At 66.9% G+C, this 114,590-nt stretch carries 104 protein-coding genes, 1 tRNA gene and 1 pseudogene (2 of these 106 cut by a window edge); 46 read left to right on the top strand and 60 right to left on the bottom strand.

Annotated elements, in window-relative coordinates; genetic code table 11:
• On the top strand, positions 1–124 hold the end of the coding sequence (locus LG299_RS14860; protein WP_404431583.1) for a L,D-transpeptidase family protein. The gene continues 1,373 nt to the left of window position 1, outside the view; 124 of the gene's 1,497 nt are visible here — the last part of the coding sequence; its start codon lies off the left edge, out of view; its stop codon occupies positions 122–124.
• Positions 125–146: 22 nt separating this feature from the next.
• Here LG299_RS14860 and LG299_RS14855 read toward each other — a convergent pair whose 3' ends face one another.
• Genes LG299_RS14855 through LG299_RS14845 form a run of 3 tightly spaced genes read right to left on the bottom strand, consistent with a single transcriptional unit; the run spans position 147 to position 4,295 of the window.
• A complete protein-coding gene (locus tag LG299_RS14855; protein WP_404431581.1) occupies positions 147–1,112 on the bottom strand; it encodes an acetylxylan esterase in 966 nt (321 codons plus the stop codon).
• 1 nt (position 1,113) lies between these two features.
• Positions 1,114–3,273: an alpha-galactosidase gene (locus LG299_RS14850; protein ID WP_404431579.1), complete on the bottom strand. Its 2,160-nt coding sequence runs from the start codon at positions 3,271–3,273 to the stop codon at positions 1,114–1,116.
• On the bottom strand, positions 3,270–4,295 hold the full coding sequence (locus LG299_RS14845) for a LacI family DNA-binding transcriptional regulator (protein ID WP_404431577.1): 1,026 nt from the start codon (positions 4,293–4,295) through the stop codon (positions 3,270–3,272). Before LG299_RS14845 ends, LG299_RS14850 begins: the two co-directional genes overlap by 4 nt.
• 292 nt (positions 4,296–4,587) lie before the next feature.
• Between LG299_RS14845 and LG299_RS14840 the strand changes: the two genes are divergently transcribed.
• Genes LG299_RS14840 through LG299_RS14810 form a run of 7 tightly spaced genes read left to right on the top strand, consistent with a single transcriptional unit; the run spans position 4,588 to position 14,226 of the window.
• Positions 4,588–5,907, top strand: a complete 1,320-nt coding sequence (locus LG299_RS14840) for an ABC transporter substrate-binding protein (RefSeq protein ID WP_404431575.1) — start codon at positions 4,588–4,590, stop codon at positions 5,905–5,907.
• Between the two features lie 44 nt (positions 5,908–5,951).
• Positions 5,952–6,950 (top strand): carbohydrate ABC transporter permease, encoded by a 999-nt coding sequence (locus LG299_RS14835; RefSeq protein WP_404431573.1) that lies wholly within the window; start codon positions 5,952–5,954, stop codon positions 6,948–6,950.
• Positions 6,947–7,813, top strand: a complete 867-nt coding sequence (locus tag LG299_RS14830; RefSeq protein ID WP_404431571.1) for a carbohydrate ABC transporter permease — start codon at positions 6,947–6,949, stop codon at positions 7,811–7,813. Before LG299_RS14835 ends, LG299_RS14830 begins: the two co-directional genes overlap by 4 nt.
• A complete protein-coding gene (locus LG299_RS14825; protein WP_404431569.1) occupies positions 7,810–10,320 on the top strand; it encodes a glycosyl hydrolase 2 galactose-binding domain-containing protein in 2,511 nt (836 codons plus the stop codon). The genes LG299_RS14830 and LG299_RS14825 overlap by 4 nt, the downstream gene beginning before the upstream one ends.
• The gene (locus LG299_RS14820; RefSeq protein WP_404431567.1) at positions 10,317–11,288 is read left to right on the top strand and encodes a glycoside hydrolase family 113; all 972 of its coding nucleotides are present in this window, start codon (positions 10,317–10,319) and stop codon (positions 11,286–11,288) included. The genes LG299_RS14825 and LG299_RS14820 overlap by 4 nt, the downstream gene beginning before the upstream one ends.
• Entirely contained in the window at positions 11,285–12,217 is a 933-nt protein-coding gene (locus LG299_RS14815; protein WP_404431565.1) for an N-acetylglucosamine kinase, read from the top strand. The genes LG299_RS14820 and LG299_RS14815 overlap by 4 nt, the downstream gene beginning before the upstream one ends.
• The gene (locus LG299_RS14810; protein WP_404431563.1) at positions 12,214–14,226 is read left to right on the top strand and encodes a beta-galactosidase; all 2,013 of its coding nucleotides are present in this window, start codon (positions 12,214–12,216) and stop codon (positions 14,224–14,226) included. Before LG299_RS14815 ends, LG299_RS14810 begins: the two co-directional genes overlap by 4 nt.
• Here LG299_RS14810 and LG299_RS14805 read toward each other — a convergent pair.
• Complete coding sequence (locus tag LG299_RS14805; protein ID WP_404431561.1) at positions 14,207–16,426, bottom strand: NADP-dependent isocitrate dehydrogenase; 2,220 nt, start codon at positions 16,424–16,426, stop codon at positions 14,207–14,209. The two genes, LG299_RS14810 and LG299_RS14805, sit on opposite strands and share 20 nt — an antisense overlap.
• 144 nt (positions 16,427–16,570) lie before the next feature.
• Here LG299_RS14805 and LG299_RS14800 point away from each other — a divergent pair, with 144 nt between their 5' ends.
• Positions 16,571–17,023 carry a GNAT family N-acetyltransferase gene (locus LG299_RS14800; RefSeq protein ID WP_404431559.1) on the top strand — a complete coding sequence of 151 codons (453 nt, stop codon included), beginning with the start codon at positions 16,571–16,573 and terminating at the stop codon, positions 17,021–17,023.
• A gap of 106 nt (positions 17,024–17,129) precedes the next feature.
• On the opposite strand, the gene LG299_RS14795 is transcribed toward LG299_RS14800, so the two are convergent.
• From LG299_RS14795 to sucC, 13 genes are all read right to left on the bottom strand, one after another.
• A complete protein-coding gene (locus LG299_RS14795; RefSeq protein WP_404431557.1) occupies positions 17,130–18,947 on the bottom strand; it encodes an ABC transporter ATP-binding protein in 1,818 nt (605 codons plus the stop codon).
• The gene (locus LG299_RS14790) at positions 18,944–20,767 is read right to left on the bottom strand and encodes an ABC transporter ATP-binding protein (protein ID WP_404431555.1); all 1,824 of its coding nucleotides are present in this window, start codon (positions 20,765–20,767) and stop codon (positions 18,944–18,946) included. The genes LG299_RS14795 and LG299_RS14790 overlap by 4 nt, the downstream gene beginning before the upstream one ends.
• Positions 20,768–21,075: 308 nt before the next feature.
• A complete protein-coding gene (locus tag LG299_RS14785; RefSeq protein ID WP_404431553.1) occupies positions 21,076–21,570 on the bottom strand; it encodes a methylated-DNA--[protein]-cysteine S-methyltransferase in 495 nt (164 codons plus the stop codon).
• A complete protein-coding gene (locus LG299_RS14780; RefSeq protein WP_404434911.1) occupies positions 21,567–23,120 on the bottom strand; it encodes a DNA-3-methyladenine glycosylase 2 family protein in 1,554 nt (517 codons plus the stop codon). Before LG299_RS14780 ends, LG299_RS14785 begins: the two co-directional genes overlap by 4 nt.
• A gap of 110 nt (positions 23,121–23,230) precedes the next feature.
• Positions 23,231–24,070 (bottom strand): class I SAM-dependent methyltransferase, encoded by an 840-nt coding sequence (locus LG299_RS14775; protein ID WP_404431551.1) that lies wholly within the window; start codon positions 24,068–24,070, stop codon positions 23,231–23,233.
• 67 nt (positions 24,071–24,137) lie between these two features.
• Positions 24,138–26,192: a hypothetical protein gene (locus LG299_RS14770; RefSeq protein WP_404431549.1), complete on the bottom strand. Its 2,055-nt coding sequence runs from the start codon at positions 26,190–26,192 to the stop codon at positions 24,138–24,140.
• Positions 26,193–26,315: 123 nt separating this feature from the next.
• Positions 26,316–27,920, bottom strand: coding sequence for a bifunctional phosphoribosylaminoimidazolecarboxamide formyltransferase/IMP cyclohydrolase (gene purH, locus LG299_RS14765; protein WP_404431547.1), 1,605 nt, complete (start codon positions 27,918–27,920; stop codon positions 26,316–26,318).
• A gap of 27 nt (positions 27,921–27,947) precedes the next feature.
• A complete protein-coding gene (gene purN / locus LG299_RS14760) occupies positions 27,948–28,568 on the bottom strand; it encodes a phosphoribosylglycinamide formyltransferase (RefSeq protein ID WP_404431545.1) in 621 nt (206 codons plus the stop codon).
• A 4-nt stretch (positions 28,569–28,572) separates the two neighbouring features.
• Positions 28,573–29,907, bottom strand: a complete 1,335-nt coding sequence (locus LG299_RS14755) for a DUF6350 family protein (RefSeq protein ID WP_404431543.1) — start codon at positions 29,905–29,907, stop codon at positions 28,573–28,575.
• Positions 29,908–29,979: 72 nt separating this feature from the next.
• Positions 29,980–30,726: a formylglycine-generating enzyme family protein gene (locus LG299_RS14750; RefSeq protein WP_404431541.1), complete on the bottom strand. Its 747-nt coding sequence runs from the start codon at positions 30,724–30,726 to the stop codon at positions 29,980–29,982.
• Between the two features lie 15 nt (positions 30,727–30,741).
• Entirely contained in the window at positions 30,742–31,182 is a 441-nt protein-coding gene (locus LG299_RS14745) for a nitroreductase family deazaflavin-dependent oxidoreductase (RefSeq protein WP_404431539.1), read from the bottom strand.
• A gap of 75 nt (positions 31,183–31,257) precedes the next feature.
• Positions 31,258–32,160 (bottom strand): succinate--CoA ligase subunit alpha, encoded by a 903-nt coding sequence (sucD, locus tag LG299_RS14740; protein ID WP_404431537.1) that lies wholly within the window; start codon positions 32,158–32,160, stop codon positions 31,258–31,260.
• Between the two features lie 28 nt (positions 32,161–32,188).
• A complete protein-coding gene (gene sucC, locus LG299_RS14735) occupies positions 32,189–33,352 on the bottom strand; it encodes an ADP-forming succinate--CoA ligase subunit beta (RefSeq protein ID WP_404431535.1) in 1,164 nt (387 codons plus the stop codon).
• Between the two features lie 142 nt (positions 33,353–33,494).
• On the opposite strand from sucC, the gene LG299_RS14730 reads away from it, so the two are divergent.
• The 6 genes from LG299_RS14730 (at position 33,495) to LG299_RS14705 (ending at position 38,878) form a co-directional block, all read left to right on the top strand.
• Positions 33,495–34,166 (top strand): TetR family transcriptional regulator, encoded by a 672-nt coding sequence (locus tag LG299_RS14730; RefSeq protein ID WP_404431533.1) that lies wholly within the window; start codon positions 33,495–33,497, stop codon positions 34,164–34,166.
• A gap of 106 nt (positions 34,167–34,272) precedes the next feature.
• Positions 34,273–35,370: an alcohol dehydrogenase catalytic domain-containing protein gene (locus LG299_RS14725; protein ID WP_404431531.1), complete on the top strand. Its 1,098-nt coding sequence runs from the start codon at positions 34,273–34,275 to the stop codon at positions 35,368–35,370.
• Between the two features lie 20 nt (positions 35,371–35,390).
• Entirely contained in the window at positions 35,391–36,158 is a 768-nt protein-coding gene (locus LG299_RS14720) for an SDR family oxidoreductase (RefSeq protein ID WP_404431529.1), read from the top strand.
• Positions 36,155–36,610 carry a MaoC family dehydratase gene (locus LG299_RS14715; RefSeq protein ID WP_404431527.1) on the top strand — a complete coding sequence of 152 codons (456 nt, stop codon included), beginning with the start codon at positions 36,155–36,157 and terminating at the stop codon, positions 36,608–36,610. Before LG299_RS14720 ends, LG299_RS14715 begins: the two co-directional genes overlap by 4 nt.
• A gap of 28 nt (positions 36,611–36,638) precedes the next feature.
• A complete protein-coding gene (locus LG299_RS14710; RefSeq protein ID WP_404431525.1) occupies positions 36,639–37,676 on the top strand; it encodes a phosphotransferase family protein in 1,038 nt (345 codons plus the stop codon).
• A complete protein-coding gene (locus LG299_RS14705; protein ID WP_404431523.1) occupies positions 37,676–38,878 on the top strand; it encodes an acyl-CoA dehydrogenase family protein in 1,203 nt (400 codons plus the stop codon). Before LG299_RS14710 ends, LG299_RS14705 begins: the two co-directional genes overlap by 1 nt.
• 21 nt (positions 38,879–38,899) lie before the next feature.
• On the opposite strand, the gene LG299_RS14700 is transcribed toward LG299_RS14705, so the two are convergent.
• The 4 genes from LG299_RS14700 to LG299_RS14685 are packed head-to-tail and all read right to left on the bottom strand — an operon-like array spanning position 38,900 to position 41,970.
• Positions 38,900–39,652, bottom strand: a complete 753-nt coding sequence (locus LG299_RS14700; protein ID WP_404431521.1) for a glucose 1-dehydrogenase — start codon at positions 39,650–39,652, stop codon at positions 38,900–38,902.
• On the bottom strand, positions 39,649–40,647 hold the full coding sequence (locus LG299_RS14695) for an NADPH:quinone oxidoreductase family protein (protein ID WP_404431519.1): 999 nt from the start codon (positions 40,645–40,647) through the stop codon (positions 39,649–39,651). Before LG299_RS14695 ends, LG299_RS14700 begins: the two co-directional genes overlap by 4 nt.
• Positions 40,640–41,224 (bottom strand): TetR/AcrR family transcriptional regulator, encoded by a 585-nt coding sequence (locus LG299_RS14690; RefSeq protein ID WP_404431517.1) that lies wholly within the window; start codon positions 41,222–41,224, stop codon positions 40,640–40,642. The genes LG299_RS14695 and LG299_RS14690 overlap by 8 nt, the downstream gene beginning before the upstream one ends.
• A complete protein-coding gene (locus tag LG299_RS14685; RefSeq protein ID WP_404431515.1) occupies positions 41,221–41,970 on the bottom strand; it encodes an SDR family oxidoreductase in 750 nt (249 codons plus the stop codon). Before LG299_RS14685 ends, LG299_RS14690 begins: the two co-directional genes overlap by 4 nt.
• 156 nt (positions 41,971–42,126) lie before the next feature.
• Here LG299_RS14685 and LG299_RS14680 point away from each other — a divergent pair, with 156 nt between their 5' ends.
• The 3 genes from LG299_RS14680 (at position 42,127) to LG299_RS14670 (ending at position 45,652) form a co-directional block, all read left to right on the top strand.
• Entirely contained in the window at positions 42,127–43,359 is a 1,233-nt protein-coding gene (locus LG299_RS14680; RefSeq protein ID WP_404431513.1) for an acyl-CoA dehydrogenase family protein, read from the top strand.
• A gap of 63 nt (positions 43,360–43,422) precedes the next feature.
• Positions 43,423–44,583 (top strand): AI-2E family transporter, encoded by a 1,161-nt coding sequence (locus tag LG299_RS14675; protein ID WP_404431511.1) that lies wholly within the window; start codon positions 43,423–43,425, stop codon positions 44,581–44,583.
• A gap of 25 nt (positions 44,584–44,608) precedes the next feature.
• On the top strand, positions 44,609–45,652 hold the full coding sequence (locus LG299_RS14670) for an ATP-dependent DNA ligase (protein ID WP_404431509.1): 1,044 nt from the start codon (positions 44,609–44,611) through the stop codon (positions 45,650–45,652).
• 34 nt (positions 45,653–45,686) lie between these two features.
• Here the strand turns inward: LG299_RS14670 and ligD (LG299_RS14665) are convergent, their stop codons facing one another.
• Positions 45,687–46,718 carry a non-homologous end-joining DNA ligase gene (ligD, locus tag LG299_RS14665; protein ID WP_404431507.1) on the bottom strand — a complete coding sequence of 344 codons (1,032 nt, stop codon included), beginning with the start codon at positions 46,716–46,718 and terminating at the stop codon, positions 45,687–45,689.
• Positions 46,719–46,782: 64 nt separating this feature from the next.
• Here ligD (LG299_RS14665) and LG299_RS14660 point away from each other — a divergent pair, with 64 nt between their 5' ends.
• Positions 46,783–49,491, top strand: a complete 2,709-nt coding sequence (locus LG299_RS14660; RefSeq protein WP_404431505.1) for a cation-translocating P-type ATPase — start codon at positions 46,783–46,785, stop codon at positions 49,489–49,491.
• A gap of 13 nt (positions 49,492–49,504) precedes the next feature.
• Here the strand turns inward: LG299_RS14660 and LG299_RS14655 are convergent, their stop codons facing one another.
• The 4 genes from LG299_RS14655 to LG299_RS14640 all read right to left on the bottom strand — a co-directional run bounded on the left by LG299_RS14655 (position 49,505) and on the right by LG299_RS14640 (position 54,968).
• Positions 49,505–50,518, bottom strand: coding sequence for an SseB family protein (locus LG299_RS14655; RefSeq protein ID WP_404431503.1), 1,014 nt, complete (start codon positions 50,516–50,518; stop codon positions 49,505–49,507).
• 82 nt (positions 50,519–50,600) lie between these two features.
• A complete protein-coding gene (locus tag LG299_RS14650; protein WP_404431501.1) occupies positions 50,601–53,063 on the bottom strand; it encodes an ATP-dependent helicase in 2,463 nt (820 codons plus the stop codon).
• A 38-nt stretch (positions 53,064–53,101) separates the two neighbouring features.
• Positions 53,102–53,776 (bottom strand): LuxR C-terminal-related transcriptional regulator, encoded by a 675-nt coding sequence (locus tag LG299_RS14645; protein WP_404431499.1) that lies wholly within the window; start codon positions 53,774–53,776, stop codon positions 53,102–53,104.
• A complete protein-coding gene (locus LG299_RS14640) occupies positions 53,769–54,968 on the bottom strand; it encodes a PspC domain-containing protein (RefSeq protein WP_404431497.1) in 1,200 nt (399 codons plus the stop codon). The genes LG299_RS14645 and LG299_RS14640 overlap by 8 nt, the downstream gene beginning before the upstream one ends.
• A gap of 114 nt (positions 54,969–55,082) precedes the next feature.
• On the opposite strand from LG299_RS14640, the gene LG299_RS14635 reads away from it, so the two are divergent.
• Genes LG299_RS14635 through LG299_RS14625 form a run of 3 tightly spaced genes read left to right on the top strand, consistent with a single transcriptional unit; the run spans position 55,083 to position 57,448 of the window.
• A complete protein-coding gene (locus tag LG299_RS14635; protein ID WP_404431495.1) occupies positions 55,083–56,654 on the top strand; it encodes a PspC domain-containing protein in 1,572 nt (523 codons plus the stop codon).
• An 11-nt stretch (positions 56,655–56,665) separates the two neighbouring features.
• Positions 56,666–56,992 (top strand): hypothetical protein, encoded by a 327-nt coding sequence (locus tag LG299_RS14630; protein ID WP_404431493.1) that lies wholly within the window; start codon positions 56,666–56,668, stop codon positions 56,990–56,992.
• A gap of 48 nt (positions 56,993–57,040) precedes the next feature.
• Positions 57,041–57,448 carry a YccF domain-containing protein gene (locus LG299_RS14625; protein WP_404431491.1) on the top strand — a complete coding sequence of 136 codons (408 nt, stop codon included), beginning with the start codon at positions 57,041–57,043 and terminating at the stop codon, positions 57,446–57,448.
• A gap of 6 nt (positions 57,449–57,454) precedes the next feature.
• Here LG299_RS14625 and LG299_RS14620 read toward each other — a convergent pair whose 3' ends face one another.
• The 3 genes from LG299_RS14620 to LG299_RS14610 all read right to left on the bottom strand — a co-directional run bounded on the left by LG299_RS14620 (position 57,455) and on the right by LG299_RS14610 (position 62,492).
• The gene (locus LG299_RS14620; RefSeq protein WP_404431489.1) at positions 57,455–60,505 is read right to left on the bottom strand and encodes a hypothetical protein; all 3,051 of its coding nucleotides are present in this window, start codon (positions 60,503–60,505) and stop codon (positions 57,455–57,457) included.
• A gap of 152 nt (positions 60,506–60,657) precedes the next feature.
• Positions 60,658–61,449: an ABC transporter permease gene (locus LG299_RS14615; RefSeq protein ID WP_404431487.1), complete on the bottom strand. Its 792-nt coding sequence runs from the start codon at positions 61,447–61,449 to the stop codon at positions 60,658–60,660.
• Entirely contained in the window at positions 61,446–62,492 is a 1,047-nt protein-coding gene (locus LG299_RS14610) for an ATP-binding cassette domain-containing protein (RefSeq protein WP_404431485.1), read from the bottom strand. The genes LG299_RS14615 and LG299_RS14610 overlap by 4 nt, the downstream gene beginning before the upstream one ends.
• Before the next feature lie 61 nt (positions 62,493–62,553).
• Here LG299_RS14610 and LG299_RS14605 point away from each other — a divergent pair, with 61 nt between their 5' ends.
• The 5 genes from LG299_RS14605 (at position 62,554) to LG299_RS14585 (ending at position 65,707) form a co-directional block, all read left to right on the top strand.
• Positions 62,554–63,564: a helix-turn-helix transcriptional regulator gene (locus LG299_RS14605; protein ID WP_404431483.1), complete on the top strand. Its 1,011-nt coding sequence runs from the start codon at positions 62,554–62,556 to the stop codon at positions 63,562–63,564.
• Positions 63,561–64,052, top strand: coding sequence for a heme-degrading domain-containing protein (locus LG299_RS14600; RefSeq protein WP_404431481.1), 492 nt, complete (start codon positions 63,561–63,563; stop codon positions 64,050–64,052). Before LG299_RS14605 ends, LG299_RS14600 begins: the two co-directional genes overlap by 4 nt.
• Before the next feature lie 70 nt (positions 64,053–64,122).
• Positions 64,123–65,016 (top strand): SDR family oxidoreductase, encoded by an 894-nt coding sequence (locus tag LG299_RS14595; protein WP_404431479.1) that lies wholly within the window; start codon positions 64,123–64,125, stop codon positions 65,014–65,016.
• A 10-nt stretch (positions 65,017–65,026) separates the two neighbouring features.
• Entirely contained in the window at positions 65,027–65,530 is a 504-nt protein-coding gene (locus LG299_RS14590) for a hypothetical protein (RefSeq protein WP_404431477.1), read from the top strand.
• A 27-nt stretch (positions 65,531–65,557) separates the two neighbouring features.
• Positions 65,558–65,707 (top strand): hypothetical protein, encoded by a 150-nt coding sequence (locus LG299_RS14585; RefSeq protein WP_404431475.1) that lies wholly within the window; start codon positions 65,558–65,560, stop codon positions 65,705–65,707.
• Positions 65,708–65,729: 22 nt separating this feature from the next.
• On the opposite strand, the gene LG299_RS14580 is transcribed toward LG299_RS14585, so the two are convergent.
• Positions 65,730–66,299, bottom strand: coding sequence for a Dps family protein (locus tag LG299_RS14580; RefSeq protein WP_404431473.1), 570 nt, complete (start codon positions 66,297–66,299; stop codon positions 65,730–65,732).
• A 171-nt stretch (positions 66,300–66,470) separates the two neighbouring features.
• Between LG299_RS14580 and LG299_RS14575 the strand changes: the two genes are divergently transcribed.
• The 3 genes from LG299_RS14575 (at position 66,471) to LG299_RS14565 (ending at position 69,424) form a co-directional block, all read left to right on the top strand.
• Positions 66,471–66,546, top strand: a tRNA-Met gene (locus LG299_RS14575).
• Positions 66,547–67,233: 687 nt separating this feature from the next.
• The gene (locus LG299_RS14570; RefSeq protein ID WP_404431471.1) at positions 67,234–68,355 is read left to right on the top strand and encodes an AraC family transcriptional regulator; all 1,122 of its coding nucleotides are present in this window, start codon (positions 67,234–67,236) and stop codon (positions 68,353–68,355) included.
• A gap of 163 nt (positions 68,356–68,518) precedes the next feature.
• Positions 68,519–69,424, top strand: a complete 906-nt coding sequence (locus tag LG299_RS14565) for an alpha/beta fold hydrolase (protein ID WP_404431469.1) — start codon at positions 68,519–68,521, stop codon at positions 69,422–69,424.
• 22 nt (positions 69,425–69,446) lie between these two features.
• Here the strand turns inward: LG299_RS14565 and LG299_RS14560 are convergent, their stop codons facing one another.
• The gene (locus LG299_RS14560; protein WP_404431467.1) at positions 69,447–70,034 is read right to left on the bottom strand and encodes a GNAT family N-acetyltransferase; all 588 of its coding nucleotides are present in this window, start codon (positions 70,032–70,034) and stop codon (positions 69,447–69,449) included.
• A gap of 89 nt (positions 70,035–70,123) precedes the next feature.
• On the opposite strand from LG299_RS14560, the gene LG299_RS14555 reads away from it, so the two are divergent.
• Positions 70,124–70,393 carry a hypothetical protein gene (locus tag LG299_RS14555; protein ID WP_404431465.1) on the top strand — a complete coding sequence of 90 codons (270 nt, stop codon included), beginning with the start codon at positions 70,124–70,126 and terminating at the stop codon, positions 70,391–70,393.
• Positions 70,394–70,416: 23 nt separating this feature from the next.
• On the opposite strand, the gene LG299_RS14550 is transcribed toward LG299_RS14555, so the two are convergent.
• On the bottom strand, positions 70,417–71,547 hold the full coding sequence (locus tag LG299_RS14550) for a DUF4232 domain-containing protein (protein ID WP_404431463.1): 1,131 nt from the start codon (positions 71,545–71,547) through the stop codon (positions 70,417–70,419).
• Positions 71,548–71,603: 56 nt separating this feature from the next.
• Between LG299_RS14550 and LG299_RS14545 the strand changes: the two genes are divergently transcribed.
• On the top strand, positions 71,604–71,864 hold the full coding sequence (locus tag LG299_RS14545) for a hypothetical protein (RefSeq protein ID WP_404431461.1): 261 nt from the start codon (positions 71,604–71,606) through the stop codon (positions 71,862–71,864).
• A gap of 182 nt (positions 71,865–72,046) precedes the next feature.
• On the opposite strand, the gene LG299_RS14540 is transcribed toward LG299_RS14545, so the two are convergent.
• From LG299_RS14540 to LG299_RS14525, 4 genes are all read right to left on the bottom strand, one after another.
• Entirely contained in the window at positions 72,047–72,700 is a 654-nt protein-coding gene (locus LG299_RS14540; RefSeq protein WP_404431459.1) for an arsenate reductase ArsC, read from the bottom strand.
• The gene (locus LG299_RS14535) at positions 72,697–73,113 is read right to left on the bottom strand and encodes an arsenate reductase ArsC (RefSeq protein WP_404431457.1); all 417 of its coding nucleotides are present in this window, start codon (positions 73,111–73,113) and stop codon (positions 72,697–72,699) included. The genes LG299_RS14540 and LG299_RS14535 overlap by 4 nt, the downstream gene beginning before the upstream one ends.
• Before the next feature lie 96 nt (positions 73,114–73,209).
• On the bottom strand, positions 73,210–74,088 hold the full coding sequence (locus tag LG299_RS14530; RefSeq protein WP_404431455.1) for a metalloregulator ArsR/SmtB family transcription factor: 879 nt from the start codon (positions 74,086–74,088) through the stop codon (positions 73,210–73,212).
• A 35-nt stretch (positions 74,089–74,123) separates the two neighbouring features.
• Positions 74,124–75,437: an FAD-dependent oxidoreductase gene (locus tag LG299_RS14525; RefSeq protein ID WP_404431453.1), complete on the bottom strand. Its 1,314-nt coding sequence runs from the start codon at positions 75,435–75,437 to the stop codon at positions 74,124–74,126.
• Between the two features lie 88 nt (positions 75,438–75,525).
• On the opposite strand from LG299_RS14525, the gene LG299_RS14520 reads away from it, so the two are divergent.
• A complete protein-coding gene (locus LG299_RS14520) occupies positions 75,526–75,876 on the top strand; it encodes an ArsR/SmtB family transcription factor (RefSeq protein WP_404431451.1) in 351 nt (116 codons plus the stop codon).
• A 77-nt stretch (positions 75,877–75,953) separates the two neighbouring features.
• A complete protein-coding gene (locus tag LG299_RS14515) occupies positions 75,954–76,631 on the top strand; it encodes an aquaporin (RefSeq protein ID WP_404431449.1) in 678 nt (225 codons plus the stop codon).
• Here the strand turns inward: LG299_RS14515 and LG299_RS14510 are convergent.
• From LG299_RS14510 to LG299_RS14500, 3 genes are read right to left on the bottom strand one after another with little or no spacing between them, the layout of a single operon-like run.
• Positions 76,628–77,668: an ABC transporter permease gene (locus LG299_RS14510; protein WP_404431447.1), complete on the bottom strand. Its 1,041-nt coding sequence runs from the start codon at positions 77,666–77,668 to the stop codon at positions 76,628–76,630. The genes LG299_RS14515 and LG299_RS14510 overlap by 4 nt on opposite strands.
• Positions 77,665–78,600: an ABC transporter ATP-binding protein gene (locus LG299_RS14505; protein WP_404431445.1), complete on the bottom strand. Its 936-nt coding sequence runs from the start codon at positions 78,598–78,600 to the stop codon at positions 77,665–77,667. Before LG299_RS14505 ends, LG299_RS14510 begins: the two co-directional genes overlap by 4 nt.
• Before the next feature lie 37 nt (positions 78,601–78,637).
• Positions 78,638–79,648: a glycerophosphodiester phosphodiesterase family protein gene (locus LG299_RS14500; RefSeq protein WP_404431443.1), complete on the bottom strand. Its 1,011-nt coding sequence runs from the start codon at positions 79,646–79,648 to the stop codon at positions 78,638–78,640.
• A 156-nt stretch (positions 79,649–79,804) separates the two neighbouring features.
• Here LG299_RS14500 and LG299_RS14495 point away from each other — a divergent pair, with 156 nt between their 5' ends.
• The 3 genes and pseudogenes from LG299_RS14495 (at position 79,805) to ligD (LG299_RS14485) (ending at position 84,114) form a co-directional block, all read left to right on the top strand.
• Complete coding sequence (locus LG299_RS14495) at positions 79,805–80,728, top strand: Bax inhibitor-1/YccA family protein (protein ID WP_404431441.1); 924 nt, start codon at positions 79,805–79,807, stop codon at positions 80,726–80,728.
• A gap of 103 nt (positions 80,729–80,831) precedes the next feature.
• On the top strand, positions 80,832–82,886 hold the full coding sequence (locus LG299_RS14490) for an alpha/beta hydrolase (protein WP_404431439.1): 2,055 nt from the start codon (positions 80,832–80,834) through the stop codon (positions 82,884–82,886).
• Positions 82,883–84,114: pseudogene (gene ligD, locus LG299_RS14485) on the top strand (non-homologous end-joining DNA ligase). Before LG299_RS14490 ends, ligD (LG299_RS14485) begins: the two are co-directional and overlap by 4 nt.
• A 4-nt stretch (positions 84,115–84,118) precedes the next feature.
• Here the strand turns inward: ligD (LG299_RS14485) and LG299_RS14480 are convergent.
• From LG299_RS14480 to guaB, 9 genes are all read right to left on the bottom strand, one after another.
• Entirely contained in the window at positions 84,119–85,480 is a 1,362-nt protein-coding gene (locus tag LG299_RS14480) for a glycosyltransferase (RefSeq protein WP_404431437.1), read from the bottom strand.
• Between the two features lie 68 nt (positions 85,481–85,548).
• Positions 85,549–87,132 (bottom strand): glutamine-hydrolyzing GMP synthase, encoded by a 1,584-nt coding sequence (gene guaA, locus LG299_RS14475; protein WP_404431435.1) that lies wholly within the window; start codon positions 87,130–87,132, stop codon positions 85,549–85,551.
• Positions 87,129–87,695 (bottom strand): DUF3817 domain-containing protein, encoded by a 567-nt coding sequence (locus LG299_RS14470; protein ID WP_404431433.1) that lies wholly within the window; start codon positions 87,693–87,695, stop codon positions 87,129–87,131. Before LG299_RS14470 ends, guaA begins: the two co-directional genes overlap by 4 nt.
• An 85-nt stretch (positions 87,696–87,780) precedes the next feature.
• Positions 87,781–88,614, bottom strand: a complete 834-nt coding sequence (locus LG299_RS14465) for an SURF1 family protein (protein WP_404431431.1) — start codon at positions 88,612–88,614, stop codon at positions 87,781–87,783.
• Entirely contained in the window at positions 88,611–89,729 is a 1,119-nt protein-coding gene (locus LG299_RS14460) for a GuaB3 family IMP dehydrogenase-related protein (protein ID WP_404434909.1), read from the bottom strand. The genes LG299_RS14465 and LG299_RS14460 overlap by 4 nt, the downstream gene beginning before the upstream one ends.
• Before the next feature lie 120 nt (positions 89,730–89,849).
• Positions 89,850–91,538: an ABC-F family ATP-binding cassette domain-containing protein gene (locus tag LG299_RS14455; protein WP_404431429.1), complete on the bottom strand. Its 1,689-nt coding sequence runs from the start codon at positions 91,536–91,538 to the stop codon at positions 89,850–89,852.
• Between the two features lie 89 nt (positions 91,539–91,627).
• The gene (locus tag LG299_RS14450; RefSeq protein ID WP_404431427.1) at positions 91,628–91,906 is read right to left on the bottom strand and encodes a DUF2277 domain-containing protein; all 279 of its coding nucleotides are present in this window, start codon (positions 91,904–91,906) and stop codon (positions 91,628–91,630) included.
• A gap of 55 nt (positions 91,907–91,961) precedes the next feature.
• Entirely contained in the window at positions 91,962–92,585 is a 624-nt protein-coding gene (locus LG299_RS14445; protein ID WP_404431425.1) for a TMEM175 family protein, read from the bottom strand.
• A gap of 129 nt (positions 92,586–92,714) precedes the next feature.
• Entirely contained in the window at positions 92,715–94,217 is a 1,503-nt protein-coding gene (gene guaB, locus LG299_RS14440; protein ID WP_404431423.1) for an IMP dehydrogenase, read from the bottom strand.
• A 299-nt stretch (positions 94,218–94,516) separates the two neighbouring features.
• On the opposite strand from guaB, the gene LG299_RS14435 reads away from it, so the two are divergent.
• The 4 genes from LG299_RS14435 to LG299_RS14420 all read left to right on the top strand — a co-directional run bounded on the left by LG299_RS14435 (position 94,517) and on the right by LG299_RS14420 (position 98,607).
• Positions 94,517–95,755, top strand: coding sequence for a branched-chain amino acid ABC transporter permease (locus tag LG299_RS14435; protein ID WP_404434907.1), 1,239 nt, complete (start codon positions 94,517–94,519; stop codon positions 95,753–95,755).
• A gap of 5 nt (positions 95,756–95,760) precedes the next feature.
• Positions 95,761–96,738 (top strand): branched-chain amino acid ABC transporter permease, encoded by a 978-nt coding sequence (locus LG299_RS14430; RefSeq protein ID WP_404431421.1) that lies wholly within the window; start codon positions 95,761–95,763, stop codon positions 96,736–96,738.
• Positions 96,739–96,844: 106 nt separating this feature from the next.
• Positions 96,845–97,804 (top strand): ABC transporter ATP-binding protein, encoded by a 960-nt coding sequence (locus LG299_RS14425; protein ID WP_404434906.1) that lies wholly within the window; start codon positions 96,845–96,847, stop codon positions 97,802–97,804.
• A 47-nt stretch (positions 97,805–97,851) separates the two neighbouring features.
• Complete coding sequence (locus LG299_RS14420) at positions 97,852–98,607, top strand: ABC transporter ATP-binding protein (protein WP_404434905.1); 756 nt, start codon at positions 97,852–97,854, stop codon at positions 98,605–98,607.
• A gap of 214 nt (positions 98,608–98,821) precedes the next feature.
• On the opposite strand, the gene LG299_RS14415 is transcribed toward LG299_RS14420, so the two are convergent.
• Positions 98,822–100,105: an ABC transporter substrate-binding protein gene (locus tag LG299_RS14415; RefSeq protein ID WP_404431419.1), complete on the bottom strand. Its 1,284-nt coding sequence runs from the start codon at positions 100,103–100,105 to the stop codon at positions 98,822–98,824.
• Positions 100,106–100,332: 227 nt separating this feature from the next.
• Between LG299_RS14415 and LG299_RS14410 the strand changes: the two genes are divergently transcribed.
• Genes LG299_RS14410 through LG299_RS14400 form a run of 3 tightly spaced genes read left to right on the top strand, consistent with a single transcriptional unit; the run spans position 100,333 to position 103,138 of the window.
• The gene (locus LG299_RS14410; RefSeq protein WP_404431417.1) at positions 100,333–100,542 is read left to right on the top strand and encodes a heavy-metal-associated domain-containing protein; all 210 of its coding nucleotides are present in this window, start codon (positions 100,333–100,335) and stop codon (positions 100,540–100,542) included.
• Complete coding sequence (locus LG299_RS14405) at positions 100,542–102,827, top strand: heavy metal translocating P-type ATPase (RefSeq protein WP_404431415.1); 2,286 nt, start codon at positions 100,542–100,544, stop codon at positions 102,825–102,827. The genes LG299_RS14410 and LG299_RS14405 overlap by 1 nt, the downstream gene beginning before the upstream one ends.
• The gene (locus tag LG299_RS14400; RefSeq protein ID WP_404431413.1) at positions 102,824–103,138 is read left to right on the top strand and encodes a metal-sensitive transcriptional regulator; all 315 of its coding nucleotides are present in this window, start codon (positions 102,824–102,826) and stop codon (positions 103,136–103,138) included. The genes LG299_RS14405 and LG299_RS14400 overlap by 4 nt, the downstream gene beginning before the upstream one ends.
• 7 nt (positions 103,139–103,145) lie before the next feature.
• Here the strand turns inward: LG299_RS14400 and rarD are convergent, their stop codons facing one another.
• Positions 103,146–104,024 carry an EamA family transporter RarD gene (gene rarD / locus LG299_RS14395; RefSeq protein WP_404434904.1) on the bottom strand — a complete coding sequence of 293 codons (879 nt, stop codon included), beginning with the start codon at positions 104,022–104,024 and terminating at the stop codon, positions 103,146–103,148.
• Positions 104,025–104,202: 178 nt separating this feature from the next.
• On the bottom strand, positions 104,203–104,499 hold the full coding sequence (gene groES / locus LG299_RS14390) for a co-chaperone GroES (protein ID WP_091492757.1): 297 nt from the start codon (positions 104,497–104,499) through the stop codon (positions 104,203–104,205).
• A gap of 299 nt (positions 104,500–104,798) precedes the next feature.
• Between groES and LG299_RS14385 the strand changes: the two genes are divergently transcribed.
• Complete coding sequence (locus LG299_RS14385; protein WP_404431411.1) at positions 104,799–105,980, top strand: SAM-dependent methyltransferase; 1,182 nt, start codon at positions 104,799–104,801, stop codon at positions 105,978–105,980.
• Positions 105,981–106,000: 20 nt separating this feature from the next.
• Here the strand turns inward: LG299_RS14385 and LG299_RS14380 are convergent, their stop codons facing one another.
• The 9 genes from LG299_RS14380 to coaA form a co-directional block, all read right to left on the bottom strand.
• The gene (locus LG299_RS14380; RefSeq protein ID WP_404431409.1) at positions 106,001–106,537 is read right to left on the bottom strand and encodes a hypothetical protein; all 537 of its coding nucleotides are present in this window, start codon (positions 106,535–106,537) and stop codon (positions 106,001–106,003) included.
• The gene (tsaD, locus tag LG299_RS14375) at positions 106,534–107,601 is read right to left on the bottom strand and encodes a tRNA (adenosine(37)-N6)-threonylcarbamoyltransferase complex transferase subunit TsaD (RefSeq protein WP_404431407.1); all 1,068 of its coding nucleotides are present in this window, start codon (positions 107,599–107,601) and stop codon (positions 106,534–106,536) included. Before tsaD ends, LG299_RS14380 begins: the two co-directional genes overlap by 4 nt.
• A complete protein-coding gene (gene rimI, locus LG299_RS14370; protein WP_404431405.1) occupies positions 107,598–108,092 on the bottom strand; it encodes a ribosomal protein S18-alanine N-acetyltransferase in 495 nt (164 codons plus the stop codon). Before rimI ends, tsaD begins: the two co-directional genes overlap by 4 nt.
• On the bottom strand, positions 108,089–108,739 hold the full coding sequence (gene tsaB / locus LG299_RS14365) for a tRNA (adenosine(37)-N6)-threonylcarbamoyltransferase complex dimerization subunit type 1 TsaB (protein ID WP_404431403.1): 651 nt from the start codon (positions 108,737–108,739) through the stop codon (positions 108,089–108,091). The genes rimI and tsaB overlap by 4 nt, the downstream gene beginning before the upstream one ends.
• 46 nt (positions 108,740–108,785) lie before the next feature.
• On the bottom strand, positions 108,786–109,232 hold the full coding sequence (gene tsaE, locus LG299_RS14360; protein ID WP_404434903.1) for a tRNA (adenosine(37)-N6)-threonylcarbamoyltransferase complex ATPase subunit type 1 TsaE: 447 nt from the start codon (positions 109,230–109,232) through the stop codon (positions 108,786–108,788).
• A gap of 50 nt (positions 109,233–109,282) precedes the next feature.
• Positions 109,283–110,383 (bottom strand): alanine racemase, encoded by a 1,101-nt coding sequence (gene alr, locus LG299_RS14355; RefSeq protein ID WP_404434901.1) that lies wholly within the window; start codon positions 110,381–110,383, stop codon positions 109,283–109,285.
• Positions 110,384–110,403: 20 nt separating this feature from the next.
• Entirely contained in the window at positions 110,404–110,775 is a 372-nt protein-coding gene (locus LG299_RS14350) for a holo-ACP synthase (protein WP_404431401.1), read from the bottom strand.
• 176 nt (positions 110,776–110,951) lie between these two features.
• On the bottom strand, positions 110,952–112,805 hold the full coding sequence (gene glmS, locus LG299_RS14345; protein WP_404431399.1) for a glutamine--fructose-6-phosphate transaminase (isomerizing): 1,854 nt from the start codon (positions 112,803–112,805) through the stop codon (positions 110,952–110,954).
• Between the two features lie 51 nt (positions 112,806–112,856).
• On the bottom strand, positions 112,857–113,813 hold the full coding sequence (gene coaA, locus LG299_RS14340) for a type I pantothenate kinase (protein ID WP_404431397.1): 957 nt from the start codon (positions 113,811–113,813) through the stop codon (positions 112,857–112,859).
• Positions 113,814–113,853: 40 nt separating this feature from the next.
• Here coaA and LG299_RS14335 point away from each other — a divergent pair, with 40 nt between their 5' ends.
• On the top strand, positions 113,854–114,590 hold the 5' portion of the coding sequence (locus LG299_RS14335) for a Ppx/GppA phosphatase family protein (RefSeq protein WP_404431394.1). 190 nt of this gene lie beyond the right edge of the window; the window shows 737 of its 927 coding nt (coding positions 1–737); it begins with the start codon at positions 113,854–113,856; the stop codon falls past the right edge of the window.

The raw sequence follows: 114,590 nt of genomic DNA, 5'->3' as shown, positions 1-114,590 counted from the left end.
AGCGTACTGGCACAATAACTTCGGCAACCGCATGAGCCACGGCTGCGTGAACATGCCGATCAACGTCGCCAAGTTCGTCTACGACTGGTCGCCCCAGGGCACCGAAGTCTGGGTGCACTCGTAACGAGTGTCCCCTGCGCGTGGGATCAGACGCGCTCGGCGACGAAAGCCGCCTGAACCTGCCACTGGTAGGTCTGCCCACCCTCGTGCTCGTTGAAAGGGTAGACCTCGATCTGCTTCTCGCCGGCGTAGTGGTTGAACGCTGCATAGACGGTCGACGGCGGGCAGATCGGGTCGAGCAGTCCCACCGAGAACAGCGCCGGGGCGCTCGCGCGCATGGCGAAGGCGACCCCGTCGAAATACGACAGCGTCCGGAAGACGTGCTCGTCGGCACCGCGGTGAATCGAGAGATATCGGACGATCTCGTTGTACGGGTCGCGGTCGTTCATTCCGACCGCTCGCGCGAAGTGGCAGAGGAATGGAACGTCGGGCAGCACCGCCACCAATCCCTCTGTCAGCCCCGCAACCGCAAGTGTGATTCCGCCGCCTTGACTGCCGCCGCACACGGTCACACGGTCGGGATCGACTCGGTCGAGTGTGCGCATCGCATCGACCGCCCGCACCGCGTCGGTGTACACCCGGCGGTAGTAATACGCCTGGGGGTCTTCGATGCCTCGGGTCATGAATCCCGAGAACGATGGGCCGGTGCCGTGCGGGTCGGGAGTTCCTCCGCCTGTCCCCCACGCCGACCCCTGGCCGCGAGTGTCCATGAAGAGGTACGCGTAACCGGAGGAGACCCAGCCGAGGCGCTCTTCGGGCAGCCCACGGCCACCGCCGTAGCCGTTGTACTCCACGACAGCCGGGAGGCGGCCCTCCGTGCCGGCGGGAAGCAAGAGCCACGCCTTGATCGGGTCGCCGGCGAATCCGGCGAAGGTCACGTCGTACACCTCTACGGTGGTCAACGGACTCTCGACCCGAGAAAGGGTTACGGCTGAGGCGTAGGCCCGCGCAGCGCTCAGCGTCGACCGCCAGAACTCGTCGAAGTCGTCGGGCACCGTGATCTCGGGGCGGTATCGGCGCAGCTCGTCCAGCGGAAGATCGAATCGGGCCATGTCAGAGCACCTCCAGGTCGAGGACGAAGGCCTGCACCGGCCAGAGCGTGGGCAGCTGCAGACCCACGCGCTCGAGGACTGCCCCGGATAGCGTGATCTCACCGCTGACGAACCACTCCGGAGCGATCCAGCCGTACTTCGCTGCGCCGATCTCGCGCCGCACCCGCACGCGATAGGTCCTTAGGGGTTGCAGCCCCGGGATGCGCAGTCGCTCGGCGCGGGCGTCCTCGAGGCTCGCGACGGTTGCGGCGATCACCACAGCTCGGCGCGCGTCCGGCGCGACGAATCCGGTCACCCGCCACGCGGGATCCCGCAGCTCAGGGTGCACCACGGTGCCACCGTGGACAACGGGCCGAAGTTCGCGGTAGAGGTCGGCGAACCTCCGCAGGACGTCCACCTCGTCGTCGGTGCACTGCAGGATGTCCCACTCGAACCCCGCGGACCCCAGCAGGCTCGTGGCCATCCGGTAGCTCAGATCGGTCACCCTGCCCGAACTGTGCGACTCTGTCGGACCGACGTGCGCGCCCATCAGTTCTGGCGGAAGAAGCAACCCTGTCCAGCGCTGGATGTCTTGGCGCTCGACCGGGTCGTTCGAGTCGCTCGCCCAGACGCGGTCGCAGACCTCCATGATGCCGAGGTCGGTGCGCGCGCCCCCGCTCGAGCAGGACTCGATCTCGAGCCCGGGATGCGCGGACTTCAGGTCGGCGATGAGCCGGTAGACCGCACGCATCTGCGCGTGGGTTCCAGGGCGACCCGCGTGCACGCTCTCGGTGAGATCGCGGTTGTGGTCCCACTTGATGAAGTCGATGCCGAGTTCGCCGATGAGCGCATCCATCTGCCCCCGCACATGCCGGTAGGCGTCGGGGTTCGCAAGATCGATCACGTACTGCGTGCGCCACGACAGGGCAGGGTCGTGCTCGAGGTGCCCCGGATCGTGCAGAAGCCAGTCGGGGTGGGCGCGGGCTGTCTCGGAGTCGGCACTGATCATCTCGGGTTCGAACCACAACCCGAACTCCATGCCGAGATCGTGCACCTTCGCGGCCAACGGACCGAGACCAGCGGGCCAGACCGCGGGGTCGACCACCCAATCCCCCAGGCTCGTCGTATCGTCACGCCGTCCGAGGAACCATCCGTCGTCGAGCACGAACCGCTCGATTCCGATCGCCGCCGCGCGTTCGGCGAGCGCTTCGATCGTCGCCGGATCGTGGTCGAAGTACACCGCCTCCCAGGTGTTGAGAGTGAGGGGACGAGGAGTGTGCGGATGCTGCGGCCGCTGCCGCATCCAGGTGTGGAGGCTCCCCGCCATGGCATCGAACCCCGCAGGTGCCCAGACGAAGGCCGCGCGCGGCGCGCGGTAGGCCTGCCCTGCACGCAGGACCATCTCGCCCGGGCGGAGGAGCTCGCCCGCGCCGATCAGTGTGACCGCGTCGGTGATGTGGTCGAGGCGATAGGTGGCGTCCGAAGACCACGCGAGGTGGGTGGCCCAGAGGGAACCCGAGCGCCATCGCGGTTCGTCCACCGAGGCGATGAAGAACACCGGCGTGTCATGGCCGGGGCGACCTCGACGCGATTGACGGACGGTCGAACCCGCCGGCATTCCGGTCGTGACGGGCCGCTTCTCGCGAGTCCACCGGCCATCGAAGGTCGTGAGGTGGGTTGTGCTGGTGGGCACAGGCAGCGTCGCCTCGAGCCAGTCGATCTCGTAGGTGGCAGCATCCGCGCTCTCGTCGTCCCCGACGGAGAGACCGACATCGACCCAGACGACTCCGCCCGCTTCGATCGAGACGTTCCATTCCAGACGCAGGGCGGATGCGGCGTCCTCCGCAGTGACCCGGCACCGTGCACCGTCGTCCGTCGCGTCGACGGACGCGGCCGCACCGTGCCACCGACAGTGATGCAGAACGCCGTCACGCCTGACCTGAAGACCCGGACGACCGGTCCAGCCGTCGCCCTCCTGGGGAAGGACGGAGAGTTGCCATGCGGCATCGAGGGTGCCCGGCGCGGCCTGGCGGCTCACCGCCTCGGACACGCGCGAGAGCTCATGGGCCGGAAGGTCACCGAGCGCTTCACCCCAGTGCAAGACGCGAGGCAGGCCGCCACCGCGGGCGTCGATCACCATGCTCACACCGTGGGCCTGGACGTGAAGGACCTCGTCTGTCATTTGTCATCTCCTGTTCGGGGGGCGCGCTCCCCCGTGCCGCGCTCGATGATCCAGGTCGGAAGCTCGACCTGGCGGGTGAAGCCGGAGGGGTCGCCGATGCGCTCGATCGCCGCGCGCGCGGCGCGCCTGCCCAACTCGAGCGGGTCGTAGCTGATGACCGTCACGCCGATGACGTCTGCGGTGTCGAAGTCGTCGAACCCGACCAGGGCGATCTCGCCGGAAGGGTCGCGATCACGCAAGATCCGCAGTGCCCCGATCGTCATGCGGTTGTTGCCGGTGATCAACGCCGTGGGGGCATCGTCGCTCGAGAGCAAGTCCTCCACGACAGTGTCGGGGCGGACTTCGAGGTCGTCGAGAAGCCGCTCCCAGCGTGACGAGTCATGAATTCCGTAGGCCGCCAGCGCGTCGCGGTACCCACGCAGGCGCTCGGCTTGGGTATAGACCGATGCCGGATTGCAGACGTAGCCGATCCGACGATGCCCTAGCGCGAGCAGGCGGGTCGTCGCGTCGAACACCCCGCGGTGATTCTCGAGCACGATCGAATCGGCGACGAGATTGCGTGCAGGACGGTCGATCGCGATGACCGGCGTCCCCAGTTGGCGTTCTCCCTCGAGGTACGACTGATCTTCGGCCACCGGAATCAGCAACAGCGCACCGATCCGCTGGGCGAGCAGAGCGTCGGCGACGAGCTCTTCACCCTCGGGGGTGTCATCGGTCGTCGCGACCACGAGCGCGTAACCGTGCGCAGACAGCTCTTTCTCGATCCCCGCCGCGACCTTGTAGTAGAACGGGTTGCCGAGCTCGCCCATGATGAAGCCGATCGTGTGAGTGGACCCGCCGCGACGAAGGCTGCGAGCGAGGGTGTTCGGGCGGAAGCGCAGTCGCTTCGCCGCCGCGAGAACGCGCTCGACCGTTTCAGGAGCGACAAGCTCTCGGCTCGCGAAGACGCGAGAGACCGTCTTGGAACTCACCCCGGCGAGTCGGGCGACGTCTTCGAGCGTCGCGCGCTGTTGAACCGTCATCGGTTCACCTTTCCTCTGAACGGGGCCAGCCTAGCACCGCATCGAACCAATGACCACGAAGGACATTTTACAGACATTGATCGTCCACAATCTGCATTGCTGTTCTTAAATGTCCTGATCAGTAGCTATTTCTGGACACGATGGTTCTTCCGGACAAAGCCAGACAGCGTTGTCATCAGAGGCTTGCCAAGGGGGAGCGCATGTGCGTAATCTGGCCCCGCGACACACCCACGCGAAGATGCGGTGGCCTCCGCATCCGTAGTTCAAAGCTGAACATCAAGGAGACATTCACATGGCAAGGAAGACACTGGCGGGCATCACGACGCTCGCTGTTGCCGCCGTCGCGATCAGCGGCTGCGCGGGCACGGGCGGCGGCACAGACAACGCCGACAACACCATCGACGGCGAGGTAGCGGGCGAGATCACGGTCATGACCTGGCGCACGGACCTCATCGCCGACGGCACGTTCGACAAGTACGCCGAAGAGTTCACCGCGGAGCACCCCGACGTGACGGTCACTTTCGAGGGCATCACCGACTACGCCGGCGAAATGCAGACACGCATGAGCACGACGAACTACGGCGATGTGCTGGGCATCCCGACGATCTCGCCCAACCAGTACGACCAATTCCTCGAGCCCCTCGGCGCAACTGCGGACTTCGAAGGCACCTACCGGTTCCTGCCCGCAGCCAGCTACGACGGCACGCAGTATGGCATCGCCTTCGGCGGGAACGCCAACGGCGTCGTCTACAACAAGCTGGTCTTCGAAGAGGCGGGCGTCACCGACCTTCCCACCACAGAAGAAGAGTGGATCGCCGCTCTGCAGCTGGTCGCCGATAACACCGCGGCGATCCCGCTGTACACGAACTACAAGGACGGCTGGCCGCTCACGCAGAGCTTCGGCAACCTCGGCGTCGTGACCAACGACCCCGACGCTCCGATCACGATGGCAGAAGACCCGGCGCCGTGGACCGAAGGCACCGACCAGTACGCGATCGACTCGCTCCTGTACGAATCGGTGGCCGCTGGCCTCACCGAGCCCGACCCTCTGACGACCAACTGGGAGCAGTCCAAGGTCGACCTCGGCACGGGAAAGATCGCAGCCATGACCCTCGGCTCATGGGCGATCTCGCAGATGCAGGCCGCTGCCGAAGACAACGGCGCCTCGGCCGACGACATCGGATTCATGGCCTTCCCCGCAAACGTCGACGGAACCCAGTACGCCGTCATCGGCGGCGACTACAACCTCGCCGTCAGCAAGCACTCCGAGTCGAAGGCGGCCGCCTGGGCCTGGATCCAGTGGGTCGTAGAAAACTCGGGATACACCGAATCGCAGGGCATGATCTCACCGGTCATCGACAAGGAGCTGCCGACCAACCTGCAGGGCTTCACCGACGCAGGAGTCGAACTCATGGAGATCAACCCCGCTCCGGCCGGAAAGGAAGGCCTGATCAACGACATCGCCAACGATTCGCAGATCGACCTCTACGGTCCGCTCTACCGCCAGAAGCTCGTCGACATCGCCCGCGGTGCCGCCGATGGCGACAAGGCGAGCTACTTCACCGAGCTCAACGAGCGCTGGGGTGCGTCGGTCGAGAACCTCGCAGGCTGAGCCTCACCAGTCATCCCCACGTTCCACAGATAACGGAGAAGTTCATGGCACTCGCGACATCCGGCAATGCCGCAGACGCACCCGCCATCCTCTCCGCTCCCGCTCGAGCTCGTCGGATCCGAGGCAGACGCCCTCGGTCCGACGAGCCCGGGCGCCGGAGCGGACGGAGCGCCGGCCAGAGATTCCTGCAGGGCCTCACCCCGTGGCTGTTCCTCGCCACCGCGGTCGGGTTGCTGCTGCTGTTCACCTACTGGCCGGCGTTGAACCTCTTCTACTACAGCGTCACCGACTGGGATGGAATCGACCAGACGAAGAACTTCGTCGGGCTCGACAATTACGTCCGTGTGTTCACCGACCCGCGCATCTTCAGCGTCTTCGGTGTGAGCCTCTACTACTTCATCGCGACCTTCGCCCAGATGGCGATCGCGCTGTACTTTGCGACGATCCTGAGCTTCTCTACGCGGTTTCAGAACCTGTTCCGCGGCATCCTGTTCTTCCCGTATCTGATCAACGGCGTCGCGATCGGTTTCGTTTTCCTCTATCTCTTTCAGCCCGGCGGCACGGCCGACACCGTGCTGTCGTGGTTCGGCATCGTCGAGCCGCCTCAGTGGCTCGGAGACCCTGACATCGTGAACTGGTCGCTGGCAGGCACATCGGTGTGGCGCTACACCGGGCTCAACTTCGTGCTGTTCCTCGGCGCGATCCAGTCGATCCCCCGCGAACTGTACGAAGCGGCCGAACTCGACGGCGCGTCGCGCTTCCAGCAGTTCTGGGCGCTCATCTTTCCCGGCATCCGCCGCATCATCGGACTGTCCTTCATCCTCGCGGTCGCCGGCGCGCTCAGCGTCTTCGAGATCCCCTTCATCATGACCGGCGGCGCCAACGGATCGGCGACCTTCGTGATCCAGACCCTCCAGACCGCCTTCAGCTTCCGGCAGGTCGGACTCGCCTCGGCCATGGCCGTCGTGCTGCTCGCGATCGTCGTGATCGTGACCGTGATCCAACGCAAGATCTTCCCCGACGAGAAGGTGGACCTGACATGACGACCGTCCGCCCACGCCCCAGCGGGCTCACTCCTCTCATGCGCCTGCGCTCGATGAGCGCCACCACAGCGAAGTACGTAAGCCTCATCCTCGGCGCGCTGTTCACGCTCCTCCCACTGTCGGTCGTCCTGTTCGCCAGCTTGAAGACGTCGCAGGAATACGCCTCGACGGGTCCGTTCGACGCACCCGCGAACTGGTTCAACTTCGACAACTTCGTCACGGCGTTCACGAGCGGGCAGATGCTCGAGGGCTTCATCAACACCTCGATCGTGCTGGTGGTGTCGCTCGTCGGCACAATCTTCATCGGCACGATGGCCGCCTATGCGATCGACCGGTTCACCTTCCGCGGCAAGAAACTCGTGGTCGGCCTCTTTCTTCTGGCAACCCTCATCCCGAGCGTCACGAGCCAGGTGGCGACGTTCCAGCTGATCAACGGCCTGGGGCTCTACGACACCAAGACCGCCCTGATCCTGCTCTTCATGGGCACGGACATCATCGCGATCTACCTGTTCATCCAGTTCATGCAGTCCATCCCGGTCTCGCTCGACGAGGCGGCAATGATCGACGGTGCGAACCGGTGGACGATCTACTGGCGCATCGTGCTGCCGCTGCTCAAGCCGGCGATCGCGACGGTCGTCATCATCAAGGGCATTGCGATCTACAACGAGTTCTATGCACCCTTCCTCTACCTGCCCTCCGAGGGCTTCATCTCCACTTCGCTGTTCCGGTTCAAGGGGCCGTTCGGCGCGCAGTGGGAGGTCATCGCCGCGGGCACCATCGTCGTCATCGTCCCCACGATCATCGCCTTCCTGCTCTTGCAGAAGTGGATCTACAAGGGCCTCACCTCGGGAGCCGTCAAATGACCTCATCACGTTCTCTGCACGACGGTTGGTCGGTGCGGGTCGGCTCGGGCCCCGCGCCCGAACACATCACTTCGGTGGCCGTTCCGGCGAGCGTCCCCGGCGTCGTGCACCTCGACCTTCTGGCCGCGGGGCTCATTCCCGACCCGTATCTCGACGACAACGAGTCGGCCCTGGCGTGGATCGGCCTCGTGGACTGGAGATACGAGACGACCTTCACTTTCGACGCAGACGAGGCGCTCGATGAGGGCCAGGTGTCAGCATCCGCCCGTCACGATCTGGTCTTCGATGGTCTCGACACCGTTGCGACGGTGCTGCTGAACGGTCAGACGGTGGCCGAGACAGCCAATCAACACCGCACGTATCGGGTCGATGTGACATCGGCACTCGTCGCGGGCGAGAACACACTGCGGGTCGATTTCCGCAGCCCGGTGCGTTACGCCAACGAGCAGAGCGTGATCCTCGGCGTGCGCCAACGCCCGTACCCGCTCCCCTACGACGCGATCCGCAAGTCAGCGTGCAGCTTCGGCTGGGACTGGGGAATCAAGACCGCGACAAGCGGAATCTGGAAGCCCGTCCGCCTCGAATCGTGGTCAGTGGCCAGACTGGCCGCGGTTCGGCCGCAGGTGATCGATGCCGACGCCGGCATCGTCGAGGTGTCGATCGAGGTCGAGCGTGCGGGAGATGGACCGGTCACTGTTTCGGTCGAAGTCGGTGGCGCGACGGCGAGCGCGGAGCTTGCGGGGGAAGAAACCTCAACGAAGGTCACCGTCACTGTGGCCAACGCACACCTGTGGTGGCCGGTCGGCTATGGCGAACAGCCGCTCTACGATCTCACCGTCCGCCTCGAGGCATCCGGTGTATCGCTCGATGAGGCACACCGGCGCATCGGCTTCCGCACGGTGGAGTGGGACTCGGCTCCCGATGCGGACGGAACGCCCTTCACCCTGAAGGTCAACGGCACTCCCGTGTTCGTGAAGGGTGCGAACTGGATTCCGGACGACGCGTTCCCCGTTCGCGTGGACCGCGCCCGGTACGAGCGGCGACTACGGCAAGCGCGCGATGCGAACCTCAATCTGATCCGGGTCTGGGGCGGGGGAATCTACGAGCAAGACGACTTCTATGACCTGGCCGATGAACTGGGGCTGCTCACCTGGCAGGACTTCCTCTTCGCGTGCGCGGCATACGCCGAAGAAGAGCCGCTGCGCAGCGAGGTCGAGGCCGAAGCCCGAGACAACGTCACGCGAATCGGCCACCACGCCTCGCTGGTGCTGTTGACCGGCAACAACGAGAACCTCTGGGGATACGAGGACTGGGGATGGAAGCTGCGCCTCGACGGCAAGACCTGGGGCGCGTACTACTACTACGACCTGCTTCCCTCGATCGTCTCAGCGCTCGCCCCGACTGTGCCCTACGCGCCGGGGAGCCCGTTCAGCCCGGAGCCTGCGGGCGCAATCCAGCGGTTTGGGGAGGATCCCCGTGTGCGAAGTGCCGCGCACCCCAACTCCGAACGACACGGCACGATGCACATCTGGGATCTCTGGAACCAGAAGGACTGGCCGCACTACCGCGACTACACGCCGCGCTTCGTGGCCGAGTTCGGCTGGCAGGGTCCGCCGACGTGGTCGACCCTGACCCGCGCGATCAGCGACAACCCACTGACGCCCGAATCACCGGGCATGATCGTGCACCAGAAGGCAATGGAGGGCAATGTCAAGCTCACCAACGGTCTGATTCCGCACTACCGCCTGCCCGAAGACATGGAGACGTGGCACTGGGCGATGCAGCTGAACCAGGCGAACGCGATCTCGACGGCGCTCGAGCACTTCCGCTCGCACGCCCCGCACACCGCGGGGGCGATCATGTGGCAGCTCAACGACTGCTGGCCGGTGACCTCATGGGCGGCGATCGACGGCGACGAGCATCCCAAACCGCTGTTCTACGCACTGCGGAACGCTTTCGCGCCCCGCGCGCTCACGATCCAGCCCCGGGAAGGGGGTTTCGTGGCGGTGGTGTTGAACGACACCGCCGACGCGTGGTCGGGTCAGCTGCGCATCACCCGCCGCGCCTATGACGGCGCAGTGATCTCTGAGCACTTCGAGTCGGTCGACGTTGCCGCGCGTGCGAACGCGACGGTGCAGGTGCCGGATGCTGCGGCCCGACCGGGTGACGCCGCGTCGGAGCTGCTCGTGGCCGAGCTCGACAGCATCCGGGGCCTGTGGTTCTTCGGTGAGCCGCGAGACTCAGCGCTCGAGCAACCTCACGTTTCTGTGGAGGCTACCGACCACGCCGACGGCGTCGAGATCACATTGACCGCGCACAACCTCGTGCGCGAGGCGACCTTGCTCGTTGACAAGATCGAGCCGCACGCCGTGGCGGATGAGGGTCTGGTGACCCTCTTGCCAGGTGAATCCACGACCATTCTGGTGCGCGGGATCACAGCCGCTCAGGCGACCGACATCTCGCAACCGGGCATCCTGCGCTCGGCGAACCAGTTGGTCGCGTCATGACCACGCTGATCGACCAGCTCGGCGAGCCGGTGTGCGGGATGACCTGGGGCTGGGTGGGCACCCGTGGCACCTGGGCGACCCCCGCCGCGTCCGCATCCATGGCCGCCATGAGAGAAAACGGCGTGACGTGGACCGCCGTCGCCTACGCGGCAGTCCAAGCGACAGCCGTCTCGACCGAGATCCCGTTCGATCAAGAGCCCACGGTCACGGACGACGAAGTCATCTGGGCGATCCGCGAAGCCCAGGCCCTCGGGATGAAGGTCGTGCTCAAGCCCGTGGTGAACGTTGCCGATGGAACCTGGCGTGCCCATATCGGCTTTTTCGACTGGGACGTACCGAACGAGCCGAACTGGACGGATTGGTTCGCTGCGTACCGCGCGTTCATCGTGCATGCGGCGCGGACAGCGCAGGCTGAGAGCGTCGAGATGCTCTGCATCGGCTGCGAGATGGTCCGCGCAGACGGTCAAGAGGTGCATTGGCGGGCATTGATCGCCGAGGTGCGCGAGGTGTACACCGGACTCATCACCTACAACTGCGACAAGTACCAGGAAGACCGCGTCACCTGGTGGGATGCCGTCGACGTGATTTCGTCGAGCGGCTACTACCCGATCGGCACGTGGCAGGCTCACCTCGACCGCATCGAGGCGGTGGTCGAGGCATCCGGCAAGCCGTTCTTCTTCATGGAAGCCGGCTGCCCCAGTCGCACAGGATCCGCCGATCTCCCCAACGACTGGGCACTGCCGGGCGAGCCTTCAGGCGCCGAGCAGCTGCGGTACTACCGCGCGATGTTCGACGCCTGCGCCGAGCGCCCCTGGGTGGGTGGCTTCATGCTGTGGGACTGGCCCGCCTCGCTGTATGCGCGAGAGGATGCCGCCACTAACGACGACTACTGTCCCTTCGGCAAGCCCGCCGGCGACTATCTCCGCGAGGTGTACGGACGCATGAGCAACCGGGAAGTGAACGCATGAGCGCGTCGGTGCTGGCGATCGATGCCGGTCAGACGGGCATGAAGGTGCGCCTGAAGAACGGGATCGCGCACGAGGATGTGCTTTTCGGCGGGATTCGCACGCACGTTCCGCTGCTGCCGCAACTCGCGGAGGTTGTTCGGGGAGCGATCGACCGCACGGGCGGAACACCGACCGTGGTCACGGCTGGGATCTCGGGTCTGACGGACCGCGATGCGGACGCGGACGCGCTGCTGGCGATGCTGAGCGGAACCGGCGTACGAAAAGTGATCCTCGCGCACGACTCGACGACGTCCTTCCTGGGTGCCCTCGGCGACACCCGGGGCGCGGTCGTCGCTGCCGGCACCGGTGTCGTCACTCTGGCTGTCGGCAGGGATGCCATTGCTCGCGTCGACGGCTGGGGCCATCTCATGGGCGATGCGGGCAGCGGCTACTGGATCGGCCAACAGGCCCTCGAGGCCGTCATGCGCGACTACGACGGTCGCGGGCCGCATACCGCTCTCAGCGACGTGGTGCGCGAAACGTGGCCGGAGCTCGACCAGGCCTACATCGCGCTCCAAGGCACCGATGATCGCGTTCGGGTCGTGGCGTCCTACGCGGCGCACGTCGCTCGGCTTGCCGGCGAAGGCGACGACGTGGCCATCGCGATCACGCACCGCGCCGCGGCACAGTTGGCGCTCAGCGTGACCACAGCGATCCGGCGAGTGGCCCATGTGGAAGACGACCGGCTGGCCGTCTGCACGCTCGGTGGCGTCTTTCGCTCGCGACTGCTGAAGACCGAATTCGACGCCGCGCTCCGAGCCGACCAGGGCAGGACGGACATCACGGTCGTTGCACCGCAGGGGCAAGGGATCGACGGGGCGATCGCGCTCGCCGACCTCGCCGCGCCCCATCCCCTCGCGGCGGCGGTGCACAGCGCGGGAGCGGCATGACCGGCGCGAACCACCTGCTGTTCGGTGGTGATTACAACCCCGAACAGTGGCCGGCGAGCGTGTGGCGCGAAGACATCGACCTCATGCGCGAGGCCGGCGTGAACACCGTCACGCTCGGGGTGTTCTCGTGGGCGTTCGTCGAAACCGACGACGATCAGTGGGACTGGGCGTGGTTCGACGAGATCATCGGCCTGCTCTCGGATGCGGGCATCGGCATCGATCTGGCCACGCCCACAGCCGCGCCGCCGTTGTGGCTGCAGCGAGCGCACCCCGAGATCATCCCCGTGAACCGCCAGGGCCTGCGCTTTCACCCCGGTGGGCGCCTCGGCTGGTGTGCAAGCCAACCGGTCTGGCATCGCTACTCCGCACGCATCGCCCAGCAGTTCGGCGCGAGGTATGGCCAGCACCCGGCGGTGCGGATGTGGCACGTCGGCAACGAACTCGGCGGCGGCAATCGCCTCTGCTACTGCGAGGCGTCATCACAGGCTTTTCGGGAATGGGCACACGAGCGCTACGGAACCATCGATGCCGTCAATCGCGCGTGGGGCACGGCGGTCTGGGGACTGCGGTACCGCAGCTTCGACGATGTGACGGCACCCCTGGCCAGCGAGTCGGGTCAGAGTCCGTCATTGCTCCTGGCTTTCGATCGATTCAGTTCGGACGCGCTCCTCGGGCAGTACCGGCGCGAGCGCGACGCGCTCCGCGCCGAGGGAGTCACGACCCCGATCACCACCAACCTCATGCTCACCGTCGGCGGGAGCGTCGCGGACTACGCGGACTGGGTGGATGACGTGGATTTCGTCGCGATCGACCACTACACAGCGGCGGCGGACCCGCACCGCGAACGAGAACTCGCGTTCGTCGCCTCGCGCGCCCGTGGCTTGGCCCGCACGCGTCCGTGGTTGCTGATGGAACACTCCACGAGCGCCGTGAACTGGCAGCCGCGCAATGCTCCGAAGGCGCCGGGAGAAATGACCCGGCACAGCCTTCAGCACATCGCCCACGGCTCTGACGGCACATTGTTCTTCCAGTGGCGGGCATCGGCATCGGGCGTTGAGCAGTACCACTCGGGCATGGTTCCGCACGCGGGCTCCGATACACGGCAGTGGCGAGAGGTTGTTGCCCTGGGTGCAAAGGTCCGGCACCTCGCGGAGGTAGCGGGAAGCCTGGTGGAGGCATCCCGCGTCGCGATCATCGCCGACATCCCCGCGAAATGGGCGTGGGAAGAGGGGCAGAAGCCGCTGCACGACTACCCGATCGAGCGATCCGGCCGACGCTGGCACGAGGCGCTGTCGGCGCGCGGGCACGGCCCCGACGTCGTTGCCCCGCACGCCGACCTCACAGGCTACGATCTGCTCATCGTTCCGGGTCTCTACGCGGTCGACGATGCGACCGTCGATGTTCTGACCGCGGCCGTCCACCGCGGAGCGACCGTGGTTATCGGACACCTGTCGGGCATCGCCGACGAAGAGAATCGAATCCGCATCGGCGGCTACCCCGGCGCCTTCCGCGACCTTCTCGGCGTGTTCGGCGAGGAGTTCACTCCCCTGCTCGAGGGCGAACGCACCGCACTGTCATCCGGGGCGATCGCCGAAGACTGGACCGAGCGGCTCCGGGTCGAAGGCGCCGAAGTCGTGGACGCCTACGCCGAGGGCGCCCTCGCCGGTCTGCCCGCCGTCACTCGACGACACGTCGGGACGGGGCAGGCCTGGTATGTGTCGGCCGATCTGCTGAGCGGCTTCGACGATCTCGTCGACGCGGTGGTGGCGGCATCCGGAGTCGTCGCGCGCTACCCCGTGATACCGGGCGTCGAAGCGGTACGCCGGGTCTCAGACGAGCAGTCCTGGCTCTTCGTGATCAACCACGGCCATACGCCCGCGACCGTACCCGCGTCCGGGGTCGAGCTGCTCACCGGCGACCGCGTCGGCGGCGAACTCGCGCTCGACGCCGGAGCGGTCGCCGTCATCCGCGAAACGGACGCAGGTTCGATCAGCGCAGCTCGTCGATGATCTCGTTGAGGGTCGCAGACGGACGCATCGCCGCGGTCACGAGTTCCATGTTCGGACGGTAGTACCCGCCGATCTCGACCGGGCTGCCCTGCACGGCAAGCAACTCGGCGACGATGGTGTCTTCCGCTGCCGCGAGAGCTTCAGCCAGCGGGGCGAACTCGGCAGCAAGCGCCGGGTCGGCCTTCTGCGCAGCCAGTTCCTGCGCCCAGTAGAGGGCGAGGTAGAAGTGGCTACCGCGGTTGTCGATCGTGCCGAGTGCGCGGCCGGGCGACTTGTCGTTCTCGAGGAACGTGCCGGTCGCGGCATCCAACGTGTCTGCCAGCACCTGCGCCTGTACGTTGCCCGTGTAGGTCGCCAGGTGCTCGAGCGAGGCCGCCAGCGCGAAGAACTCGCCCAGCGAATCCCAGCGCAAGTAGTTCTCTTCGACGAGCTGCTGCACGTGCTTGGGCGCAGAGCCACCGGCACCGGTTTCGAACAGGCCGCCGCCGGCGAGCAGCGGAACAATGCTCAGCATCTTCGCGGATGTGCCGACCTCGAGGATCGGGAACAGGTCGGTCAGGTAGTCGCGCAGCACATTGCCGGTGACCGAGATCGTGTCGAGGCCGTGACGCATGCGAGCCAGGCTGTAGCGCGTGGCCTCGGCGGGCGCGAGGATCGAGATCTGGATGCCGTGGGTGTCCATCGTCGCAAGGGCCTGGTAGACCTTCGCGATGATCTGCGCATCGTGCGCACGGTTGACGTCGAGCCAGAACACCGCCGGAACACCGGTGGCGCGGGCGCGGCTGACCGCGAGACGCACCCAGTCGACGACGGGAATGTACTTCGTCTGCGTGGCGCGCCAGATATCGCCCTGCTGCACGTCGTGCTCGATGACGACCTGGCCATCGCCGTCGACGATCTGCACGATGCCGGCCGCGGCGATCTCGAAGGTCTTGTCGTGGCTGCCGTACTCTTCGGCAGCCTGCGCCATCAGACCGACGTTCGAGACGCTGCCGATCGTTGCGGGGTCAAGCGGACCGTTCGCGATGACATCGTCGATCGTCGCCTGGTACACGCTCGCGTAGGACGAGTCCGGAATGACCGCGAGAGTGTCGTCCTCGCCGCCGTCGGAACCCCACAGCTTGCCGCCGTTACGGACGAGGGCGGGCATGGATGCGTCGACGATGACGTCCGACGGGACATGCAGGTTCGTGATGCCCTTGTCGGAGTTCGTGTACGACAGACGCGGACCGCGCGCGAGATCGGCAGTGATGGCCGCGGCGATCTCGTCGCCGCCTTCGACGGCGCCGAGCCCCGCGAGGATCGAGCCGAGGCCGTTGTTGGGGCTGAGGCCCGCGGCCTCGAGGCGCTCTCCGTAGGTGGCGAACACGTCGGGGAAGAACGCCTTGACGACGTGGCCGAAGATGATCGGGTCGCTGACCTTCATCATCGTGGCCTTGAGGTGCACCGAGTAAAGGAGGTCATCATCGGCCGCGGTCTTCAGCGTCTCTGCGAGGAACTCATCGAGCGCCGCCGCCGACATGAAAGTGGCGTCGACGATCTCACGCGGGAGGACCTTGAGGTTGTCCTTTAGCACCGTGACGGTGCCGTCCGTAGCGGTGTGGCGGATCGTCAGGACGTCGTCGTGGGCGGCAACCCACGACTTCTCATTGCTCTTGAAGTCGTCCTGGCCCATCGTGGCCACGCGGGTCTTCGAGCCCTCGGGGAAGGGCTTGTTGCGGTGCGGGTGCTTGCGGGCGTACTGCTTGACCGACAGCGGCGCGCGGCGGTCGCTGTTTCCCTCACGCAGCACCGGGTTCACGGCCGATCCCTTGATGCGGTCGTAGCGCGCGCGGACGTCCTTCTCTTCGAGCGTCTGCGGGTCGTCCGGAAAATCGGGGATGTCGTAGCCCTGCGACTGCAGTTCGACGATCGCGCCCTTCAATTGGGGGATCGACGCCGAGATGTTCGGGAGCTTGATGATGTTCGCCTCGGGGAGGGTCGCGAGACCGCCCAACTCGGCAAGCGAATCGCTCACCTGCTCTTCGGGCGTGAGCTTCTGCGGGAATGCCGCAAGGATGCGACCCGAGAGCGAGATATCGCGCGTTTCGATACCCACTCCCGCCCGGCCGGCGATCGCCTGAACGATCGGGAGGAATGATGCCGTAGCAAGAGCCGGGGCTTCGTCAGTGTGGGTGTAGATGATGGTCGAATCGGTCACCAGTATCGCCTTCGTTCGAGTCTGATTTCAGCCTATCGCACGGCGAAAAGTATCTCGACATCAAGATATCTCCGAACATGAAATCCTTGTTAAGTCCGACCAAAGGCTGTGCGAGAACCGACGTGATCCGACTACCCTGTGCCTATGAGTGAGCTCCAGTTGGTCGAACTGTCCGCAACGACGATCGTGGCGGTCAACAACATGTCGCTCAAGCCCGGGCAGGAGCAGTTCCTCGCCCCCGTGAGCTACGGCGTCGCGGCGACCGTCGTGAACCCGCAGACCACCTGGCAGCGGGTCGTCGTCGACGGCGATGAGGTCGTCGGCTTCGTGAGCGCGAACTTCGACACGGAAGCAACCCCCGCCCACTTCGTCTCGGTGCTGTGGCGCATCAACGTCGACGCCGACGACCAGGGCCGCGGTGTCGGACGGTTCGCCGTCGAGCAGCTCCTCGAAGAGGCTCGCGCCCGCGGAATGGACCACGTCGACGTCATCTACGAGGCGGGCGCCGATGGCCCGCAGGCCTTCTTCGACCGCGTCGGCTTCACCCCGGTCGGCGAGACCGAGTACGGTGAGGTCATCGCCGAGATCCGTCTCTAGCGACCTCAGACCGCGGCGGGGCCTCGGATTCCCCTCCCCCACCGAGGCCCCGTCGCCTGCAAGTCCGGCGGCTGTGTGCGCTGTCAAAAGGCAGCGCACACAGCCCTCAGACCAGCGACTCCCGCCAGGCCGCGTGCAACTGCGAGAACTTGCCCGTGCCGCTGATCAGCGCCTCGGGAGTGTCGTCCTCGATGATGCGGCCGTGCTCCATAACGAGCACGCGGTCGGCGATCGCGACCGTCGAGAGGCGGTGCGCGATGATGATCGCTGTGCGGTCGGCGAGCAGGGTCTGCAAAGCATCCTGAATCATCCGCTCCGACGGGATGTCGAGCGACGCGGTCGCCTCGTCGAGAATCAGCACCGAAGGGTTGGCGAGGAAGGCGCGCGCGAACGAAATCAGCTGACGCTGCCCCGCCGAGACGCGACCGCCACGCTTGTTGACATCGGTGTTGTAGCCGTCGGGCAGTTTCTCGATGAAGACGTCCGCACCGACGGCGCGCGCTGCGGCTTTGATCTCGTCGAAGGTCGCGTCCGGCTTGCCGAGCGCGATGTTGTCGGCGACCGTCCCGCTGAACAGATACGCCTCCTGAGTGACCATCACGATCGCGCGGCGGAGGTCCTTCGGGTGAAGGTTTCGCAGATCCACCCCGTCGAGAGTGACGGTGCCCTTGGTCGGGTCATAGAACCGCGAAACGAGCTTCGCGAGCGTCGACTTGCCCGCACCCGTCGTTCCCACCAGCGCGATGGTCTGACCCGCAGGAATGTCCAACGAGAAGTCGGGCAGGATGACGCGATCGTTGGAGTAGCCGAAGACCACGTCATCGAACTCCACATGACCTTTCGCCTCCCAGAGGTCCACCGGACGCTTCGGGTCGGGAACCGTCGGCTCCTCCTCGAGCACGCCCGACACCTTCTCGAGCGCAGCCGTCGCCGACTGGTACGAGTTGAGGAAGAACGCGACCTCCTGCATCGGCGAGAAGAAGTTGCGCACGAAGATGACCGCACTGAGCAGCGTTCCGACGAGGATCGCGCCGTCTGCGACGCGCACGCCACCCCAGAACACGATGAGGGCAAGGGCGAAGGATGCGATCACCATGAGACCCGGCTCGAAGGTTCCGAAGAGTCGAATCGAGCGAATGTTGACGTCGCGATACTGCAGAGCAAGCTCGCCGAACTCGTCGTCGTTGCGCTGCTCCTTGCGGAATGCCTTGACGGCTCGGATACCCGTCATGGTCTCGACGAACTTCACGATGACCTTCGCGCTGACCACTCGCGACTCCCGATAGACGACCTGCGAGCGCAAGTAGAACCAGCGCATGAGGAAGAACAACGGGATACCGGCGATGGTCAGGATGATTCCCGACTGCCAGTCGAGGAGGTACAGCGCGACGAGCGTGAACGACCCGTACAGTACGCCCGAGACGAGCTCGTTGAGGCCGCCGTCGAGCAACTCGCGGATTGTGTCGAGGTCGCTCGTCTGACGCGAGATGATGCGCCCCGACGTGTAGGACTCGTGGAACTCGAGGCTCAGGCGCTGCGTGTGCAGGAAGATGCGCTTGCGCAGTTCGAGCATTACCGCCTGGGTCAGCCGTGCCGCCACGACCACGTACCACCCGATGAGGGCGGCGCCGCCGAGCGCCGAGAGGAGGTATACGACCACGACTCCAATAGTCGGCAGCCAGTCCGCCTCGTCGACGACGGCCGGAAGCGCGGTGTTGAGGCCGTACGCGATGAGCAGTGGACCGATAACGCGCAGCGCGGTCGAGACGATCAGCACGACACCCGCGAGGACGAGCTGCCAACGCAGCGGCGCTACGAGCGAGCCGAGCAGGCGGAGCGAGCGCGAGCGGATGGAGCGGCTCTCGGCGCGCGTGTAGTCGGAGCGGTCTTCGCCGCTCGTACCGGTGACGGTCGTGGTACTCACAGGTTCACCTCCCTCTCCCGCAGGCGGGCTTCTTCGACCTCGAGGCTCGAGATCACGTGTCTGTAGTGCTCGCTGGTGCGAAGCAACTCGGAGTGCGTTCCCACTGCGGTGATGCGTCCGGCTTCGAGCAGGGCGACGCGGTCGGCGAGCATGACGGTCGACGGCCGGTGCGCCACGATCAGTGCCGTGGTCTCGCTCATGACCCTGCGCAGCGCGTCTTCGACCAGCGCTTCGGTGTCGACGTCGAGCGCCGACAGCGGGTCATCCAACACGAGCACAGCCGGTCGGGCGGCGACAGCGCGCGCGAGCGCGAGCCGCTGACGCTGACCGCCCGAAAGCGAGAGGCCCTCTTCGCCGATCACCGTGTCGACGCCGTTCGGAAGTTCGTCGACGAATGCCGCCTGGGCAACACCCAGCGCTTCGCGCAACACGCGCTCGGCCTCGGCCGAGCCCGGCTCGAGCTCTTCCCGGCCGAGTAAGACGTTGTCGCGCACCGTCTGCGAGAACAGCGTCGCGTCTTCGAAGGCCATCCCGATGTGCATGCGCAGATCGCTCAGCGTCAGGTCGCGGATGTCGACGCCGTCGAGCAGCACGCGCCCTTCCGTGACGTCGTAGAGCCGGGTGGGGAGGGTCGTGAGTGTGGTCTTGCCGCTACCGGTCAGCCCCACGAGCGCCATCGTCTCGCCGGGGCGCAGCACGAGGTCGACACCATCGATGAGGTCGCGCTCGCTCATCGAGGAGTCCGGGTAGCGGAAGTGCACGTTTTCGAACACGAGCTCGCCGCGGGGGTGGGCGATGACGCGCGGGTTCTCGGGATCGACGATCGCGTTCTGCTCGTCGAACACCTCGAAGAGGCGGTCCGTAGCCGTCTTGGCATCGAGCATGAACGAGAAGAGGAAGCCGATAGATTCCATCGGCCACCGGAGCACCGTCGCCATGACGAAGAAGGCGAAGAGCTCGGCGCCCTGGAGCTGCCCGAACGCCGTCAGGTAGATCCCCACTCCGAGGCACAGCGCGAAGGCGATGTCGGGCAGGAGCACGAGCCAGAACCAGATCCAGCCGATCGCACGCGCCTTGCTCAACTCGGTCTCGCGCAGGGTCTCGGCCTGGCGGGTGAACTTTTGCAGCGCGTGCTTGCCGCGCCCGAATGCCTTGAGGACCCGGATGCCGTGGACGCTCTCTTCGACCGAGGTTGCCAGGTCACCGGCCTGATCTTGGCTCTGGCGCGCGAGCGTGCCGTAGGTCTTCTCGAACCGGTAGCCCGCGTACCACAGCGGCGCCGAGACGACGAGGAATGTCGTCCCGAGAAGCCAGTGCCAACGGAAGAGCAACACTGTGCCGACCGCGATTGTGAGCACGTTCACGACAAGCAGCACGAGGCCGAAGGCAAGCCAGCGGCGCAGCATGCTGATGTCTTGCATCATGCGGCTGAGGAGCTGACCGGACTGCCACTTGTCGTGGAACGAGACGGGCAGCCGCTGCAACTGCGAGTAGAACATCTGGCGGAGGTCGTACTCGACCATCGTCGCGGGGCCGAGCACAAACCAGCGGCGCAGCCACACCATGACGGCTTCGGCGATTCCGAGACCGAGCACGGCGGCGGCACCCCACCCGATCACACTGATGTCACCCGAGGCAATCGGGCCTCGCACGACCTCTTCGAGGACGAGCGGGATGGCAAGGGCCAGGAGGCTGGCGATGAGCGCACTGAGCGCACCCAGGCTGAGCCTGCCGAGCACGGGTTTGGCGAAGGGAAGAAGACGGGCGAGCGATCGGAACGTCGAAGGTTTGCCGGCGGAGTGTGATGCGGTGGAAGTCATGATCCTTGTGGGATGTCGCGCGATGGAGGGGAACGAGCAGGCGAAAGGCCCGCGAAAAGACGGCGTGTGGGTGACGCCTGTCGAACGGAACGTTCGGACAGTCGGGTCTATGCCTGATTGGTCGCCTGCAGGCAGGCTTCCATCGCGACCTAGCCGAAGAGTCCGGCGGTTCCGCTCGGGTCGCGGAAGATGGCAGCGACCGGCGTGACGGCTACAGCGATCGTGTGCATGGCATCCTCCTTCGGCTGCGCCGCGGGCGCGGGCGACAGCCTTCCAGGCTATACCGCTGACTTCGAGGGAAGCAACTCTCAGATCCGCGCTTCGCGCTCGAGAAGCCGGCGCTTGACCTCGGTCCCCCACGCGAAACCGCCGAGCGCTCCGCCCGTGCGGAGGACCCGGTGGCACGGCACGAAGAGTGCAGGAGCATTGCGGGCGCAGATGGATGCCGCGGCGCGGACAGCGCTCGGGTGACCCAAGGCGACGGCGAATTCGCTGTACGTCAGCGGCTGACCCGGCTCGATGCGGCGCAGAGCCGCCCACCCGACGAGTTGCATCTCGGTTCCCGCCTGGGCGACCTCGACCCCGTCGATCGCATGCAGGTCACCCCCGTAGAACGCGGCGACCGCGGCCGAGGCATCCGTCTCTCCTTCGCTAATCGACGAGGGCCGCATCTTCGGCGACAGTCGAGCGAGGATCTGCTCGGGGTCGGCGGTCCAGCCCGAAGCCAGCACGCGGCCACTGTCGTCGGCGAGGATCGTGAAGGCGCCGTCGGGTGTGTCGAGGCTCTGGATGGTGGCGGTCATGAGGTCTCCTGACGGGGGTGGGGTGTGCCATCTGCACGACCGGTGGGGCTGGTGTGCACGGGTGCGGCTGGTGAGGCGGTGGGATCGGTCGAGCGAGTGACCGAGGCGATGGCTTGCGGCGCAGCGCGCCAGAGGTGGGCGGTGAGGTACGAGCGCCACGGCGCGGTGCGCGCGGCCCACGCTGTGAAATCCCGGGGATCGGAGGGGATGCCGCAGGCCGCCGCGCCGGCTCGCACGACGACATCGCCCGGGAGGGTGACATCGGGGTCGCCGATCACCCGCATGCGCACATAGTCGGCGGTCCACGGGCCGATTCCCGGCATGGCGAGCAGGGCCGCGCGTTGAGCGGCGCCGTCGTCGCCCGTTGTAAGGGTGAGCGTTCCGTCCGCGAGAGCGGCGGCCGCACCGGTGATCGCGCGGATGCGGGCGGCTGGGCCCCGAAGCACCTCGTGACCTCGCTCGGCGATCGCCGACATCGTGGGCCACAGGCGGTTCGTTCCCTCGAACTCGTCGAGGGGTTCACCGAGGTGCTCGACGAGACGCGTCAGGGCGGTCCGGGCGGCGACCACCGTGATCTGTTGGCCGACGATGGCACGAATCAACATCTCGTGCGGGTCTGCGCTCCCCGGAGCCCGGATTCCGGGGATCATCGCCACGCGCGGTGCGATCTCAGGATGCCGCGACAGCGCATCATCGATGGCGAGTGGATCAGCATCCAGGTCGAAGAGACGGCGCGCTCGCGCGACGAGCGTCGTGAGATCGGCGAGATCGGCCAGGCGCGCACGCAGCCGGACGCGGCCGTGCTCGTCGAGCCGGATCTCGAACCAGCCCGGCCCCCCGGGAAGCATCAGCGTCCGCGCGTATGAGTCCTCGGTCGAGACTTCGGCACCAGGAACGGCTCGCGCCCGCATCCAGGCGAAAACCCCCGTCGCGTCGAACGGGCCGCGATGCGGAAGCACGAGGTCGATCGCACCGGGGGTGTGCGAGTGGTGGCCGCGCCGTCGCGCCCGCACCTCTGACGGCGTCATGCCGAATACTTCGCGGATGGTGTCGTTGAACTGCCGAACGCTCGCGAATCCTGCCGAGAAGGCGACGTCGGATGCAGCGAGGTCGGTGCCGACCAGCAGCATGCGCGCCGTATGCGCTCGCTGGGCCCTGCTGAGCGCGAGGGGTCCGGCGCCGAGCTCGGCGGTCAGAAGACGGGTCAAGTGTCGTGGCGAGTAGCCCAGGCGAGCGGCCAATGCGGGGACGCCCTCGCGCTCGACGACACCGTCAGCGATCAGCCGCATCGCGCGGGCGGTCGTGTCGCCGCGGAGATTCCACTCTGGCGAACCCGGCGCGGCTTCGGGAAGGCACCGCTTGCAGGCGCGGTAGCCTGCCTCGTGCGCGGCCGCGCTGGTGGCATAGAACGTGACGTTCGAGGGCTTGGGGGTCCGCGCAGGGCAACTCGGCCGGCAGTAGATTCTCGTCGTGCGCACGGCGGTGACGAACTGACCGTCGAACCGGGTGTCGCGCGAATCGATCGCGCGATACCTCTCGTCGAAAGTCATCGCCAAAGTGCTCACGCACAACAGCCTGTCACGGGTGCGCAGACACCTCTAGCGGAAAACGGACACGACGATTCGGTGTGAAGTGCACGTCGACGGCGCGCACCTCGGTGTCACGGGCCTGGGCGCACCCGGGATTTCATTCTGCGCAGCGGACGAGTGATGCGCCAGCTCAACGTCTCTACGAGGGCGGCGAGATCCGCCTGGGCTTGATCGTTGTCGGCCCGTCGCTGCACTTCGTCGCCGAGCTTTTCGTAGTCCGCCCGCACCCGCGAGATCGTCTCATCGTCGGCCTCAAACAGCGCGCGCAAACGGGGATCGCTCACCTCACCGATCGCGAGAACGCCCAATCCATGACCGTGCTCGAACGAGAACGACCGCGTCGGGTTCTCTGCCACGAGCTGCTCCCACAGCCGCCAGACCCCGAAGCCCGCTTTGCGCTCGGCCGTGTCGTGGAAAAGAATCATGCCACCCTCGCGAACTGTCGGTCTCCACAGGGTGTAGTCCTCAAGCACATCGTCGTAGCCGTGACGGCCGTCGATGTGCAGCAGGTCTGCTGTTGCCTCCCTGAATTGGGGGCGCGACGTGGCAAAGTAGCCCCGCAAGGGCTTCACGAGGTCGGGATATTCTGACCTGACCACGGGCATGAATCGCTCGTAGACCGACTCGCCGTATGCGCCCATATGCTCGTCGCCTTCCCAGCTGTCCAGCGCGTTGACGGTTCCTGTGAGCCTTAACCTGCGCAACGCCTCGGCGAACACGAAGCATGAGTAACCGTTGTGGGTGCCGAGCTCAACGACGGTGGTCGGGCGCAGCACATCCACCAGCCAAAACGCGAACGGGGCATGGGTGATCCAGGCGGACTCAGGATAGTGCTGCGGTTGCCAGTACGACGTCGCAGAAAGCCACGTCGGCATACCCGTATCGTCCTCGTCCATCGGCCCGCCGCTCACTAGGTTGCCGTCAGCCTACGGTGCGCGGCGGAGCTGAGCGATGAGCGAGAAGTGGGCCTCTCGACGGCTATCGAGTCACAATGGCGAACCCGCCGCTCGGTACGGGGATCGACCGTTCGCCGCGCAGGCTGTACCTACGCACCTCGGCACCCGTCGCGTCGTACACGACCACGGTCGCTCGCTCGCCGTCACGACCGACGCGGATGGGCTGCGGAACGATGCTGCTCGAGTGGACGAGCTCGGTGGTCCCTCCGTCGCCCACGAGCACGAGCCGTGACTGCACAGGTCTCACCAACAGCGCATCGAGTGTCAGCGAGCCGCTTAGGACCTCGACGGTGACGAGCGGGCGGTGGGGAAACGCCGGAGATTGCAGCGCCAGCGGTAGAAGCACTCCGTCAGTCGGCGAGATTCCCTGCGGGGGCGCCGCTTCGTCGATGGCACCGAGCGGTTTGCGCTCGGCCGTCCATACCGACGTGCTGCCGGCGTCTTCCGGGCCTGACCAGACGACAGGTTCTACCCAGCGACGTAGGTCGGAGTCACCGATGTCGAAGACGGCGCTCTGACCTTCCGTGAGCGTCAGGGCACTCCCCGACCAGCTCGACTCCCCCGTCCACGAGTCCGGCGTCGTGATACTTCCGTCGGTCTCGATCGACGACTCAGCTTCGACGAGTTCGAGGCCCTGTCGTTCACGGATCGTCGTGATCGATGAGGCGCGCGCGGCAAGTTCGGGTCGGGCGTCCAGTGCGATCATCGTCAGAAGCCCGTGGATCGCGCTTTCTGCGCCGCTGTTGGGATTGATGCTGCCGTCGGCCTGCAGCCCGTCGAAAGTGACCCCGGTCGCCGGGTCGTACATCGGCTCACCGGCACGGTTGGCTCCGAAGAACCATGCGGCCTGCATCCCCGCCAATGCCTCGAATCCGCTCGATCCCGTCGAGTCGGCAACGGCGAGGAGCGACTGCACGCGGGAATCCACGCCGTAGGCGATCTGGACGCGATCAGTGGGGCTCGGGAACCACCCGTTGTCGGCACCACCGGCGGTGAGCAGCGTGGGAGTGAAGACTGCGCTGTCGGTGATGGCCGGCTGCGCTAGCGTCGGATCGCCGAGCGCGAGCGAAGCTTCTGCCAACGCCGCGGGCATCTGCGAACCCCAGGCATGCCAGAGGCTACGGGATTGGGCCCACGGCAGGATCGCCCCATAGGGCCACGACTGCACCGACCCGGCTGCCATCGCGGCGATCCCCTCAGCGAGCTTTCGCAGCGCTTCGGTCGCGGCGGTGTCTGAGGGCTGAGCGGTGACGCGCGCGGCGAGTCCGAGGACAGCCTCGGCCGAAGCATCCGCTCCGTCGACGATCAACCACGCCGGCACGCGCATGCCGTCCGACTCGGTCCACTCTCCATAATTCACCAGCACCTGTCGCTCCACAGCCGCAAGCGACAGCGCCAACCGGTCCTCGAGGAACGCCGCGAAATCCGGGTCTTCGTCGCGGAACGCGGCATAGCCCTCACCCAGAGCCCAGATCGTGCGGGCAAGCCAATAGCTCGGCCCGGAATCGGAAGGGTCGGGAAGTTCGATCGGCTCCGCCGAGGGGTTGAGTGTGCCATCCGGCTGCATCCACAGCACGACGTTGCCGGCGTTCGGTCCGTCGGTGGTCTGGAAGTAGGCGACCGATCGAAGCAATTCGTAGGCGGTGTCGCGACTGGACTCTGCGCCGGTCAGTGTCCAATGCCGCAGGTACACCACCGCTGCTCGGGTGATGTCGTCCGCGTTGAACGCCCCCTGCCCCCAATACCCCGTCTCAGGATTCAGGGGCCCGCCCCCGACGCGCTCGAAGGTTCCCCCGGGGCGAGCGTCGGCGTACGTCCACGGCATGACGAGTGCCGGTTCTTCGGCGAGCCGGTATGTCGTGTGCCCGGCAACCTCCGCGGTCGGGGTCGCCTCATCGAGCAGGAAGTCGAGATGCGAGAGGTTCGTCAGCGGAGGTATGTCGACCGCCGAAACAGCAGCCACGTGTGGGCGATCGCCGGCGGCCGCGATCACTGGCGCGGCGAAACCGCCGATCGATACGACAACGGCCAGCAGCACTGCTGTAGGAACGGTGTATTGGCGGTGGACGCGTCCCATCGGAACTCCTCAGCGGCCGAGCCCTTGGGTCGGGATCCAGACCGGTGAGGCCAGTCAGCGCCACAGTGGTCGCGATCAGCCAACCCATTGCACGATGGCCAGCGGAGGTGTAAGCAACCTGCCTCAGTGGAAGAAGTGACGCTCGCCGGTGAAGAACATCGTGACTCCGGCGGCTTGTGCCGCTTCGATCACTTCAGCGTCGCGCACCGACCCACCCGGCTGCACGATTGCCGAGATACCCGCGTCAAGCAGCACCTGCGGGCCGTCGGCGAAGGGGAAGAAGGCGTCGGATGCTGCCACCGACCCCGCGGCACGATCCCCCGCTCGCTCGACCGCGAGGCGGCACGAGTCGACACGGTTGACCTGGCCCATGCCGATGCCGACCGTGGCCGAGCCCTTCGCGAGCACGATCGCGTTCGACTTCACCGCGCGGCAAGCTTTCCAGGCGAAAATGAGGTTCGACATCTCTTCTTCGTCGGGACGCTCGCCCGAAACCAGTTGCCAATCCTTGGCGACGGAATCGATGTCATCCGGGAACCGGTCGGCCTCCTGCAGAAGCAATCCGCCCGAGACGAGTCGCACATCCATGCGCTCCTGCGTCCAGTCGGCCGGCAGCTGCAACACGCGGAGATTCTTCTTCAGCTTGAACACTTCGAGCGCCGCCGGCTCGAAGTCAGGGGCGACGATGACCTCGGTGAAGATGTCGCGCAGGTTCTCGGCCATCTTCAGTGTGATCATGCGGTTCGCGGCGATCACACCACCGAACGCCGACACCGGGTCGCACTCGTGCGCGCGCAAGTGTGCACTCGCGATCGGGTCGAGCGCGTTGGGGGCCGTGACGGCAATCCCGCAGGGGTTCGCGTGCTTGATGATCGCGACGGCGGGCTTGATCATGTCGAACGCCGCGCGCAAGGCGGCATCCGCATCGACGTAGTTGTTGTACGACATCTCTTTGCCCTGCAGCTGCGTGGCCTGGGCGATGCCATGCCCACCGACGCGAGTGTAGATCGCCGCGCGCTGGTGCGAGTTCTCGCCGTACCGCAGTGTGGTCTGACGCTCAGCCTTGATCGTGAGGTGGGCAGGAAGGTCTTCTTGCACGAGGGTGCCCTCGGCGAACCAGGTCGCGACCGCGCGGTCGTACTCGCACGTGTGCGCAAAGGCTCGTGCGGCGAGCTCGCGGCGCTGTGCCAGGCTCGTGCCGCCCGTGCGCACAGACTCGATCACGGCGGGGTACGACTCAGGAGAGACGACGATCGCCACGTTGGCGAAGTTCTTCGCCGACGCCCGAACCATCGCAGGCCCGCCGATGTCGATCTGCTCGACGACGTCATCGCCGGTCGCGCCCGAGGCGACGGTCTGCACGAACGGGTACAGGTTCACCACGACGAGTTCAAACGGCTGGATCTCGAGCTCGTCGAGCTGGCGCTCGTGGTCTTCGAGTCGCAGGTCGGCGAGCAACCCAGCGTGCACCTTGGGGTGCAGGGTCTTCACACGACCGCCGAGCGACTCAGGGAAGCCCGTGATCGAGGCGACGTCGGTGACGTCATACCCCGCGTCGCGGAGCATGGCGGCTGATCCCCCGGTCGAGACGATCTCGATGCCCTGAGCGGCGAGCGCGGTGGCGAGCTCGAGCAGCCCCGCCTTTTCACTCACCGACACCAGGGCGCGTCGAACAGGAACGACATCGCGGTCGCGGTACAGGGCGGGGTCGTGGCTCGGGCCGGCCATGGGGTCCTCCGTGGGGTGGGTGGGGTGTCAGGACGACGAATCGACGGGATCCTGCGGCCCCGCGGCCGCAGCCGCCAGGTCGAGGTCGCCCGCAGCGATCCGCTCTACGACATCGATCAGCAATCGCCGCTCGACAGGCTTGATGCGCTCGTGGAGGCTGTGCTCGTCGTCACCCTCGAAGACGGGCACGCGTTCCTGCGCGAGAATCGGGCCGGAATCGACACCCGCGTCGACGATGATGACGCTGGCCCCCGTCTGCGGCACACCTGCCGCGAGCGCGTCCCGCACTCCGTGTGCGCCTGGGAACTCGGGGAGGTACGCCGGGTGGGTGTTCACGATGCGCGGCGCCCACTCCTCGACGAGCGTCGCGGGCAGCAGACGCATCAGTCCCGAAAGGACGACGAGGTCGGGCTCCCAGACGGCCAACTGCGCGCCAAGTTCCGCTCCCCACGCCTCGCGAGAGTCAAACTGCTCCCACGGGACCATGAAGCTCGGGATGCCGAAGTCTTCGGCATGGCTGAATCCGGCCGCTTCGCGATCGGCGCCGACGACGACGATCCGCGCGGGGAAATCAGGCTCGGATGCTGCCTCCAGCAGAGCCCGAAGATTCGACCCTGCGCCAGAGATGAGGACCGCGACCGAGAGCACGCGCCTAGTCTACCGGCGCAGCATCCGCTCCCCTGTCGAGCGCAATCGGCGTGATCTCCTGTGTATCTGCGGCAGAGCTGTCGGGTGTTTCCGCCGGCGGCGAGACATCGTCTGCGGCAGTCCTGCGGCGCGGTGACAGCAACAGGATGCCGGCACCCACCGTCACCTCGAGCCCTACAGCGAGCGCCAGCGGACCGGGCTCGGGCCCGACTTCTGCGAGCGCACCGGGTCCCAGTGCGCCGGAGGCGAGCGCCGCGAGGAGCGCGGCGGCGCCGGCCGAAAGGATCGCGATTCCCGCGGTGATCACGACACGGGCGCCCATGGGCTCGTGCTCGCCGTGACGGAGTGGGCCCGAGGCTGCCACCAGCCGTGAACGGGCGATCCACCCGGCGAAGGCACCGAGGGCGACGGGGAGGAGCGCGAGCAGGAGCCACCAGGGGCTCGATGTCTCGGGGATCGCGCCGAGAACCGGAATGCCGGGAATGACACCGACCGTCGTACTGGCGGGTGAGACAGACGTTCCGACACCGAGCGCGAAACCCGGACCCGCAACGAACGACACCGCCCACACCACGAACGTCGGAAGGTAGGCGAGCTGGCCGAGAGTGATGACCGTCGCGCCCAGCGCGTCGACCTGCCCCGCTTCGAAGAGGGCGATGATCTCGCCGCCGCTCGCGATGATCGCGACGAAGGTCGCGGCCGCGCCGACACCGAGCAAGCCGACCACCACCACCGCTCCTCCGCGGGCGATCAGGGCGGGTGCGTACGCCCAGCCTGCCGAGGCCAGCTCGACGCGGTTCCGAGCGCGCGCCACGAACCCTGCCCCCGCTTCACCCCACTCCGTCACCACGGCGCCGATGGCGGCGGGCACGGCGAAGAGCAGCATGGGGAGGAGAACCGCTTGCCAGGTGAAGACGGCAGCCACAGCATTGCGCGATGAGAAGGCGATCAGGATGGCGAGCACCCCGAAAACCGTCGAGCTGACGAGGACACCGGTCATCCAGGCATCCGCCTGCGACGCGCGCATTCCCGAGCGCGCGGCGAAGATGATCGTGAACGCGGCGAAGGCAAGCGGAGCGAGCGAGAGGAGGAAGGAAGTTCCCTCCACACCGAGTCCCACCGTCGCGAGGTACTCGCCGGGCAGAGTGACGTGCAGCGGTACGGTGTGGCCGAGTTGCCAGACTTTGGCGCTCGCCGGCCAGAGCGCTGACCAGTCGGCGTCGCCGCCGAAGCCGAAAACCCAGACCAGGGTGAACGGCGCGAGGATCACCGCAAGGCCGACTCCCGCCGCGATAGCGGCGTCGACGGCGGCGAGGAGGGCGACGGTGAGGCGATGCATGCCTGTTCGACCCTACCTAGAGCCCGGCAGAGGTCGCCGCCCGGCACGCGCCGGGCCGACGCATCCGCGCATTCATCCGCCGCGAGGCGTCCAGCCCGGAGGATGCGGGCCGTCGAGCGAACCACGCTCGCGATCGGCCGCCGCCGACCAGCCCTGTGCGGCAGCGCCGCCGTCGAAGCCTCCACGCGCGAGGCGGACTCCGACGTCTTCGTGGTGCATGCGCGGCGCGCCGCCTCGGCGGGTTGATGCCCGCACGCTCCACGAGTCGTCGGCAAAGCCTCCGCCGCGAAAGACGCGGTAGTCGTCATAGCGCGCAGGGTCGAGAAAGTCCCAGCACCACTCCCACACATTGCCGAGCGTGTCGAAGAGGCCGTTGAGGTTCGGGAGCTTTCCGCCCACGTTCTGCGGATCGGTGACGCCGTCGGCGCTGGTCCACGCGATCTCGGCGAGCGGTCCGTAGTGGGCTCCGGTGGACCCTGCGCGGCACGCCAACTCCCACTCCGCTTCGGTGGGCAGGCGGTAGCCGTCCGCGTCTGTGTGCCAGGTGACCTCCGCGCCGTCGAATGTGTAGGCGGCATCCAGCCCCTCCCACTCCGACGCGGCGTTGCACAGCCGCACCGCGCGAAGCCAGCTGAGGTCGGTCGCCGGGCGCCGCGGGTACCGGGCGGATTCACCGATGAGCTCGGCGACCTGCTCCTGCGTCAGCGCGTAGACGCCGATCTCGAAGGGTTCGAGAGCAACGGTCCACCGCTCCTTGTTGCGGGCGTCGTGCAGAGTCACCGATCCGGCGGCGATCCGCGCCATCTCGATGTCGCTCATGCGTGTGGGTGGCTTTCAGCCCTCGATGGGCTCGAGCACGAAGATCGCGATCTGGCGGTCGGTCTTGGCCTGATACGCGTCGTAGTCGGGCCAGACGTCGGTGGCGTGACCCCACCACTCGGTGCGTTCGTCCCCGGAGAGCTCGCGGGCCAGGTAATCGCGCTTGTCGGCACCGTCCTGGAGTTCGACCTGGGGATGCTTGCGCATGTTGTTGCCCCACGCCGGCTCATCCGGAGCCCCACCCTTCGAGGCGACGACCGCGTAGCGTCCATCGTGTTCGACACGCATGAGGGCGGTCTTGCGCAGGCCCCCCGACTTCGCCCCGACGGTGGTGAGCACGATGATCGGCACACCGCGCAACAGGTGGGCTTCGGCGCCCCCCGAGGCCTCGAATTTTTCGGCTTGGGTGCGAGCCCACTCGGATGTGGACGGCTTGTATTCTCCGGTCAGTGGCATGACTTCAGCCTATGACGAACGACGAGGGCGGATGCTGCGGCCTGGGCCGCGGCATCCGCCCTCGTGAAACCGGTGCTACAGCCCGGCGACGATCTCGCGCATCAGATCGGCGGTCTCGGACGGCGTCTTGCCGACCTTGACTCCGGCGGCCTCGAGCGCCTCTTTCTTGGCCTGTGCGGTGCCGGCCGAGCCCGAGACGATGGCGCCGGCGTGGCCCATGGTCTTGCCCTCGGGCGCGGTGAAGCCGGCAACGTAACCGACGACCGGCTTGGTGACGTTCGCCTTGATGAAGTCGGCTGCGCGCTCTTCGGCATCGCCACCGATCTCACCGATCATGACGATCGCCTTGGTCTCGGGGTCGGCCTCGAACGCGGCGAGCGCGTCGATGTGCGTCGTTCCGATGACAGGGTCGCCGCCGATGCCGATGGCCGTCGAGAAGCCGATCTCGCGCAGTTCGTACATCATCTGGTAGGTCAGCGTGCCCGACTTCGACACGAGGCCGATGGGGCCCTTGCCTGTGATGTTCGCCGGCGTGATGCCGACGAGCGACTCACCCGGGGTGATGATGCCGGGGCAGTTCGGACCGATGATGCGGGTCGTGTTGCCCTTGGACTGGGCGTAGGCCCACGCCTCGGCGGTGTCACCGACGGGAACGCCCTCGGTGATCACGACGAGCAGGGGAATCTCGGCGTCGATGGCCTCGACCATCGCGCTCTTGGTGAAGGCCGGGGGCACGAACGCGATCGACACGTCGGCGCCGGTCTCGGCCATCGCCTCGGCGACCGACGCGAACACGGGCAGCTCGACGGGGGCGCCGTCGGCCAGGTGGTGCAGCACCGTGGTGCCGGCCTTGCGGGCGTTCACGCCACCGACGACCTGGGTGCCGGCCTTGAGCATGAGGGCGGTGTGCTTGGTGCCCTCACCGCCGGTGATGCCCTGGACGATGACCTTGGAGTCCTTGTTGAGGAAGATCGACATTTCTCTATTCCTTGTCCTTCTCTAGGTCTCAGGCGTTCGCGAGCTCGGCGGCCTTGTCGGCGCCTTCGTCCATGGTCGAGGCGAGGGTCACCAGCGGGTGGTTCGCGTCGCGGAGGATCGCTCGGCCCTCTTCGACCTTGTTGCCGTCCAGGCGGACGACGAGGGGCTTGGAGGCACTGGCACCGAGCTCGGCGAGCGCGCCGACGATGCCCTTGGCGACCGCGTCACAGGCGGTGATGCCACCGAAGACGTTGACGAAGACCGACTTGACCTGCGGGTCACCGAGGATGACGTCGAGGCCGGCGGCCATGACCTCAGCCGAGGCGCCGCCGCCGATGTCGAGGAAGTTGGCGGGCTTCACGCCACCGTGGTTCTCACCGGCGTAGGCGACGACGTCGAGCGTCGACATCACGAGGCCTGCACCGTTGCCGATGACACCGACCTCGCCGTCGAGCTTGACGTAATTGAGGTCGTTGGCTTTGGCCTTGGCCTCGAGCGGGTCGGCGGCGTCCTTGTCTTCGAGGAGCGCGTGGCCCGCGTGACGGAACTCGGCGTTCTCGTCGAGCGAGACCTTGCCGTCGAGGGCGATGATGTCGCCTTCTTCGGTGAGGACGAGGGGGTTGACCTCGACGAGCGTGGCGTCCTCGCCCTTGTAGACCGCATAGAGCGTGACGAACACGTCACTCACCTTGTCGATCAGTTCGGGTGCGAAGCCTGCGGCCTCGGCGATCTCGATGGCCTTCTTCTTGTCGATGCCGTGCAGCGGGTCGACGGCGACGCGGGCGAGGGCTTCGGGGCGCTCGACGGCGAGCTCTTCGATCTCCATGCCGCCCTCGACGCTGCAGAGCGACAGGTAGGCGCGGTTTGCGCGGTCAAGCAGTACCGAGAAGTAGTACTCCTTGTCGATGCGGGCGCCTTGGGCGACCATCACGCGCTTGACGACGTGGCCCTTGATGTCGAGGCCGAAGATTCCCTTCGACGCCTCGAACGCTTCATCGGGGGTTTTGGCGACCTTGACGCCACCGGCTTTGCCGCGGCCGCCGGCCTTGACCTGCGCCTTGACGACGACGACTCCGCCGATCTTCTCGGCGGCTGCCCGCACCTCCTCCGGCGTGTCCGCGACGATCCCGGCGAGAACCGGAACCCCGTACTTTTCGAAAAGGTCTCGTGCCTGGTACTCGTACAGATCCACAGTGCATTCCTTCGCAGTGGCGAATGGGGGTGTGCGACGCGAAAAAGCGTCTCGACGTCGAGATATCGACCAATCATCAAGCCTAGTACGCGTCGCCGTCCGCGCCAGACTCGAAAGACTTCCCCGCGAGTAGGCTCATCGCATGAGCGACACCGCGTCCCCGTCCGCCGCGCGCACCGCAGTCGTTGCCGCCGCGATCGATCTGTTCGCCGATCAGGGCTTCGATCAGACCTCTGTCGAGCAGATCGCGAAGGCCGCCGGGGTCTCGCGCTCGACCTTTTTTCGGCAGTTCGGCGGCAAGGACGATGTCGTTTTCGCCGACCATGAACTGCTGCTCGACCAGTTGCGTGACTACCTCGCGCAGCCGCACGAGAATCCCTGGGCGGCAGTGTGTGAAGCATCCGTTCGCGTGTTCTCGCACTTCGCTGCCGACCCGGACCTCGCCCGTCGTCGCTACACGATCGTGCGTGGCGTGCCCGCACTGCGCGAGCGCGAGATCGTGACGGTCTTCCGGTACGAGCGACTGTTCGACGAGTACTTGCGGGGCGCTCTGCCGGGGCTTGACCCGATCGATGCCGTCGGTTTCTCGGCCCTGGTCACTGCTGTGCACAACCATGTGTTGAGGCAGTTGCTTCGTGGGCCCAAGCGGGTTCCGGTGAGCGTCCTCAGGCGCGCCCTCGATGATGCGATGCGTCGCTATGGCGTGGCGCCCGACGGCGCAGATGCGGGTGACGACGACGTGGTGGTGGCGGTTTTTCCGAAGCGGATGCCGCTGGCCGAGGTTGCGCGCCGGCTCGGTGACCAGCTGGCCTGAGCGCGCTGACGCGCGGGCCTCGCGAACATACCGCACGGTCGGTATGCTCGTGTGATCGTCTGCGCAAAAGAGTGCAGCGGACGGTGCAGGTCGACGAGGAGGTCGCATGCGCATCACCGGCGCGGTGCTCGAACGTGCGGGCGGCGAGATACCGTACGCGCAGTCGCGGCCCTTCACCGTGGCCGACCTCGAGCTCGACCCACCAGGACCGGGCGAAATCCTCGTCCGGATCGAGGTCGCGGGCGTCTGCCACTCCGACCTGAGCGTCGTGGAGGGCACTCGGCCACGCCCTCTCCCGATGCTCCTCGGCCACGAAGCCGCCGGCATCGTCGAGCAGACCGGCGACGGTGTTGAGCTCGAGCCGGGCACTCGCGTGGTGATGACCTTCCTCCCCCGTTGCGGGACCTGCGACGGATGCCTCACGGACGGCCGACTGCCCTGTGAGGTGGGCTCCGCGGCCAATGGCGCGGGCACGCTGGTCGGTGGAGGCATCCGCCTGCATCGCGGTACTGGCCCCGTGCACCACCACCTCGGGGTGAGCGCATTCGCCACGCACGCGGTCGTCAGTGCGTCGTCCGTTGTGGCCGTGGACGACGACGTGCCCGCAGAGATCGCGGCCTTGCTGGGGTGCGCTGTCCTCACCGGGGGCGGCGCCGTGATCAATGCCGGCCGACCGGCGCCCGCATCGACGGTGATCGTGGTCGGGCTCGGCGGCGTTGGCATGGCCGCGCTGCTGGTGGCGATCGCGCTCGGACACCGGGTGATCGGGGTCGACGCCGTGGCGGCCAAGCTCGAAACGGCCCGCGAACTCGGTGCAGAACTCGCGCTCGAACCTGCCGACGCGGTGGCCCGCGGCATCCGCGCCCCTGTCGTGATCGAAGCTGCGGGCGCGGTGCGTGCCTTCGAGACCGCCGTTGCGCTGACCACGGCCGGCGGAACGACCGTGACGGTGGGGTTGCCCGCGCCGGACGCGCGCGCGGCGATCTCGCCCCTCGTGTTGACCGCCGAAGCCCGCACGATCGTCGGTAGTTACCTCGGTTCTGCCGTGCCTGGCCGCGACATTCCGCGGTACGTGGAGCTGTGGCGCGAAGGTCGTCTGCCGCTCGAGCGGCTCGTCTCGTCGCGCATCCGCCTCGACGGCATCGAGGCCGCAATGGATCGCCTCGCCACCGGCTCCGAACTTCGGCAGCTCATCACCTTCTGAACCACTTCGAGAGGACCCCCATGACTGACACTGCTCAGACCGCTCGCACCGCCATCGTTACCGGCGCCGCCCGCGGCATCGGCGCCGCCATCGCCCGTCGGCTCGCTGAGGATGGCTACGCCGTCGCTGTGCTCGACCTCGATGCGGGCGCATGCGCGGAGACTGTGGCAACGATCACGGATGCCGGGGGCCGGGCCATCGCGGTCGGCGCGAACGTGGCTGATGCGACGGCGGTCGCTGCGGCCGTCGCGCAGGTTGCCGAAGAACTCGGAGCGCCGACGATCCTGATCAACAACGCTGGGATCATCCGCGACAATCTCCTGTTCAAGATGACCGAGGAAGATTGGGATGCTGTGCTCACCGTGCACCTGCGCGGGGCGTTCCTGATGAGCCGCGAAGTGCAGAAACATCAGGTCGAGGCGGGGTGGGGCCGCATCGTCAACCTCTCGAGCACGTCGGCACTCGGCAACCGCGGCCAGGCGAACTACGCCGCGGCCAAGGCGGGGATGCAGGGACTGACAAAGACCCTCGCGATCGAGCTCGGCCGCTACGGAGTCACCGCTAACGCGATCGCCCCGGGCTTCATCGTCACCGACATGACCCGATCGACCGCAGAGCGCGTCGGCGTCGGATTCGACGAGTTCATCGAAGCGACCGCGAAAACGATCCCGGTCGGCCGCGCCGGCTACCCCTCCGACATCGCCGCTGCCGCGTCGTTCTTCTGCTCGGAGGGTGCTGGCTTCGTGTCGGGACAGGTGCTGTACGTCGCCGGCGGGCCTCGCGCATGAGCATCGTGGTGGCCTCTCCTGCGGCACTTGCCGACGCGGTCGGGCAGAGCGCGACGAGCGACTGGTTCGAGATCACCCAGGAGCGCATCTCGGCTTTTGCCGATGCCACCGACGACTGGCAGTGGATTCATCTGGATGCCGATCGCGCCGCAGCCGGGCCCTTCGGCTCGACCATCGCGCACGGCTACCTCACGCTGTCGCTGTTGCCGCGGCTCGCCTCGGGCCTTCTCGAAGTGACGGGAGTGTCGATGGTCGTGAACTACGGGCTCGACAAGGTGCGGTTCCTTCAGCCCGTGCCCGCGGGGTCGCGCGTGCGCGCCGTCACCGAGATCGCGTCCGTCGAGGCGGCGAGCCAGGGGTATCGCGCGAACCTGCGCACGACGGTCGAGCTCGAAGGGTCTGAGCGACCGGCCCTGATCGCCGAGACCATCGGCCTGTTCATTCCCGCGTGAGCGGCAAATGCATGGTGAAGGGCTACGCATGACCGAGCTTCCCGGACTCAACGTCGCGGGCCTGAGCGCCTGGCTCGCGCGCGCGCACCCCGAACTCGTCGATCGGCCACTGACCGCCGAGCTCATCGCCGGGGGTCGCAGCAACCTCACCTATGCGGTCGAGGGGGCTCGAGCGGCGCTTGTGGTGCGGCGGCCGCCGCTGGGTCACGTGCTCTCGAGCGCGCACGACATGAAGCGCGAGCACAGGGTGATCTCGGCGCTCGCAGGCACAAGCGTGCCCGTCCCCGTGGCGGTCGACATCGTCGACGACACCGAGACGAGCGACGTCACCGGCACGGTGTTCTTCGTCATGGAACGCGCACCCGGCACGGTCCTCGCCCACGCGTCGCAGAATGCGGCCTACACGCCCGCCGCACTGCGCTCGGTCAGTCTCGAGCTCGCTCGACACCTCGCCGACCTGCACGCCGTCGACCCTGCGACGGTCGGGCTCTCTGACTTCGGGCGCCCCGACGGGTACCTCGAGCGGCAACTCACCACGTGGAAGAGGCAGTTGGATGCTTCGCGCTCGCGCGACACCCCGACCCTCGATGCCCTGCAGGCGAGCCTGGCCGACGGGGTGCCCGAGTCTCGACGTTCGGGGATCGTGCACGGCGATTACCGGCTCGACAACGTGCTGGTCGCCGGCACGGACGATGACCCCCACATTTCGGCCATCCTCGACTGGGAGATGGCCGCCCTCGGCGATCCACTCGTCGACCTCGGCATCTTCGCGCTCTACTGGGATATCGCCGACCTGCCCGGCGGTCTGGCGGGTGCCGTGCCGAGCGCGGTCGACACCTCTGCCGGCTACCCGACCTTCGACGAACTCGTCGAGGTGTACGCCGAGCGAGCGGGTGGAGGCATCCCCGATCTGCGCTGGTATCGCGCGTTCGCAGCCTACAAACTCGCCGTGATCCTCGAGGGGATCCATTTCCGTTACCAAGCCGGCGGCACCGTCGGCGAAGGCTTCGATCGCATCGGCGCGCTCGTGGAGCCGCTTGCACACAAAGGACTGGAGGTGCGCTGATGGACTTCGCGCCCGACGACATCGCCCGTGACTACACCGACCGCGCACGCATATTCCTCGATGAGCATGTTCTGCCCGCCGAGTCTGTGCTCGACGAGCAACTCGCCGCGACGCCGGACGAATGGGGCACGCGGGCGATCGTCCGCGACCTTCAACGACGCGCGCAGGAGCGCAGCCTCTGGAACCTCTTCTTGCCGGGCGAGGGCGGGGCGGGGCTGACCAATCTGCAATACGCGCCGGTCGCTGAGGTGACCGGATGGAGCCCGCGCCTGGCGCCCGCGGCCTTCAACTGCGCAGCCCCCGACACCGGCAACATGGAGGTGCTCCACGATTTCGGCACAGTCGAGCAACAAGAGAAGTGGCTGAAGCCCCTTCTGCGCGCTGAGATCCGCTCGTCGTTCTGCATGACCGAGCCCGACGTCGCGTCTTCGGATGCGACCAACATCGGCACGCGCATCCGGCGCGATGGCGACTCCTACGTCATCTCGGGCCGCAAATGGTGGTCAACCGGCGCGATGAATCCGGATGCCGCGATCTTCATCGTCATGGGCAAGACCGATCCCGACGCCGACCGGCACCGCCAGCAGTCGATGATCCTCGTGCCGCGCGATACGCCCGGCGTAGAGATCGTGCGACCGCTCAGCGTCTTCGGCTACGACGATCGCGACCACGGCGGCCATGCCGAAGTCGCCTTCCACGACGTGCGGGTTCCGGTAGCCGATCTCATCGGCGAAGAAGGATCGGGGTTCGCGATTGCCCAGGCGCGCCTCGGACCCGGGCGCATCCATCACTGCATGCGCGCCCTCGGAATGGGCGAGCGGGCCTTGGCGCTGATGGTGGCGCGAGCCAACAGCCGCCAGGCTTTCGGGCGCTCGCTCGCCGACCAGGGGGTCATCCGCGAATGGGTCGCCGAGGCCCGCATCACGCTCGAGTCGCTGAGACTCCTCGTGCTCAAGACCGCCTGGCTCATGGACACCGTCGGCAATCGCGCTGCGATGACCGAGATCCAGTCGATCAAGATCGCCGTCCCGCGCGCGGTGCAGACGATCATCGATCGCGCGATTCAGGTGCACGGCGCGGCCGGGGTGTCCTCCGACACTCCCCTGCCCGAGCTCTACGCCGGCATCCGGTCTCTGCGCATCGCGGACGGCCCCGACGAAGTACACCTCGCGGGACTGGGTCGGGCGGAACTTCGGCGCTGAGCGGGCGCTGACCCGGCGCGCCTACTTGTGCGGAATTCCCGCGATCATGCCGCCGTCGACCACGAACTCCGCACCGCTGGTGAAGGCCGAGGCGTCACTGGCGAGAAAGACGATGGTGCCGGTGAGATCGCCGGGTTTCCCCGGACGCCCAAGGGGAATGTCGAGGTGCGCCGGGTCGATGCGGTCTGTCATGCTCGTGTGGACGAACCCCGGGTGCACCGAGTTCACACGGATGCCGAACGCCCCGAGCTCGACTGCGAGCGACTGAGACAGCCCGCGCACGCCGAATTTCGCCGCCGTATAGCCGTGCAGGCCCTTGCTTCCCCGCATTCCTTCGACCGACGAGATGTTGATGATCGAGCCGCCCCGCCCGTGGCCTGCGAACTGCTGCTTCATCACGGGCACGACGGCTCGACAGCCGAAGAACGTGCCGGTCAGGTTCACCGCGATGACGGCCTCCCACTTTGGCGTGGTGAAGTGCTCGATGGGTGCGGCGTTGGCGACTCCCGCGTTGTTGACGAGCACGTCCACGCTTCCGAATGCGTTGACCGATGCCGCGACCGCCGCCGCCCAGTCCTCTTCGCTCGTCACATCGAGGTGCACGAACAACGCTCCCTCACCGAGCTCTGCAGCGAGCGCCGAGCCCTCGGCATCGAGGATGTCGGCGACCACCACGTGCGCCCCCGCGTCGTGGAGCGCCCGCACGTAGGCCTCACCGATGCCTCGCGCGCCGCCGGTCACGAGCGCCGTGCGCCCGGTGAGGTCGAGCTTCACGAGGCGACTCGAATGACGACCCGGCCTGCGGCGCTGCCCGCGCCCAAACGGTCGAAGGCTCGCGGCGCGTCGGCGAATTCCACGACCGAGTCGACCCCGGGCGTGATCGCACCCCGCTCGAACAGATTCATGAGTTCGGTGTGTGCGACCGAGACCAGCTCGGGTCTCTGCTCCTGGTAGGTCGCCCAGTAGAGCCCGATCAGGTCGTAGTTCTTCACGAGGAGGTGGCTCGACGACATCGTCTGCATCTCGCCACCCGCGAAGCCCACGACGATGATGCGGCCCTCGAAGGCAATACAGCGCGTCGAGGCGACAAAGGCCGGGCCGCCTACCGGGTCGAAGACGATGTCGGCCCCGTGCCCGCCGGTGATCTCTTTGACACGCGCCGCGATGTCGTCTCCGCCTCGGCGAAGGATGAACTCCGCTCCCGAAGCCCGGGCGGCATCCGCCTTGCGCTCGTCGCCGGTGACTCCAATCACCCGAGCGCCTGCGGCGACCGCGACCTGGACGGCGGCGGCCCCGACTCCCCCGGCGGCCGCGTGCACGAGAACCCAGTCGCCACGCTTGATTCGTGCGCGGTGGTGCAGACCGAACCAGGCGGTTTGGTAGGCGACGAGGATTCCGGATGCCGCGGCATCCGCCAACCCGTCAGGAATCCGCTGGACAGCCGCTGCGGCAACGACGGCATACTCGGCCAGCATCCCGATTCCCGCGGCGACGACGCGATCCCCGACCGCGAGGCCGTCGACACCCTCGCCGAGGGCGGCGACAACACCAGAGGCCTCGACTCCGGGGATGAACGGGAGTTCGGGCCTGACCTGGTACTTGCCCCGCACCAGCAGCACATCGGCGAAGTTCACCGACACCGCGGCGACACTGATGAGCACCGTGCCTGGCCCGGGTGAGGGAGCATGCACCTCTTCGAGCTCCAGCGCGTCGGCTGGCTCGCCGAGGGTCGTGACGCGCCACGCGCGCATGGTCGGGGATTCAGACATCGGTCCTCCGGATGCTGGTGAGAAAGAGTTCGGTGAGCTGCCCGGCGACCTGGGCCTCGTTGTCGGGCCCCGCAGGCGAATACCAGTGCGAGAGGTAGTGCACATCACTGAAGAAATGTGCGGCGAGCATCGCGAGCGGAATGTCGGTGCGGTAGATGCCCTCCCTCTGACCCTGCGCGATCACCCCCGCGAACGCGTCGTGATACTCGCGGCGACGACTCGTCACTTCCTGCTGGCGCGCGGGCGCGAGCATGTGGGCACTGCGGAAGAACACCGTGCCGCCCTCGATCTCATCGATCGAAGTCAGCAGCACATCGACACAGATCTCGTGCAACATCTCGTCGGTGGCACCGCCCCGCGCGATCCGCTCGTCGAGCCGCGACTTCTGCAGCGACAGCAGGCGGTCGTAAATGCCGAAGAGCAGATCGTCCTTCGACTCGAAGTAGTGGTACATCGCGCCCTTGGTGACGCCGGCCGCCTCGACGATCTGCTGCACGCTCGTGTTCGCGTAACCCTGCGTCGCAAAGAGCCCCACCGCGGCGCGCGTCACCCGATCGGCGACCTGCGAATCCTTCATAGGAACGACCGGATGCTGGCGCCGCCGTCGATCGTGATCGTCTGGCCGGTGATCCACGCCGCGTCGTCCGACAGCAGGAACGAAACGGGGCCCGCGACGTCCTGCGGTTCGCCGAGACGCTTCAACGGGTACCCGGCGGATGCCTCGGCCTCGCGCCCCTCGTAGAGAGCGCGCGCGAAGACGGTCTTGATGACGGCCGGCGCGACCGCATTCACGCGGATGCCCGGGGCGAGTTCGTCGGCCAACTGAACAGTGAGGTTGATCAGCGCGGCCTTGGAAATGCCGTAAAAGGCGATCCCCGGGCTTGCACCGAGACCTGCGACCGATGCGATGTTGACGATCGACCGAGAGAGCCCCGACTGAAGCGCCGCCCGCGTCCACTCCAGGGCCGCCAACACGTTGACCTCGAGAATCTTGCGCGCGGCATCCGCGTCGACATCGATCACGGGGCCATAGACGGGGTTGATGCCCGTGTTGTTGACCAGATGGTCGAGGCGCCCGTGGCGCTCGGCGATGTGGCTGAAGACCGCCGCGCGGTGCTCCGCGTCGTCGGCGCGGCCGGCCACAGCGGTCGCCGCACCGCCCAATTGCGCGAGCGCAGCGTCGAGACCCTCTTGCCTGCGACCGGTGACCACGACGGACCCACCTTCGTCCACCAGGCACTGGGCAATGGCGAGTCCGATCCCACGACTGGCACCGGTGACGAGAGAGACCGTGCCCTCAAATCGACGTGCTGAATCCTGCATGGCGCCTCCTCGCGCGGGCATACCGGCCGGTCGGTTTTGCAGAACGATAGCATGCGTCCGATCGACCTAGCCATTGTGAGACTGAGTCCTATAGAACACGGCATCCAGTTCCACTACAATCGACCCTGCACCCCCACCGCCCCAAGGAGCACCGCCATGACCGACTTCCACGCACGCCCCGGTCAAGGTGTCGAAGGCTACGACGTCACGGGACGCCTGGGCACCGACTATTACGCCGTCTTCGCCGACATCCCTGGCGAAGACCGCGCGGTCTGGGAACGCGCGCAGGGGTTCATCGATGAGGTCGGAACCCGCATGCAAGAGGCGTGGGACACCGGTGCATACCCGATCGACATCGCGACACGCCTGGGCGAACTCGATCTCCTCAATGACGGCATCGAGCACCCGGCGCTCACCCGGTTCTCTCCGCTGGCCGCGGGACTGGTGAACATGGAGGTTTCGCGCGGCGACGGCTCGCTTGGCACCGTAGTGGCCGTCCAGGGCGGCTTGGCGCTTCGCACACTCGCCCTGTTCGGCAGCCCCGAGCAGCAGGACACCTGGCTCGCGAAGGTCGCCCGCTCGGAAGTTCTCGCCTCGTTCGCCCTCACCGAGCCCGACCACGGATCAGATTCGGTCTCGCTCGAGACTTCGGCCCGGCGCGACGGCGACGAGTGGGTGCTGAACGGCGCGAAGAAGTGGATCGGCAACGGAGCCTCCGGAGGAATCACGTTCGTCTGGGCGCGCGTGGATGACGAAGGTGCCGACGTGCATGGCTCTGTCCGTTGCTTCCTCGTCGAACAAGGGCGCGTCGGGTATGTCGGCACCGTGATCGCGGGCAAAGCCTCGCTCCGAGGCATCCATCAAGCACACATCACCCTCGATGACGTGCGCGTGCCGCTCGACGCGGTACTGCCGGGAACGAAGAGCTTCAAGGATGCCTCGACCGTCCTGTACTCAACCCGCTCAGGTGTTGCGTGGTCGGCACTCGGTCACGCCACCGCCTGCTACGAAGCCGCCCTGCAGTACTCCCAGCAGCGAGTGCAGTTCGGCCGGCCGCTCGCGAAGTTCCAGATGGTGCAGGAGCGCTTGGCGAACATGCTCGAGGACCTCACCGCCATGCAGTTGTACTGCCGGTGGATGGCCGACCTCGAGACCGCAGGCGAGCTTCGCCCCACGCAGGCATCACTCGCGAAGTACCACAACACCCGCGCCGCACGCCGGATCGCCTCCACCGCCCGTGACATGCTCGGCGGCAACGGCATCCTGCTCGAGAACGGCGTCATGCAGCACATGGTCGACATCGAGGCGATCCACACGTATGAGGGCACCGAGTCCGTGCAGGCGCTGCTGATCGGCCGCGACATCACCGGCATGAGCGCCTTCGTGTAGCTCGTAGGGCGTGCTCGCGCAAGCCCTCCGACCAATCTCGGTGACAGCCCGTAGCGTGATCCCATGGGATTGTTCAGCAACGAACCGCGGCGCGTGCAGCTTGATGTACCGCCGATGGATCTACGGCCTACACACGCACCATGGAGCCTCTGGGCCGATGGCTTCGGGCGTCTGGGCATTCGTGCGATTCAGATCATCGTCGTGGTCGCGGTCGCCGCGGGCATCATCTGGGGCATCCAGCAGCTGACCCTTGTGACCATCCCCTTGGTGATCGCGCTGATTCTGGCGTGCGCGTTCCATCCGGTGATGAGTTGGATGCGGCGGCGCGGTGTCCCCTCGGTACTGGCAACCGTCATCACCCTGCTCACGATCGTCGTCATCCTCGGCGCGCTCAGCTGGTTGATCGTCTGGGCGGTGCGCGATCAATGGGATGAGCTCTACGCACAAGCGGAGCAGGGCTTCCAGGATGTGCTCGCCTGGGTGCAGACCTTGCCGTTCGAGTTCGTACAGCCCGATCAGATCGATGAACTCGTCGCGAGTGTGACCGACTTCCTCACCAGCGCACAGTTCGGGTCAGGGGCTCTGGCCGGCGTGGGCGCGGTAGCGAGCTTTGTCACCGGCTTCGTGCTGATGGTGACGATTCTGTTCTTCTTCCTGAAGGACGGACCCCAGATGTGGGAGTTCATGCTTCGCCCCTTCCGCGGCGACCACTACGCACGCGCCCGTCGCATCGGCGACAAGACCACCACGGTGCTCGGGTCGTACGTGCGGGGCACCGCCACGGTCGCCGCGGTAGACGCGATCGGCATCCTGATCGGTCTGCTCATCCTTCAGGTGCCGCTGGCGGTTCCTCTCGCAGTGCTGGTGTTCTTGCTCGCGTTCATCCCGATCGTGGGTGCCACCGTGGCCGGCATTCTCGCTGCACTCGTAGCGCTCGTGGCCAACGGGCCGGTCGTCGCCCTCATCGTGGTCGGCGTCGTCGTGTTGGTCAACCAGCTCGAGGGCAACTTCCTCCAGCCGGTGCTCATGGGTCGATCGATGAAGCTGCACCCGTTCGTGATCCTGGTCGCCTTGACCGTCGGCACTGTGCTCGGCGGCATCGTCGGGGCGATCCTCGCGGTACCGATCACCGCCGCGGTGTGGGGAGCAATCCAGGTGTGGGACGGTGAGGATCTGCCCGCGCGCTGGGCGCGACCGAAGGTCACCGCACCTATCCCGAACTGATGGTTTCGCGGGCAGGATAGGACCCATGCCGTACGAGATCCCCGCGCCGATGCTGGCGAAGTCTGTGCCCGAGATTCCTGATCCCGCCAAGACACCAGGAGGCCTCAGCTTTGAGCCGAAGTGGGACGGCTTCCGCGGCCTCGTGTCGTGGGACGGCGAGACCGTCGAGATCGGTTCGCGCGGCGCGAAGCCGCTCACGCGCTACTTTCCCGAGCTCGTCGAGGCGTTCTCGCGCCTCCTCCCCGAGCCGTGCCTCATCGACGGCGAGGTCGTCGTCCCGAAGGGTGACCGAGGTGCGCAGCGGCTGGACTGGGATTCGCTCACCCAGCGCATCCACCCCGCGGCATCCCGCGTGAAGATGCTCTCCGAGACAACTCCCGCGATGTTCATCGCCTTTGACCTGCTGGCCCGCGGCGACCGCGACCTGCAGGGTGAGTCGTTCGCCGCGCGCCGCGCGCAGTTGGTCGACCTGCTCGGTGGGCTGCCGCATCCGGTGCATGTTACGCGCACCACCGAAGACCCCGACCTCGCGCGTCGCTGGCTGGACGAGTTCGAAGGCGCGGGTTTGGACGGTGTGATCGCGAAGCCCCTCGCGCAGCCGTACGCACCGAACAAGCGGTCGATGTTCAAAATCAAGCACGCGCGCACGGCCGACGTCGTGGCCCTCGGCTACCGCGTCCACAAATCGGGCCAGGGCGTCGGCTCGCTGTTGGTCGGGCTTTACGTCGACGGTGAGTTGCACAACGTCGGTGCGGTGTCGGCCTGGACCGACAAGCGTCGCCTCGAACTCGTCGACGAGCTCGCCCCGCTCGTTCAGACCGACGAGTCGGGTGAAGCACTCACCGGCGAGGGCGAGAAGTCACGCTTCTCCGCGGCCGGTCGCGATTCATCGTTCGTCAAGCTTCGCCCCGAGTTGGTGCTCGAGGTCAAATACGACCAACTCGAGGGGTGGCGGTTCCGCCACACCGTGCAGTTCGCACGCTGGCGTCCCGACCGTGACCCGGCCTCGTGCACCTTCGATCAACTCGAATCGGTGTCGGCCTTCGACGTCGGGGCCGTGCTGGAGTAGCGAGCGAGCATCGAGACGAGCGCGACAGATACGCTCAGTCCCAGTTCTCGGGGTTGATGCGGCTCGGTTGCACGCGCGGGGGCTCGCCCGGCATTTTCGGGAAGTCGGGCGGGAACGACAGCTCACCGAGCCCGTTGTCGAGGTCGCGCTGCCACCATTCCAGCAGGGTGTCGATGCGGCTGGGCTTCTCGAGCAGCGAGGCCCACGGGTCTCCGACATCGGCCAGTCGCTGTGGTGCATCACGGACGGTGAAGGCCGCCGGGTCGACGCCCCCGGCAAGCTCGTCCCACGTGATCGGCATCGACACTGTCGCTCCCGGCAAAGCGCGTGGACTGTAGGCCCCCGCCATCGTCCGGTCGCGGTTGGCCTGGTTGAAGTCGATGAAGATGCGCTCGCCGCGCTCTTCTTTCCACCAGTTCATGGTGACTTTGTCGGGCATGCGCCGCTCGAGCTCTCGACCCGCGGCGATGACCGCATGCCGCACGTCGAGAAACTCGTGGGTCGGTTCGATCGGGCAGAACACGTGAAGCCCCCGGTTGCCGCTGGTCTTGATGAATGCCGTCAATCCGGCTTCTTCGAGCACCTCGCGGAGCGCCGGTGCGACGGCCGCAGCATCCGCAAAATCCGTCCCCGGTTGCGGGTCGAGGTCGATGCGCAGTTCGACCGGGTTGTCGGTGTTGTCCGTCAGCGACGCCCACGGGTGAAACACGACGGTGTTCATCTGGGCGGCCCACACCACCGCGGCAGGTTCGGTGAGGACGATTTGCGGATGCTTCCGCCCGCTGTTGTACGCCACTGTCACGGTTTCGATGAACCCCGGTGCGCCCTTCGGCGGGTTCTTCGAGTAGAAGCGCTCTCCGTCGACACCCTCGGGGAATCGCTCGAGCGACACCGGACGATCTCCATTGGCGCTGAGGAACGGGGTCGAGACCGCGATCAAGTACTCGGCGAGTTCGTGCTTGGTGATGCCGAGCTCGGGCCACAGCACGCGGTTCGGGCTGGACAGCCCCACCTCACGGTCGCCGTGGGGGCCGGGAACAGTCAAGGTGATGCGTTCGCTCGCCATGCACCGACCCTAGCGGGGCGTCCCGCACGAGCGGGAAGCGGTGCCGACGCAATAACCTGAGCCCGTGAGCACACCCACAACTGACGGCACGGCAACCATCACCGCGTGGTGGTCACTCGAACCCGAGGCGGTCATGGTCGAGCTCGGCACCGACGCGGAACGAGGCCTCACGTCGGCCGACGCGGTGCAGCGGCTCGCCGCATCCGGCCCCAATGCCCTCGTGAGTGCCCCGCCGCCGAGCGCGATCAAGATCGCCCTCGGTCAACTCGCCGAACTCATGACCCTGATGCTCATTGCTGTCGCCGTCGTCTCACTGCTGATCGGACAGATCTCCACGGCGATCATCGTGGCAGTTCTGGTCGGCTTCAACGTTCTGCAGGGCACACGCCAAGAGCTCAAAGCGCGTCGCAGCGTCGACGCGCTTTCGAAGCTGCAGACTCCGCACGCACGCGTCGTCCGCAACGGGGCGATCGAGCTCGTCGATGCGACCGCTCTCGTGGTGGGTGACATCGTCGATCTCGAAGCGGGCGATCTGGTGCCCGCGGATGGGCGAATCATCCGCTCTGCCACACTCGAGACGCAGGAGTCGGCGCTGACCGGTGAATCGCTTCCCATCGAGAAGGGACGCGCGGCCAATGGTCCCTCGACCGCGCTCGCCGACCGCACCGCAATGCTCTTCCAGAACACGTCGGTCACCCGCGGCACGGCGCGCATGGTCATCGTCGAGACCGGGATGCGCACCGAGGTCGGCCGAATCGCGACCCTGCTGTCGTCGGTGAAGAACTCGCGTTCACCGCTGCAGCGCGAACTCGATGGGCTCACGCGGGTGATCGGAATCGTTGCGTGGATCGCGGTGGCGATCATCGTCGTCATCGGTGCCGTGCGTGGGCAAGAGCTCGACGAACTGATGTTCTTGGCCACGGCTGTGGCGATCTCGGCGATTCCGACCGGCCTTCCCACCTTCGTGCAGAGCCTGCTGTCGTGGGGTGCGACACAGCTCGCGAAGGAGAAAGCGATCGTCGCAAGCCTCGCCGACGTCGAGACTCTCGGCGCCACGAGTGCCATCTGTTCCGACAAGACCGGCACCCTCACGCTCAACGAGATGACCGCGCGCACCGTGTGGCTCGGCGGTAGCAGGTACCAAGTGACCGGTGGCGGCTATTCCTTTGATGGGAAGGTCCTCGCCGCCGCGGGTGAGCCGATCGAGGCGACCCGAATCGGGTTGGCCGTCTCGCTCCCCAACGACGCGACCGTGTCGGCGGAGGGCGCCGTCGTCGGCGACCCGACGGAAGCTGCGCTCATTGTGCTCGCGGCCAAGTTCGGAGTCGACGCCGATGCGACACGCCGCGATCACCCGCGCATCGCGGAAGTGCCGTTCGACTCCGAGTACAAGTTCATGGCAACCTTTCACCACCTCGTCGTCGATGGCGAGACGCGCCTCATGGCGTTCGTCAAGGGCGCCCCCGACATCATCATCGGTCGGTGCGCCACCCGCTACGGCTTCGACGGCACGACGACTCCGATCGATACCGCGGAGGTCACCGAGGTGCTCGAGTCGATGAGCTCGAGCGGTCTGCGCACCCTCGCGATCGCCGCCCGCTTCATCGACCTGGCCGACGAAGCGGCCGTCCTCGCCGACCCGATGGCCTTCGTGGCTGACCTCGACCTCATCGGGGTCGTCGGCATCGTCGATCCACTGCGTCCTTCGTCGAAGGTCGCAGTCGATATCGCACAGCGCGCGGGAATCGAGGTGCGCATGATCACGGGTGACCACGCGGTGACCGCCGGCGCGATCGGTAAAGAGCTCGGGCTCGGCACAGGGGCGATCAGCGGCGCTGACCTGCAGAAGCTCGACGACACCGAGCTGCTGAACGGCGTTCCTGATCTGCACGTCTTCGGCCGCGTCACACCGCAAGACAAGCTTCGGCTCGTGCAGTTGCTGCAGTCCCAGGGCGAGATCGTGGCGATGACCGGAGACGCGGTCAACGACGCTGCGGCCATCAAACAGGCGGATGTCGGCGTCGCGATGGGCTCGGGCTCTGAGGTCACCAAGCAGGCGGCGAAGCTCGTGCTCACCGACGACAACTTCGCAACCCTCGTCCGCGCAGTGGAGCTGGGTCGGGCGGTCTACGACAAGATCACGTCCTACTTGCGATTCCAGATGTCGCAGCTCGTGTCGCTGTTGCTCTTGTTTCTCGCCGCATCCGCCTTCGCGATCGCCGACGGGGTCGCGCTCTTCCCGGGGATGGTGCTGTTCCTCAACTTCTTCGTGACCCTCTTCGCGGTGCTGGCCATCGCTGCGGATGCCACTCCGCCGGGAATCATGGATCGTCCGCCGCGCGACCCCAAGCTCGGCGTCGCGCACGCAGGCGCCCTGGCCGAATGGATGTTGTACGGCGCCGCGATCTTCGTCGCATCGTGGATACCACTCGTCTGGGGTCCCGATGAACCCAGCGCTTCCGAACCCTCGCATGCCATGACGATGACCTACGTCGTCGTCGGCCTCGGCACCGTCATCAGTGCGGTTCTCATGCGGCGCTCGCCCGAGACGGGTCTCGCCGCGCCGATCGCCGCCGTGGCGAAGATGCTCGTCTGGCCGGTGATCATCATCGTGCTCTCGACCGAGATCTCGTTCCTGCAGAACGTCGTCGGTGCGACGTCACTCACAGGCTCGGAGTGGCTCGCCTGCCTAGGACTTCTGGTGCTCGTCACCGGCTTCATCGAGGGTCACAAGTGGATCCTGCGCCGCATCGACGCCGGCCGCGTGCGCTGACGAACGCCGCAGCTCAGGCCTCTTCGACCAACGCGAGGAGGGGTGCGAGATCTTCGCGCGACAGCTTGATCCACGGTCCGCGCGGGTCGACGAGAACACCGGTGATGCCTTCGTCCTTCGCCAGCGCCTTCGCCAACCGGTCACCGGTCATCGGCGCCGGCTGGTCGTTGCGGCCCATCGCGACGACCTCAAGCGGGTGCGTGTAGACCTCGAGGAACCGTGATCCGTCGCCGCTGCGCCCTTCGGCAACGCCGATGACCTTGCCGTCCTCGGACTTGTTGACGGCAACCCAGAACGGAACACGAGTGAGAGCTTCGGCAATGGCGGTCGCGGTTTCTGGCGTACGGTCGCCGGCGAGGAGCGTCTTGATGGTGAGCTCTTCGTCGAAGGTGGCCAGCATCTGCTCGATCAGCGCGCGCGAGAGGATGATGCGCGCGGGTGAGGATGCCGGGTCAATGGCGAGGCCATCGGCCGAGCCGGCCAGCACATTGCGCAGAATCACGAGCGAGGGCTGACCGAAGGCAGAGGTATCGGCATCGCCGTCAGCCCGGATACTTGCGGCCATCGCGGCTCCGCTGCTGTACGCAACGGCGAACTTCTTATCGCCGACGCCGACATGGGCGAGCGGTAGACCTTCGCCGGCCGCGAGCAGGGCACGGGCATCGCCCTTGACCCGCAGAAACAGGTGACCCTGCATCACCTGGCGCGCAGCATCCATCAGCTCTTGCGAAGTGGGGGAATCGCCCAGGCGTGCGAGGGTTTCGCGGAGCGGGACGTTGTCGCGGAGGCCCGGGATCGTCTCGGAGTCGCCCGAGACTTCGCGGCGGGATGCCTCGGCACGCGCCAGCGTGACGGGCGCCTGGGATCCGAGCCCCTGGTAGGACGAGACCGAGATGCCGACAGAAGCTTGAGCGGTCACATCGCGGATGTCGGGAACGACGATGTCGGGCTGAGGTTCGACGACAGCGTCGGACTCTGCGGGGGTTTCAGCGGGCGTGTCTTTGGGCCGGCGCGAGAAGAGTGCCATCCGTCGAGCCTAACCCGGGGCGCTGAGGCGGCCCCGGGATTACTCACAGCTTCCGGGCAGCTCTTTCCGGTCAGGCTTCCGGTTACAGCTTCTCAATCGGAGCGATCTTGATCAGAAGCTTCTTCGCACCGACTCTGTCGAAGCGCACGTGCGCGACGCGCTTGGCGCCCTCACCCGTGACGAGGTCGACCTTGCCCTCGCCGAAGTCGTCATGGCGGATGCGGTCGCCTGGCCCGAGCTCCATATCGCCGTTGTCGCGCACCTTGGCGGGGATCCGGTTGGCGAACTTCGAGATATCGCTGGACTCACGGCGCGGGAGCGGAACGAGATCGGCGCCGTAGCGCCCTGTGTTGCCACCGCCGCCGAAACCGCCGCTCGAGCCGGGCCCACCGCGGCGCGCGTTGAGCGCCCGCGACTGCGTGCCGCCGCGCGAGTTGACGTCGCCGGGCGACTGGCGCCAGTGCATGAGCTCGGTCGGAATCTCCTGCAGAAAGCGGCTCGGCATTGCGACGGTGACCTCGCCGAACTGGGCGCGGGTCATCGCGAGCGACAGATAGAGACGCTTGCGGGCACGCGTGACGCCGACGTAGAACAATCGACGCTCTTCCTGGGGACCGCCCGGCTCATTCGCCGAGATCCGGTGCGGAATGAGGTCTTCTTCGACGCCCGTCACGAAGACGGCGTCGTACTCGAGTCCCTTGGCGGTGTGCATCGTCATCAGTGACACCGAGCCTGATGCGTCTTCGAGATCATCGGCGTCCGAGACGAGCGCGACCTCGGTGAGGAAGTCCACGATCGTGCCCTCGGGGTTGTTTCGGGCGAACTCACGCGCGACGGCGACGAGCTCGTCGAGGTTCTCGACGCGCGCTTCGTCTTGCGGGTCGCGGCTCGCGCGCAGCGCATCGGTGTACCCCGTCTTTGACAGCAGCAACTGCAGTCCGTCGGCGACGGCCGTGGGCGGGGGCAGTTCTCCGGTGGACGGGACCATGAGGGCGGATGCCTCTGCCAGGACCGCATCGAGATGCGCGATACCTGCCTGGATCTTGGGCCCGACCCCGAGCGCCGAGGCGTTCGCGAGAGCGTCGCGGAACGTGATGCCTTCGTCGGCCGCGTACCGGGCGATCGCGGTTTCGGTCACGTCGCCGATGCCGCGCCGCGGCTTGTTGAGGATGCGACGGACCGCCATCTCATCGGCCGGGTTCGCCACCGCGACGAGGTACGCCAGCGCGTCCTTGATCTCGGCGCGCTCGTAGAACTTCGTGCCGCCCATGATCTTGTACGGCACCGCCGAGCGGATGAAGATCTCTTCGAGCGCCCTGGACTGCGAGTTCGTGCGGTAGAAAACCGCCATCTGCGAGTAATCGATGCCGGCCTTGCGCAGCGCCTCGGTCTCGTCGGCGACGAACTGGGCCTCATCGTGCTGCGAGTACCCGGTGAAGCCGATGATCTTCTCACCCTCGCCGACGTCAGTCCACAGCTTCTTGTCTTTGCGGTCGAAGTTGTGGCTGATCACGGCGTTGGCCGCGTTCAAGATGTTCTGGGTCGACCGGTAGTTCTGCTCGAGGAGCACGACCTTCGCGCCCGGGTAGTCGCGCTCGAACTCGGTGATGTTGCGGATGTCGGCGCCGCGGAACGCATAAATCGACTGGTCGGAGTCACCGACGACCGTGAGCGACGCGCCGTCTTCGGCGTCAGGCTCGGCGTCGAAGATCATCATTCCGCCGCCGCCCGCCATGGGCGGAGCGTCCGATCCGGGCGGCCGTGTGAGCTCGCGGATCAACGCGTACTGCGCGTGGTTGGTGTCTTGGTACTCATCGACGAGGATGTGGCGGAACCGCCGGCGATACGAGTCCGCCACCTGCGGGAACGCGCGGAAGAGATAGACGACCTGACCGATCAGGTCATCGAAATCGAAGGCGTTCGCCTTCTGCAGCGAGCGCTGATAGTCGGCGAAGAGCTCGACGAAGATGCGCTCGGCGGGATCGGTCATGTTCGCCGAACGGGCGTAGGACTCGGCATCCGCCAGCTCGTTCTTGAGCTTCGAAATGCGGCTCATCACCCCCGACGGGGTCATGCCGTAGGTGTCGGCCTCGTGCTCTTTGACAAGGCGCTTGATCAGCGCGCGCGAGTCACCCGAGTCGTAGATCGTGAACGACTTCGTGAAGCCGAACTGCTCGGCCTCGCGGCGGAGGATCCGCACGCACGCGGAGTGGAAGGTCGAAATCCACATGCCCTGCGCCCGGTCGCCGATCAGCTGCGACACACGCTCTCGCATCTCGCCGGCGGCCTTGTTGGTGAACGTGATCGCGAGGATCTGGCTCGGCCACGCGTCTTTCGTCCGTAGCAGGCTGGCGACTCGGCGGGTAAGCACGCTGGTCTTGCCCGACCCTGCGCCGGCGACGATGAGCAACGCCTGCCCGCGGAAAGTCACGGCGTCGCGCTGGGGGCGATTGAGCCCTTCGAGCAGGTCTTCGTCGGGGCGCACGCCCGCCTGCTGCGGCCCGCCTGCGGGCACGACGATATAGGGCTGATTCGCATCGGTCATGGCCCGTCAAGTCTAGGCGCGTGCACCGACAGGGGTGACTAGAGCAGTCGGCGCTCGGACGCCCACGCGGTGAGCTCGTACCGCGACGACAATTGCAGCTTGCGCAGCACCGCTGAGACGTGAGTTTCGACGGTCTTGGTCGAGATGAACAGCTCGGACGCGACCTCTTTGTACGCGTAGCCGCGGGCGATCAGACGCATGACCTCTTGCTCTCGGCTCGAGAGTCGGTCGAGCTCGTCGGTCGTCGTCGCGGTTTCGCCGGCGACCGCGCCGAAAGCGTCGAGCACAAAGCCGGCGAGACGCGGCGAGAAGACAGCATCCCCTCCGGCAACTGCGTGCACAGCCCTGCTCACCTCGGCCCCCGAGGACCCCTTCGTGATGTAGCCGCGGGCGCCGGCGCGGATGACGCGGACGACGTCTTCGGCGGCATCCGAGACGCTCAGAGCGAGGAACCGGGTCTGCGGCGCGAGCGGTGTCGCGCGACGGAGGACTGCTTCGCCTCCGCTCGCGTCGGGGATGCCTGCATCTGCCGCGCCGGGTAGATGCACGTCGAGCAGCACGACGTCGGGTTGCGTGTCGGTGATGATCGCCACGGCGGAGGCGACGTCGGATGCCTCGCCCACCACCTGCACCGACGCATCGAGGTCGGCCCGCAACCCGGAACGAAAAATCGAGTGGTCGTCGACGATCACCACTCGCAGTGAGTCACCCACGTCGTGCCTCCTCCCGATCGAGGTGGAGATGGATCTCGGTGCCGACCCCGCCCGCGCCCACCTTGACCGACGCCGATCCGCCCGCACGGCGCAGTCGACCGATGACCGACTCGCGCACTCCCAGTCGGTCGCCGGGCACGGTGTCGAGCGCGAATCCTGGGCCGCGGTCACGGACGAACACGTCGACTCCTATTGCGGTGCCCTCGATGTAGACCGACACCTCGCCGCCCGCGTGGCGCGCGGCGTTGAGCATCGCCTCGCGCGCGGCGGCCGCGACATCGCCGCTCGCTCGCTCGGTCGACAGCCCTGCCGAGACGACCTCGATGCGCACCGGGTAGTCGAGTTCGAGTGCGCCCGCGTAATCGCGGAGGTCGGTGGGCAGGTCGCTATCGGCCGGGCTGTCGCCGTCGTAGAGCCACGCACGGAGTTCGCGCTCTTGGGCCCGCGCAATGCGCGCGACCTCGCTCGAAGACTCGGAGCGGTTCTGAATCAGCGCGAGTGTCTGCAGCACCGAGTCGTGCAGGTGTGCGGCCATCTCGGATCGCTGTTCTTCGCGAATGCGGGCCACGCGCTCACCCGAGAGCGCCCGCCACTTCGCGATGAGGGTCGAGGAGTAAACGGCGGCGATGCCGACGATGATCGCGATCGCGTAGACGAAGGCGACGAGGCCGGTCTGCTGCATCACTGCGAGCTGCATGACCACGAGAGCTGTGAGGATGCCGGTCACCGTCAACCGCACCGACAATTCGTGCCGTGGGCCACGCGAAGGGTCGCCACGGTCAGCGAAGGTCGCCCACATTCCGGCGGCCACGGCGAGCGCGCCGGTCAGTCCCACCCAGCCGAACCACTCCGACGTCGGGCTCATCACGGCGCCGAACGATGTCGCGTTCACGAACCAATAGGTCGTGACGGCCATGGCAACGCCCGACGTGCCGGTCAAGATCCAGGCCACCGGAACGCGGCGGGACTGAGCGGCCGGCCCGTCCGCCCACGGGGTGAAGACCCACATCCAGACGTAAAGCAGCACCCCGGCGCCCCCGAGCAGGCTCAGGAGCACGAAGATCGCGCGCACCGCGAGCGCACTCCACCCGAGGTGCGCCGCGAGGCCTTCGGCCGTTCCCGACACGGCGCACGCCCGCGGACGGCGCAGGGCCGGTCTTGTGCGCGCGGCAAACGCGGGTATCGAAGCCATGCGGCAATCCAATCACCCCGAGGTTCTTCCGCCACCCCTCGGACGCGAAGATCAGGGTCGGCTCAGGGGTTCACCCCATGGCGAGCGTGCCCGGGAAGAGCCGAGGATCGAAGCATGACCGATACCTCCACCTCTGCTCCCCCCGCAGACCCTGGCCCCGCGCCCACTCCGCCCCCTCGGCCGGGTGGGTGGGACCGCTTCTTCTCGTGGGTCACCGACCTGGGCATCGCCCGTGGCGACGGGTGGATCGGCGGAGTGTGCGCCGGTCTCGCTACGCGTCTGGGCATCGACCCGATCATCGTGCGCGGCATCTTCGTGGTAGCGGCGCTGTTCGGGCTGCCGATGTTCCTCGTCTACGCGATCGGCTGGGCACTGCTCCCCGACCTGTCGGGCCGTATTCATCTGCGCGAACTGATCGAGCGACGTTTCGATCCGGCGATGGTCGGCATCGGCATCCTGCTCATCATGGGCCTCTTCCCCGTGGGCCCATGGGCCTTCGCGGCCGTACCGTTCGGTTTCCTCGCGCCGGGCGGATGGATCGACGGCTCCGCGTGGAGTGTGCTCTCAACTTTGGCGGCCGTCGTCGTGATCGGCGGCATCATCTTTCTCATTGCGCGGTCGTCTTCGCGCCGCGCTGCATCGTCCGGGGTGTCTTCTGTGCCGGATCCAAGAATGGCTTCTGCGGATCCTGCGACCCTCGGCGACCCCGCGCTGAACGATTCGGGCGTCAGCGCGCCGGTGGACCCGACCCCGGGGGGCGCTCCGGCGTCGTTCGGCGTGGTCGGGTCCGCCGATACTTCGAGCTTTATCCCTCCTCCGGCGCAGCCGGCATCATCGGCGAGCGACAGCGAGATGGCCGCCTGGCGTGAGCAGCACGCCGCCTGGAAGGTGCAGGATGACGCGTGGCGTCGTCAGCAACAGGATGCTGAGCGTGCAGCCCGCGAGCAGGCCAGGGCCGAGCGGGCCGCAACGAGCGCGGTCTTCGCAGCGGAGGCCGCGGAACGTCGCCGCGTGCGGCGAGCATCGAACCCGCGGACGAGCTTCGGCTACGTCGTGTTGGTGATCGGAGCGGCGCTCGTGATCGGGGCTGGGGCCGCACTGTGGGCGTCGGCCGGCGGGCTTGAGGTGGGGTTGGCCGTGGCGGTCGGGCTCTTCACCGGCGCACTCGTCGTCGGGCTCTCGATGGTTCTTGCCGGGGCGTTCCGCCGGCGGACCGGCTTTCTCGCCTTCACCGCTGTAGCTCTGCTCTTCGCCGGCACCCTGACCGGAGCAGCCCCGATCATGCGCGGCATCGAGTTCGGGAGCACCTACGTTCACAACTACGAGCCGCAAAGCTTCACCCACCTGTGGGGCGACCTCTCGATCGACGTGGGCGACGTGGGCGGGACGCCCGAACCCATCGTTATCGAACAGCGCGGGACTTACACCTACATATCGATCACTCCCGGGGTGATCGTCGACCTCGAGGTGCTCGGCGGTGTCGATGTCGAGTGGGTTCGCATTGACAACATGACCGGCGAAATCAGCGACCAAGGCTGGTGGCGTGCGTCGACCACCGCTGGAGAATCGGGTGTCAGCGAGCGAATCAGCAATCGCCCGTCCGACTCAGGCCGTTCCCCGACTCGCCAGATAGTCGAGCTCACCCAGACATCGGGCCTCATCTACGTCCAGATCTACGAGAACTGATCGGAACCGCCATGACCTACGACGACACCGTCCTCCTCGAGCCGCCGGCCGAGGCATCCGCCCCTGATCCCTCCTCTATACCTGAGCCGCGCGTGCGCTGGGCAGGCGTCGCTTGGGGGCTCGTCTTCGCCGCGCTCGCCGGTGTGGGCCTGTGGGTGGTGACCACAGCGTCCGTCCGCGAAGCGATCCGCACGTGGATCCTCGAGTTCGACCCCGACACGGTCGCGCCCGGAGCAATCGTCGCGGCCGCAATCATCGTGGTCGGCCTTGTGCTGCTGATCGTCGGTGCCGTCGCGCTCGTGCGCCGCAAGGACCCGCGGGTCGTCTTCGAGTCGTGAGGTCTCACAGCGAGCGGATACACAGCTACTGACTGAGAGTATGAGTCCGTGCGCACACTGCTGAACATCATCTGGCTGATCCTCGCGGGGTTCTGGCTCTTTCTCGGCTACATCCTCGCGGGCGTGATCCTGTTCATCTTCATCATCACGATCCCCTGGTCGATCGCCGCATTCCGCACTGCGAACTACGTACTCTGGCCGTTCGGCCGCACGATCGTGCCGAAGCCGACAGCCGGCGTCGGCTCGTTCCTCGGCAACGTCATCTGGGTGATCTTCGCCGGGTGGTGGCTGGCCCTCGCCCACATCGCCTCGGGCATCGCGCTGTTCATCACGATCATCGGCATTCCGCTGGCGCTCGCCGACTTCAAGATGGTGCCGATCTCGCTCATGCCGCTCGGCAAAGACATCGTCTCGACCCGCCAGGGCGAATTCGACAAGACGCTCGGCAAGGGCTGACCTCAGTCAGGGGGCGACGGATGCCTCAGCGCCGCGACGCGGCAGCGCCAGCAGCACCCCGATGACGGTGAGCACCACGCCGAACACCGCCGCGAACCACGCGGTCTCGGCGGGGATCTCGAGGTAAGTGGTGATGCCGAGGATGCGCGCGAGACCCCACGGCAGCACGCCCACCTCGTCATTCCAGAGCGTGAGGGCCGGCTCCAGTCCGACGATTGCGACCACGGCGGCCGGCAGCGCGAGTCCCGCTCCGACGGCGGCGAGCACGAAGCCCCATCCCCGCCGCACTCCGACTTGCGCCGCCAGCGCCCAGCCCGCAGCGACGAAGACCCATAGGAAGAAGGCGAACGCGACCGCGATGTAGATCGTGCGGACCGCCGGGTTCGTCCAGAACGCGAACCAGTAACCGCCCGGTCCGGTGAAAGACAGTGCCGCGAGGGTGAGGATGCAGCGCAGCACGACCACCCCGCCGACGGCCGCGATGACCGGCCACGGCGAATGGCGGCCGACGAAGAACCGGACGACGAGGGCGAAGATCACCCATGCTCCGAGCACCACCGCAAGGTGCGTCCACGAGAGGAACGAGGTCTGCACGGCGCGGGTCGCGATCAACAGGGCAGCAGGCACTACGAGGAGCAGCCAGCGGTCGAGGGGAAGCATCCCGAGCGTCGACTCCCTCGCTCGCCACGGGCGTGTCGAGGCGATCCACGACACCCGAGCGGCGGCGGCACCCGGTCTCCGCACGAGACGAGTGCGGGCCGCCAGCATCCCGATCACCACCCACGCGAGGGCGAGCACGAGCAGGGCACGCGCCATCCACGCCATCGGAAGGTCACGCTCGGCGCGATCGACGCCGAGCTGTGCCGCGGTCAGATTCCAGGCCGGATGGTCGATGTCGCCCTCGTAGCGGTGGAGGTGGTCTTCCGCGAGCGCCACGTATGCGTCGCGCGACTCCTGCCACTGCATGTGCACCTCGGGCGAGCGAGTGTCGTGCCACTCCGCCTGACGCAGGAACATCTCACGGTAGGCCGAGAGCAGCCCGAGGGTATTCGCCTCGTACTCGAGTGCGCCGGTGAAGGCCTCCCGCATCGCGAGATCGCGCCAGGTCGAAGCATCCGTCCCTTCTACCAACTCGGTCATCCGCTCGGCGTCCGCGAGCGCCTCGCGGCCGAGCGCGATCGTCTCGTCGACGCGATCGCGCCCGATGACGGAGTAGAGCACGTCGAGCGTCGCGCTGTCGCCCGTCAGGATGTCCCACTCGAACAACCACATCTGCGGCGGCGGCTCGAGTCCGAGCGCGAACGCGCGCACCTCGGCGAACGGCTGCAGATAGAGACCCTGCGTGATCGCGTCCCGCGAAAGGGCCATCGCCTCGGCGATCGCGGTCACGGTGGCCGGGTCATCCGAAAAGTACTCCCGCGCCCAGTCGACGGTGGCCTGCCCGATGTCGGTCTCGGGGTCGCGGGCGATCGCTGCGGCGATCTGGGTGTTGAGTTCGGACAGCTGCCAGAAGCCCGCCTTGAGGTAGAGGATCATCGGCCCGGCACGCCACGGGCCGCCGTCCTGAGTCCAGGTCCAGACGCCCTCGATGTTCGGGTTCGCGGCGAGAAGTGTCTGCATCGCCCACTGGAACTCGGGTCCGAGATCGTTCGGGAACGCTCCGAGCGCCTCGAACTCACGCTTGCTCTGGAACTCCACGATCCGCCGCTGATCGCCGGTCTCGAGCGTGTTGTTCAGCGGCAGCCACGAGTAGTAGTCGCCGAGCGTGTACTTCGTCGAGACGATGAGGGCGGGCGAGTCGATGCCGTCGAGCACCTCGTGGTACGACTCGGAGTCGGTGTGCATGTCGCCCACCGCACCGATTCCGACGCTCCACGTGCGGAAGATCACTTCGCGACCGGATGCCTCGGCCTGCGCCGTATAGGTCTCGAGCATGGCCTGAACGGCCGCTGGTGTGCGCACCGCGATCGCGGAGTAGTAATCCCAGCCCGGCTCTTTGTAGATGTCGCCGCCCTCGCCGATGCGGATCAGGATGCCCGAGAGGCCGGGCTCGGCGGCGTAGAGCTCGTCAAGCCCCTGGGCGTAGACCTCCCACAGCTCGGGGTTCTCGGTGTCGAGCGACCCGAAGCGATCTGTGATCCACTCGTTCATCGTGGGCGTGAGCGTCGGCATGTCGGTGCGCAGGAAGACCTTGACGCCGAGTTCGGCGGCGCGGTCCCAGAAGGGTCCGAACGCCTCACGCAGCGCGAGGGCGCGGGCGACGTGCGAGTCGCCCGCGGGGTACACCGGACCCCCATCGACCTCGTCGAACGTCGTGTACTCGACGAATCCGGGCCATGCGACCGCGTTGGAGCCGTTCGCGATCGAGTGCGCGAGGAAGCTTTCCCAATCGCCGTATGCCGAGGCGAGGGCCGCCTCGTCGATGTACGGCGGCTCGGCGAGGTACACCTCCTCGAAGGCGCGGGAGACGTGCGAGTAGTCGGTGCCCGACTCCCACTGGCTCGGATCGGGGTCGACACCGACCGCGCCGAGATCGACCATCCGCAACGGCAGGCGGGAGGACGTCGTCGTGCCGATCAGGGACTCGATGGGGTTCCCCGCTCGAATCGCCGCCGCGAGATCGTACATACCCCGCACTGCACCCGCGTCGGTGAGCGATTCGATCGTCACCGCGGTGATGGCGCCTGTGACCCGGTAGATCTCTGAATCTTCGCCCGTTGTGCTCTCGACCGGGACGTCATCGATCGGTAGACCACCGACATCGACGGTGAGGGTTGCCTCCCCTGCACGCTCAGGAGCGTCGGCGACAGCATCCAACAGTTCATTGATCGCGAGGTCGAAGCGCGGTCCGACAGGTGCGTCGACCGCGCTGAACCGAGGCGGCGCGACTGCCTCCTCAACGATCGGAACCACCGGCGCGGACGGAGTCATCTGCTCGGTCGACTCCGTGCGAATGCCGAGGGCATCACCGACGGCGAGGCCCACACCCGCGCCGAGTGCGACCAGTACGAGCGCGATGACGACGGCGAGCGCACCCCGTCGCATCGCTATCGTCATCCGCTCACGCTAACCGATCCTGCCGAGAAGTCCCGAGGTAGCCTCTCGTTGTCCCCGCCGAGTGCACGGTAGCGCCGAGCGCACGGCCTACCCACCGCGGCCAAGCCGTGGACTCGCGGGCAAGTCGTGCACTCGGCGACAGACTCAGTGGATCAACTCGATCGACGCATCGAGCGGATCCCGACCCACAGGCCGAGAGCGGCAAGCACCACCGCGGCGACCCAGCCCCACAGCACCACGACGTTCGACAGGTCACCCGCGAACAGCGCACGTTCGGCCTGTACGACCCAGTTGATCGGGTTGACCGTCGAGACCGCGCGCATCCACGCAGGACCGTCGTCGAGAGGCAAAAGCATGCCCGACAGAATCAGCAGCGGAAAGATCAGCGTCTGCTGCACGCCCCAGAAGAGCCACTCTCGATCCTTCGTCGCCAGCGCGAGCGAGTACGACAGCGAGCCGAGCCCGACACCGAACACCGCAAGAAGCGCGAGCCCGATGACGAGCCCGGGAACGTTGATCGTGAAGCCGAAGGGCCAGGCGATCAACACGATGATGATCGCCTGCACGACGATCGGGGCGATCTCTTTGAGCGCTCTCCCGACCAGCAGGGACGAGCGCGAGAGCGGGGCAACCAGTGTGCGCTCGTGCGACCCGGTCATCATCTCGTACTGCAGGTTCGACCCCACGGCACCCGTGCCGAAGAGCACGATCATGACGAGCACGCCCGGGACGAACCACTGCAAGGTCTCGCCTACGGGCTGACCCGACGACCCGACGAGCAACGGCGCGAACAGCCCGAGAAAGACGAGCGGCTGCAGCAGGCTGAAGATCAGCGTGAACGGGTCGCGCACGACGGGTTTGAGCTCACGGGTGAGAACGTTCCAGGTGTCGCGGGCGGGGTTCGCGGTCACCGCGGTGTCGGGGGCGGGTGCTGTGGCGGTCATCGACGTGCTCCTGTCTTCTCAGTGGTATCGGTTGCGGCGGCGGATGCCTCGTCCGCCTCTTCTTCGATGGGCTCGCCCTCCCCCGCTTCGCGCAACGTGCGGCCGGTCAGTGCGAGGAACACGTCATCGAGGGTGGGCGGAACGCCCGTCGCCCGATCGACACGGAGGCCCGCAGCATCCAGCGCCCGCACTGCCCTCGGCAGCAATGCGTCGCCGTCGGGAGCCGTCACCGTTAGCGACGGTCCCTCCACGAGCACCTCGCGGTCGGTCAGGGTCTGCACTCTTGCGACCGCACGTTCGGCCTCGTCGGTCGAGCCGAAACCGAGGGTCAGCACGTCACCGGCGAGATTGGCCTTGAGCGCCGTGGCGGTGTCGTCAGCGATAACTCGGCCCTTGTCCATGACCATCACACGCTCCGCGTAGCGGTCGGCTTCTTCGAGGTAGTGCGTGGTGAGGAACACCGTCGTGCCGTGCTGGGCGCGCAGGTCGAGGATGTGCTGCCACAGGTTCGCCCGGCTCTGCGGGTCGAGACCGGTCGACGGCTCATCGAGGAAGATGAGCGGCGGCGCATGCATGAGCCCGAGTGCGATGTCGAGCCGACGCTTCTGCCCTCCCGAAAGCTGCTGCACAGCCCGTGTCGCAAAACCCGAGAGGTCGAGCGACTCGATGAGTTCATTCGCGCGCTGCTTCGAGGCAGCCTTGGACATTCCGTAGAACGCACCCTGACTGAGCAGTTCGTCCCGTGCGCGCTGCGCGAAGCTGCCACTCGTGAGCTGCCCGACGTACCCGATGCGCGCACGCACCTCGGCGGGACTGCGCAGGATGTCGAAGCCGACGACGCGAGCCGTGCCCTCGGTGGGCGGGATGAGAGTCGTCAGCATGCGCAGGCTCGTGGATTTGCCCGCGCCGTTCGGCCCGAGGAATGCCACGAGTTCGCCCCGCGCGACCTGGAAGGAGAGATCGGTGACCGCCTCGACGGTCTTCTTCTTGACTGAAAAGCGCTTGGTGAGCCCCTGCGCTTCGATGATTGTGTCGTTCGCCATGCACCGAGACTAGAAAGCAACGCGGACAGATTCCGTCCGCGTTCTGTGAGAATCTTTTGCCATGTCAGACACCACGACGCGAGCCCTTTCGCTGCTGAATCTGCTGCAAACGCACCGGCACTGGCCCGGTTCCGAACTCGCCGACCGTCTGGGTGTCACCGAACGCACCGTCCGCCGTGACGTCGAGCGCCTGCGTGACCTCGGGTACCGCATCGAGTCATCCCCCGGAGCGACCGGTGGGTACAGGCTCGAGGCGGGAAGCGCTGTGCCCCCGCTTCTCCTCACCGATGAGGAGGCCGTGGCAATGGCGATCGGGCTACGAGTCGCAGCATCCCAAAGACTCGTCGCTGGCCCCGAGACGACGATCACTGCGCTCGCGAAACTCGAACAAGTGCTTCCGGCGCCGCTTCGACGCAGGGTCAACGCGCTCGCCGAAACCGTCCAGCCAGCGGGGATGAACGCCGGTGCCGCGGTCTCGAGCGAGGTGCTCGGCGAACTCGCCCTAGCCTGCCGCGACCATGAACGTGTGCGCTTCACCTACACCGCGGCATCCGGCGAAGTGACCACCCGCAGGGTCGATCCGCACGCGCTCGCCCCCGCCGAGCGCCACTGGTACCTGCTCTGCTGGGATCTCGACAAACAGGACTGGCGCACCTTCCGGGTCGACCGACTGACCGGAGTTGAGCACACGCGTGTGCTCTTCGAGCCCCGGCCGCTCACCCCGGAAGAGATCGAGGAGTTCATCCTGGTCGCGCGGTCGTGGGTGCGACAGGCGGTCGAGGCGGACGCCGTGATGGACCTACCGTTTGACACCATGCGCGAGTTGTTCGGCCAGTGGGGCCAGGGCGCCACCGCCGAAGACGACGAACACACCCGGTGGCCCGTCGGCGGTGCCGACTTCCGCGAGACGATGTACGGACTGTCGTGGATCCCCGAGGGCGTCGAGTACACCACCGATCTCGCGGAACCCGCGCGTTCAGAGCTCCGTGAAGTACTTGGGCGGATGCTCCGCGCCCTCGACGCTCCGCACCCTCGCTCGAGGGTTCGACCCGGCGCTACTGTCGAGGCATGACCGACGATTCCCGCGCGATCCTTGCCCGTGTTGAAGCCGAGGAGCGCGAGCTTGTGCTCCCTCCGTTCGATATCTCGGATGCCTGGGTTCTGGGCTCGCGCCTGCGCGACGACGCCCTCGTGCGCGAGCTCCCCATCGTCATCGGCATCACCCTGGGAGAGGCGCGTGTCTTTCACACTGCACTGCCCGGGTCCAGCGCAGACAACGACGGATGGCTCGACCGCAAGACCCGCGTCGCGAAGCGCTTCGGACGCTCGTCGTATGGGGTCGGCCTGTCGTTCCGCGCGAAGGGCAGGGACTTCGACACGGACGCGCGCCTCGACACGAGTCTCTACGCGGCCCACGGCGGCGTCTTCCCGATCACGGTGCTCGGTGTGGGCATGGTCGGCACCGTGGGTGTATCTGGCCTACCTCAAGCAGAAGACCACGCGCTCGTCGTCGAACACCTCCGGGCGTGGCTGGACGGACTCGCGGGCGAGAACAGCTAGCGACGTATAGGTCAGTCTCGGCACTGTCAATCCCCTGCCGGGATCGCGATCGATCCGTTCTGCTGGAGGCATGACTGAAACAGTTGCGCACCTGATCGACCCTCGGACGAAGTACTACAGCGGCGAGTTCCCTATCGATTCGCAGACTCAGCCCGGGCTTACGACTGACACGGCGCCGAAGCCCGACCACGGGGAGGACTCCTACGTCGGCGCGGGGCGCCTGATCGGCCGGAAGGCACTCATCACGGGGGGCGACTCCGGCATCGGCCGAGCCGTCGCCATCGCCTTTGCCCGCGAGGGCGCCGACGTGGCGATCGCGCATCTCCCCGAAGAAGAAGCCGATGCTGCCGAAACTGTTCGTTTGATTGAGGATGCCGGCGTGAAAGCGATCTCCTTTGCCGGCGACGTCCGCGACGAAAAGTTCGCGACCCGCATCGTCGAGGACACAGCCGCGGGATTGGGTGGACTCGACCTCGTCGTCCTCAATGCGGCGTACCAAAAGAATCGCGAGGGGCTCGAGGCACTGCCCACCGACGAGATGGATCGGGTGTTCCAGACCAACCTCTACGGTCTGCTCTACACGGCGCGGGCGGCACGCCCACACCTGAAGCCCGGCGCATCGATCATCGTCACCGCATCCATTCAGGCTTTCGAACCCTCGCCTGGGTTGATCGACTACGCGATGACGAAGGCAGCCCAGGTCGCTTTCGTCAAGGCCATGGCCGACGAGCTGGGGCCAGAGGGAATCCGCGTGAACGCCGTCGCTCCGGGTCCGATCTGGACACCGCTGATTCCTGCGACCGACTTCGACGACGAGAAGCTGCGCACGTTCGGCTCAGACACACCGTTGGGTCGCGCAGGACAGCCGGCCGAACTCGCTGGCGCGTACGTGTATCTGGCCAGCGAAGATGCCTCGTATGTCACCGGCGCTGTCCTGCCGGTCACCGGCGGCCGGACGCTCTGAGGAGGGCATCATGACTGATCTCATCAAGGGCGACGAGCCGACCACGACACACGCAGCGTGGGGCTCGGGAAACCCACGGCTCCGTGTCACGAGCGAGCATGAGCGCTTCGAGCACGCGTTGACCCACGACTCGACACGCGTCGGTTCATCCAGCGAAAGCGATCTGCTCCTCGTCGGCGCCGAAGCCCACCACGCGACGATCGCTCATGACGGCCGTGACGAGTACGTCTTGACCCTCCACGGCGAGGGCGAGATGAACGCGCGCAGCGGTGACGCGGCGCAGGCTAAGGGGGATCGCACCGAGACGCTCCGCACGGGTGCGCACTTCACCGCGGGGCCGTGGACGCTGGTGTTCGCCCGAGACGAGTTCGCCGACCACGGTCGCGCGTACGGCGGGCGCGAGGGCGGCGAACTCGCCGACCAGCCCGCTCAAGAGGCTCGGCCCGACTATGCCGCCGTCGTCGATGAGGACGACGACGACCCGTCACGACTACTCGAGCCCACACAAGACTGATCGTCCGCTCTCACGAAGGAGTACTCCATGAACGTGCACAGAACCGAAGATCACCCCAACGAGCAACCGGACGCACCAACCGGTGGCGACGAGCTGACCGAGGAACAGCTGCAGGCCGACAACGAAGCTGAGGAAGAGACTCTGAAGACTCTCGACCCCGACTCCGCGCCGGCCTGAAACTGTCCGCGCGCCTTCGTCGTTAGCGCGACGAGGGCGTGCGGTTCTCGGCGCTCACCATCCACGCGTACTGCTCGAGCTTTTCGATGATCGCGTGCAGAATGTCAGCGCTCGTCGGGTCCTCCTCGTCGACGTCGTCGTGCACGCGGCGCATCGTGGCCACCGTGGCATCCAGGCGCGCCGTGATGAGATCCACGGTCTCAGACGTGTCGACCTCGCCCTGCGGGTACTCGGGCAGCGTCGTCGTGGTCGACACCGTGCCACTGCGGCCGTCCGGAATCGCGTGCAGCGCCCGCATCCGCTCAGCAACCGTGTCACTGAACTCGCGAGCCGCCTCGATGATCTCGTCGAGCTGACGGTGGGTGTCGCGGAAGTTGCGGCCGACGACGTTCCAGTGCGCCTGCTTGCCCTGCATCGACAGCTCGAGCAGGTCGACGAGCACCTCTTGCATGAGGTCACTCAGCTTCTTCGAGGCGACGAAACCGCGCTCGGCGTTCTGTCGGCGAGTCGTGCCGGCGCCGGTCGAGGCCGACGGCTTGCTCGTGCTCGTGGTGGACGACGTCTTCTTCGTGGGGGACTTCGTAGGGGACATTGTTCTTACCTCCGTGAGCGACGCTAGTTCGGATGCTTCGCCAGTGAAGGGGCCTTGACAACGACCCTCGGCTATGTCGACAGCGGAATGTGGTTGTTGCGCAAGGACTCATAGCGAAACCCTCGGTCACAGAGGTCGCTCTTTCGGATGCCTCGCCTAGCGTGGAGTCATCGCGGCGTTCCGGGTGGTCCCGGGCTCCAGTTCATACCTGGCAGCGGTGCGGGTTCGACTCCCGCCGTCGCGTCCACTTCCGGTAGGCCGCGATCCCAGTGTTTACGAGGGGTCGCGGCCCTTCGCGTTCACGCCGAAACCGGTTGTGCCAACGTTTGCCCACGTGGGGCTGCTGCTGCAGCAGATCCAGACGGGACGCGGTCGGCCGGCCATGAAGCTGACCGGCGCGCCTACCGGAGTTCATTGCTTTCGGGTTTCGGGCTGCGGCCGAGAGCGTCTCAGCCGTAGTGGTACCTCACCCCCCGGGCCGAGCCACATACCAGCAACGCGTATATGGCGAGATGCCCCATGATGATCGCCATGCCTACGGCCACGATCGGTATCGCGATGACTTTTCTTGCATTCATCCTTCGGTTCTGCCGCCATTGACGCGGTCCGTTCACGCGCCCTGAATGGTCGCGAAAATCACCAATGCGATGACGACGGCAAGCGAGCCGATGACGAACCATGCAGGCTCCCCGCAGATCTTCCGTCTGAGATGTGCTGGCCGACGTTCATCGTTCGGCGAAGGAGGATGAGGGGACATTGGCATCTTTGAGGTGGCTTTCGGGCTCGTCGTCTCGGTGCGTGCCAGGCAAGGCGCTTCGGCAGCGTCTAAACGTAAGAGCGCCATGCCGTCCCCCGATATCCGGCCGACGCGGCGGTTGATCCGATTTGCGCGAAGCGCGCACGCCCTCTCAGGTGCGGCGCTTAGCATGTCCGAATGCGATCACAGGCCGGCGAGATGTTCGGGAGCCATCGCGTCGCCTCGAGCCGCGACGTCGACCACGCCCGGCAGCTGCTCAGCGAGGTCTTCCTTCCGGTCGATTTCCCGTCAGCACGTACGTCGAGCACGTTCGAGATGCAGCTCAATGCGCTGAAGGTGGGCAAGCTCACCTGCGGGTACATGCGGTTTCGTGATGCGGTGCGCATCGAGACGGCGGAGGCCGAGAACTATCACATCGATATCCCGACTCGGGGGCGAGCGACGATGCGCGCGGGCCTGGGGGCACCGGTTCACGGCACCCAGCACACGGCGGGTGTCTTTATGCCGGGGCGGCCGGTCGAGATCGCCAGCGATGAGGCATTCGCGCAGCTCTCGCTCATGATCCCTCGCGACCACTTGCAGCTCGAGGTGCAGAATCTGCTCGGCCATGAGCTCTCCGGCCCGCTCGAGTTCGGGGGCGAGATCGATCTCATGGCGCCAGGCGCGCACACGATGATGCAGGCGCTGCGGATGATCGACGAGGCATCGCACCAGGCGGGCGGACTCCTCGCGCACCCCCTCGCCGCACAGCGGCTGGAGCAGGTCGTGATGCACAGTCTCCTCTTCGCGCAGCCGCACAACCACTCGGCTGCGCTGGCAGGTCCGTCGCGTGCCGCCGGCGTTCAGCCCGTCTCGCATGCGGTCGAACTCTTGCGCAGCGACCCCGCGCATCCGTGGACCGTAATGCAATTGGCAACACAGGTTTCGGTGAGCGTCCGCAGCTTGCAAGAAGGCTTCCGTCGGTCCCTGGATACGACGCCCATGGCATACCTGCGGCACCTCAGGCTCGAGAAGGTGCATGAGGATCTGATGACAGCGGCACCGGGCACCGTCAACGTGACCGAGGTGGCAGCCCGCTGGGGGTTCGCCCATCTCGGTAGGTTCGCGGCGGCCTACCGCCGCGAGTTCTCGGAGCGCCCGTCCGACACCCTGCGGATCGGGGAGCGCACCCACCAGGGCGACCAGCTGAACCTCCCCGAGCGGCCCGCGCATATCGACTCGATGTGGTCACCTCCGGCCGGCCTGGACGAGATGCTCGTAGACGAGGCGGACAGCGATCGCACCTTCACCGGCGGCTGATGCCACTCGCTTCACGTGTCGATGCTGAGCCACGGGTGCCGACTGTCAGTTCGTTCATGGCCCTTCCGGCCCGGCCCGCGAAGGGAGTATCTTGAAGCCGCAATCGGCGGAGACCGACGCAGCACTCCGTGCGAGTCTCATCACATCGGGGACGGGGGCCAGCATGGCCAAGAATCCGGAGAAGGCCAGCTATCGCCATCGGGGGCGGCTGACTCCGACGCGTCCCGCCTCGAACCTTGCCGAGCGGTGGACCCTCGTCGATGGGGTCGATGTCTTCTACCGCGAGTCTCCCGCCCACCTCGACGCTCCGGTGATGACCCACCTTCACGGTTTTGGCCTCTCCGGCCGGTACCTCCTGCCGACCGCCGAGCGTCTCGCCGACGAATTCCACACGTACGTTCCCGACCTACCGGGCTTTGGCCGCAGCGGAAAGCCGAAGGAATCGCTTGATGTTCCGGGGCTGGCGCACGCGGCGGCGAGGTTCCTCGACGACCGTGGGGTGGAGAAGACCACTCTGGTCGGCAACTCGATGGGCTGCCCCGTCATCCTCGAGTTCGCTCGCCGCTATCCCGAGCGCGTCCACCGCACCGTGCTTGTTTCGCCCGCGGGCGGGGTATTCAACCAGCCGCTCCGACGCGCCGTCGGACAGCTCGCCAAAGACGGAGGGCTGGAGCCCCGGAAGATGATCTCCGTCGCAACCCCGGACTATCTGCGCTTCGGTGTTCCCAGCACTTTCAAGATGTTCAAGGCGCTGACCGAGTACCCCTCACTGAAGAGGCTGCTCGAACTCCAGATTCCGACGCTCGTGGTCATCGGGGAACGGGACCCCCTGCTGCCCGGACCGGAACGGGTACAGGAAGTGGCAAACCAAACCGACAGTCACGTTCTCGTCGTGCTTCTCGAGGGTGCCGCACACGCGATCAACTTCAGCCACCCCGGTGAGCTTGCAAACGTCATCCGTCTTTTCATGCACGACAAGCCGATCCGTGACGACCCGCGCTTCCCCGATCACCGACGAGTCTTCGAAGTGCACCGCGGCAAACACCATCCGCCACCTCGGGACCCATAACCATCCCAGTGTCTTCAGGGGGTCACGGCCGCGGTGCTGCAGCCGGAACCATCTTGCGCATCACGGTCTTGCTCTTGCCGATGTGCCGCTCGAAGGTGAACCCCGCCTTCTCGAACATCGCACGCGTGCCGTTGTGCAGGAACGAAGATGACGTCCTTTTGCCGGGGAGGAGCTCGTTGGGGAAGGAGACCACTTCGCCGCCGCCGGCGTGGGCGATGAGGTCGAGTGCGCCATCCAGCGCTTCCCGCGCCACACCGGTACGCCGATGATCGCGGTCGACGAAGAAGCAGGTGATGCGCCACGGCGCCGGGTTGGTCTCGCCCGCGTCGTACTGCTTGCGGTGATAGATGCCGGGCAGTTCCTCCGGGGTCCCGTACTCACACCACGCGATCGCGGCGTCACCGTCGAAGACCAGAGCGGCGTGGGCAACGCCCTCGTCCACGAGGCGCTTCTTGAACGTCGGCCCGTCGTACTCGCTCTTGACGGTGCGTTCGGTGTCGGCATGAAAGTAGGAGCAGTAGCATCCGCCCCACACGCCGTTGTGCTTCTGCGCGAGCGCCAACCACGCCGGATAGGTTTCGGAAGTCAGCGGCCTGATCACGTGCGCCATCTCGTCTCCTCGCGTCGGTTCGTTCAGTCTGCCGACCGCCACAGACACCCGACAAGGGCGGGCGCTGACAGAGACGCGATAATCGTCGTATGTCTTCCTCTGCAGAACGCCAAACCAACCGGACCGCCTGGGCCGCATTCTGGGTCGGGCTCGCCGGCCTCGTCCTCATGCCCATCCCCCTCTTCATCGGTTTGATCCTCGGGGGCGGCCTTTCGATCGTCGCCGCAGTCCTCGCTGTGATCGCCCTCCTGAAGGGGCTCGCGCGGAGCGGCAAGGGCATCGCGCCCGTCGTCTTCGCTGCGATCTTCATTGCGCTCACGTGGGCGGGCATCTCCGTCGGCGGCGGCACCATCTGGTAGCGAGTCCCCTGCCCGCTGGCGACCTACGGCGCGGACCCTCCGGTGGTCGGCAGCGCCCACGCGGTGATCGTCACCGTCGACCCTTCGACGATGTCGTTCTCGATCGGCCACGACCCGCGCACCTCGCCGGCGGTCGCCGCGCCATACAGCGATCGGGCCACCAACGCGCCCGCGGTCGCGTTGGCGTCCCACCCGATGTTCGCGACGGCGGTGCCCTGCGCGGGGATCTCGATGCGGGTGGCGCCGGCATCCTGCGCCATGAAAGAACTGCCGCGCTCGATCGTGACATCCAGCGCGTTGCCGTTCTGGTCGGCGAACGCGAAGTCGGGGTAGCCCTCGATCACACACGGCTCGTCGGTGAAGTTCATCAACTGCACCGACTGCAGCCGGTGCCCGGTCGCGGCGTCGCTGCCGCCGAGCAGCAGCACCGCACGGTCGGGTGTGCACCAATCGGCGGTCGTCTCGATCGCTTCGGGCGCGACGGTGGGGACGGGCGTGCCGTCGGCGAGCGGGTTCGGAAGCGCGCCGTCTGCGGGGTCGACGCCTTCGGCGAGGGCGGATGCTTCGGCCGAAGCCACGCGCGCCGCGCGCATTCCGAACACAGCCGTCGCGAGCACCGCGGCGAGCGCGAGCACCGCGAGGAGGATCAGCCACAGGCGCGTCCTCGGCGCCGTCGAGTCGTTCGGGTTCCCGCGGGCGAACTTCGCCGCGATCAGGCCCGGCATCCAGCCGTACAGCAGCCCCCAATATGCTCCGACGGCTGCGAGGCGTCCGAGATCGCTCGACCACCCGATCCGGCCGATCGCCATGAACATGTCGACGAAGACCGAGGCATCGATCGCGAAGCCGACCGCAGCTCCCGCCGCAACGGTCGCGAGCCATGCGCGCCACAGGGCCGCCTGGCTCGTCGAGGTGGGCGTGAAGCGCGAGACCATAAGGTGCACCGCGGCCACGCTGAGGAATCCGACGATGATGAAGAGCACGGTCCATCCGGCCGGCCACGCCCAGACCGACAGCGGGATGGTTCCCGGGAGGATCACACCCTCCATCCCGCGCAACGTGGAGTTCCAGAGCAGGGCCGAACTCACCGCTCCGACCACGAGCCAGAGCAGACCTGCGCACGCGCTGACGATGAAGTGTGGGGGGATCTTCACCATCCCAACCTAGCCAACGCTCGCATCGCTCATCGACCCGGATCTATCGTGGTGCCATGCCACCCGCCCGCGTCGCTCCCGTGATCTGGTGGGGCGTCGTGGCGATGGTTCTCGTCTCGATCGCTCTGGCACCGCTCATCACGGTCGGGTGGTGCTTCGATGCAGTCGAGGGCGGCACGTCGGAGTGCGGGTCTTCGCAGCGGTCCGTTCTGGGTGTCGACTCCTCGCTGTGGCTCTGGCTCGCTGCGCTGGCCGTGGTCGTCGTGGTCACCGTTGTCGCAGCTCTCGCTCGAGCGCGGTCACGGGCTTCGGGCTGAAGCATCCGCCCGCCGTCAATGTGTCAGGAGTTGTCGCTTTGGCCGCCTCGAAGCGACCAGATGTGACACATCGACGCCGCTACCGAGCCCGCCCAGAAGTTGGTCTGTCACAAATGACGCGCACCCAAGAGCGTCCATTCGCGGCACACGAATGGATGCCTCGCCCCAGCCCGCCAGAGAACTCAGCGGCGGACGGGCACCAGTTCCGCGATGAGTTCTTCGACCTGGATCCGGATGGCATCGCGCACGGCGCGGACGCCGTCGAGGTCAAGCTGAGCGGGGTCAGCGAGCGACCAGTCGAGGTAGCGCTTGCCCGGGTAGAGCGGGCACGCGTCGCCGCATCCCATCGTGACCACAGCATCCGCCGCCCGCACGACATCGTCGGTGAGCGGTTTCGGAAACTCGTCTTCGACGGTGATGCCGATCTCGGCGAGCACCGTGATGACGGAAGGGAGGATGCCGGCACCCGACGGCTGTGATCCGGCGGAGCGCACATGCACCCGGCCACCGGACAGGTGCCGCGTGAGGGCCGCCGCCATCTGCGAGCGGCCCGAGTTCTGCACGCAGACGTAGAGCACCTCGGGCACAGGCTTGGCGATAATGCCCTTGGACTGCGCGAGCGCGGTCAGGCGATCAGCGGCGAACCGTTCGGCGAGGCTCGGAAGGTGGGTGCGCACGGTGGCGCCGAGGCCGAGTGCGGCGTAGGACTCGAATACGACCCGCTCGACGGTCTCTTCGGCGAAGACCCCGGAGAAGCGCTGCGCCAATCGCTCGGATGCGCGATGAAGGACGGAGTCGGGTGTGAGCAGCGCGCTCTGCCCGCCCGGCCCGGTCATGCGACCGAGTCCGAAGGAACGAGATCGGCGATGAGCGCCTCGATGCGTCGGCGGATGTCGTCGCGGATCGGACGGACGGCGTCGATACCCTGACCGGCCGGGTCGTCGAGCTCCCAGTCTTCGTAGCGCTTGCCCGGGAAGATGGGGCACGCGTCGCCGCAGCCCATCGTGATCACGACGTCCGACTCCTTCACGGCCTCGACCGTGAGCACCTTTGGGGTGTTGCCGGTGATGTCGATGCCCTCTTCGGCCATCGCCTCGACCGCGATCGGGTTGATCGTGTCTTTCGGGGCGGATCCCGCCGAGAGCACCTCGACACGATCACCCGCGAGCGCACGCAGGTAGCCGGCGGCCATTTGCGAACGGCCGGCGTTGTGGACGCAGACGAACAGGACGGTGGGCTTGTCATTCATGGCGGATGCTTCCTCTTGCGCTGCACGGATACGAAAAGCATAGATGCTTATCTATCCATTCGTCATCGAGGCAGGTGAACACCGAGTGAACTCAGCTCAGGCCGACACCAACTCGGCGAGCAGCCCGCGCACGCGCGCGTCGATGTCATCGCGGATCCTCCGTACGACCTCGGGAGACTTGCCGACCGGATCGTCGAGGTCCCAGTCGAGGTAGCGACGCCCAGGATAGATCGGGCACGCGTCGCCGCAACCCATCGTCACGACGACGTCGGCCGCACGCACCACATCGTCGGTCAGCGGCTTCGGAAACTCCCCTCCGACGGACACCCCGATCTCGTCGAGCGCCTGGACAATCGACGCCCGCACCTCGGACGCGGGAGCAGACCCCGCGGTGCGCACGACGACCCGATCACCGGCCAACTGGCGGAGAATGCCCGCGGCGAGCTGCGAGCGCCCCGCGTTCTGCACGCAGACGAAGAGCACTTCCGGGACGCCCGACGACTCTCCGGTCGCCCGGCTCAAGGCATCCAATCGCGCCGCAGCGAACGCCGCCGTCCGTGAGGCGATCAGCGCCGAGGTCGCGCCCCGCGCCAGTAACGCGTGACTCTCGAGCACATGCGCCCGGACTGTCTCCGCGCTGAACACTCCGCGATACCGCAGCGCGAGATCATCGACGATGCGCTCAACATCGGGCTCAGCGACGGGCGCGGGCGCCTCGAGCAAGGCCGCAACTCGCGTCGAGTAGCCGGGCGCGATCGAGTACCAGACCCGCCGCCCCTCGGGCTCACGCGTGACGATACCCTCGTCGAGCAAGGCCTTCATGTGGTGACTGACAGTCGGTTGGCGAAGCTCGAGCACTTCCGCCAGCTGTCCGACCAGCGCCCTGCCGTCCTCCGACTCCGAGATCAGCTGCAGCATACTCGCCCGGGTCGGGTCGCCGAGAACGCGCAGCGCACGGGGGTCGACGGCATCCATAGATCACAGTCTATCGACGCGTGAAAAGGGTCAGCCTACGAGCAGCAGCTCGATCCGCCGCCGACGTCCGTCGAGCATACGCCGGTGGCCGGGAGGACGAGTTCGACGGCGGATGCTGCCACCACATCTCCCGCGATCCAGGCCACGACCGACCGCACCTGCTCGTAACCGGTCGCCAGCAAGAAGGTCGGCGCGCGCCCGTACGACTTCATCCCGACGATGAAGAAGCCGTGCTCAGGATGCGTCAGCTCGCGGAATCCGTGCGGCTCGACCGTCCCGCACGAATGCACGTTCGGGTCGATCAGCGGCGCCAGGCGCTTGGGTGCCTCGATGATGTCATCGAGCTCGATGCGCACTTCGCGGAGCATGTCGAGGTCGGGCCGGAAGCCGGTGGCGTTCACGACGACGTCCGTCTCGTGGGTGACGACCTCACCGCGGCGCTGGCCCACGAGTTCGACGCCGTCGGCCGCACGGCGAGCGCGGATGATCTCGAACCCGTCGACCAGCTCGATGCGCCCATCCGCGACGGCACGATCCACGCGTCCGCCGAGGGCTGCGCGGTCGGCGAGCTCGTCATCGGGCGACGACGTCACGCGCGCGGCCTTGGTGTTGCGGATCATCCAGGCCACCTGAGTGTCAGGCTCTGAACGTGCAAGCTCGATCAGTGCGAGCAAAGTGTTCGCGGCGGAGTGCCCCGCACCCACCACGGTCACTCGGCGACCGGCGAACAGCGCGCGATCGCGGCCCAGCACATCGGGCAGCGCCGGGGTGACCGCATCCGCAATCTCTTCCATCCCCAACAGCCCGAGGCCGTTCGAAGACAGCGCGTTCGGTGTGCGATACGTGCCCGACGCGTCGATGACCGCGCGGGCGGTGAGCTCGTCGACACCGTTCGCGTCGTGGATGCGCAGCACGAACGGGGTCACCTTGCGCGACCGCGTGCGCGTCCGGTCCATCCCCTCACGGGCGACGGCGGTGACTTCGACTTCGGTGCGAATGTGCGAGGCGATCTGCGGGAGCTGCGAGAGCGGCACCAGGTACTGCTCAACCAGGTCGGTACCGTTCGGCGCGCGCTCGGGGTTCGGCATCTGCCATCCGCTCGCCTCGAGCATGCGCCGCGAGACCGGGTCCACGAGGTGCTTCCACGGCGAGAACAGACGCGTGTGCCCCCACGAACGGATGCTCGCGGCGATGTCGTCGCCGGCCTCGAACAGGACGAAGTCGATTCCTCGGTCGGCGAGGTTCGCTGCGGCGGCAAGCCCGATGGGGCCTGCACCGATGATCGCGACCGGCAGAGTGGCGAGCCGGTCGCTGCGGCTCGTACGAGGGGTGATGTCGAGCAGGGTCACTGCATCCTCCAGAAGCAAGTATCGATGATCTTCGATATTCAGTCTTCCCTACGTATCGATGACTGTCAATATCGACTACCATCGATGCATGACCATGCTCGAGATCACGGATGTCACCGCGACAGCCGCCTGTTGCACGCCTCTCGTGCGCGAGCCGCTCACCGCGGCCGACGCCGAGCAACTCGCTCACACAATGAAGGCACTGGCCGACCCGACGCGCCTGCGACTGCTGTCGATCGTTGCTGCGTCGGCGGATGCCGAAGCCTGTGTGTGCGACCTCATCGAGCCGGTCGGCCTGAGCCAGCCCACAGTGTCGCACCACCTGAAGGTGCTCGCCGACGCCGGATTCCTCACCCGCAGCAAGCGCGGAACCTGGGCGTACTACGCTCTCGTACCGGGCACCCTCGACCGCATCTCGCAGCTCCTCGTCGCCTCGTGAGCGGAGGACATTCCACGACGGGAGGGGACTTTGGGGCATCTTCGTCCTCGCTTGGCCGCACCTCCTCCCCCGGTCGCATGAACGCGTCCAACGTCCGCGCCCTCGGCGCCGAGTTCCTCGGCAGCGCCCTGCTCGCCACCGTTGTCATCGGCTCAGGGATCGCCGCATCCCGCCTCTCCCCCGACGATGTCGGACTGCAACTCTTCGAGAACGCCTTCGCCACCGCGCTCGGGCTCGGAGTGTTGATCTTGGTCTTCCAGACCGTCTCAGGCGCGCATTTCAACCCCGTGGTCACGATCGTCGACGCCCTTCTCCATCGCAAGCCGTGGTCGCTGTCGAGCAGCTACATCCCGGTTCAGATCGCCGGATGCATCGGCGGTGCCATGCTCGCCAACCTCATGTTCGACCTGCCGGCCGCGACGTGGAGCACAACCGACCGGGCGAGCTGGCCCACGGTGCTGGCCGAGGTCGTGGCGACCGCGGGGCTGATCCTCGTGATCTTCGCCCTCGTGCGCACGGGCCGCGGTCACCTCGCCGCCCCCGCGGTGGGCGCGTACATCGGCGCAGCCTACTTCTTCACATCGTCGACGAGCTTCGCGAACCCGGCCATCACCATCGGTCGCATGTTCTCTGACACGTTTGCGGGGATCGCCCCCACCTCAGCACTGCCGTTCATCGGCGCACAGGTGGTCGGCGCAGCGATCGGGCTCGCGCTCATCGTCGGGCTCTTCCCCGCCGAGCGCTCTTCGAGCTAGGCGATGCGCGTGCCCGGCGGCAACCGCCGCGCGGGTGTGCGCGTGCGCGCCCACGCCCACCAGAGCAGACCCGCGGCCAGAAGCATCTGCAATCCGAGCCCCACGAACCAGCTCGGTGTCGTCGATGCCACGACCTCTTCGGCCGTCGGCCCTTGGGGCTCACGCACCGGGTTGCAGTCATCCCAGGACTGCTCGAGATCGGGCGGGAGCTGCGACACCCGCACCCCGTACTTGATCTGACCGAAGAGGTCCATCGGGTACCCCTGGGCGTCAAAAGTGGTCGGCGTCGCGTCCGCGAGAATCACGAACGGGTTGGCGGCCAGCATCCACCAGACGTAGTCGAAGCGGGGCATCTCGAATGTCGAGACTTCCCACTCGCCGCACTCCGACGGATCGTAATTGCCCTCGTTGTCGTAGACATACGAGCGGTACTGATGGGTCGCTTCAGATCGCACGGCAGACCCACCGAGTCCGAACGCGATCAGCGTGCCGATGACGAGGGCCGCAACCGTGAGGTAGGTCACCGCGACCGAGAAGATGGGCTTCGCGAGAATGCCGCTCAGCCCCACACCGATGGCCGCGATCACACCGATCTCGACGATCAGAACCACGAGTGAGACGATCACCACGAGGGGTGAGATGCCCCCGCCGAAGGTCGCGATGAGCATGAACGGCACGGCCACGACCACGAAGGCAAGGCCGGTGAGCCACGCGGCCAAGAACTTGCCGAGCAGAATCTCGGCGGTCGTGGCGAGTGTCACCTGCACCGGGGCGAGGGTCGCAGCATCCCGATCGCCGTTGATCGCATTGCCGCTCAGCGTCGGCGAGACGAGCACGGCGAGCAGCAGAGCCATGAAGACAACGGTCGAGTAGACCCCGACGCCCCGATCGTTCGCGCTCGACCAGACCGAGAACGACAGCACGGTCACGGCGAGCAGGATCACGGCACAGACGCCGAGCAGGATGTACCAGGTCGAACTGCGCACGCGCTGCGTCAGTTCGAGGCCGATGATGGTCCGGATGCGGGCGCCGCTCACGGTGCCACCTCCCCGAGGTCGAGGAACGACTGTTCCAATCGGCCGGTCGCCGGCGCGAACTCCGCGACCGCGAGGCCCGCCGCGACAAGCGCACGAAGAGCCTCGACGGCTTCGGCTTCTGTGGCGAAAGAGACGAACGCATCACCGCGGTCGACCCGCACTCCGCCGGTATCGCGGCCGAGTGCGAGGGCGACGGATGCTGCCGCATCCGCCTGATCGTCAGCCATCAGCCGCACGCGCCAGACGCGAGAACGCGTGGCCGCGACCGCGGCAAGACTTTCTTGGCGGACACTCTCGCCCGCCACGAGGAAGACCGCGTCGTCGACGACCTCTTCGAGTTCGGAGAGGATGTGGCTGGAGACGAGGATCGTCCGGCCCTCGTCGGCGAAGCGGCGAAGGAGGACGCGGAGGTCGATCCGCGCCTGCGGGTCAAGACCCGAGGCCGGTTCGTCGAGCAGCAGGACGCGCGGGTCGTGCATGAGCGCGCGCGCCAGGCCGAGCCGTTGCTTCTGCCCACGCGAGAACACGCGCGCGGGCGAATCGGCGAGGTCGGTCAGTCCGACCTGGTCGAGCATCGTCACGGCCCGCGCCTCGGCCTCGGGCCGCGCCAGGTCGTACAGCTTGCCCGTGACGACAAGGGTCTCTCGGGCCGTCAGCGAACCCCAGGCGCCGAGCGCGTCGGGCATCCAGCCGAGCAGGGCGCGCGCCTTCTGCGGCTCGGCGACGGGGTCGACACCGTCGATGCGGATCTCGCCCGCATCGGGGGCCAGCAACGACGACAGCATGAGCAGCAGTGTCGTCTTGCCCGACCCGTTGGGTCCGACCAGGCCGGTGACCCTGCCCGCATGAGCTTCGAGCGAAACGTTTTTGACGGCGGCGACGGTCCCGAAAGATCTGCGCACGCCGGTGGCCACGATGCCGGGGGAAGTCATGACTCCACACTATGACCCTCGCGCAGTCGCGCCGGAGTCACCCGCGGAAGAACGCCACCCCGAGGTCAGCGTGATCGACGAAGACACCATCGATGCCGGCATCCCGAATCACGGTCCACTCGGCTTCGTAGTCGCCGCGAGCACCCGGTGCCCGGCCGAGTCGGAAGGCCGGCACGAGAAACGCGTTCTCGACCCGGCACGTCCAGGTATAGACCCGCAGGCCACGATCGTGCGCGTCGGCGATGATCGGCGACGGGCCCGTAGCGCGGCCGCGCTTGTCGGGCGCAAGGATCATCTTCTTGTCGACGCTGATGCCGTCCACCAGCCCCGCGAGCCCGTCGAGCCCGGCGGGCTCGACGGTCTGACGATAGGTCAGAGCCGCCTTGCCGTGCGCGGCGGCCTGGTCGAAAGGACGGCCGGCGGCCTCGAGCAGATAGATGTACGTCGCCGGGATGCCTCGTTCGCGCAGGCGCAGCAACACGGTCGACTCGAACGCCTCGATCGTGAGCGGCAGTTCTCCGCGGCTCCACCCGGCCTCGGCGAGTTCGGCTGCGACGAGGGCTGCGACATCCCACCCGGTCGACGAGAAGTAGGTCGCGTGCTTGATCTCGAGCACGACCCCGAGTTCACGACCCTGGTCGAGCGAGGCGGCGCGCACGAGGTCGAGCACATCGCGCAGGCGCAACACGGGTTGCTCGTCGTCAAAGCTGGCGCTGGAGGGTCGGAGCTGCGGGAGCCGCTCGCGGCACCGCAGGGTCGAAAGCTCGTCCCACGTGAAGTCCTCGGTGAACCAGCCGGTGAGCTCGGCCCCGTCGATCATCTTCGTCGCCCGGCGATCGGCGAAGTCCGGTCGGTCGGCGACGTCGGTGGTGCCCGAGATCTCGTTCTCGTGCCGGACGACGAGCACGCCGTCCTTCGACACGACGACATCGGGCTCGACCGCATCTACGCCCATCGCGAACGCGAGGTCGTACGAAGAGCGTGAGTGCTCGGGCCGATAGCCGGGAGCACCTCGGTGTCCGATCACCAGTGGCGTGCGACGGGGCATGCTTTCAGGCTATCGGGGGCACGCACGCGGGCTCGGCCGAAGCATCCGCTCTAAGAGTCCTCACAGCCGCGGTACGTGCCCCAAAGCGCTCAGTCAGATATCGTTGAGACCCACAGCACAGTGCTGTGAATCCCCTTACTCAGGAGTGTGAGAGCAGTGGCCCTCAACAACCCCGCATTCAACAACCCGGCCTTCCAAGATCCCAAGGCCGTGAACACCTACCCGGGCGGCTCGCAGGCAGCGACGCTGGGTGGTCCCACCCAGTACGCATCGGCCCAGCACATGGGTGTGGATGCTGCGACCAACGCGCAGCTCGAGGGCGCCTTCGCCGCCCCGTCCGCCGGTGCCATCGAGACCGACCGCATGAGCGTGGAGGACACCGTTGCCAAGACGGTGGGCCTCTTCGTCATCCTGCTCGTCACCGCGGTCGCCGGCTGGATGTGGACCCTCGGTGGCGTACTTTCGCCGACCGACGCGACCACTTTCACCATCGTGCCGTGGATCGTGGGCATGCTCGGCGGTTTCGTCCTGTCGTTGGTGATCATCTTCACCTCGCGCAAGAAGATTCGCCCCGGCCTGATCTTCGCCTACGCGGCGTTCGAGGGACTCTTCGTCGGCGGTATCTCGGCGTTCTTCGAAACCCAGTGGTCCGGCATCGTCTTCCAGGCGACGCTCGCGACGCTCACCGTCGTGGGTGTCACGCTCGCGCTCTTCGCCAGCGGCAAGGTTCGCGCCTCGAAGAAGGCGACCAAGGTCTTCATGATCGCCATGGTCGGTTACCTGGTCTTCTCGCTGTTGAACCTCGTCCTGATGTGGACGGGCGTCCTGCCCGCCGGCCAGGCCTTCGGTCTGCACAGCCAGCTCGTGTTCGGCATCCCGCTCGGACTCATCATCGGTGTGCTCGTGGTCATCATGGCCGCCTACTCCCTGGTCCTCGATTTCGACCAGATCCAGCGGGGTGTGCGCAACGGCGCTCCCCGTCAGTACGGCTGGCTCGGCGCCTTCGGCATCATGGTCACGGTCATCTGGCTGTACATCGAGATCCTTCGCATCATCGCGATCGTGCGCGGCAGCAACTAGTCGCACGCAGTAAACCCGAAAGGGCCGTCCGAAAGGGCGGCCCTTTCGGCGTCTCAGGCGCGCGCCCTGTCGCCGGCGTGGGTCCGATGGGTATCGTGACGGAATGGAGGTACAGTCACCGCGCAAGAGCCACAGGCGGGCGCTCGGGGTGATTGCTGCTGCTGCCGCCCTGGTGATGGGCATCGGCGGGGTGGTGGCATCCGCGTCGCCGTCGACCGCCCTCGCGCAGACTGCCCTCGAGATTTTGACGAGCGACACCCTCGCCCCGGCCCCCTGCCCGGTCGACATCCCGGCGGAGTACGCCGACCGCGTCTCGTGCGCAATCCTCACCGTCCCGGAGCGTCGGGTGGAGGGTGCCGATCCTGAGCGCACGATCGATCTGCCGATCGCCGTCATCGAAAGCACGGCGCGCAATCCCTCCAACATTCCCCTGATCTTTCCGACAGCCGGCGGCCCCGGGGCTGGCTCATTCAGTTCCATCTGGCTGTTCCTCGGCAACGCCGACTGGGCAACGTTGGATCGCGATGTCGTGATCATCGAGCAGCGGGGGGATGCCGCATCCGATCCCTCCCTCGATTGCACCGAGCTGGGCGCCGACGCGTTCATCGACGACGGCCGCTGGTTGAGCGCAACCGCGGGCTCCACGGCCTACACCTCGGGCCTCACCTCGTGTCGCGACCGCCTCCTCGCCGACGGTGTCGACCTGAGCGCGTATACCAGCGCCGAAAGCGCGGCCGACCTCGCCGACCTTCGCACAGCGCTCGGCTACACGCGCTGGAACATCTACGGCGCCTCGTACGGCGCGCGGCTGGCGCTCACCGTGATGCGTGACCGGCCCGATGGGCTCGAGGCGGTGATACTCGACGGTGCGTACCCGCCGCAGATCGATCTCATCGAAGCGGAGCCTGCCGGGTTCGTCGGGGCAGTCGATGCCCTGATCGCCGCCTGCGCGAGCGACGACGACTGCGACGAGCGCTATCCACGGATCAGCCGTGATCTCGAACGGCTGATGGATGCTGCCGCCGACGACCCCCTCTCCACGACGGTACTCAGCCCGGTAGATGGCGCCCCCGTGATCGTCGAGGTGGACGATCGCGATCTCGCACGGGGTCTGTTCAACGCTCTGTACAGCGCAGAGACCGTCCGCGTGCTTCCCTTCGTGATCGATCGGCTGCTCGAGGGCGACCTCGGCCCGCTCCTGCCTCTGACACAGCAGAACATCGACTCCACGGGGTGGTTCACCGAGGGACTCGCCCTGTCGATTGCATGTGCCGAGGAGCATCCGTTCGCCAATCCCGACGAGATCGAGGCGGCCTACGCCCTCAGCCCTCTCGCCGAACGACTGCGTCCGGCGGTCACCGCCGCAGAGGAGTGCGCGATCTGGGGTGTACCGCCCCTGGCGGCGGTCGAGGCAGCTGCAGTTTCGAGCGGCGTCCCGACGTTGCTGCTCGTCGGCGGGTACGACCCGATCACTCCCCTGCCGTTCAGTGAGGCCGCCGCCACGGGACTGAGCGTCCACTACCTGTACGAGTTCCCGACGCTCGGCCACGGGGTGCTCTGGGACACCGCGCGGGCGGGGTGCCCCGCATCCATCGCCCGTGCGTTCTTGAGCGATCCCTTCACCGAGCCCGATGCCTCCTGCATCAGCGGGATGCGCGATACCGACTTTCTGACGGCCACCGACATTCGCTCCACCTCGGCGATCTACCGACTGAATGCCGAGGTCATCCAGAGCCGCAGTCCCGCGCAGACGATCTTCGCGATCGCGGCAATCATCGTGTTGGTCGGCACGCTGATCTACGCCGCGGTGTACGCGGGGCTCCGCTCGGTCCAGCGCACGCAGAAAGCGGCGCCCGGGACAATGCTCGCGGCCACCACCACAGCGGGCGCGCATGTCGCGTTCATCGCGGGGTTGTTCTGGTTGGTGTCGACGACCGATCAGATGATCCTGGGTTTCGGAGTGCCGCCGGGCTCGTGGCCGCTGTTCCTGCTCCCCTTCGTCGCGCTTGCGCTCGGTGTGCTGCTGGTCGGCGTGCTGGTGCTCGCGTGGCTGCGCAACGACGGAAGCCTGCTGCACCGCGTGGTGCTGTCGATCTCTGCCGTGACCGCAATCGCCTTTTCGATCTGGCTCCTCTACCGCGGATTGATCGTTCTATGAGCCCCGCGCGCAAAGAGTTGATGGTTGACGTCGGCGGCCGCGAGGTGCGTGTCTCGAGCCCCGACAAGGTCGTCTTCCCCGAGCCGGGAATCACGAAGCTCGCGGTGGTCGAGTACTTTCTGAGCGTCGCGCCCGGCGCCCTGCGCGGTGCCGCGGGGCGCCCGATGGTGCTCAAGAGGTTCGTGAAGGGCATCGACCAAGAGGCGTTCTTCCAGAAGCGCGTGCCCGAGAATCACCCCGACTTCATCGACACCGCGACCCTGCAGTATGCGCGCGGGACGTCGGCCGAAGAAGCAGTGATAAGGGATGCTGCGGGCCTCGCGTGGGTCGTGAATCTCGGGTGTCTCGACCTGAACCCCCACCCCGTCCGGGCCGAAGACCTCGATCACCCCGACGAGCTGCGCATCGACCTTGACCCCATGCCCGGCGTGGACTGGTCGCAGATCGTCGATGTCGCTTTCGTCGCCCGCGAGGTGCTCGACGACATGGGCCTGGTCGGGTGGCCGAAGACCAGCGGGTCGCGGGGAATGCACATCCTTGTGCGCGTCGCTCCGCACTGGGACTTTCGCCAGGTGCGGCTCGCCGCCGAGACACTGGCCCGAGAGGTCGAGAATCGGGCACCCGGACTCGCGACGGCGCGATGGTGGAAAGAGGAGCGCGGCGAGGCCGTGTTCGTCGACTTCAACCAGAACGCGAAAGACCGGACCGTCGCATCCGCCTATTCCGTGCGCCCACTGCCCGATGCGCGCGTCTCGACTCCCCTGTCGTGGGACGAAGTGCGCGACCGCCACCCCGAGGAGTTCACGGTGCTGACGGTGCCCGAGCGGTTCGCGGCGATCGGCGACCCGCACGAGGGTATCGATGATGCCGTCGGCACGCTCGACGGCCTGCTCGCGCTGGCGAAACAACTGGGTCCGGCCGAGAAGCCTCCGCGCGCGGGCGGTGCGGACGGGCGCCGCCAGTCCACGATGCCGCTCATCGAGATCGCGCGCACCAAGACCAAGCCCGAGGCGCTGGAGGCGCTTGAGCGCTGGAACAGCGAGAATCCCACAGTGGCGGGGATGCTGCATCCTGCCGATGTCCTGATCGACGGCATGCGCGGATCGAGCTCGCTCTGGTACCGCGTGCGGATCAACCTGCAGCACGTGCCCGAAGCCGAGCGCCCGGAGCAGGGCGAGTTGCTCGCGACCTATGACCCTTGGGGAAGACCTGGCCGGGTCGGCCGTAGCCCGTCAGGGGATGGCGCGTAGAGAGGGTGTTTCCACCGCGACACGGATCGCCTGCGCCAGGGCATCTTTCACCCGATCGGGGTCAAGACGCGCACCTTCTTCGATTGCTGCGGCAGAGAGGCGAGCGCGCAGCGCCTCGTCGCCGAGCACCTCCAGCACCGCTGCCGCCAGAGCGTCGATATCGGCGGGCGGCACCATCACGCCGGCCGAGCCGATCGTCTCGCGGGGGCCGTACCGTACGTCGAACGAGACCACCGGCACACCCCGCACGAGCGCCTCGGCGATCGACAGCCCCTGACCCTCGTACGCGGTTGAGACGAGCATGAGAGCGGCAGTGTCGAAGATCAGGTCGCGATCGTCGACGTGACCGTGCAGGCGAACGGATGCCGCGAGCCCGAGCTCATCGATCAGTCGCTGTAGCGTCACCCGTTCAGGACCGTCGCCGTAGATCTCGAGGCGGGCCTGCGGCCGTTCGGCAACAACCTTGGTCCAGGCGTGGATCGCGCGGTCGACGCGCTTCTGCGCGGCAAGGCGATTGAGCATGACGACCCGGTCAGGGTCGGTCGCGGCATCCCGCCGCCCGATCTGTTCCACGGGATTCGGTACCACCGCGAACGTGGGGCGATCACCGAACCGCTGAGCGACATCGGTGCGCTGCGCCGCGGTGGGCCACAGCACCGCATCGAACGCGTCGACCCGTGCGAACCACCGCGACCACAGGCCGTTCATCGGCCCGTCCGGGTTGTCATACGGCGGCTCGAGGTGCGAGTTGTGGATCATGTGCACGATCCGCACGTCGGGGTCATCCCACCCGGCGATCAGCTCTCCGAGTTGACGCGACTCGCAGACCACGACGACCGCGCGAGCGGGGTCGTCCGTGCGAAGATCCGCTACGACAGTGGCAAGCCACGCCCGGTACAGCCCGCCGAATCCGTGGAGGATTCCCGCTCCGTGCACGACGACAGGGGCCTCCGTGAGGTGCCAGTCGGGGTCGCCGGCGATCACCGGGATCGACACGATCGCCGTACCCGCAGCATCCGTCACCGTCCGGTATTCGACCCCCGGGGTTGCTTCCCCCGCGACCGCGGCCGCACGCAACCACGTCGGGTCGGCGAGCGCGTCGTCGAAAAGATTGCGAAAGCGGTCGACGGATGCCGCATCCCCCCGCGCGACGAACTCTCTCCGATGCTCGGCATGATCTTCGGGAGTGCCGGGGTCGACGGTCAGCAACAGCGCGCGCGTCGCACCGGCCGCTTCGAGCAATCGCGCATGCCCGAGCGTCGCGACGGTGTATCCGCCGTCGAGTCCGGGAATCAGGCGGCTCGACAGCACCAGGTAGTGCGCGAGATCTCGATGCGCTCGCAAGCTCGCTACTCGATCTAGACACGCAGCCGCATCAACGCGGGCTGCGCTCGCATTGATGCGGCTCGTGTCTATTCCCACTCGATGGTCCCCGGCGGCTTGCTCGTGACATCGAGCACGACCCGGTTCACATCGCGCACTTCGTTGGTGATGCGGTTCGAGATACGGGCGAGCACGTCGTATGGCAAGCGCGTCCAGTCCGCGGTCATCGCGTCTTCCGACGACACCGGGCGCAGCACGATCGGGTGGCCGTACGTACGTCCATCGCCCTGAACGCCCACCGAGCGCACGTCGGCGAGCAGCACGACCGGGCACTGCCAGATCTCGTTGTCGAGGCCGGCGCGGGTCAGTTCTTCGCGGGCGATCGCGTCGGCGTCACGCAGAATTTCGAGACGGTCAGCGGTGACCTCACCGACGATCCGGATGCCGAGGCCCGGCCCCGGAAAGGGCTGCCTGGCGACGATCACCTCCGGAAGACCCAGCTCGCGGCCGATCGCGCGCACCTCGTCTTTGAAGAGGGTGCGCAGCGGCTCGACGAGCTCGAACTGCAGGTCTTCGGGCAGGCCGCCCACGTTATGGTGCGACTTGATGTTCGCCGTGCCGGTTCCGCCCCCCGACTCGACGACGTCGGGGTACAGCGTGCCTTGCACGAGAAAGCGGATCGGCTCGCCGTCGGCGGCGGCTTCGGCGACGAGCGCCTTCTCGGCCGCCTCGAAGGAGCGAATGAACTCGCGACCGATGATCTTGCGCTTCTGCTCGGGATCGCTGACGCCCGCCAGTGCGTCGAGGAACTGCTGGCGCGCATCGATCGTGACAAGTCGCACGCCGGTCGACGCGACGTAGTCCTGCTCGACCTGCTCGCGCTCGTCCTTTCGCAGCAGACCGTGGTCGACGAAGATGCAGACGAGCTGGTCGCCGACGGCTTCGTGCACGATGGCCGCGGCAACCGCCGAGTCGACGCCGCCGGAGAGCCCGCAGATCACACGGCCTGCGCCGACCTGCTCGCGAATGCGCGCGACCTGCTCGGCGATGACGTTGCCGCTGTTCCAGTCGTTGGCAAGACCCGCACCCTTGTGCAAGAAGTTCTCGATCACTCGCTGACCGTGGTCGGAATGCCTCACTTCGGGGTGCCACTGCACGCCGTAGAAGCGCTTCTCGTCGTTTCCGAAAGCCGCGACGGGGGTGGCCGATGTCGAGGCCAAGACGGTGAAACCCTCGGGCGCCTTCGAGACCTGATCGCCGTGACTCATCCACACGTTCTGTTCGCCGGGCTGGCCGCCCAGCAAGACTCCGCCGTCACCCTGGAGCGCAGCATCCGTCGCCCCATACTCGCGAAGCCCCGTGTTGGCGACCTCTCCGCCGAGCGTCTGCGCCATCACCTGGAAGCCGTAGCAAATGCCCAGGGTCGGAACCCCGAGGTCGAATACGGCCGAGTCGAGCTTCGGCGCACCCTCTTCGTAGACCGACGAGGGTCCGCCCGAGAGGATGATTCCCACCGGGTTCTTCGCCGCGATGTCTTCGGCCGAGGCCGTGTGCGGGACGATCTCGCTGTAGACGCCCGCTTCGCGCACGCGTCGGGCGATCAGCTGCGCATACTGCGCGCCGAAGTCGACGACCAGGACGGGTCGCTGCGACGTTTCTGTCTGTTCGGTCAACGCTTGTTCTCCGTCGGGATCGCGTGGGGCGGGGCGGGTATGTGGTCAGCACGTGAGGAGTGCTCGGCACGAGTGTGCAGCTCTTTGGCCTCGCGGTCGTCGAGGTAGGTGCGCACCTCACGCGAGACGCGCGCCTCCATGAAGAACGACAGGAGCGGGACGATGCCGCCGAGCGCGAGGGTGATGAAGCGCAGGAACGGCCAGCGCATCAGACTCCAGATGCGGAAGCACGCGAAGAGGTACACGACGTAGAACCAGCCGTGTGCGACGAGGATGAACAGCGAGATGTTGAAGCCGTCGCCGACCGAGATCATCTCGCAGTTGTTGGTCGCGGGGAGGAACAGCGACCACCACTGGCAGTCGGCACCTGCGATCACCGGAGCGAACCACAGAAAACCGCCCGAGCCGCCGAGGAAGAGTTCGACGTGCAGCGGCGTGTACTTGAGGATCATCTCGGCCACGAGCAGCAGGAGTCCGACACCGGTGATGATCGAAGCGATCTGGTAGAACTTCAGCGCTCCGCGGATCGCCGGGAATGAGGCGAGTTTGGGTTCGCGGGGCATGATCCCAGTCTACCCGCGGGTTTTCGGCCGCTCGATCAGTTGGCGTTGGGGGGATTGGGGCGCGAATCCTGCGCGACAGCGGGATTCAGGATGCCCCGGCTGCGGCATCCTCGATGTCTTCGAGTTCCTTCTCCCACTGATCGCGGGCAAGGCGATACCAGATGTAGAAGGCGAAGCCGGCGAAGATGGCCCACTCGGCGGCGTAGAAGATGTTCAGCCAGTTGATGCCAGAACCTTCGGCCGGCGCGGGGGATGCGATGTCGACGAGCCCGGCGGTCGCGACCTCGGCGGCAATGTATGGCCGATAGACCGCGAGCCCCGCGATGTCGCTCCATTGGCCGAGAAGCGCGGCCGACGACATGCGGGTCATGGTGAAGGGGTCTCCATCGTCCGGCGGCAGAGCGGGGCCTTCGTCCGAGATCAGGCGTCCCGTGACCTCGACCGGAGTGTCAGCGGCATCCTGAGCCAACTCGGTGATCGCGTCCTGCGCGTCTTCGGGAGTTGCTGCCCAGCCGAGCGCGACGGCGATCGAAGTGGGCTCTTCGGTGTCGGCAAGCCGGAGTTGGCCCGTGACCCAATAGCCCGGGGCGCCGTCATTGAAGCGGGATGCTACGACCAAGAAGTCATCGGAAACCCACGTGCCTTCGGCCGTGACGCGCTGGCCGACCAGCGGCTCGGGCAGGTATTCGCCGGGGCCGGCGACCTCGGCCAGCGGCCGGACGATCTCGGTGGCACCCGGCGGCGGCGGGTTGGTGTCGATCGACCGCGAGAGCTGCCACTGGCCGAGCCATGCGAAAACCCCCGCGATGACGAGGCAGAGCAACAGCAGTGCGATCCACCGCGGCCGCAGCATGACCTCGCGCAGGGTCGGGGGAAAGACCTCCGGCTCTGTCGCAGCAAGCTGATCGGGTGTGGTCATCCGCCGGTGTACGGGGCGACGACGACCTCGACCCGCTGGAACTCCTTGAGGTCGGAGTACCCGGTCGTGGCCATCGACTTGCGCAGCGCGCCGATGAGGTTCGCCGTGCCGTCCGCGATCGGTGCGGGGCCGTACAGCACCTCTTCGAGCGAAGCGACCTGGTCGACCGCGACACGGTGGCCGCGCGGAAGCTTCGGGTGATGCGCCTCGGGACCCCAGTGAAATCCGCGACCCGGGGCATCCGTTGCCCGCGCCAGCGCGACACCGAGCATGACGGCATCCGCCCCCATCGCGAGCGCCTTGACGATGTCGCCCGAAGTGCCGACCCCGCCATCGGCGATGACGTGCACGTAGCGTCCGCCCGACTCGTCGAGGTAGTCACGGCGGGCGCCGGCGACATCGGCGACGGCAGTGGCCATCGGCGCATGGATGCCGAGAGTAGCGCGAGTGGTGGACGCTGCTCCCCCACCGAATCCGACGAGCACTCCGGCGGCACCCGTGCGCATCAAGTGCAATGCCGCGGTATAGGTCGCGGCACCGCCGACGATGACGGGCACATCGAGGTCGTAGATGAACTTCTTGAGGTTGAGGGGCTGGTCGCCGCTGGAGACGTGCTCGGCCGAGACCGTGGTGCCGCGAATCACGAAGAGGTCGACGCCCGCGGCGACAACGGTCTCGTACAGTTCCTGCGTCCGCTGCGGAGTGAGTGCACCGGCGACGGTGACGCCGGCTGCGCGGATCTCGGCGAGGCGATCACGCACCAGTTCGGGCTTGATGGGCTCCGAGTAGAGCTCTTGCATGCGCCGCGTCGCCTGGGTGTCGTTCATCGAGGCGATCTCGCCGAGGAGCGCAGTGGGGTCGTCGTAGCGGGTCCACAGGCCTTCGAGGTCAAGGACGCCCAGGCCGCCGAGTTGGCCCAGCATGATCGCGGTCTGCGGGCTCGTGACCGAGTCCATCGGGGCGCCGAGCACCGGAATCGCGAACGAGAACGCGTCGATCGACCAGGTCGTAGACACGTCTTCGGGGTTGCGCGTACGCCGCGAGGGCACGACGGCGATGTCATCGAACGCGTAGGCCCGGCGGGCGCGCTTGGCGCGGCCGAGTTCGATCTCCATGCTCACAACCCCAGCCTACCCGCGTCCTCTCACCGCTGTTGAGTGTCCAAAACACGCGGCTGGCGAACGCTCGCTCCCGCGTGTCTTGGACACTGAACCGAGAGGGAGGACGAACTCTGCTCAGCGGGCGCGGGCAACGCGCGCTTCGTCCCACACCGGGGCATCGGACTCGTACACCGCCCCGTCGGCTCCGAACACGATGAACCGGTCGAATGACCTCGCGAACCACCGGTCGTGGGTCACCGCCAGCACGGTCCCCTCGAATCGCGCCAATGCGCTCTCGAGAGCTTCAGCCGAGGCGATGTCGAGGTTGTCGGTGGGTTCATCGAGCAACAGCAGCGTCGTCCCCGAGAGTTCGAGCAGCAGAATCTGAAACCGCGCCTGCTGGCCACCCGACAGGGTGTCGAAAGTCTGTTGCGCCTGGGCGACCAGCCCGTAGCGATCCAGAGCCGAGCTCGCGGCATCCCTCGGCATGCCTGGCCTGTTCTCATCGCCTCGGTGCAGGATCTCGAGCAGGGTGCGGCCGACGAACTCGGGATGCCGGTGGGTCTGTGCGAACCACCCCGGCACCACACGCGCCCCGAGCGTCGCCCGGCCGGTGTGCGCGACGGGCTCGAGCACCCCGCCGGCGGATGTCACGTGACCGAGGCGCGTATCGGGGTCGGTGCCGCCCCGCGCGAGGAGCCGCAGAAAGTGGGACTTGCCCGACCCGTTCGAGCCCAGCACCGCGACCCGGTCCCCGAACCAGACCTCGAGATTGAATGGCTTCATGAGCCCGGTCAGCTCGAGCTTCTCGCCGACGACGGCGCGTTTGCCGGTACGGGCTCCTCGCAGCCGCAGTTGAAGATCCTGCTCGGGTGGACGTTCTTCGGGCGGACCCGCCTCTTCGAACTTCGCGAGCCGGGTCTGTGCAGCCCGGTAGCGCGAAGCGAATTCATCACTGGACGTGGCCTTGACCTTGAGCGCCGCGACGAGCGCCTTGAGCTTGGCGTGCTGTTCATCCCAGCGCCTGCGCAGTTCGTCCAGGCGGTCCATCCGGTCGATCCTCGCCGCATGGTAGGTCGCGAAGCTTCCGCCGTGCACCCACGCCGTGCTGCCGGCTGCTCCGGTCTCGAGGGTCACGATGCGGTCGGCGGCGCGGGCGAGCAGCTCGCGATCGTGCGACACGAGCAACACCGTCTTGGGCGTCGCCTTCAGCTGCTTCTCAAGCCACCGCTTGCCCGGAACATCGAGATAGTTGTCGGGCTCGTCCAGCAGCAGCACGTCGTCGGGTCCGCGCAGGAGCGCCTCGAGTACGAGACGCTTCTGCTCACCGCCCGAAAGGGTCGTCAGTTCGCGAAAGCGGGCACGCTCAAACGGCACTCCGAGAGCCGCGACCGTGCACTGGTCCCAGACGGTCTCGTGCTCGTACCCGCCCGCGTCGGCGTAGTCGGCGAGCGCAGTCGCGTAGCGAAGCTGAGTGCCGAGGTCGTCCGTTTCGATGATCGCCGCTTCGGATGCTTCGAGCTCGAGCGCTGCCGCCCGGATCCGACGCGGCGCGACATCAATGAGCAGCTCGTGCACCGTCGTGCCCTCACCCGCATGGCCGACGAACTGGTCCATCACCCCGAGCGCGCCGCCGATCGACACAACTCCGCCGTGCGCCGGTTCTTCCCGACGGATGATGCGCAGCAGCGTGGTCTTGCCCGCACCGTTGGCCCCGATGAGCGCCGTGGTCGACCCCTCACCGACGCGAAACGACACTTCATCAAGAAGCGGTCTGCCGTCGGGAAGTCCGAAAGAGACCATGCTGATGTCGATGTAGCCCATGACCGATCCTGCGTGCGGCCGCGTGTCGCGGCATCCGTCGGCGCAAGCGCCCGCCCGCGGATGGCGAGCCGACCAGGCTATCGCACGCGTCAGGCGGCGGAGTACCGTCCCGACGCGATTGCGCGGGCGCGGGCCTTGGCGGCCTCTTCTTCGCGGTTCTTCGGCGGCGCCGCCGAGACCAGGTCTTCGAGCAGATGGCCGGTGATGTGGGCGATCTCGGCCACGGCTCGGTCGAACGCTTCTTGGTTCGCTTTAGAGGGCTTCGTCGTCCCGGCGATCTTGCGGACGTACTGCAGCGCGGCCGCGTGGACTTCGTCGTCGGATGCCGCGGGCTCGAAGTTATGGAGGGTTCGGATGTTCCGGCACATGCCGACGAGAATACGCCGGGCTGAAGCATCCGTCACCCGTGTGTTCCGTCCCCGCTCAATCTCCGCGACCGCGCAGGATGCGGTCCACTACTCCGCCGAGCAGGAACAGAAGGAACGCGGCCGAGCCGACGAACGGCGCGGACGCGACCACCGCAGCCGCGATGAGCAAGGCGCTGAGCGCTCCGCGTCCGTATGCGCGCGCATCGGCGTCGTCGAGGTCAGGCAGGAACACCTCACGCCCTCGAACGGCCCACTGCCACTGCATCCAGCTGAAAAGGATCGCCATGAAGAACGTCACCGGCATGAAGAGTCGACCGGCCAAGAACTCGGAGTACTCGGTGGTCATGCTCGTGGCGAAGGGCACGAGAACGATGAAGAGCAGGCGGGCGTTGTTGAGCCAGATGAGGGTGGAGTCGATGCGAGCGACGTGCTCGAACTGCTGCACGTGCGTCATCCACAGCAGACAGAGCAGCACGAAGCTCAGCGCGAAGTTGAGGAAGAGCTCCCACATTCCGCCGAGCGCCGCCCACATCTGCGCGTCGGAGGTGATGTCTCCGAACGCGTAGGTGGTGAGGTCGAGCACGAGCAGGGTCGCGGCGATCGCGAAGACCCCGTCGGTGAACGCCTCGAGCCGCCGCGTGTCTTGCGTGGCGTGAGGGTGTCGCCGTTGCCGGATCATGCGCTCAGCGTAGCCATCGTGCTTACCGACCGCGCAGAAACGTACGAACTACGCAGGTTTCGGGGTGATCCTGCGAAGTACGTGCGATTCTGCGAAGTCGGTAGAGGGATGCGGCAGGCCGCGGCCGGGTCAGCGCTTGTAGTTGGGCGCCTCGACCACGATCTGCACGTCGTGCGGGTGCGACTCCTTCAGGCCCGCCGCCGTGATGCGAACGAACTTGCCCTTGGACTTGAGTTCGTCGATCGTCCGGGCGCCGACGTAGAACATCGACTGACGGAGGCCACCGACGAGCTGGTAGGCGACGGCGGCGACCGGACCGCGGTACGCGACCTGACCCTCGATGCCCTCGGGGATGAGCTTGTCGTCACTGGGCACGTCGGCCTGGAAGTAACGGTCCTTCGAGTACGACGTCTTCTTTCCGCGGGTCTGCAGCGCGCCGAGCGAACCCATGCCGCGGTACTGCTTGAACTGCTTGCCCCCCTGAAAGACGATCTCGCCCGGCGACTCGTCCGTGCCCGCAAGCAGCGAGCCGAGCATGACCGTGTCGGCCCCGGCGACCAGCGCCTTGGCGATGTCGCCCGAGTACTGCAGTCCGCCGTCGGCGATGACCGGGACTCCGGCCGGGCGAGCGGCGAGGGATGCTTCGTACACGGCGGTCACCTGCGGCACACCGACACCGGCGACAACGCGGGTGGTGCAGATAGAACCCGGTCCGACACCGACCTTCACCGCATCCACACCCGCATCGATCAGCGCCTGCGCGCCCTCGCGGGTGGCGACGTTTCCGCCGATGACGTCGATGTGGGCGAAGGATGCGTCGGCCTTGATGCGACGAACGATGTCGATGACACCCGCGGACTGACCGTTGGCGGTGTCGACCACCAGGACGTCGACGCCGGCATCGCGCAGCGCCTCGGCGCGCTGCCAGGCGTCGCCGAAGAAGCCGATCGCCGCGCCGACACGCAGCCGGCCGTGGTCGTCCTTGGTGGCGAGGGGGTACTTCTCGCTCTTGTCGAAGTCCTTGATCGTGATGAGTCCGGCGAGCGTGCCGTCTTCGCCCAGCAGGGGAAGCTTCTCGACCCGGTGCTTGGCAAACAGCGCGATCACGTCGTTGGCGCCGATTCCGACGGGGGCGGTAATGAGGCCCTCGCTGGTCATCACGTCTTTGACGTGGGTGGTCTCGCGCTCGAAGCCTGAGACGAAGCGCATGTCGCGGTTGGTGACGATGCCCACCAGGCGACCTTCGCCGTCGATGACGGGAAGGCCCGAGATGCGGTACTGCGAGCAGAGGTTGTCGACTTCTTCGATCGTGGCGTCGGGCGTCGTGGTGATCGGGTCGGAGATCATGCCCGACTCGCTGCGCTTGACGCGGTCGACCATCGAGGCCTGCTCGGCGATCGACAGGTTGCGGTGCACGATGCCCAGGCCACCCTGGCGGGCGATGGCGATCGCCATGCGCGCTTCGGTGACGGTGTCCATGGCGCTGGAGATCAGAGGGGTCGCTACGGTGATGCGGCGAGTGACCCGGGAGGAGGTGTCTGCCTCGCTGGGGATGACGTCCGTGTGGCCGGGAAGCAACAGCACGTCGTCATAGGTGAGTCCGACAAAGCCGAAGGGGTCGTGATTGTCCATGGATTCTCCTACGCTCGCGGGCTGCGCTCCCAATTCTAAACGCGGGGCGGCTTCAAAAATTCCGCGCCGCAAAGCCCGGAATCCCGCGGAGTACCGTCTCGGATCGGTCTCATATCGCAAGAGTGTTGTAGGCGAAACAAGAAGGACACATTACGCTCGTACCGTCGTGATCAGCGCCGCTACGACCCGAACCTGTGGCGCGCGGCGGACCGGGAGGTTTTGTGAGTCCTACGACTTCACACGTTCGACGGGTGCAGCCCTGGCTGGCCGTCGTACTAGGCACGTTGCTCGCAGCAGCAATGGTGTTCTTTTCTGCCCCGGGCGCGTATGCGTCTGCTCCTGATACGCCCGGCGGCGATCAGGAAGCGACCGACTTCTACTTCGGTGGCATCATCACCTTTGACGACGAACCCGTTCCCGACGCGACCGTGAAGGTGAGCGGCGGCGGTTTCGAGGCCGAGACGATAACGGATGCTGAGGGTCGCTGGCGTCTCTACGTCCCTGAGAAGGACGTCTACAGCCTCGAGGTGGTCGAAGATTCTCTTCCCGATGGCGTCATCGTGGACGGTGAGAACCCACAGGACGTGGAGTTCGGTCTCACCGGCTCGAAGATCGTCAACCTCTTCTTGGGTGAAGGCGAGCGCGTCACCCAGTCCTTCTTCGACCAACTTCTCGTGCGATTGATCAACGGACTGAACTTCGGCCTCCTCCTCGCCCTCGCGGCGATGGGCGCCTCCCTGATCTACGGCACGACGGGCCTGTCGAACTTTGCCCACGGCGAGATGGTCACGTGGGGAGCGCTCATGGCGCTCCTGCTGACCTCGTTCATCGCGCTGCCGTTCTGGCTCGGGATCATCCTCGCCGTCGTGATGGGAGGTGTGCTCGGACTCGTTCTCGATGCGGGCCTCTGGAGACCCTTGAGACGAAGAGGGCTCGGGGTCGTTCAGCTGATGATCGTCAGCATCGGCCTCTCCCTCACCCTCCGCTACTCGTTCCAGTACTTCATCGGCGGCAGCACTTCACAGCTGCCGGGCGCGAGCCCCGCACCGATTCAGTTCGGACCCATTTCGCTCTCGTACATCGATCTCATCAGCATGGGCGTCAGCATCGTGGTCATCCTCGGTGTCGCCTACTTCCTGTTGCGGACACGGGTCGGCAAGGCGACTCGCGCCATCTCAGACAACCCGCAGTTGGCCTCGGCATCCGGAATCAACGTCGACCGGGTCGTCCGGATCGTCTGGATCCTCGCGGGTGTGCTCGCGGCCCTCTCTGGCATCCTGTGGGCGTACTTCCGCCCGGGCGTCCGGTGGGACATGGGAACCCAGATGCTGCTGCTCATCTTCGCGGCGATCACCCTGGGTGGCCTCGGCACCGCGTTCGGAGCCCTCATCGGCAGTCTGATCGTCGGCCTCGTCGTCGAGACGTCGACGCTGTGGATTCCGTCGGACCTGAAGTATGCAGGAGCGCTGGTCGTCCTCATCCTGATTCTGCTGGTCAGACCTCAGGGCTTGCTCGGTCGTAAAGAGAGATTGGGATAGCGGCCATGGATTGGGGAGCAATTCTCTCGAACTCGCTCAGTTACATACTGAGCCCCGTCACGATCGCCTACGCGCTGGCGGCCACCGGTCTTGCGGTGCACTTCGGCTACGCCGGGCTGCTCAACTTCGGTATGGCCGGCTTCATGGCCCTCGGCGGTTACGGCTACGCAATCGGCGTGCTGAGCTTCGGCATCCCGTGGTGGATCGCGATCCTGATCGGCCTCGCCGCCGCGGCGATCTTCGCGCTGATCCTCGGTATTCCGACCCTGCGCCTACGCGCCGACTACCTCGCCATCGTGACGATCGCGGCGGCGGAGATCGTCCGCCTTTTGTTCACGACTCAGGTCTTCGACGAGTGGACCAACTCGGCCGATGGCCTCGGTGGCTACCACGCCGGTTTCCGCGCCGCGAACCCCTTCCCGCCGGGTGAGTACGGCTGGGGGCCCTGGACGTTCAACGAAACCGGACTCTGGGTGCGCGTGTTCGGGCTCGCGATGCTCGCCCTGGCGATCCTGTTGGTCTGGTCGCTCATGCGCAGCCCGTGGGGCCGCGTGCTCAAGGGCATCCGCGAAGACGAAGATGCCGTGCGCTCGCTCGGCAAGAACGTCTTCGCGTACAAGATGCAGGCGCTCGTCGTCGGTGGTGTGATCGGCGCGATGGGTGGCGTGGTCTACGTGCTGCCGTCCGCCGTGGTCCCCTCCAGCTACACGACCGCGCTGACGTTCTTCCTGTGGACGATCCTCCTGCTCGGAGGTGCTGCCACCGTGTTCGGACCGACGCTGGGGGCTGTCATCTTCTGGGTGGTGCTGGCGTTCCTCGGAAACCTGCTTCCGCAGCTTGCCTCTGAAGGCATCCTGCCGATGTCGTCCATCCAGGCCGGCACGCTGCGCTACATTCTGGTCGGCGTGGCACTGATGGCTCTGGTGATCTTCAAGCCACAGGGCATCCTGGGCGACAAGAGGGAGATGACCTTTGTCAAATAGCAGCACCCCCAGCAGCGGAACGCCCAACAACGGCGCCGCGGGCGAAAACGCATCGGCAGCCGGCGCACCCGCCGAGCGCGAGTACGGGTCGGCCGAGACGGTTGCCATCACGGGCAGCATCGCTCGTCCGAAGACGACCGGCTTGGCCAAGGGCGAGCCCACGCCGGGCGTGGCCAAGACCGATCCGATCATGGTGATCGACAACGTGACCCGCCGGTTCGGCGGTCTCACCGCCGTCGATGTCGACCACCTCGAGATTCCGCGCGGCGCGATCACGGCGCTCATCGGACCGAACGGTGCGGGCAAGACGACCCTGTTCAACCTGCTCTGCGGCTTCGACAAACCGAACTCGGGCACGTGGTCGTTCGACGGTGTGACGCTGTCGGGCATCCCCGCGTTCAAGGTCGCTCGCATGGGCCAGGTGCGCACGTTCCAGCTCACCAAGGCTCTGTCGTTGCTCACGGTGCTCGAGAACATGAAACTCGGTGCCACCAAGCAGCGCGGCGAGAAGTTCTGGACCAGCTTCATCCCGGCGTTCTGGCGTTCGCAAGACACGGAGATCGAGGTCAAGGCCCGCGATCTGCTCAAGCGGTTCAAGCTCGACGCCAAAGAGAAGGACTTCGCGGCCTCTCTCTCGGGCGGCCAGCGCAAGCTGCTTGAAATGGCGCGGGCTCTGATGAGCGACCCCACGTTGGTCATGCTCGACGAGCCGATGGCCGGGGTCAACCCCGCCCTGACCGAGTCGCTGCTCGACCACATCCTCGACCTGAAAGAGCTCGGCATGACCGTGCTCTTCGTCGAGCACGACATGCACATGGTGCGCCACATCGCCGACTGGGTCGTCGTGATGGCGGAGGGACGCGTGGTGGCCGAAGGGCCGCCCGACGTGGTCATGCGAGAGAAGGCCGTCATCGACGCCTACCTCGGTAGCCACCAGGACGTCGACCTCGGAGTCATCACCGGACGCTACGAGGGCGAGGTCGACGCGGAGGGCAAACAGCTGCTCGCAGAGATCGAGCAGGACGAGCAGGCTGCGATCGCAGAAGCCGAAGAGGAGAACAAGTGACCGACCCCTCGACAGGCGCGGAGGCTCCGGCCACGCCCGCCATGGACATGAGCCATGCGGGTGAGCGTTCGGTGGCCAAGACCGACAAGGTGGTGGTGGAAGTCACCGACCTCGTCGCGGGCTACCTCCCCGGCGTCAACATCCTCAACAGCACGAACCTGATCGCCCACCAGGGTGAGCTGATCGGCATCATCGGCCCGAACGGTGCCGGTAAGTCGACACTGCTCAAGTCGATCTTCGGCCTGGTCAAGGTGCGCGGTGGAGACATCACCGTCAACGGCGAGAGCATCATCGGCCTCAAGGCCGACAAGCTCGTCAAACGCGGTGTCGCATTCGTTCCGCAGACGAACAACGTGTTCCCCTCGCTCTCGATCGAAGAGAACCTGCAGATGGGGCTCTACCAGAACCCCAAGATCTACAACGAGCGACTCGAGTTCGTCACCGGCATCTTCGCCGAGCTGGGCAAGCGCCTGAAGCAGCGCGCGGGGTCGCTCTCGGGCGGTGAGCGCCAGATGGTGGCGATGTCTCGTGCCCTCATGATGGACCCGTCGGTGCTGCTGCTCGATGAGCCCTCGGCCGGCCTGTCGCCCGTACGTCAGGATGACGCGTTCATCCGGGTCTCCGACATCAACAAGGCGGGTGTCACGACGATCATGGTCGAGCAGAACGCCCGTCGGTGCCTGCAGATCTGCGACCGGGGCTATGTCCTCGACCAGGGCCGCGACGCGTACCACGGCACCGGACGCGACCTGCTGAACGACCCCAAGGTCATCGGCCTCTACCTCGGCACCCTCGGGGAGTAGCCGGATCAACCATTAGAGGACGAGGGGCGGATGCTGCAGCATCCGCCCCTCGTCTCATTTGCGTCGTCGGACCCACACAGTCGTGCGTCGGCCCACACATCCGTGCGCGACGGATCCGTGGGTTCGTGCACCGATGTGTGGGTTTGCGCGCGCGGGGGCGCACGGCGAAGGGCCCCGGATTGCTCCGGGGCCCTCGCTGTGTTGCTGGTGCTACTTAGTTGATGCGGGTGTGCATGTTGTCGGCACCGAACTGGAAGACACCGATGGTGGCCTCGGTCGGGTCGCCGTTCTCGTCGAATGCGACGCCACCGGAGTAGCCGTCGTAGTCGGCGACGCCGCCACCGTTGATGATCTCGGCGCAGTCAGCGAACGACTCGCACGTCTCGCCGTCGCCCGAACCACCAGAGACCTCCTGGAGGAACTCCGCCATGTCGGCGGGCTCGGTCGAACCGGCAGCGAGAGCTGCCAGCGCGAGCAGCACGACGGCGTCGTAGGACTCGGCCGCGTACGAGAAGTCCTCGAGGTCGGTGTTGCCCTCAGCGGTCCAGGCGTCGTTCAGACGCTGCTGGAAGTCGTCCGCGAGCACGGGACCGGGCGTGGTGCCCTTTGCGCCCTCGAGGCTGACTGCGACATCGGCACCCCACTGCTTGAGGTTTCCGTCAACCAGGTAGAAGTTCTCGGCCGTCTGACCGGCGTTCACCAGCAGCGGCGCGATGGTCGCGAACTGGTCGAACGTGATCAGCACGATCGCGTCGGGGTTGGATGCTGAGATCGTCGCCACCTGGGCGTCGAACGAAGCGTCACCGTCGTTGTAGGAAGCCTCAGCGACAACGGTTCCACCGGAAGCCTCGAAGACCTCCTTCACGACGCCGTACAGGCCGGTGCCATAGGCATCGTTCTGGTACAGGATCGCGATGTTCTTGTGGCCGTCCTCGGCGATCAGGTTGCCGAGTACCTCACCCTGCAGCAGGTCGCTGGGAGCGGTACGCCAGTACAGGCCGTTGTCATCCCACGTGGTGAAGTCGGGCGAGGTGTTCGCCGGCGAGAAGGTGATGATGCCCTCAGAGACGTTGCTGTCGAGGAACAGCTTGGTGACGCCCGACGAGGCGGCACCGATCATGGCCGAAACACCCTCGCTCTGGAGCATGGGGACCGTGGTCTCGAAAGCCTTGTTGTCAGCGTCACCCGAGTCACCGAAGGTGACGTCGACCGTGATACCGGCGGCTGCTTCGTTGACCTCGTTGACGGCGAGCTGAACGCCAGCCTCTTCGGGCGGGCCGAGGAAGGCGAGGCTACCGGTCTGGGGCAGAACGGTACCGACCTTGAGGGTGAGGTCCTCTGCTGCGGGAGCGGACGCCGACTCGGAGGGGTCGGTCGTTCCGGTACCGCCGCCGCTGCAACCGGCGAGGACGAGTGCGCTCACGCCAGCGATGGCGAGGCCGCCGATCACCGACCGCATGCGCGAGCGGGAGGCGGTGCCTCGGGTAAAGACGCTCATGGTGCTCCTTGCTATGAAATGAACGCGGGCAGACTCGGGCGCCTGTCCAGTGCACTAAACCTAATCGCGGAGAGGTCTCGCCAATGTTGCCATTCGTTAACGATGTGTAACGCGGTATCAATCGTTATGAACCGCAGTTTCCCCCCAGGAATACCCCACATGGGTATATCGTTGATCCAGTCTTAGTACCCCCATGGGGTATGTAACCGAATGCGAAGGATACTGCCATGACCACCAACGAGTACCAGGTCACCGGAATGAGCTGCGGGCACTGCGAGGCGTCCGTCCGCAATGAGGTCACGAAGCTCGCCGGAGTTGCCGGCGTCGAGGTGAGCGCGAAGACGGGTCGCCTCGTGATTTCGACAGACTCCCCCGTGGACGACGACGCCGTTGTCGCCGCGGTCGATGAGGCCGGCTACACGGCTGTACGCATCTGATGTCCACGACAACAGCACGTGAGGGCGCCGGGCGCATCGAGCTTGAGATCGGTGGAATGACGTGCGCGTCCTGCGCCGTGCGCATCGAGAAGAGGCTCAACCGGATCGACGGGGTCGAGGCATCCGTCAACTACGCCACCGAGAAGGCGATCGTCAGTGCTCCCGCCGGGGTGGACGCCCAGGCGTTGATCGCCGAGGTCGAGAAGACCGGGTACTCGGCCGTCGAGCCCGCCCCCGTGCACTCCGAGCACGATCACGACCTCAGCGATCACGAACTCGAGGGGCTGCGCCGCCGAGTCATCGGGTCCGTCCTGCTGGCCGTCCCCGTGATCCTGCTGTCGATGATCCCGGCACTGCAGTTCGTCGGGTGGCAGTGGGTGTCGCTGGTTCTCGCGACCCCCGTCGTGTTGTGGGGCGCCTGGCCGTTCCACCGCGCCGCCTGGCTGAACCTTCGCCACGGTGCGGCCACGATGGACACTTTGATCTCGATCGGTGTCTCTGCCGCCTACCTCTGGTCGCTCTACGCCCTGTTCTTCGGCCACGCGGGCATGCTCGGCATGACGCACGAGTTCGAGTGGACCGTTCAGCCCAGCGATGGCGCCGGCAACATCTACCTCGAGGTCGCCGCCGGTGTCACGATGTTCGTGCTCGCCGGGCGCTACTTCGAGGTGCGCTCGAAGCGGCGCGCGGGCGCGGCTCTGCATGCCCTGCTCGACCTCGGCGCGAAGGATGCGGCCGTCCTGCGCCCCACCGCCACCGGAACCGTCGAAGTGCGTGTGCCGGTCGCGGAACTCCGCGTCGGTGATGAATTCGTCGTGCGCCCCGGTGAGCGGATTGCCACTGACGGCGTCGTAGCGTCGGGTACGTCGGCGGTGGATGCCTCGATGGTCACCGGCGAGTCGGTGCCTGAAGAGGTCGGCCCCGGTGACGCGGTCGTCGGTGCCACAGTCAACGCCGGCGGTCGACTCGTCGTGCGCGCGACGCGCGTCGGGTCCGATACGCAGTTGGCGCAGATGGCCAGACTCGTGGAAGAAGCGCAGTCCGGCAAGGCCGACGTGCAACGTCTCGCCGACCGGATCTCGGGGATTTTCGTCCCGATCGTCTTGGTCATCGCGGTGCTCACGCTCGTCACGTGGCTGCTCCTCGGAGCAGACCCCGCCGCGGCCTTCACCGCCGCTGTCGCGGTGCTGATCATCGCGTGCCCCTGCGCCCTGGGTCTTGCGACCCCGACGGCTCTGCTTGTCGGCACCGGGCGCGGAGCGCAGCTGGGCATCCTCATCCGCGGACCCGAAGTGCTCGAGTCCACCCGCCGCGTCGACACGATCGTCCTCGACAAGACCGGCACGGTCACCTCCGGCCGCATGGAGCTGGTCGAGGTCGTGACCGCTTCACAGGAGCGCTCCGAGGTCTTGCGTCTCGCTGGCGCTCTCGAACACGCCTCAGAGCACCCGATCGCCCGGGCCATCGCGCAGGCCGCTGAAACCGAGACCGGCACACTGCCTCACGTGGAGTCCTTCCAGAACCTGCCCGGACTCGGTGTCTCGGGAATCGTCGAAGGACACGCCGTGATCGTCGGCCGGCCGGCCCTGCTGGCCGAGTGGGCTCTCGAGCTTCCGATCGAGCTCGCACAAGCCGCCGACGCCGCCGAAGCGGCCGGTCGCACCGCGGTGGTCGTCGCCTGGGACGGTGCCGCCTACGCGGTGCTCGTGGTGGCCGACACCGTCAAGCCGACCAGCCGCGAGGCGATCGACCAGCTGAAGCGCCTGGGGCTCGTTCCCGTGCTGCTGACCGGCGACAACGCCCGCGCGGCCGCTTCGGTGGCCGCCGAGGTCGGGATCGACCGGGTGCACGCCGGGGTCCTCCCGGCCGACAAGGTCGCCGTGATTCAGACACTTCAGGCCGAGGGTCGCGTGGTGGCCATGGTCGGTGACGGTGTGAACGACGCCGCAGCACTTGCCCAAGCAGACCTCGGGCTGTCGATGGGTACGGGAACGGATGCAGCGATCGAAGCATCCGACATCACCCTGGTCCGTGGAGACCTCCGCAGCGCTGCCGACGCCATCCGTCTCTCGCGCGCCACCCTGGGCACCATCAAGGTGAACCTGTTCTGGGCCTTCGCCTACAACGTCGCCGCCATCCCGCTCGCCGCGCTCGGCCTGCTCAACCCGATGATCGCGGGCTTCGCGATGGCCATCTCGAGCGTCTTCGTCGTCGGCAACAGCCTGCGTCTGCGCCGCTTCCGCTCTCTCACACCGCGCGCCCTCACCCCGAAGGAATCGTCATGACCGATGCCAGAGTTGACACCGAAACTCACGCCCACCACGGCTACATCTCCGACAAAGACAAGTACCTCAATCGCCTCAAGCGCATCGAGGGGCAGGCCCGCGGCATCCGCGGCATGGTCGAGGACGAGAAATACTGCATCGACATCCTGACCCAGATCTCGGCCATGACCTCGGCGCTCGAGGCTGTCGCCGTGGGGTTGCTCGACGAGCACCTGCGGCATTGCGTGATGGATGCTGCGCGCCTCGGTGGCCCCGAAGCCGATGCGAAGATCACCGAGGCGACGGCCGCGATCGCCCGGCTCGTTCGCTAGCCCGCGCCTAGCCCGCGCTCGATACCCGCGAGCGCCGGGAGTGGATCACCGAGTCGACCGTCAGGACGGCGAGTGCCAGCCACACCAGGCCGAAGCCGATCCAGCGTTCGAGGGGCATGGGCTCACCCAAGACCGCCCAGCCGATGAGGAACTGCAGGATCGGAGCCACGAACTGCAGCAGGCCGATCAGGGTGAGTGTCGCGCGGCGCGCGGCGGCGGCGAAGAACAACAGCGGGATGGCCGTGATCGCCCCGGCGAGGCTGAGCAGCACGGTGTGGGTGACTCCGCTCGCGCCGAGGGTGATTCCGGTGGTCGCGGCGGTCACACCCAGCAGGATTGCGGCAACCGGCACGAGCCAGAGCGATTCGAGCGTGAGCCCGCTGACGGCGTCGACCGAGGGCCCGACGCGCTTCTTCACCAGACCGTAGGTGGCGAAGGATGCTGCGAGCGTGAGCGAGATCCAGGGGAACGTGCCGTAGCCCAGCACGATCACGAGCACCGCTGCGGCCGCGAACGCGAGGGCTATCCACTGCACCCTGCGGAGCTTTTCGTGCAGCACGAGCACGCCCAACAGGACGGTCGCGAGCGGATTGATGAAGTAGCCGAGGCTGGTCTCCAGCACGTGCCCGGTGAGGGCGCCGTAGATGAAGACCTGCCAGTTGATGTAGATCAGGCCGCCAGCGAGCGCCGTGAGCCCGAGCAGCTTCGGCCGGCGCATGATCGCGATGAGCTTCGGCCACGACCGAGTGACGGTCAGCAGGAGCGCGCAGAAGACCAGCGACAGCACGATTCGCCAGGCAACCAGTTCGAACGGGCCGGTGGGAGCGAGCAGCAAGAAGTACAGGGGCAGAACCCCCCAGAGCAGATACGCGATGAAGGCGTAGATCCCGCCGAGGGTGTGCTCTCGCGCGGCATGGGCTGCGGCTGCCTCGTCAGCGGCGACGGCAGCGTCCGGCGCGGAAGGTTGGCTCACTGACTCAGCCTAGGCCCGGGTCACGGACCGCAGGCACGAAGAGAGGGCCGGATGCGTGATGCATCCGACCCTCTCTTCGTTGTGAGAAGACTCAGCGAACGACGACGGCGAGGACGTCGCGGGCCGACAGAACGAGGAACTCGTCTGCGCCGAACTTGACCTCGGTGCCACCGTACTTGCTGTACAGCACGCGGTCGCCGACGGCGACGTCGAGCGGAACGCGGTTGCCGTTGTCGTCGATACGACCGGGACCAACAGCTACGACCTCGCCCTCCTGGGGCTTTTCCTTCGCCGTGTCAGGGATGACGAGGCCACTTGCGGTGGTCTGCTCGGCCTCGACCTGACGGATGACGATGCGGTCCTCGAGGGGCTTGATAGAAACCGACACGGTCTACCTCTTCTTTCTGAACTTCACTGCGACGGAAGACTGGTTAGCACCCGCATGACGAGAGTGCTAACTCAAGTGTAGGCGCGGGATTGGCACTCACGCAACGTGAGTGCCAGCCTATGTCGCTCTGCGACCGTAGATGCCTACTGGGGCTCCGCCCCAGACCCCTGGCTTGCTGACGCGCCGCGCCTACTGGGGCTCCGCCCCAGACCCCTGGCTTGCTGACGCGCCGCGCCTACTGGGGCTCCGCCCCAGACCCCTGGCTTGCTGACGCGCGCCCATAGGCTGGTGCGGTGGAGATGTCTGAGCTGAGCGCACTGTTGACCCCCGAGGGGCTCCGGCTGCTGGACTCGCTCCCCGAGACGTTCTCGATCGACGACGTCGCCCGCACCGTTTCGCGGCTGCGCGCGGCGGGACACTCCCCCGACCTCGTCTCGGCGGTCGTGACTCAGGCACGGTTGCGCGTGAAGGCTCGGGCGAAGTTCGGCGAGTTCGCCGACCGGATGCTGTTCACCAGGGCGGGCCTCGAACAGGCCACTCGGCTCCAGGTCGCGGCGCGTCATGCGGGACGCTTCCGCGACGCAGGCCTCGAATCGGTGGCCGATCTCGGCTGCGGGATCGGCGGCGATGCCCTGGGGCTCGCCGGGCTCGGCCTGCGAGTCGACGCCGTGGATGCCGATGAGGTCACCGCGGCTGTGGCGGCGTACAACCTGGCCGTGTTCGGTGATGCCGTAACCGTGCGTCAGGGGTTGGCGGAGGCATCCGACCGCTCTTCTGTCGACGCGGTGTGGTTGGATCCCGCGCGTCGCACGGCCGGGCACAGCGACACGTCGCGCACACGGCCCGAAGACTGGTCGCCGTCGCTGGATTGGGTGTTCTCGCTTGCTTCGACGATGCCGGTGGGGGTGAAGCTCGGGCCGGGGCTCGATCGCGACATGATTCCCGACGACGTCGAGGCGCAGTGGGTGAGCGCCGACGGGTCGACGATCGAACTTGTGCTGTGGTCAGGCATGCTGGCCCGCGAAGGCGTTCGCCGGGCCGCTCTGGTCGTCCGGGGCGACACCGCGCACGAACTCACCGCACCCGCTGACACCGCAGACGAACCGTCGCGGGCGCTGGGCGCGTTCCTGCACGAGCCCGAGGGCGCGGTGATCCGCGCCCGACTGATCGGTGAAGTCGCCCGCGCCCTGGAGGCCGGCACTCTTGACCCGCACATCGCGTATCTGACCTCGGATGCCGCGCTCACCTCGCCCTTCGTCTCGTCCTTCCGCGTGCGCGAAGAGTTGCCGGCCGACACCCGTGCCCTCGCCAAGGCCCTTCGTGAGCGCGAGATCGGCCGCCTCGAAATCAAGAAGCGGGGGGTGGATGCCGATCCCGCCGTGCTGCGAAAGTCACTGAAACTGCGCGGCGACGGGTCGGCGACGCTGTTCCTCACCCGAATCGGGAGCAAGCGCGTCGCGATCCTGGCGGACCGGGTGTAGCTTTCGGCGGCTCAGGCGGTTCAGCCGAACAGGTTGGCGCGCGAGGCCGCCCACAGCAGCCAGCCCGCGCTGTAGAGGATTGACACTCCGCCCAGCACGATCGCCCAGATCGCGGTCGTACGGCTCTCGAGCGGGCGACGAATCGCCAAGATTCCCGTGACCACCCCGACGATTCCGATCGGAAAGCCCCAGCCGACGAACAGCGCCACGATCAAGCCCCCGACCGAGAAGGCGAGGGCCCACGAGGCGAGTCCGCGGTAGGGCGGCGTCGGGTCGGGCATGAGCCAGACTGCGACCGGAGCCGGGTCGATCTCGGTGCTCGGCTCGGCCGGAGCCGACGCGCTCGTCACCGGGACCGGTGCGGTCGGCAGGCGCGAGAATCCCCCTCGGTGGACTCCAGGAAGGGGTGACGCTTCTTCGGCGAGCGACACCTCCGGTGAAGGCGCTTCGATCGCGGGCTCGGGTTTGTTCGGCTCGACCGGCGCGTGCGTCGGCAGCGCCGAAGCTTCGGGGATGGCGGGGGACGCAGCATCCGGAGTCACTCGATCGTCGGTCATGAGCGGACGCCCTCGGCGACCTGGATCTCGGTGACCGGCAGGGTCGAGTCGGCGCCGAAGTCGAGGGTCGACGGCCTGCGGCCCGACATGATGAGTTCGCTCGCCAGGGCGGCGATCATCGCGCCGTTGTCGGTGCAGAGCGTCAACGGCGGAATGCGCACGGTGACCCCGGCCTCGGCGGCGCGGGCGAGCGCGACTTCGCGCAGGCGCGCGTTGGCGATCACTCCCCCGCCGAGCAGGAGCCGCGGCACTCCGTGATCGGCGCACGCTGCGAGCGCCTTGGTGACGAGCACGTCGACGACCGCTTCGCGGAAGGATGCCGCGACATCGGGGATCGAGATCTCGGCTCCGGCGGCCTCTTGCTGCTCCATCCACCGGGCGACGGCGGTCTTCAGCCCCGAGAACGAGAAGTCGTAGCGGTTCTTCGCCATGTCGGAGGCGCGCGAGAGTCCGCGCGGAAAGCGGATCGCGTTCGGGTCGCCTGTGGCGGCCGCCCTGTCGATTTCAGGCCCGCCGGGGTAGGGCAGCCCGAGAATGCGGGCGATCTTGTCGAAGGCCTCTCCGGCCGCGTCGTCCACGGTCTCGCCGAGCAGTTCGACGTCCGAAGTGAGGTCGCGCACGAGTGCGAGCGACGTGTGACCCCCGCTGACGAGCAGCGCGACGGTCGGATACTCGACCTCCTCGCCGGTCAGCAGGTCGGCGGCGATGTGCCCGACGAGGTGGTTGACGGCGTAGAGCGGTGTACCGAGCGACACCGCGAGCGCTTTCGCCGCGCCCACCCCGACCATGAGGGCTCCGGCAAGACCGGGACCGCTGGTCACCGCGACCGCGTCGAGATCGTGCAGGCTGACGGATGCCTCGGCCAGCGCCGCCTCCATCGCCGGCGCGAGCGCCTCGAGGTGCGCACGGGCGGCGACCTCGGGCACGACTCCGCCGTAGCGGGCGTGCTCGTCCATCGAGCTCGCGATCGTGTTCGAGAGCAGGGTGCGGCCGCGGACGATGCCGATGCCGGTCTCGTCGCAGCTCGTCTCGATGCCGAGCACGAGGGGTTCGGTGCGGGTCATGTGCACGCCCCCGCGTCGGCTTCGGCCGGTTTCATTGCGGCGAGCCACCCGGTCACATCGAGCCTCATCACCACCGCGTCCACGTCGTCGGGCTGATAGTAGTGCGCACGACGCCCGAGTTCGGTGAAGCCCTCGGCGACATAGAGCGCCTGGGCGACCGGGTTATCGGCCCGCACCTCGAGGAACACCTCGCGCACGCCGCGCCGCGCGGCTTCGCCGAGCAGAGCGTGCAGCAGCGCGCGACCGCGCCCTCGGCCGCGGGATGCCTCGGCCACCGCGATCGTCTGCACATCAGCATCCTTCGACCCTGCGACAGCACGCAGACCCGCATAGCCGGCGACCCGCCCGGCGAGCTCGTCGACCACGTACCAGCCGTGGGGCGACGACAGTTCTTCGCGCATCATGGCTGCCGACCACGCATCGGCCGGGAAGGAGGCCTGCTCGAGCGCCATGATCGGGCCGAGATCTTCGGGCGTAGCGAGGCGGATCACGTGCCCACCCGCTTGGGTCCGTGCGGCATGGTGACATCGGGGGCGCGCAGATAGAGGGGTTCGGATGCTGCGTCCACCGGCTCACCCTGCGAGAGGAGGTGGGCGGCAACACGGGCAAGGATCGCGCCCGAGATCGTGCGGACGTCGACGCGGGGAACCTCGCCGACGGCTTCGCCCGCGAGGTCGACGCTCTCGATCGCGATGTCGGTACCCGCGGCCCTGAGGCTCGGCCCGTCGATCTTGACGGGGAATTCCCCGCGGCCGTAGACCGTGAAGGCCTCTTCGCGTCGGCGCGCGTCGGTGACGATGGCGAAGACGTGCGGGGTTTCGGGGTCATCGTTCGCCACCCAGGCCGCAGCATCATGGCTCGCGACGGGGATGACCTGTGCGCCGACGCCGAGCGCGAAGGCTCGGGCAGCCGCGATGCCCACGCGCAGTCCGGTGAAAGGCCCCGGACCCATGCCGGCAGCGACATGCGTGATCTCGGCGGGAGTGGCACCGGCCTCGGCGAGCGCCTGCTGGATGAGCGTGCCGATCACCTCGGCGTGACCGCGGGTGTCGGCGCTGGCCAGGTCAGCCCGCACGGTGCCGTCGACGTCGACGATGCCGACGGCGGTGCCGAGGGAGGTGTCGATGCCGAGGATCACCCTTCCAGGGTAGCCGGGGTGCGCGCGCAGGGCCGTCGCGCGAAGACTACGGGCGGCGCGTGATGGTGACCCGTCGCGGAGCGTCGGCGTCGAGCTCGTCGGCGTGGGCGACATCGCCGCAGGCGGTATCGAGTCCGCGCCCGTGCCATTGGCGGTCGAGTTCGACTTCCCACCAGCGGTCCACGAGGTCATCGACCATGCCCCGGCCCCACTCAACGATCACGACCGAGCGGTCGAGGTCGATGTCGAGGTCATCGAGCTCGGCCGGCGAACCGAGTCGGTAGGCGTCGACGTGCACGAGTGGGGCTCCACCGACCAGAGACGGATGCGTGCGGGCGAGCACGAAGGTCGGGCTTTGGACGGGACCGCGGATGCCGAGCCCGGCGCCCATGCCGCGGGTCAGGGTCGTCTTTCCGGCTCCGAGCGGACCGGTGAGCACGACGAGGTCGCCGGGGCGCAGCATCCGGCCCATTCGTTCGCCGAAGGCTTCCATATCGGCAGGCGTAGCGATGTCGTGCACTCCGACGAGCGGGTCGAGTCCGGTCACTGCGACACCTGCCGGCGCGGAACCCGCGCGCCGATGCGCGTCACGACCTCGTAGTTGATCGTGCCGGCCGCGCGAGCCCAGTCGTCGGCGCCGGGCATGCCGAGGGTGGGGTCTCCGAAGAGCACGACCTCGTCGCCCACCGAGACCGGGTGATCGCCGACGTCGACGACGAACTGGTCCATCGCGATGCGGCCCGCGACCGTGAAGCCGCGGCCGTCGATCACGACCGGCCCGACGCCCGAGGCTTGCCGCGGTACCCCGTCGGCGTAGCCGAGCGGGATCAGCGCAAGGGTGGTCTCGCGGTCGGTGCGGTAGTCGTAGCCGTACGAGACGCCGGTGCCCGCCGGCACGCGACGGGTTGCGGCGACGACGGCGCGCAGGGTCATGGCCGGGCGGAGGCCGAGATCGGCCGAGGTGGAATCGGCGAACGGCGAGAGCCCGTAGATTCCGATGCCGATCCGCACGCACCCGAGGCGCGCTTCGGGCAGTGCGATCGCCGCGTGAGTGGCGGCGATGTGGCGCAGGGGCGGAGTGACACCGACGGATGCTGCGGCCGACACCCCTTCTTCGAACAAGCGCAGTGCGGCACGGTCGTCGTCGGCGGACGCGTTGGAGAGGTGACTGAAAAGCCCGACCACTGTGAGCTTGCCGATGCGCTCGAGGCGTGCCGCCTCGGCGAAGACCACGCGGTAGTCCGAGGGCGCAATGCCGTTGCGCGAAAGGCCGGTCTCGAGCTTGAGGTGCACGCCGACCGGCCGATCGCCCGAGGCCGCCGCGGCGGCGGCCAGCAGTTGGTCGACCGACGAGATGCCGAGCTCAATGCCGGCTCCCGCGGCTTCGGCGAAGTTCGTACCCGGCGCGTGCAGCCACGCCACGATCGGAGCCATGATGCCACCCCGACGAAGGTCGAGGGCCTCGCCGATGTCGGCAACGCCGAGGCGGGTGGCTCCCCCGGCGAGCGCAGCGGTCGCCGAGCGCACCGCGCCGTGGCCGTATCCGTCGGCCTTGACGACGGCGATGACCTCAGACTCGGTCAGCCGCCGCAGGTGCCGGACGTTCGCGGTGATCGCGCCCACATCGATGGTGGCCTCGCGCATCTCGCCGGGGGCGAACCCGCTCACTGTGCTGATTCCAAGCGTGCAGACTCCGCGATCACGTACGCGGTCGCCAGGCCCGCGTCGTGCGACATCGACAGGTGGAGAGTGGTGATTCCGCGCGCCGCGACGACGTCGGCGGTTGATCCGGTGACGGTGAACCACGGGCGGCCGGATGCCTCGGGCGTGACCTCGATCTCGGTCCAGTGCACTCCGTCCGAACCGCCGAGCGCCTTGATGAGTGCTTCTTTCGCGGCGTAGCGCGCGGCGAGCGAGCGCGGCTTGAGCAACCGCTCGGCCGGGGAGAACAGCCGCTCGAGCAACTTCGGTGTGCGCTCGATGGTGCGCTCGAACCGCCCGATGTCGACGAGGTCGACGCCGATTCCGACGATCATGCGCGTTCTCTTCTCAGCACTCCGCCACTTTATCCCGCAGCATCCCGCCTACCGTGGCCCCCGGCATCCGTCTGCTCGCCCTCCCACCCGGGTTCAGTGTCCAAAACACGCGGACACACTCGCACAGGCTCCGCGTGTCTTGGACACTCAACCGGAGGCAACGGCGCCGGATGCCGCTACTCGACCGTGACCGACTTCGCGAGGTTGCGGGGCTGGTCGACATCCAGGCCCTTGGCCGTCGAGAGCCCCATCGCGAAGATGTGCAGCGGCACGACCGCGAGGAGAGGCTCGAACAGGGGTCCGGCCAGCGGAATCCGCAGCACTTCGTCGGCGAACGGCAGCACGGCCGCGTCGCCCTCTTCGGCGATCACGATCACCCGAGCCCCGCGGGCGCGGATTTCTTGGATGTTCGAGACGACCTTCTTGTGCAGCTCTGCGGATTCCCGCGGCGAGGGCACGATGACGAACACGGGCTGGCCCGGCTCGATGAGGGCGATGGGCCCGTGCTTGAGTTCACCGGCGGCGAAGCCTTCGGCGTGGATGTAGGCGAGTTCCTTGAGCTTGAGCGCGCCCTCGAGCGCGATCGGGTAGCCGACGTGGCGGCCGAGGAACAGCACCGAGCGGGTGTCGGCCATCCAGTGCGCGAACTGGTCGATGCGTGACTGCTCACGGTCGAGGATCTGCTGAATCTTCGTCGGGATCGCCTCGAGCTCGCGGACGTGCTCGGCGGCCTCTGTCTCGGGCAGCGACCCGCGCACGCGGCCGAGGTGGAGGCCGAACAGGTACAGCGCAGTGATCTGGGCGACGAAGGCCTTGGTCGAGGCGACGGCGACCTCGGGGCCGGCGTGGGTGTAGACGATCGCGTCGGACTCGCGCGGGATCGTGGCGCCTTGCGTGTTGCAGATCGACAGGGTCTTCGCGCCGCGCTCGCGCGCGTACTTGACCGCCATCAGCGTGTCCATCGTCTCGCCCGACTGGCTGATCGAGACGACGAGCGTGTCGGGGCCGATCACGGGGTCACGGTAGCGGAACTCGTGCGCGAGCTCGACGTCGACGGGCACGCGCGCCCACTGTTCGATCGCGTACTTTCCGACGAGCCCGGCGTAGGCGGCGGTGCCGCAGGCGACCACGATGATGCGCGTGATCGAGGTGAAGAGCTCGTCCAGACCGTCCAGCTCAGGAACGACGATCTGGCCGTCACGAACGCGTCCGCGGATCGTGTTGGCGACGGCTTCGGGTTCTTCTGACACCTCTTTGGCCATGAACGAGGACCATCCGCCCTTGTCGGCGGCCGAGGCATCCCACAGCACTTCGAACGGCTCGACCTCGACCGAGTTGCCGTCGAAGTCAGTCACCTCAACACCGGAGGGCGTGATGGCGACGATCTGGTCTTGACCGATCGCGAGCGCGTTGCGGGTGTGCTCGACGAAGGCGGCGACGTCAGAGCCGAGGAAGTTCTCGCCCTCGCCGAGGCCGATCACGAGCGGGGAGTTGCGGCGAGCGCCGACGACGAGGCCGGGGTGCTCTTCGTGCATCGCGAGCAGGGTGAAGGCGCCCTCGAGGCGCGCAGCGACCGCACGGAAGGCCGCGACCAGGTCGCCGGCCGACGCGCGGTATTCGCGTCCGAGCAGTACGGCCGACACCTCGGTGTCGGTCTCGCTGCGGAACGTGTAACCCTCGCTGAGGAGTTCGGCCTTCAGCTCAGAGAAGTTCTCGATGATGCCGTTGTGGATGACGGCGAGCTTGTCGTCATCGGCCAGGTGCGGGTGCGCGTTCGCGTCGGTCGGGCCGCCGTGCGTCGCCCACCGGGTATGACCGATACCGGTCGTGCCGTCCTGCATGGGGTGGGCGAGCAGATCGTCACGCAACACCTTGAGCTTGCCGGAGCGCTTGCGCATCTCGAGGTCGCCGTCCGCATCGATCACGGCGATGCCGGCGGAGTCGTAGCCGCGGTACTCGAGCCGAGAGAGTCCGGCCAGCAGAATCGCTTGGCTCTGACGAGGTCCTACGTATCCGACGATTCCACACATGCGCCCAATTCTACGGGGGTGCGGTGGTCAGAACCTGAGCGCGCACCCGCGTCACAGCTTCCGCAGCAGAACCCTCTCCACCGCGTGGCCTTCGGCCTTCTGCAGGATGAGCGTCGCGCGGTGCCGCGTGGGCAGGACGTTCTCTTCGAGGTTGGGGAGGTTGATCGAGTTCCAGATGCCGCGGGCGAAGTCGATCGCCTCGGCGTCCGACATCTGCGCGTAGTTGTTGAAGAACGATGTCGGGTTCGAGAACGCACCGTGCTTCAGCGCAAGGAACCGGTCGAAGAACCACTGGGTGATGTGGTCGGAATCCGCATCCACGTAGATGGAGAAATCGAACAGGTCGCTCACGGCGATGCCGTTGGGCGACGCCGGCGGCTGCAGAACGTTGAGGCCCTCGACGATGACGACATCGGGGCGACGCACGGTCACGTGGGCGTCGGGGACGATGTCGTACCGCATGTGCGAGTAGAACGGCGCGCGCGCTTCGGGAGCCCCGCTCTTGAGGTCGCTGAGAAAGGCGAGCAGTGCCCGCCGGTCGTACGACTCGGGAAAGCCTTTGCGCTGCATGAGCCCGCGGCGCTCGAGTTCGGCGTTCGGGTAGAGAAAACCGTCGGTGGTGACGAGTTCGACGCGCGGGGTATCGGGCCAGCGGCTCATGAGTTCGCGCAGCAGACGGGCGATCGTGGACTTTCCGACAGCGACAGAACCTGCGACCCCGACAAGGAACGGCGTGGTCGTGTCGGGTTCGCGCAGGAATCCGGATGTCTCGGCCCCGAGCCTCTTCGTGTTCTCGGCGTAGAGCGACAGCAGGCGCGAGAGGGGCAGGTAGACCTCGGCGACCTCGGCCATGTCGAGCCGATCGCCCAGTCCGCGGATCTGGACGACCTCGGTCTCGCTGAGGGGTTGGGTGATTCCGGCGGCGAGGCGCGACCACTCGTCGCGATCGATCTCGCGGTACAGCGAGTGGGCAAGGGTGGTGGCCGGGGCGGCGTCTTCGACGGACATCGCGCCCATCGTACCGGTCGCGAGCCGATAGCCTGAGCCCGTGCGCCTGGGAGTTCTCGATATCGGTTCGAACACCGTCAACCTGCTCATCGCCGACGCTCGACCGGGTGATCGCCCCACGCCCGCCACGGCTTTTCGCCGCGTGTTGCGCCTCATGCGCTACCTCGAACCGGACGGCTCGATCAGTCGCGAGGGGATTGATGCATTGACGGATGCCGCGGCCGAAGCCCGCCGCGTCGCCAGTGAGTACGAGGTCGAGGCCTTCTTGACGATCGCCACCTCGGCACTGCGCGAAGCGACGAACGGCCCCGAAGCGATCGCCGAGGTCGAAGAGGTCACCGGCACTCCCCTGCAGGTACTCGATGGGCCCGGCGAGGCTCGGTATACCTTCCTCGCGATCCGCCGCTGGTTCGGTTGGTCGGCGGGCCAGATCCTCATGCTCGACATCGGCGGCGGCTCGCTCGAGATCGCCGCCGGGTCGAACGAATTGCCCGATGTCGCGATGTCGGTGCCGCTCGGCGCGGGCCGTGTCACGATGCAGTTCCTGCCCGATGACCCGGCCTCTTCTGACCAACTCGCGGCGCTGCGCGCCCATGCCGACGAACTGCTGGCGCCCGTCGTCGTGGCCGTGCAGGGGCATCCGTCGCCTGATGTCGTGGTCGGGTCTTCCAAGACGATCCGGTCGCTCGCGCGGCTGGCCGGCACTCCGTTGACCGGGTGGGCCGACGACGACCGCATGCTGCTCACGCGTGCAGGGCTGAAGAGCTGGATCCCGCG

Source organism: Microbacterium lacus (genome assembly GCF_044794305.1).
Lineage (GTDB): Bacteria > Actinomycetota > Actinomycetes > Actinomycetales > Microbacteriaceae > Microbacterium > Microbacterium lacus_B.
The sequence above is the reverse complement of the archived record's forward strand: the minus strand, read 5'-3'. Positions and strand labels throughout refer to the sequence as shown.

Excerpts from the sequence above, each read along its gene's own strand:
- LG299_RS14855 (WP_404431581.1), bottom strand. The coding sequence starts at position 1,112 with ATGGCCCGATTCGATCTTCCGCTGGACGAGCTGCGCCGATACCGCCCC.
- LG299_RS14850 (WP_404431579.1), bottom strand. The coding sequence starts at position 3,273 with ATGACAGACGAGGTCCTTCACGTCCAGGCCCACGGTGTGAGCATGGTG.
- LG299_RS14845 (WP_404431577.1), bottom strand. The coding sequence starts at position 4,295 with ATGACGGTTCAACAGCGCGCGACGCTCGAAGACGTCGCCCGACTCGCC.
- LG299_RS14840 (WP_404431575.1), top strand. The coding sequence starts at position 4,588 with ATGGCAAGGAAGACACTGGCGGGCATCACGACGCTCGCTGTTGCCGCC.
- LG299_RS14835 (WP_404431573.1), top strand. The coding sequence starts at position 5,952 with ATGGCACTCGCGACATCCGGCAATGCCGCAGACGCACCCGCCATCCTC.
- LG299_RS14830 (WP_404431571.1), top strand. The coding sequence starts at position 6,947 with ATGACGACCGTCCGCCCACGCCCCAGCGGGCTCACTCCTCTCATGCGC.
- LG299_RS14825 (WP_404431569.1), top strand. The coding sequence starts at position 7,810 with ATGACCTCATCACGTTCTCTGCACGACGGTTGGTCGGTGCGGGTCGGC.
- LG299_RS14820 (WP_404431567.1), top strand. The coding sequence starts at position 10,317 with ATGACCACGCTGATCGACCAGCTCGGCGAGCCGGTGTGCGGGATGACC.
- LG299_RS14815 (WP_404431565.1), top strand. The coding sequence starts at position 11,285 with ATGAGCGCGTCGGTGCTGGCGATCGATGCCGGTCAGACGGGCATGAAG.
- LG299_RS14810 (WP_404431563.1), top strand. The coding sequence starts at position 12,214 with ATGACCGGCGCGAACCACCTGCTGTTCGGTGGTGATTACAACCCCGAA.
- LG299_RS14800 (WP_404431559.1), top strand. The coding sequence starts at position 16,571 with ATGAGTGAGCTCCAGTTGGTCGAACTGTCCGCAACGACGATCGTGGCG.
- LG299_RS14790 (WP_404431555.1), bottom strand. The coding sequence starts at position 20,767 with ATGACTTCCACCGCATCACACTCCGCCGGCAAACCTTCGACGTTCCGA.
- LG299_RS14785 (WP_404431553.1), bottom strand. The coding sequence starts at position 21,570 with ATGACCGCCACCATCCAGAGCCTCGACACACCCGACGGCGCCTTCACG.
- LG299_RS14780 (WP_404434911.1), bottom strand. The coding sequence starts at position 23,120 with ATGACTTTCGACGAGAGGTATCGCGCGATCGATTCGCGCGACACCCGG.
- LG299_RS14770 (WP_404431549.1), bottom strand. The coding sequence starts at position 26,192 with ATGGGACGCGTCCACCGCCAATACACCGTTCCTACAGCAGTGCTGCTG.
- purH (WP_404431547.1), bottom strand. The coding sequence starts at position 27,920 with ATGGCCGGCCCGAGCCACGACCCCGCCCTGTACCGCGACCGCGATGTC.
- LG299_RS14755 (WP_404431543.1), bottom strand. The coding sequence starts at position 29,907 with ATGCATCGCCTCACCGTCGCCCTCCTCGCCGCCGTCGACGCCGCTATC.
- LG299_RS14750 (WP_404431541.1), bottom strand. The coding sequence starts at position 30,726 with ATGAGCGACATCGAGATGGCGCGGATCGCCGCCGGATCGGTGACTCTG.
- LG299_RS14745 (WP_404431539.1), bottom strand. The coding sequence starts at position 31,182 with ATGCCACTGACCGGAGAATACAAGCCGTCCACATCCGAGTGGGCTCGC.
- sucD (WP_404431537.1), bottom strand. The coding sequence starts at position 32,160 with ATGTCGATCTTCCTCAACAAGGACTCCAAGGTCATCGTCCAGGGCATC.
- LG299_RS14730 (WP_404431533.1), top strand. The coding sequence starts at position 33,495 with ATGAGCGACACCGCGTCCCCGTCCGCCGCGCGCACCGCAGTCGTTGCC.
- LG299_RS14725 (WP_404431531.1), top strand. The coding sequence starts at position 34,273 with ATGCGCATCACCGGCGCGGTGCTCGAACGTGCGGGCGGCGAGATACCG.
- LG299_RS14720 (WP_404431529.1), top strand. The coding sequence starts at position 35,391 with ATGACTGACACTGCTCAGACCGCTCGCACCGCCATCGTTACCGGCGCC.
- LG299_RS14715 (WP_404431527.1), top strand. The coding sequence starts at position 36,155 with ATGAGCATCGTGGTGGCCTCTCCTGCGGCACTTGCCGACGCGGTCGGG.
- LG299_RS14710 (WP_404431525.1), top strand. The coding sequence starts at position 36,639 with ATGACCGAGCTTCCCGGACTCAACGTCGCGGGCCTGAGCGCCTGGCTC.
- LG299_RS14705 (WP_404431523.1), top strand. The coding sequence starts at position 37,676 with ATGGACTTCGCGCCCGACGACATCGCCCGTGACTACACCGACCGCGCA.
- LG299_RS14695 (WP_404431519.1), bottom strand. The coding sequence starts at position 40,647 with ATGTCTGAATCCCCGACCATGCGCGCGTGGCGCGTCACGACCCTCGGC.
- LG299_RS14690 (WP_404431517.1), bottom strand. The coding sequence starts at position 41,224 with ATGAAGGATTCGCAGGTCGCCGATCGGGTGACGCGCGCCGCGGTGGGG.
- LG299_RS14685 (WP_404431515.1), bottom strand. The coding sequence starts at position 41,970 with ATGCAGGATTCAGCACGTCGATTTGAGGGCACGGTCTCTCTCGTCACC.
- LG299_RS14680 (WP_404431513.1), top strand. The coding sequence starts at position 42,127 with ATGACCGACTTCCACGCACGCCCCGGTCAAGGTGTCGAAGGCTACGAC.
- LG299_RS14675 (WP_404431511.1), top strand. The coding sequence starts at position 43,423 with ATGGGATTGTTCAGCAACGAACCGCGGCGCGTGCAGCTTGATGTACCG.
- LG299_RS14670 (WP_404431509.1), top strand. The coding sequence starts at position 44,609 with ATGCCGTACGAGATCCCCGCGCCGATGCTGGCGAAGTCTGTGCCCGAG.
- ligD (WP_404431507.1), bottom strand. The coding sequence starts at position 46,718 with ATGGCGAGCGAACGCATCACCTTGACTGTTCCCGGCCCCCACGGCGAC.
- LG299_RS14655 (WP_404431503.1), bottom strand. The coding sequence starts at position 50,518 with ATGGCACTCTTCTCGCGCCGGCCCAAAGACACGCCCGCTGAAACCCCC.
- LG299_RS14650 (WP_404431501.1), bottom strand. The coding sequence starts at position 53,063 with ATGACCGATGCGAATCAGCCCTATATCGTCGTGCCCGCAGGCGGGCCG.
- LG299_RS14640 (WP_404431497.1), bottom strand. The coding sequence starts at position 54,968 with ATGGCTTCGATACCCGCGTTTGCCGCGCGCACAAGACCGGCCCTGCGC.
- LG299_RS14635 (WP_404431495.1), top strand. The coding sequence starts at position 55,083 with ATGACCGATACCTCCACCTCTGCTCCCCCCGCAGACCCTGGCCCCGCG.
- LG299_RS14630 (WP_404431493.1), top strand. The coding sequence starts at position 56,666 with ATGACCTACGACGACACCGTCCTCCTCGAGCCGCCGGCCGAGGCATCC.
- LG299_RS14620 (WP_404431489.1), bottom strand. The coding sequence starts at position 60,505 with ATGACGATAGCGATGCGACGGGGTGCGCTCGCCGTCGTCATCGCGCTC.
- LG299_RS14615 (WP_404431487.1), bottom strand. The coding sequence starts at position 61,449 with ATGACCGCCACAGCACCCGCCCCCGACACCGCGGTGACCGCGAACCCC.
- LG299_RS14610 (WP_404431485.1), bottom strand. The coding sequence starts at position 62,492 with ATGGCGAACGACACAATCATCGAAGCGCAGGGGCTCACCAAGCGCTTT.
- LG299_RS14605 (WP_404431483.1), top strand. The coding sequence starts at position 62,554 with ATGTCAGACACCACGACGCGAGCCCTTTCGCTGCTGAATCTGCTGCAA.
- LG299_RS14600 (WP_404431481.1), top strand. The coding sequence starts at position 63,561 with ATGACCGACGATTCCCGCGCGATCCTTGCCCGTGTTGAAGCCGAGGAG.
- LG299_RS14595 (WP_404431479.1), top strand. The coding sequence starts at position 64,123 with ATGACTGAAACAGTTGCGCACCTGATCGACCCTCGGACGAAGTACTAC.
- LG299_RS14590 (WP_404431477.1), top strand. The coding sequence starts at position 65,027 with ATGACTGATCTCATCAAGGGCGACGAGCCGACCACGACACACGCAGCG.
- LG299_RS14585 (WP_404431475.1), top strand. The coding sequence starts at position 65,558 with ATGAACGTGCACAGAACCGAAGATCACCCCAACGAGCAACCGGACGCA.
- LG299_RS14580 (WP_404431473.1), bottom strand. The coding sequence starts at position 66,299 with ATGTCCCCTACGAAGTCCCCCACGAAGAAGACGTCGTCCACCACGAGC.
- LG299_RS14570 (WP_404431471.1), top strand. The coding sequence starts at position 67,234 with ATGCGATCACAGGCCGGCGAGATGTTCGGGAGCCATCGCGTCGCCTCG.
- LG299_RS14565 (WP_404431469.1), top strand. The coding sequence starts at position 68,519 with ATGGCCAAGAATCCGGAGAAGGCCAGCTATCGCCATCGGGGGCGGCTG.
- LG299_RS14560 (WP_404431467.1), bottom strand. The coding sequence starts at position 70,034 with ATGGCGCACGTGATCAGGCCGCTGACTTCCGAAACCTATCCGGCGTGG.
- LG299_RS14555 (WP_404431465.1), top strand. The coding sequence starts at position 70,124 with ATGTCTTCCTCTGCAGAACGCCAAACCAACCGGACCGCCTGGGCCGCA.
- LG299_RS14545 (WP_404431461.1), top strand. The coding sequence starts at position 71,604 with ATGCCACCCGCCCGCGTCGCTCCCGTGATCTGGTGGGGCGTCGTGGCG.
- LG299_RS14540 (WP_404431459.1), bottom strand. The coding sequence starts at position 72,700 with ATGACCGGGCCGGGCGGGCAGAGCGCGCTGCTCACACCCGACTCCGTC.
- LG299_RS14535 (WP_404431457.1), bottom strand. The coding sequence starts at position 73,113 with ATGAATGACAAGCCCACCGTCCTGTTCGTCTGCGTCCACAACGCCGGC.
- LG299_RS14530 (WP_404431455.1), bottom strand. The coding sequence starts at position 74,088 with ATGGATGCCGTCGACCCCCGTGCGCTGCGCGTTCTCGGCGACCCGACC.
- LG299_RS14520 (WP_404431451.1), top strand. The coding sequence starts at position 75,526 with ATGACCATGCTCGAGATCACGGATGTCACCGCGACAGCCGCCTGTTGC.
- LG299_RS14515 (WP_404431449.1), top strand. The coding sequence starts at position 75,954 with ATGAACGCGTCCAACGTCCGCGCCCTCGGCGCCGAGTTCCTCGGCAGC.
- LG299_RS14505 (WP_404431445.1), bottom strand. The coding sequence starts at position 78,600 with ATGACTTCCCCCGGCATCGTGGCCACCGGCGTGCGCAGATCTTTCGGG.
- LG299_RS14500 (WP_404431443.1), bottom strand. The coding sequence starts at position 79,648 with ATGCCCCGTCGCACGCCACTGGTGATCGGACACCGAGGTGCTCCCGGC.
- LG299_RS14490 (WP_404431439.1), top strand. The coding sequence starts at position 80,832 with ATGGAGGTACAGTCACCGCGCAAGAGCCACAGGCGGGCGCTCGGGGTG.
- LG299_RS14470 (WP_404431433.1), bottom strand. The coding sequence starts at position 87,695 with ATGCCCCGCGAACCCAAACTCGCCTCATTCCCGGCGATCCGCGGAGCG.
- LG299_RS14465 (WP_404431431.1), bottom strand. The coding sequence starts at position 88,614 with ATGACCACACCCGATCAGCTTGCTGCGACAGAGCCGGAGGTCTTTCCC.
- LG299_RS14460 (WP_404434909.1), bottom strand. The coding sequence starts at position 89,729 with ATGGAGATCGAACTCGGCCGCGCCAAGCGCGCCCGCCGGGCCTACGCG.
- LG299_RS14455 (WP_404431429.1), bottom strand. The coding sequence starts at position 91,538 with ATGGGCTACATCGACATCAGCATGGTCTCTTTCGGACTTCCCGACGGC.
- LG299_RS14450 (WP_404431427.1), bottom strand. The coding sequence starts at position 91,906 with ATGTGCCGGAACATCCGAACCCTCCATAACTTCGAGCCCGCGGCATCC.
- LG299_RS14445 (WP_404431425.1), bottom strand. The coding sequence starts at position 92,585 with ATGATCCGGCAACGGCGACACCCTCACGCCACGCAAGACACGCGGCGG.
- guaB (WP_404431423.1), bottom strand. The coding sequence starts at position 94,217 with ATGGACAATCACGACCCCTTCGGCTTTGTCGGACTCACCTATGACGAC.
- LG299_RS14435 (WP_404434907.1), top strand. The coding sequence starts at position 94,517 with ATGGTGTTCTTTTCTGCCCCGGGCGCGTATGCGTCTGCTCCTGATACG.
- LG299_RS14430 (WP_404431421.1), top strand. The coding sequence starts at position 95,761 with ATGGATTGGGGAGCAATTCTCTCGAACTCGCTCAGTTACATACTGAGC.
- LG299_RS14420 (WP_404434905.1), top strand. The coding sequence starts at position 97,852 with ATGAGCCATGCGGGTGAGCGTTCGGTGGCCAAGACCGACAAGGTGGTG.
- LG299_RS14415 (WP_404431419.1), bottom strand. The coding sequence starts at position 100,105 with ATGAGCGTCTTTACCCGAGGCACCGCCTCCCGCTCGCGCATGCGGTCG.
- LG299_RS14410 (WP_404431417.1), top strand. The coding sequence starts at position 100,333 with ATGACCACCAACGAGTACCAGGTCACCGGAATGAGCTGCGGGCACTGC.
- LG299_RS14405 (WP_404431415.1), top strand. The coding sequence starts at position 100,542 with ATGTCCACGACAACAGCACGTGAGGGCGCCGGGCGCATCGAGCTTGAG.
- LG299_RS14400 (WP_404431413.1), top strand. The coding sequence starts at position 102,824 with ATGACCGATGCCAGAGTTGACACCGAAACTCACGCCCACCACGGCTAC.
- LG299_RS14385 (WP_404431411.1), top strand. The coding sequence starts at position 104,799 with ATGTCTGAGCTGAGCGCACTGTTGACCCCCGAGGGGCTCCGGCTGCTG.
- LG299_RS14380 (WP_404431409.1), bottom strand. The coding sequence starts at position 106,537 with ATGACCGACGATCGAGTGACTCCGGATGCTGCGTCCCCCGCCATCCCC.
- tsaD (WP_404431407.1), bottom strand. The coding sequence starts at position 107,601 with ATGACCCGCACCGAACCCCTCGTGCTCGGCATCGAGACGAGCTGCGAC.
- tsaE (WP_404434903.1), bottom strand. The coding sequence starts at position 109,232 with ATGGAAGCCTTCGGCGAACGAATGGGCCGGATGCTGCGCCCCGGCGAC.
- alr (WP_404434901.1), bottom strand. The coding sequence starts at position 110,383 with ATGCGCGAGGCCACCATCGATGTGGGCGCGATCACCGCGAACGTCCGG.
- LG299_RS14350 (WP_404431401.1), bottom strand. The coding sequence starts at position 110,775 with ATGATCGTCGGAATCGGCGTCGACCTCGTCGACATCGGGCGGTTCGAG.
- glmS (WP_404431399.1), bottom strand. The coding sequence starts at position 112,805 with ATGTGTGGAATCGTCGGATACGTAGGACCTCGTCAGAGCCAAGCGATT.
- coaA (WP_404431397.1), bottom strand. The coding sequence starts at position 113,813 with ATGTCCGTCGAAGACGCCGCCCCGGCCACCACCCTTGCCCACTCGCTG.